Source organism: Roseburia sp. TF10-5, from assembly GCF_003462365.1.
Classification (GTDB): domain Bacteria; phylum Bacillota; class Clostridia; order Lachnospirales; family Lachnospiraceae; genus Roseburia; species Roseburia faecis.
This window is the reverse complement of the sequence record NZ_QTYW01000011.1, coordinates 1-90,397: the sequence shown is the minus strand read 5'-3', so window position 1 is coordinate 90,397 and position 90,397 is coordinate 1. Positions and strand designations below refer to the sequence as shown.

Here is a 90,397-nt window from a genome sequence, read left to right as displayed (position 1 = left end):
TTTCATCCTCATATCCATGCGATTGTTCTTGGTGGAGGGCTGGATGTGAAAAATCATTGGAAAGACAATGGGAAAGATTTTTTCCTTGCGATTAAGGTAATCTCAAAAACGTTTCGTGGAAAATACATGGCTGAACTTAAGCAACTCTGGGAAAATGACAGGCTTGAATTTCATGGATCGGCTGCACCTTACAAAAACTACTATACTTTCAAGGAATTGTTAAATACCTGCTATGCAAAGGAATGGATTCCTTATTGCAAGAAACCATTTGACGGTGCTGAATCTGTCATCAGGTACCTTGGAAAATACACCCACCGGATTGCTATCAGCAACTACCGTATCAAAGACATGACAGAATCTACAGTTACTTTTTCCGCTAAAGATTACAAAAACCAAGGGCTTTGGAAAGAGATCACCATATCCGGCGAGGAATTTATCCGTCGATTTTTAATGCATGTTCCTCCAAAACGTTTTGTACGTATCAGGCACTATGGTCTTCTTTCATCCAGAAATAAGAAGAAAAAGATTACCCTATGCAGAAACATCCTTGGCTGCAAAAAATATATTTCCAAGCTGAAAGATATGGATGCACCTGCCATTATCCGTCTTCTTTATAATAAAGATATATGCAAGTGCTCTTCCTGTGGTGGTAAGATTATTCCTCTGCCTACAGAACAACATTTTATAAAACCAAAACCACATATGGTCTGTTAACGTATCATAACTGTATATTTTTTTAGCTTCCTTAGGGAGGCTTATTTCTGGTGTCATAATACAGGACTGAATTATAAATTCTATGTGTTTCTATGTGTACATGCTATCCTATTATAAATAGAGTGTCAGAATTAAAAGTCCATATAGAGTTGACGCGCTTTGTTCAACCAGAAAAAATCGAAATTGATGCAAACGAAAGGGCAGTTAATGAAAAGTCTCAATACTGCTTTTTCGTTTGCACCACCTTCGATTCTTTCCTTAACGATTTGTTAAACTATCTATACAATACCATATCTCTTTGGCTAATACAATAATTGCATCGCTCCCGCTTATTCTCATCAATTCTGCAACTATTATATTGTGATATTATGCTTACTCTTAGGCTGTCTGTTCACTTTTCTTTGCGTGATACGCTTCACGTCTCATAGCCAGTGTTTTTTCATATCTTACTTTTGCAATAGGATCTCCGCTTAATGCATCGTCACGCATTTTTCTGTAGCTCTTCACTGTGGCTCTAACCTGATACTGTTTACGCTCTGCAAGCTGACTCTGTGCTTCCTGATCTCCGGCTTCCGCTCTGGCTCTCAAGGCTTCCATCTGCTCCTTTCTTCTTGCGGTATGCCGTCTGTTGTATTCTGCATTTCTCTCTTCCAAATATTTCGCATATTCAGGGTCATTTTCTGCTCTCTGCTTACGCTTTTCTGCTGATTTCCTTGAACGTTCTCTTGCAATAGCTCTACGCTCCTCAATCTTTCTGACGGCTTCCTGATTGCCTTTTTCTGCCTGCTCCTTTAATTCTGCCAAAGCAATCTTTTTCTTCTTTGTAGCACGCTCCTGACGTTTCTTTTCCCTTTCCAATGCCAAGCGTTCTTTCTCTTCCATCTTCGCCCGATATTCAGGGTCAGACATTCTCAATTCTCGCATTTTTTCAGATCTCTTACGGTTGTTCTGTCTGCCTTTTTCAAGGATTGCTTTATATTCTGCCATAGCTTCATGTGTATTGTAAAAGACAAGCAGTTCGTCCTCATTTGCAATTCTTTTCCGTTTTGTCTTAAAATTATCCCTCGTTGTCTTCCCAAGAACGGTATGTCCCAAATACTCACGTCTGTTCAAAATATAGCCCACTGTTGTAGCATTCCATGTATAAGGGTCATGGTAATTCGTACACTGGCAATCCTCAGGATGATTCTGTCTCGCATAAGCCGAAGGAATAAGGATTTTATCCTCTGACAAGGTATCTGCTATTGCGGTTGCACCCATTCCATCACAAGCAAGCTGAAAAATGCGTCTGACAACCGAAGCAGAAGCTTCATCAACATACAATGTCTGCTTATCCTCAGGCTTTCTGTAATATCCATAAGGCACTGCACCGCTGACACGTTTTCCGTCTCGCATTTTTGCCTTGAATACTGCCTTGATTTTCTTACTGGTATCTTTTGCATACCACTCATTCATGATATTCAGAAATGGTGTAAAATCATTATCTGCCGGATTGGCACTGTCAACTCCGTTATTTACTGCAATAAAACGGACATTTTTCTTAGGGAACATCATTTCCGTATAGAAACCTACTTGCAGATAGTTTCTGCCAAATCGGGACATATCTTTGACGATCACTGTTCCCACTCTGCCGGCTTCAATCTCTGTCAGCAAAGAATTGAATGCCGGTCTGTTGAAGTTCGTTCCTGAATATCCATCATCACTGAAATGCTGAATATTACCAAAGCCATGTTGCACTGCATAATCTTCCAGATACTTCTTCTGGTTTGTTATGGAGTTGGATTCGCCCTGCATCTCATCATCACGGGACAGACGCTCGTAAAGTGCTGTTATTCTGTTATCTTTAGCCATTTTTTCAGCTCCTTTCATAATGCTAAAAAATAAGAACACACAGAAAACACTTCATTTTTTAATGACCTATTTTCTCTGTGTTCTTAAAATCTACCCCTTATGGTATCTATACACTTAAAATTTAACATTTAGATACCACAAAGTCTCTATGAAATAAAAATTGCTTCTTCAGGTACCATTTTTTCAAATAATCGGTACCTGAAGAAGCAATTTTTCTCTTATAGGTGACATTCCTTTATTTTAGGCATTAAAAATAAAAAATATGTCACCTTAATCACTATTTTTTATCAATAGATCCCATTTACAGAATTTATGAAAATTGATCTTTTTCTTACACTTTTCCAATCCACAGAATTTGTAAGAATCGTTTTTACTTATAATTTTCCCAACCAACAGGAAAACACTTATATTTAAAACAGTTCCCTCATAGACTTACATAATCTTGTGAACCCAGCCTTCCGGTCCTTCAATCTCGCCCATCTGAATTCCGGTAAGTGTCTCACGCAGTTTCTTAGTATATGGTCCCATTTCTTCCATTCCACTCGGGAAACAGATTTCTTTGCCATGATCAACAACCTTTCCGATTGGAGAAATAACGGCTGCAGTACCACAGAGTCCACACTCTGCAAAATCAGGTACTTCTGAGAATTTAACCGGTCTGTGCTCTACCGGCATATGCAGATACTTTTCAGCAACAACCATCAGGGATCTTCTTGTAATGGAAGGTAAAATACTGTCTGACTTTGGTGTCACGAATGTTCCATCCTTGGTAATGAAAATGAAGTTTGCTCCACCGGTCTCCTCTACATAAGTTCTTGTAGCAGGATCCAGATACATGTTCTCAGCATATCCCTGGGCATGTGCATCTACGATTGCATGTAAACTCATAGCGTAATTCAGTCCGGCTTTGATATGTCCGGTTCCGTGTGGTGCTGCACGGTCAAAATCGGAAACACGGATTGTAATTGGCTTTGCGCCGCCCTTGAAGTAAGGTCCTACCGGTGTAACCAGAATACGGAACTGGTACTCATCTGCCGGCTTTACGCCGATAACAGCGTTTGTAGCGATCATATATGGGCGGATATAAAGCGTTGCTCCGGAACCAAATGGAGGTACCCATGCTGCATTTGCCTTTACTACCTGCTCTACGGCATCTACGAAACGATCCTCCGGGAATACCGGCATCTCAAGTCTCTCACAGGAATCTTTCATACGGCTTGCATTTAAGTCCGGGCGGAAACATACAATATGTCCGTCCTCTGTTGTGTATGCTTTTAATCCTTCAAAACAGGACTGTGAATACTGGAATACACCTGCACACTCATTTAATGTAACGGTAGGATCTGTTACCAGTGCTCCATCGTCCCACTTTCCATCCTTGTAATTTGCAACATAACGGTAGTCTGTGGTCATGTAACCAAATCCAAGGTTACCCCAGTCAAGATTTTTTTTCTCCATTTTCATTTCCTCCATTTTCTATTCCAATTCAAGTGTTCTATAACTTTTCGTTATGGAATACTGGATATACTATTATTTTTACATATTTTAGTACAATCTGAAGTATTTGTCTATAGATCTTATGAAATTTCTCTATCAAAAAAATTCATAAAAACCATAACCTGATTTCCTAAAGTCCCAGAAGTTCCATTGCTTCGTCCTTTAACTCCTGTGTGCGTTCTTTCAAAAGCAGAAGTTTGTTGTACTTATAATAGGCATCATTGCCACATTCACTGACAAATTTCAGACTATAATAACCGGCCGAAAGTTCGGACAAAAAGATTACCATTTCCTGTCCCTCTCCAAATACCCGTGCAAGAAATTCAAATGCATGCGTCAGATGACGGCCTGCATCTGAAATTTCCTTCTGGCGGATCTGCTCCCTCTCATCAAACAGTTTCTTGACACATAAGAAATCTCCTTTTGCATCACCGGTTCCTTCGACTGCCAGTGCCATCAGGCAGTCATTCATTGCCTGAAGTGCCGCACACATGGCTTTTTCCTGTTCCCTGTCTATCATGCCGGCCTTTTTCCGGTGAGTGATCATGGTGTCATAAGAAGAAATCTGTCTTTCCAGAATTTCTTTTCCGCTTCCCCGTCCTTCTTTCAGATCGCTCCGCAAAAATCCCAGCTGCTCAAAAAAAGCTTCCTGTGCAGCTTTTTTCCGGGAATAAGAAATGAATTCCTGTCCCAGGCTGTCCAAAAGCAGCCCAAGCAGACTCAGCTTCTCATCAAACGGTGCATTTTTGATCGTCATACTGTTTTCCGGTATACTGCCCTCTAAGATTTCCGGTATACGGTAAATATTCTTATACTTATTGTACAGTTCATAATAAGCAGCAAAATCGCGGGCAATCTCCTCGTCCTGCAGATACTGCACAACAAAGTCATAGTCTATGGCAAATCCAAGCTGTTCATACACTTTCATGACCTGTGAGAGATCTTCCCATCCACGGGCGGTCACAAACCGTTTTCCATCCAGATCCGACACAACCGAATAGAAATTGTTCTTTTTAATCTCCAGATAAGAAAGAATTGCTCCATGAATCTGCGCTTTATACGCATACTCTTTCCACACAGAAAAATCTTCTTCTATATAAATCCGCTTGACACGGTCATAAGTAACAATGTCAAAATCCCGCACCGACTTGTTGTATTCCGGAGGATTTCCCGCCGTAACGATGACAAAGCCATCCGGTACCCTGTGATTTCCGAATGTCTTGTACTGCAGGAACTGCAGCATCGTCGGAGCCAGTGTCTCGGATACACAGTTGATTTCATCAAGAAACAGGATTCCCTCATGAATTCCGCTTTGTTCGATCTGATCATAGATCGAGGCGATAATTTCACTCATTGTATACTCTGTGACCGATACATCCTCCCCATCATAGGTTTTCTTCGAGATAAACGGCAGTCCGATCGCACTCTGTCTCGTATGATGTGTGATCGTATAAGAAACCAGATTGATTCCGCACTCCTGCGCCACCTGTTCCATAATTGCGGTCTTACCGATTCCAGGCGGCCCGATCAAAAGTACCGGACGCTGTCGTTCCACAGGAATCGCATACTCCCCGGTCTCATCTTTTGTCAGGTACGCCTGAACCGTATTTATGATTTCCTGTTTTGCCTGTTTGATGTTCATAAAATTTCTCCTTTATCTATCCTTTTGTATCCTCTGACAAATATAATTTCACTGCCCAGTCCGGCACTTTTATCGGCTCTCCCGAAAAAGTTTTCTGCGGTGTGTCATCCCCGTAAAAAACAAATACCGTCTGATAATCCGTCGGTTTTTTCGGATATTCTCCATACCCGTCCGTAAAATACATCAGTCCTTTTAAGTTTTTGAGTTCCCCGCTGTTTCTTAATTTCTCTACATAGGAAAATACCGGCCGGAAATCCGTTCCATACCCTCCGGAAACGGAAAACTGCTCGGTATATTTCCCGATTTCATCCAGATTTGTGATTGGAATATCTTTTTGAATCTGGTTATCACATTCGATGATGCGGATATGCACTTTATGGAAAAAACTCTCCTGGTGCTTTAAAATTGCCCCCGTCTCATTCAAAAACTGCTGCACAAGTTTTTCCTTGCAGGAGGCCGAAGTATCGATTGCAATAACAAGTTCTTCGATCTTTTTTGCCTCCCGGAATTCGTTTTCCTCGATCAGAGGCATGTTTCCGTAATGCTGCAGTCCATACATGTAAAATCCGTAATCAAACGAATCCATATCCACGGAAACTTCTTCTCTCACAACTGCAAACCTCTTTAAAAATTCTTTGTAGCTTTTTCGCTCCCGGCTGCTCAGCTTTAACATCCATGCAAGCTTTCCCGCATCTGCCGCCGCGTCTTTTGCATAGGTTTCCATATCGCTTTCGATACGCTTTGCATGTTCTTTCCACTCGTCTTCCTTTGGATCGGTTTTTCCAAGCGGCGTTGCATCAGACGTTTTCTCCCCGGCATTTTCCTGCTGATCACTGTCCATCTGCGGATTCTCCTGCGGCACCGGGGGCTGGTTTTTATTCTGCTCCTGCGGCGGTTCTTTCTCCATGCGCTGCCAGAAACTGTGGTCACAGAGCAAAAATTCCTGCCGGAGGGATTCTTCCAGATATGGATCGCGTTTGCGCAGCATAAAATACTGGTACAGTTTTTCCGCTGTAAGCACTGAAACTTCCTTTTCCAGTTTTTCATACCACTCCTGCCGGAAATCCGAAGTCACACGCAAAATGGTCGGATAATCCATGGAATCCACCACCGATTCCACTGCAATATCACAACAGAGATCCCACAGCTGTGCATCCTCGTGCTGTTTTGCGGAAAACATATGCCGGAACAGACAGTGCATGAGCATATGCATATATGTCCGGTTTAAAATTTCCGGCCGTTCAATATAAGTCTGCAGCAGATAGGTCGGATTGAACCGGATATATACCGCATCCGTGCCTACCGTTCTCGTCGACAGATCCATGGCAAATCCCAGACTTCCGAGTGCCGGTCCCATAAACCGCATCGACAGATACAGTTCTGTCCTGACACTGTTTAATATTTTATTTCCGGTTGCTTCCAGTTGTTCCCTTGTCTTCATCGTTCTCCTTTTCCTACCAGTCCAAAGACATGGTAGATGCTTTCTTCTTTCCGAAATTACTCCGCTGATATTCCATCAGTATTGCTACAATCTGACTCATCTTTTCCTCCGATGCCAGCGGAAGGGCATCGGCAAGTGCCGCTTCCGGAATCAGGCAGGAATCACAAAGATAGGAAATCTCTTCCACCTTATTCTCCGGAATCAGCACCTTAAGGATCACCTCTGCATTCTGTTCGAGATACTGTTCGTACTGTTCCCGCAGATGGTTCTCCAGCTCAATCGGATGCATCAGCCGGTCACAGGCGATCTCAATTGCCGTGCGATAATCATCATTTACCACCTGCGCAAACAGACGGTCATACGCCAGTAAATCTACGCCTTTTCTTGTGACACATTCCCGGTACGGATACCCGCTTCCCTCAATCTTGTGATGCAGAACCCGAGCCTCCACATCTTCCACAAAATTGTATACATATGCTGGAAACGTCAACTGCAGCCCACAGGGTTCTATGCGAAAATGCAGCCTGCGGTCGGTATCTGCCAGAAGTTCTTTCATCACCGAATAGTCTCCTCTAAGCTGCGTCAGCTTCACTTCTTCCAGACAATGGCACTGTTTGATCACGCCGTCATAATAGTCTTCCACACTGTCGTACAGCGAAATGCTTTTGAGTTTTTTACAGTTATAAAATGCATATCTTCCAAGCGTTTCCACCGTCTTTGGAATACTTACACTCTCTAAATCTTCCCTTGCGGAAAATGCATTTTTGCCGATCGTTTTCACCGGACATCCATCCACCTGATCCGGAATGACCAGATGTCTTACGGTTCCTTCATACCCGGTAACGGTAATTGTATGTTCTTTTGTTGTTTCATATTGCAATGCCATATGGATACTCCTGCATCTGTTATGCCCTATTCTGATATACGCTTTTTAATTCCCCGATAAAATACAAAGACCCCAGCGCAATCGTCTTTTCTTTTGGTGTTAAAAGTTCCGGAATCTCTGCAACCTTTGTAATTGCGTGTGCAGGCACCCCTTGTTTTCTGATATCTTCTGCCAGTGTTTCCCCTTGCAGTGCCCGTGCACTCTCCGGTGTGACGGTTACAAAATCCATGGCAATCGGCAACAGTTCCCCGATCATCTTTTCATAATCTTTGTCTGCCATCACACCCATCACAAAATGAAACTTTTCCTCCGGATACAATTCTTCGAGACTTGTACGCAATGCATGGATTCCGTTACTGTTGTGTGCACCATCCACCATCAGAAACGGTTCTGTACTTAAAATTTCCATACGCCCCGGCCATACCGCTCTGTGAATTCCACGGGCAATAACGGTTTTCATCTTCTCTTTTTCTATCCGGCATCTGGTCCATGCCACTTGTGCCGCACACATGGCTGTAGCGGCGTTTTCTCTCTGATAAGCACCCAAAAGTCCCGGCTGTACTGCCTTTGCCCTCTGCAGGTCATTCTCCTGTACACACCGCGCACGTACTCCCTTTGCTGCGGCCGCCCTTTGCAGCACCGCAAGTGCTTCCGATTCCTGCGGTGCAATTACCACCGGCACTCCTGCTTTGATAATTCCCGCTTTTTCCTGTGCAATCTCTTCTATGGTATTTCCAAGAATGTTCATGTGATCATAACCAATCCGTGTGATCACCGATACCACCGGATTTCCCAATGCATTCGTAGAATCAAGTCTGCCTCCGAGGCCGGTCTCCATAATTACAAGATCGCAGTTTTGTTCTTTAAAATACAGTACCGCCATAAGCACGCAATAATCAAACATGGTCGGTGTCACGCCAAATTCCTGCTCCAGCAGAACATTGCCGATTCGTGTCACATCTTCTCTGGAAATCTGTCTGCCATCAACCATGATACGCTCTTCAAAATCAATCAGGTGTGGAGAAATAAATGTTCCGACTTTTAATCCGGCTTCCCGGAAAACTGATGTCAGGAATGCGCAGACCGATCCTTTTCCGTTGGTTCCCGCCACATGAATAAATGGCATCCCGTTTTGCGGCTGTCCCATCTGTTCTAACATGATTCCGGTAATTTCCACTCCCGGCCGGTTTCCAAACCGTCTTCCATTTTCTATCTGATCCAATACTTCTTCATATGAATACATCTTTATTCTCCCTGCAGGTATCTGTAAACCGCTTTCGGCAGCCGGTACCTGACTCACAAAAAATAGGGAGAAGCTTATAAAAAGCTTCTCCCCGTATTCTACTTCTATATGACGGTTGTTTCAAGTGCAAAATCCTATACCGAAAGGATCACTCCGCCTTCATTTGCATACATGCTGGATACCCCGGCCGTATTGACAATTACAATCTTTTTGAATTTTGCGACTTTCTCAATTGTGTCCTTCACAAACTGTGCACGTTCCGGACAATTGCAGTGGGAAATGGCAAGCACACGGCTCTCGCAGTTCTTAGTAACTTTGAGCATATCCTCTACCATCTTGGAAAGTGCCTTCTTCATGCCCCTTGCCTGACCAAGCTGCTGGATCGTTCCCTCTTTAGTGGATCCCATTACCGGCTTGATGTTTAAAGTATTTGCCACAAATGCTTTCAGTCCACTCAGACGGCCAGCCTTGCGCAGTGTTTCAAGTGTCTCAATGACAAAAAATGTGTTCATGGAAGAAATGTAAGATTCCACCTCTGTTACAATTTCTTCAAAAGATGCACCGGATTCTTCCAGCTCCTGAATCTTTAATCCGATCAGGGTTTCCCCAATCGAGGCCGACTTGGAATTAAATACATGAATCTGCTTGGAATCCTCATGCTCTTCATGATAAAGATCTGCTGCAAGTACCGCACTGTTGTAAGATCCGCTCAATTTTCCGGACAACGTCACAACATATACATGCTCCGCCTCTCCCTCATAAGCTCTCATATAACGCTCCGGAGACGGGCAGGAAGATTTCGGGCTGTGAATACATGCCTTTACTCTCTGTAAGAAATCTCTCTGATTAAAAGTTTCATCATCTGTGATCTGATAGCCATCCACATCCAGCAAAAGCGGCACTGTGCAAAAATGTCCATCTGCCTTTAAATCCTCAGGAAGTTCTCCACAACTGTCAATTACAATTTTATACTGACTCATATCCATCCCTCTTTTCTAAAATACGTCTATCCTTTTATGAAATGCGTGTTTATCATTACTTTATAAAAAGTTTTTATTTTCTATTACATGTAGTATTCATTACTACATTCATATCATAACACGGTTTCAGATATTTGAAAAGGGGAAAAAGGCATATTTTATAGTTTCTTCATATTTTTCAGGAAAAATATGCCGTCACAGCTGATGCCAGAGCATCAAAATCCGTTCGTCCCATCAGTTCCCGTGCAGAATGCATCGATAAGAGCGGAATTCCAATATCCACTGTGCGGACCGGAAACAGCGTGGATGCAACCGATCCCAGTGTACCACCCCCGCGCACATCGGAACGATTGACAAATCTCTGGTATGCGATTTTATTCTGATCGCAGAGCTGCCGCAGAATTCCGATTGCCTTTGCATCCGTTGCATAAGACTGGGAACATGCCTCTTTGATACAGAATCCATCCCCAAGCACCGGATGATTGGTAATATCCATTTTCTCCTTATGATTCGGATGCAGTGCATGCGCCACATCCACGGAAAGCAGCATCCCTCCATACATCGCACAATCCGTTTCTTCCTCACTGCAGCCAAGCGACCGGTAGATGCGTTTTACCATATCATGCAATAAGATCGATGCTGCGCCCTGTTTGCTGGTATTTCCGATTTCTTCATTATCAAACAGTGCGATCAGATTGATACCATCGGTCCGTGTTCCTTCCACGATGGCTGCCAGCAGTGCCGCAACGGATGTCTGGTTATCCAGTCGCGGAGAAGACAGCAGTGTCTCTTTTATCCCCACATATGCCGGTTCTTCCACACAGTATGTATTCAGTTCAAAATCCAGAATATCCTCTTTTTTTACTGCCAGCTCTTCCGCAAGAAATGACAGGAAATAATCGGTACTCTGCTGTTCTTCTGGCAGCATATCCGCAACCGGCATCAAATCTACCTGATTATTGATTGCCACTCCCTTATTCACTTCCCGGTTCATGTGAATGGCAAGGTTTGGAATAATAAGAACCGGACGACCGGAACGATACAGCATGGTCTTCGGGGCAAACACATCTTTGCTTCGAACGATCACGCGCCCTGCAATCCCCAGCGGACGATCAAACCATGTATTTAAAATCGGTCCGCCATATACTTCCACGTTCACCTGCGCATACCGGTCTGTCACAAAATCCGCATTTGGTTTGATCCGCAGATATGGATAATCTGTATGTGCAGCTGCCATGCGCAGCATTGCATCCGCACGGAAGTTTTCTCCAACTGTAAATGCATAGAGCGTTGTTCCATGATGATTCATCATATAAGCCTTTCCTTTTTTCAGATTCCATGGTCTGGCATACTCCAGTTCCTCAAAGCCGGATTCCTCTAACGTCTCCATGGCTGCTTCCACACAATGAAACGGTGATACTCCTTTTTTTAAAACATCTATCAAAAATGATTCTTTCATAGTTATAGTTTCCCTTCTTTTCTTAAGTGATTGCATCGTTACGGTTCGCAGGGGAACCTGTGAGCAGTAACCGTGCATTTTCTATCAATCAGTGGCATTATAACACATTATGATTGAAAAGATGAAGTCACTCATGCTAAAATTAAACTATATCAGCTGCCGTTTTATCGGTTTCACAATGGGGAGGTTTTTTATGCTGGCTCTTGCATTAACAAACAAAAAAGATTTTATGAATAAATTTCTCAAAACTGAAATTTTTGACCATTTTCTGCTTCAGGAGGGCATTGTCGTTTCTTTTGCAAGCTATGTGATTGATGGAACTATTACCAAAGGATTCTATACAGATACAGAAGCCGAAGAACTCGGTATTAAAACTTTTCATTTTCTTCCATTTTCCATGCTCCGTCCACGCATCTTTGACCTGATCAAAGGAAAAAAGGCTCCATCCTCCTTTAAATTCGTCCTGATGCTGTCGCCGGAAAATCAAAAACGCACCATGGAACGAATCGGAAGTTCCTATACCCCGGCAGATATTTCCGCCATGTCCATGAACATCAAATTTCAAAATCAGATGCTTACACTGACTACCGGAATTTCTTATCGCATTTTTTCTACAGATAAGACATTAGAACCGGAATGGGACAAATTTGTCAGACAATTTCTCTCACAACACGACATTTCTTTTGAAGTGCTTTAAAATCCGGCTATTTCACGAAGATTTTGCTTTACATTTCCAATTGGTTATGCTATTCTTAGCATAGTTGCAAGGCAACACAAATATATTGGAGGTACTTTCGATGAACAAAGGTACAGTAAAATGGTTTAACAACCAGAAGGGTTACGGATTCATCACCGCTGAAGACGGCCACGATGTATTCGTACATTACTCAGGACTTAACATGGAGGGTTTCAAATCTCTCGAAGAGGGTGCAGCAGTAGAATTCGAAATCACTGATGGCGCTAAAGGTCCTCAGGCAGTTAACGTAACAGTAGTGAAATAATTGCCGACTAATCTAGTTTCTATGTACCTTTTTCTTTCTTTAGAATAAGATATTGGATACAACGATTAAAAAAAGGAATGTTGCATTTCTGCAACATTCCTTTTTTTGCGTATGGGAATACATCTTTTCAAGTATTCTCCTATCCATTGTAATTAGCCCTCAAATACCCGTTTGATACTATCATAATGCAGGAAAATTCCCTGATCTGCGAGTTCCCTGATCTCTTCTGGTGTAGCAAACCGACATCCGTCTGTTTCTTCCGTCTGCAGATGGACATCTTGTTCTGTAACATCCATCGTGTAACGATAAACATCTACGAAATAGTTATCTCCTTCGCCCGGATTTTCTCTGTGATAGGTAAATACATAACCACCTTCCGCTTCTTTTACATCCAGTCCGGTCTCTTCTAAAACTTCCCTGCGCACTGCCTCTTCCGATTCTTCTCCTGCCTGCGCAGCACCACCGGAAACTTCCCACCATCCGGGTGCCCATGCTTTGGTCATCACACGCTTAGTAATCAGAAATCTGCCATCCGGACGCCTGATCACGCCAAGTACCGTCAGATGATACTCATCATCTGCCAGATTGAAATGATTCCGCTCCATGGTTCTTCCTGTCCGCACTTTATTTTTATCGTAGATATCCCAACGTTCCATTTCCATTCCTCCAATTTTCCTATGTGCCAGCTGCTATCATTCTTTTCTGCCATAGTTTTATAACTGCAACTCTATTCATTATATTGGTTTTAAGAAATGTTTTCAAGTTTCGTTTCTATTTATTAATTCCACTCCGTCATATATTTGCGATACCATTTTGGCAGAAGATGATTCTGACACTGCTCATTGTGACGCTCTCGAATTTCCATGGTGGCAAAATACTGTTTCCATAGCACAGCAAAATAATCCATATGCCCCTGCGGAATCTGAAGCTGCTCTCCACTCACCAGAACACAGCGGTGTCCGGCTTCATGGACGGCAGCAAGGTTTCGGTTTTCATCGTAGAGAATAAAATTTTCATCCGGAAAACGATCCGAAAAATGATCCATCATCAATGGAACTATATTGCATTTTGGTGCAAGCTGCGCCACAAGAATACTTCCCAGATCCTGAAATCTCACAAATCCCAGCAGCTTATCCAGCTCATTGTCTACCTTGCGGGACAACTCCATCACCCGAAGTGCAAACGGATCGGCAAGCTGATCGGAAATACCACGTCCCTGTGCAAATGCACGCACCAGATATCCAAGAACTGCTGTCCCCCGGTTCTCTGCAAAATGGCATAATGCATGAAGCAGTGTATCATACACCGGATACCCCAGTCTTGACTGTATACTGTAAACCGTCTTCTGCACTTTCTGCGCATCTGTCTGTACTTCGATCTCCCTGGCAAACAAAGTCATTTCTCCTTCACCGGCCGCAATGGAAATACTGTCTGTATAAAGAGCTTTCATTTTATTTTTACACACAAACGCATCGAAAAGTGCTGTAAAAATTCCTTCCAGAGAATCCTCACATCGAAGCACGATCTGTTCACTCATACTACAATTTTCCCCCTGTCATCAAACAGTGATAACTGCTCATAGGTCTGCACCGTTCCATCCGAAAGCAGCATCTGCATCGGACGTTCCTGATACATCAGATTCCGTGTAATATATCCTTCCTCCATACGGGTATGATACATCATCTTTCCTTTACAGGTGATAAAATACACTGCACGTTTCAAAACAACACCGATCTTCTTTAAATCTGAAAAATCCAGCTTTGCGTACCGCCGGGCCGCCATAATCCGGCGGGCACTTTTTGTTCCGATCCCCGGCACACGAAGCAGCGTATAATAATCCGCACGATTAATTTCCACCGGAAACAGTTCCAGATGGTGCACTGCCCAATTACACTTCGGATCAATCTGTTCGTTAAAATTCGGATTTTTCTCTGACAGCAATTCATCTGCGCGGAATCCATAAAACCGCAACAGAAAATCTGCCTGATAGAGCCTGTGCTCACGTAACAATGGTGGTCCGGGCAAATCTGGCAGGGAACTGTCATGATTCACATTGATAAATGCAGAATAGAATATCCGCTTCATCTCAAACTTCTGATACAAAGCTTCTGAAACCGAAATGATCTGATAATCACTTTCATCCGATGCCCCGATCACCATCTGTGTACTCTGTCCTGCCGGCACAAAATAACGATCCGGCCGCATCAATCCCCGCGTTATCTGCGGAAGTTTCTTTTGCACGTTTCTCACTCTGCTGGAATTCTCCCCACCGGCAATTTCTTCTCCCCAGCTTTGTACTGCACTCTGTCGCGCTTTATGCTCCCGGATGGCAGCAATTCCGTCGTGGTAGTCCTGCAGACGGGCATAACTTTCCTTCATCTCTGCCATCTGGTTATAATAGGTTTTCTCATCCAGATACATCCGGCTTTTCATACTCGATACCCCGTGAAACTCGCGGCTTTGCCGAATTCCATTCTGTAACTGGCGCATCGGGGAAAGGATGTTTTTACGCACTTTGTTAGGCGCAATCTGCCGCAGCGCATCGGCCGTGGGAAGTTCTAAATTTACACTCATGCGGTCTGCAAGATACCCCGTTAATTCCAGCAGATCCGCTGATGCTCCCGGAATTCCTTTTACATGTATATATCCGTTAAAATGATATTTTGTGCGCAATAAATAAAGGGTCTCATATAAAAGTCCCATGGTATAATCCGGAGAATGTAAAATTCCGGAACTTAAGAACAATCCTTCGATATAATTTCTGCGGTAAAATTCCATCGTGAGCTTACAGATTTCCTCCGGTGTAAAACTGACACGCTTCACATCATTGCTGCAACGGTTCCTGCAATATTTGCAGTCATAGATACAATCATTGGTATATAAAATCTTAAGCAGTGAAATGCAGCGCCCATCCCCGGTAAATGCATGACAGATTCCACTTGCATATGCGTTTCCCGTATGTGTACCATCTCCTCCACGCTGCACCCCGCTGGAAGTACACGCAACATCATACCTGGCAGCTGCCGAAAGTATGGTTAGTTTTTCCATGATACGATCCATCTGCAAAATTTCTCTCATATCCAGTATCCCTCCGCAAAAATGCCGAACATCCGTTCTTTTTACATCATATCACAAGAACAAATGTTCGGCAAGTGCAATTTTTCTTTTATTTTATATGAGCTGCGAGCAGTCTCCTATCTGCCCTGATGCAGCATCCATGGATAAATCAGTGAAATCGCTCCGCCGATTCCGGCAGAAGCTGCACAGGTAAACACTAAAGCCCCTGCAATTCCGCCAAAGAAATATCCAATTGCCAGAAAAACGGCAACAATTACTAAAATAATGCAACGCAGCAAAATCTGGATCATACTCTTAACCGTATCCATCGCAGACGCCGGAACAAGAGCTTCCAGCAAAAGCCCAACTTCCGAAAACATAAAATCCGCCACCAGATACGTCAGATACCACAGAAGCATAATTCCCGGTTTTTCATGCAAAAGCAATGCCGAAACCACCAGTGCCGGAAGCAGATCCATCGCACAGAGGGATGTTCCTGCAAGCACTCCGAAGAAAACTTTCTTGTATGGATTCTCCGGCACCAGAAACAGCCAGTTTCGCGCAGTCTCCTGTGCAATCGGATTTCCCATATTCCGGAAGAAAAGTACAAAAAACAAAATACAGCCCGGCACCAGAAATCCGGACACCTCCATGATCCTGACACAAAACAGGGAAATACCGACACTGACCAGCAGGTAAAACAGCATCGTATTGGTTATGATTCCAAATTTTGCCGTACGTTTACGGCAATAAATTTCCTTTGTAAAAAACACGGATGCGCCCCAGCCCTTTAAGTTTCCTTCCTTTTGCTGCTTTTTTGCATGTGCTTTTCCTGCGATAACCCGTCCTTCTTTTGCTGCCTCAAGCATCTGTGCACGTTTTCCCGCGGAAGCCAGCGCATCTTCGTAAAAATCCGCTTTCATATGCCAGATGGCAAAAATCAGTACCGCCACACTTACAAGCAGCAATCCCAGATAAACCAGAAACGAAAACAGTTCCCCATTCACTGCACACATAATCATGCCTTTGTACCAGCCGATGATCGGAAGATACCGCAGCCAGTGACTGGCAAAAGTCATATGTGCTGCTTCAAGCAGGTTCTGCCCATTCGCCAGATATGTTCCTCCTGCAATCATTCCAAGCAGTACAACAATTCCCACGATCAAAGGAAACACATATGGTTTTAATTTTTCGTGTGTGGTGCAGACCGTATATGTCAATACAATCATAAGTCTCTGAAACACCAGAAGCAGAATCCACCCTGCAAAAATGGCTACAACTGCCGATGCCCCCAATCCCATATTTACAACGAGATTTGGAATCTGAAAAACCAGATATATGGACGCGAAAACTGTTGCCACCATCTGAAAACTCAGTCGAAACATCAACACGGACTGTGGTTTCATCGGTGCCGTAAACAACAGATTCACGTCTGCCATCTGGAAAATATCCGTACCGTCCTTAGAACCGGAATACATTCCCCAAAGTAATATCGCAAGAAAAACAATCATCACTCCGGCTTCCACATAGGTTTTGATTGCGGCAATCTCCTGTGGCGTTTTTTGCGTTTCTTCCTCTTCCGTTGCTTCTTCCTGTACGCGATCAGCCTCCGAAGACGATTCCACGGTTTCCACCGACTGTTGCTTTTCTACCATGGAACCGACCACGCCAGCAATCAGTCCAAATATGATTCCAAATCCAAAAATGGCAAGAATGATCACGAGAAATGTACTTCGAAACATCTTTTTTATCGTGTTCCAAAAGGTATGCCATGCATAATAACCCCATAACCGCATCACCTACACCTCTCTCTCCAGAGCCGCGCCCTCTGTAATCTCAAAGAAAATATCTTCCAGACTTTTATTGTTATCCTTTAAATTTTCACGCTCGACCACAGCGGCTACCCGCCCCTGTTTCATGATATAAGTGGTATCCCATAATTCTTCCATACTGTCAATCATGTGCGTGCTGACCAGTACCATGCAGCCACTGTCCCGCAATTCCTCAAACACCTTTTTCAGTTCTTTGATGGCATGTGGGTCCAGTCCGATCATTGGCTCATCAAACAGTACCAGCCGTGGTTTCGGCAAAAGCCCACAACAGATGGACAGTTTCTGCTGCATCCCTTTCGACAGCTCATCCCCGAATTTTTTCTTCTTATCTGTCAGATCAAACCGTTCCAGCAATGCATCTTTATAGGCTTTATAATCCTTTAATTTATATGCCCGTGCAATAAATTCCATATGTTCATCCACAGTCAGGTTCGGATACAACGATGGAATTTCCGGAATATATCCCATGATCTTTTTCGCCTCGATGGACTTATTTTCGAGACCGTTTACCTGTATCTGTCCCTGATATTTCAGAAATCCCATAATACATTTTATAATCGTGCTTTTTCCTGCACCGTTAGGTCCAAGCAGTACTCCGATGCGCCCATCCTCTATGGTAAGATTGATATCATCATTTGCAAGCACCCTGCGGTATCGTTTCGTCACATGTACAACTTCTAACATAACCATTTCCCTTTCTTTTTCTTACTAACATGTTCCATGTGTTTACGATATCACATTCATTTGCTGCAAACCATCTTCTTTTCCTTAAAAAACCTTAACGCTTCCTTAATATCTCTTCGCGTATTTGCCCACGCCCTTCCTCTGGTATTTCTCGCCAATCACATAACCGATCTCCCCAATTGCAAGCTGTGGATACGGAATATCCATCGTAACATATCCGATGCATGCTCCACTTTGTTTTTCTGTAATAAGCCATGCGTTCTCATTATCTGCCAATACATTTACAAAGGACTGCATCTGCTCACCAGCTACTGTTATTGTCCTTAACCACTGTGGAATAAAAAACGAGGCCATCGCAAGCGACGGCCCCATCTTAATATTACTCTTCTTCTCTGTGCATGGAGAATGTTTCCATATGATAATTCTTCAAATTGTCAAGAATCTGACGATCATCTGCTTTCTGAAGAAGTTCGTCACGGAACTTCTTTGTCACAAGCATATCGTTAAAGGAGCTTGGTCCACCGACGCAGCCTCCTTCACATGCCATACCTTCAATGAAGTCATCCGGCAGCTTGCCAGCCTTCATAAGCATCAGGAACTTGCGGCACTCTGCGGCACCGTTTGCCTTGCATACTTTCGGCTCAATGCCAGCTTCCATCTCTTTCATGCTCTCGACAACTGCTGCGGTAACTCCACCGGAGTTTGCGAAACGCTTGCCGTATACGGAAGACTCCTGATAGCTGGTATCGCTTGGCTGCAGTTCTACGCCCTTGGCACTCATGATGGCACGCATCTCACTGTATGTCAGCACATAATCTGCATTGCCTTCAATCTTCTGATCGACAACCTCAGATTTCTTTGCTACACATGGTCCGACAAATACGGTCACAGCATCCGGATCCTGTGCTTTGATCATACGGGATACCGCACACATTGGAGAGATGGTTGTGGAAATCTTATCTGCCATCTCCGGGAAGTGCAGACGCACCATATTGACAAATCCCGGACAGCAGGAAGTTACTTTCTTCTCTCCTGCCTTGTATGCCTCTACCCACTCTGCGGCTTCGGAAGCAGCGGTCATATCTCCACCTAATCCGGCTTCGATAAATCCGTTGAATCCAACTTCCTGCATAGCTTTCTTCCAGCTTCCCATTGTGATGTTTGCACCAAACTGTCCCTCGGTAGCAGGTGCTGCAATCACGTATACTTTCTTATCAGACTTTAAGGCATTGATGACATCAACCATAAATGTCTTAGATCCGATTGCTCCGAACGGACAGCTATGGATACATTTACCACAGCGGATACACTTGGAATCATCAATTACAGAAATACCGTATTCATTGTATGTAATCGCATTGACCGGACATGCAAATTTACACGGTCTCTTTAAATGTGCGATTGCATTGTAAGGACATGCAGCTGCACAGCGTCCACACTCTTTACATTTCTGCGGATCAATGTGGGAACGATGACGTCCCGCCTCAATGGCACCGAATTTACATGCATTGATACATGCCTTTCCCATACAGTTCTGACAGTTTTCTGTAACGGTATAACTGGAAATCGGGCAGTCCTCACAGGCTGCACTGATTACCTGAATCACGTTTCCATTATCCTCCGGTCCCGGGGCTTTGCCCTCTGCAAGACGGACACGCTGGCGGATAATTTCTCTTTCTTTGTAGATACAACAACGGAACTGTGGTGTCGGACCCGGAATCAGACGAACCGCGATGTGGTCTCTCTGAGCATCAAGAGTCCCTTCAAATGCCAGTTTTGCGACTTCACGCAGAACCGCATGCTTGATCTTGATTACATTTTCATCAGCGTACATAAAATCTCCTTTGCTTTTTCGTGGTTTCTATTAAGCATAATATGTTCTTATTGTACATAAATTTTCATTAAAAAGCTATAGATGTATCTATCAAAATACATCAGGCGGTGCGATTTTATGGATAATATGAATACGATGGACTTCAATCAGAAAATTGATGTTTCTCTGCGCGCTTCGCTTGAGGCAACTCCCGTCGAACGAAACGCTTCCGATGATCTGTCCACAGGGAGCAGCTCTGACGGGTTCTGGAACCTGATTGTTCTGTACACCGGTTCTCCACAGACGTTACAGAATGAATTTCCTTCCTCTTCCTTTACCTTTCTCCTTGGAAATTATGCCATAGTGAAAATCTCCGAGGACGACATTCCATCACTTGCCGCCTTTCCACAAGTAATATATATCGAACGTCCAAGACAGCTTTTCTTTGAGATTGTTTCTGCCCGGCAGGCTTCCTGTCTGAGTGCCATTCAGGAAAACAGCAGCTATGGTCTGACCGGAAAAGGCATTCTGATTTCTGTGATAGACTCCGGTATTGACTATGCGCATCCCGATTTTTGCAATCCGGACAAAACCACACGGCTGGTTGCTCTCTGGGACCAGACCATCCTCGCTGATCCTTCTGCTGGACGCTTTGCCCCCGCCGGTTATTCACAGGGTACACTTTTTTCTCCGGAACAGATCAATGCGGCACTTCAGGCAGACACTTTTGAGCAGCGCATGGAACTTGTACCCAGCACAGATGTCACAGGGCACGGAACCCATGTCGCCGGTATTGCCGCCGGAAACGGCCGTGCCTCCGGCGGACTCTACCGCGGAGTTGCCCCGGAATCCTCACTTCTTGCCGTCAAACTCGGCTCGCCCGATCCAAAGGGATTTCCAAACACGCTCGAACTGATGCAGGCGGTCGATTTTTCCGTAAGATATGCCATCGAACATACCGTGCCTCTTGTCATCAACCTGAGTTTTGGAAATACTTACGGCTCCCACAGCGGAACATCCCTTCTGGAAACCTACCTGGACTATGTCTCAAATCTCGGACGCATTAATATTGTTGTCGGAAGTGGAAATGAGGGAAACAACGGCGGGCATGCCAGCGCCCGACTGGCTTCTTTAGAATCTGCCAGAATTGAATTTGCCGTTGGAAATTATGAATCTTCTCTTTCGATTCAGATCTGGAAAAATTATTGGGATGATATTCGTTTTCAGCTGACTCCTCCGGGACTCGGAACCTCATTTAAAATTCCCAATCAGCCCGGCAGCTGGCGCTTTTCCTTTGGCACCACACAGATTCTGGTGTACTACGGACTTCCCTCCCCTTATAGTCTGTATCAGGAAATTGCCATCGATCTGCTGCCGCGGCGGGACTATATTTCGGGAGGTGTCTGGTTTTTTACCGCAGAAGCACGGTCTGTCATCGAAGGAATTATTGATCTGTGGATGCCGGCGGCCGCTATCCGCGGGACTGCCACACAATTTCTCACGCCGACAACGGAAACCACTCTCACGATACCTTCCACCGCCGGAAATGTCATTACCGTCGGTGCCTACGATTCTTCCACCAATACGCTCGCCCCTTTTTCCGGCAGAGGATATACCTGGAATACCGGACAGGTCAAACCGGATCTGGTCGCTCCCGGTGTCGACATCACCAGCTGTGCTGTCGGGGGCGGTTACGAATCCCGAAGCGGCACCTCCATGGCTGCTCCTTTTGTAAGCGGCAGCTGCGCACTGCTCATGCAGTGGGGCATTCTACAGAACAATGATCCCTTTCTATATGGCGAAAAAATGAAAGCATATCTGATCCGAGGTGCCAGACAGCTTCCATTTTCCGTTTCCTACCCCAATCCGCAGAGCGGATACGGAGCACTCTGCGTCAGCAGCAGCCTGACGTTTGTGTGATATGCTCCACTATTCTGCGATAAAGGCTTCATAAAATTTTTCTTTTGGCACAGGTTTTCCAAAGTAAAATCCCTGGATCATCTCTGCCTTTGTTTTCTTTAAAATATCTACCTGCTCTTTTGTCTCGATTCCCTCGACGATACAGTGAATTCCCAGATCATTGATCATGGAAGTCATATAGTCGAGGAGAATCCGGCTTTTGCGGTTATTGGTAATTTCGGTTACCATGGACCGGTCAATCTTTGCAGAATCAAAATCATACTGGATCAGTACCGCAAGATTGGAATAATGACTTCCGAAATCATCCATTGACAGTCTGAATCCGAGTTCTTTGAGGCTGTTTGCAACATTTTCAATCAGAACATGATCCATGTCTCCCACGGTCTCCGTTACCTCAATATGGATCAGTTCCACCGGAATATCATATTTTTGAACCATCTGCGTTACTTTTTCAATAAGTTCCGGATACATGATCGTCATCTTCGAGAAATTCACGGATATTGGCACCGTACGATGTCCTTCCCGGATCTGTTCCTTCTGATAACGAAATACTTCATCCAGAACAAACAGGTCAATCATATGCACCAGATTGTAATGTTCCAGCACCGGAATAAACATCCCCGGTCCCACAATGCCCAATTCATCATCCAGCTGCCGGATCAGTGCCTCCGCGCCCTCTGTGCGCCCTGTGTGGATATCCACTTTCGGCTGCAGATATACCAGATACCTTCCACGCTCCATCAGATCGTTGATCTCATCTATCACGCTCTGCTCCATGCGCTTCATCACGGTTGTGCCATGCATCAGCTTAAGCTTATCGTTGCTCATAAGAACCTCTGCCTCTGCAATCTGGCTGCGTGTCTGCGGATGCGCACTCCAGCTGTATCCCATCGCCACGCCAAAGCCAAGTCCGGCAAGCCTTTTCTGCAGATTTTCCACCTGCTGCTCCATTTCCTGCCGTTTAATGTTGATACACAAAATCAGCATCTCATCCTCATCATACCGGTAAATCCGGTAATTGGGAAACATGGATTTCAATAGTTCCGCAACTTCCATCAGTCTGCGGTTGCCGCTGATATAGCCAAACTGTTTATTAATCTCCGACAGATGGATCACATCGGTTGTAATCACGCCAAGTGAACAGAACATATTGTCCGCACCAGTGCGTGCCATAACGGACAATCCCTCCCGGTTCCAGAGACCTGTCAGTTTGTCATGTGTGCGGTCATATTCCTGCTGTTCCTGAAGATTGCGAAGTTCAATCCGCGCAGCCAGTGTCGTGCCAAGCATGGAAAGAACATCGGCCTCCTCGAGGTGTCTGTGTGGGTTTAAAACCATTAAAATTCCAAGCAGATGATCTCCGGTATACAAAGAAATCCCGGCTGCAGACCATGCACGTAGTTCTGCCAGATATTCATAGATCACCGGATGACTTTCTCTCAGCGACTTGATATCCGGAATCACCACGTCCCCGAGTTGTCCTATTTCCTGAATAACTCCTTCTGCATCTCCTGACTCAATTTCCTCGGTCACAAGTCTTGCCATCATCTGTGCCGTATCCCTGTGACACTCTTCCACATAGCGGATACCGCCCTCTTTTGCATAGGCAAGCACAACACAGTCCGCGTCAAAATACTGGCGCAGCGCTTCAAATGTCTGCATAAGGGCATCTCCGATTCCCTCGCTTCCAAGCGCTTCCATACAGGTACGGAGTTGTCTTAACATGGATTTTTCATTGCCTTGTGCGAGAATCGGTTCCACCGGATCTGCCGTTTCCGGCTCCTGATTTTCTTTGATCTGATCATAAAAAACAATCCGGTTTTTTCCGCCTCTTTTCGCCGCGTAAACTGCCCGGTCTGCCTCATAATAAAAATCCGGAAAACTGATTCTTCGTCCGTCCAGTTTCGCAGCACCGATAGATACGGAATATTCCATATCAAAGATAATCTTTTTCAAATTTTCACGCAGGGAGACACAAAATTCTTCCATTTCAACAGAATTCTGAAAGCCGGAAGCAAACACCGCGAATTCATCTCCCCCAAGCCTGCCGACAATTCCCCGGTCACCGGTCACTTCACTTAAAATACTTCCGGTCTGGCTTAAAACCATATCCCCTACCGCATGTCCCTGCGTATCATTGATCATTTTAAAATCATCAATATCAAGCATGACAAATAAGGCATTTGTTGTACATTCCGCAAGTTCTTTTGCACAGTATTCCTCAAATGCCTTATGGTTATACACATTCGTCAGTACATCAATCTCTGCCCGGCGCCGCATGCGTTCCGTGATGGCTTTCTCCTGCTGCACACAGCAAAAACGCCCCACCATACGGTCTGTTTTTCCATCTTCTTCCGCAATACTCACCAGATAAAAACGGTACCATTCCGGTTGATTTTCTTTTTCGCAATAACGGACATCGACCGTAACAGTCCCTTCTTTTTGCAGGCATGCATGCATCGCTCTGCGAAATACCTTTTTATCTTCCGGATCAATAAAAACAGATCCATAATGGTTCTTCTTTACATAGTCTTCGATATCAAAAAGGACCTCGAACCGGTCATTTTCTATCGCATAAACCACTGCCCGGTCTTCTTTTACATCATATTCTATCAATCTCTCATGGTTTTGCTCTGCAACCACCCTGAGAAGTTCATTTTGCTTTTCCTGTTCTTTCTGCTCCCGCATAGTAACCTCTTATCTACTGCAGAACCTGATCTGCCACGTTCTCCAATTCACAGAATTTGTGAATTTCAGGGATCTTGTCTTCTATTGTACCAAACCCGTATGCCGCATGAATAAATTTAATCCCCGCATCCATGCTTGCATCGTAATCTCCCTGAATATCACCTACATATACCGCATCATCCAATGCATTCCGCCTGTACAGTAATGCGATATTCTCTCCTTTTGATTTTTCATTATTTCCGTAGCACTCAGTATCCTCTATCAGATCGTGCAGTTTGTAATAATCCAGAAAAGCCTCTATATATCCGGACTGGCAGTTGCTTACAATATACAGATGATATTTTTTCTTCAACTGTTCCATTGTCCTGCGGATATCCGGGTAGAGAGTTGCTCCGTGTATCCGGAGATAATCATTTTCTTCTTCCCCACACTGTGCCAGAAGTTTCTGGCGTTCGCCTTCTTCCAGATCTGGAAACAGAATCCGTGCGATCACATCCATCGTCTTTCCCATTACTGACTGGATGTCCTTTACAGTAATCGGTTTTCTGTCGTAGCCGGCTCTTTTTACGGTCTCATTCCAGGACTCTGCCACTTCCGCAGCGGAATCCCAGAGTGTTCCGTCCATATCAAATATGATTCCTTTTTTCATTATGCCTCGTCAATTGCCTTTCCGATATCATGGCGCATATACTTATTTGCGAAATCCACCCATTCGGTTGCCTCATAGGCTTTCTTTCTTGCTTCTTTTAAATCTTTTCCGGTTGCAGTAATGCCAAGGACACGTCCACCGTTTGTTACGATGCGTCCTTCCTTATCGAATGCAGTTCCTGCATGGAAACAGAAGTAATCATCCTTGCCCTCGAACTTTTCAAGTCCGCTGATTGGGAATCCTTTCTCATAGGAAACCGGATATCCGTCAGATGCAAGTACAACACAGACAGCTGCATTGTCCTCAAACTGCAGATCAATCGTGTCAAGTTTTCCATCGACACATGCTTCCATGACATCAATGATATCATTTTTCATACGTGGAAGAACGACCTGTGCCTCCGGATCTCCAAAACGGGCATTGTACTCAAGAACCTTTGGTCCTTCCCCTGTCAGCATCAGTCCGAAGAAAATAACTCCGGTAAATGGTCTTCCCTCCGCAGCCATAGCATCTACAGTTGGCTGATAAATATACTTCTTACAGAATTCATCTACTTCTTTTGTATAGAACGGACTTGGAGAGAAATTTCCCATACCGCCGGTATTCAGTCCCTGATCTCCATCCTTGGCACGTTTGTGATCCTGTGCGGAAGACATGATGCGGATGGTCTTTCCGTCCACATAAGTCAGAACCGATACTTCACGTCCGGTCATAAATTCTTCAATTACCATGGTATTTCCGGCATTGCCAAATTTCTTATCTTCCATGATCGTGCGCACGCCTTCTTTGGCTTCCTCTAACGTATTGCAGATCAACACGCCCTTTCCGAGTGCCAGACCATCTGCCTTTAATACGATCGGCATCTTTGCCGTCTCAAGATATTTTAAAGCTTCTTCCGGATCGGTAAAGTTCTCGTAAGCAGCCGTCGGAATATGATACTTTTTCATCAGATCCTTGGAGAATGCTTTCGATCCTTCCAGAATCGCTGCATTTTTGCGCGGTCCGAATACCTTTAAGCCCTCTGCCTCAAAAACATCCACGATTCCGCCAACCAGCGGATCATCCATGCCAACAATGGTAAAATCAATGGATTTTTCCTTTGCAAAGGCAACCAGTTTGTCAAACTCCATGGCACCAATCGGCACACACTCTGCCAAAGCTGCAATTCCTGCATTTCCAGGTGCACAATATATTTTGTCAACTCTCGGACTCCTGGCAACACTTGTTACGATTGCATGCTCACGTCCACCGCTTCCAATTACAAGAACTTTCATGATTATCCTCCTATATGTGATGCATTTCCTATTTACTGATATGTACGGTTTTGCCCGTCACTGTCACTTTTCCATTCGCAATCAGGTCAATCGCCTGTGGCATAATCTTCCACTCTGCCTGTTCCATCACACGACGCTGCAGGATCTCCGGCGTATCGCCCTCCTGCACTTCTACCGCTTTCTGCAAAATAATCGGACCGGTATCTGTTCCCTCATCCACAAAATGTACGGTAGCACCTGTGACTTTCACGCCACGGGCAAGTACCCCTTCATGCACTTTCAGCCCATAATATCCGGTTCCACAGAAAGACGGAATTAAAGACGGATGAATATTGATGATGCGGTTTCTGTACTTTGCAATCATCTGTTCCGGAATGACGACAAGGAATCCTGCCAGCACAACCAGATCCACCTCATACGCATCAAGTCTGCGCAGAAAATCTTCATTAAATGCCGCACGGCTCTCATACTCCTTCGGGCTGATGCATACTGCCTCAATTCCGTGCTTTTTTGCACGTTCCAAAGCGTATGCTCCCGGATTATTGCTGATCACTACCGCAATCTCTGTATTTGTGATTGTTTTTTGTTCAATTCCATCGATAATGGCCTGCAGATTGGTTCCGCCGCCGGATACACATACTGCGATTTTTAGCATAATGTTACACCCTTCTCTCCGTCTGTGATCTTACCAACCACATATGGAGTATCTCCGGCTGCTTTGATTGCTTCCATCGTCTTGTCCACGTCTGCCGGATCGACTGCAAGAACCATTCCAAGTCCCATGTTGTAAGTATTGTACATCATATGCTCATCTACATTTCCCTCTCTTGCCATAAGGGTAAAGATTGGAGGAACCGGGTAGCTGTTCTTTTCCACTACGGCATGCTTTCCTTCTGGAAGCATACGTGGAATATTCTCATAGAAACCACCACCGGTAATATGGCTGCAGGCTTTCACACGTACTCCGGCGTTCTTGATAGACTTCAATGCGCCTACATAGATACGGGTCGGAGCAAGAAGAGCCTCGCCAAGCGTTGTTCCAAGCTCATCCATATATGTATTTAAGGTTTCTTTGTCCATACGGAAAATCTTGCGCACGAGAGAAAATCCATTGGAATGTACACCGGAACTTGCCATACCGATCAGCACATCCCCGGCTTTTACGTCTTCTCCGGTAATGATATCCTTCTTGTCAACCACACCTACGGTAAATCCGGCCAGATCATACTCATCCTCCGGCATCAGTCCCGGATGCTCTGCAGTCTCTCCACCGATCAGTGCACATCCGGACTGCTTACAACCCTCTGCCACACCGCTTACGATCGTTGCAATTTTCTCCGGATAATTTTTTCCACATGCAATATAATCCAGGAAAAATAACGGTTCACCACCGGCACAGGCTACATCGTTGACACACATTGCAACGGCATCAATACCGATCGTATCATGCTTGTCCATCAGGAAAGCCAGTTTTACCTTGGTTCCGCATCCATCGGTTCCGGATAAAAGAACCGGCTCTTCCATATTCTTGATCGCATCCAGCGAAAAAGCACCGGAAAATCCGCCAAGTCCGCCTAATACCTCCGGACGCATGGTTCCCTTTACAAACTTCTTCATCAGTTCCACTGACTCATATCCTGCTTCGATATCTACGCCCGCGTTCTTGTAATCCATTTATTTTTCCTCCTAATATCTGTGTTTTAATCTATTATTGTCACTTATAGTATATCGGGTATTTTTCGATTTTACCAATCATAAATGTTAATAAATCTAATTAGTAGTTCTTATATCCCACTTCCTGCAATCTGGCATCCTTTGCCTCAACCTGCTCTTTTAAGTTTTTCGAATACTCTTTCAGGCGTGCAAGTAAATCCGCATCACTGGTTGCAAGAATCTTTGCTGCAAGAATACCGGCATTTGCTCCGCCGTTGATTGCTACGGTTGCTACCGGAATACCGGTCGGCATCTGCACGATACTGTACAGGGAATCTCTTCCGCCAAGAGAAGTGGTGTGCATCGGGATTCCGATGACCGGCATCGGGAAGATTGCTGCGCACATGCCCGGCAGATGTGCTGCCATACCTGCACCTGCGATAATCACTTTAAATCCTTTTTCCTCCGCACTCTTTGCATATTCAAAAAATACATCCGGCTCGCGGTGTGCGGAAATGATCGTCATCTCATAGCTGACGCCCAGCTGGTCTAAGATGTCGGCTGCCTTTGCCATGATCGGCATATCTGAATCACTGCCCATTACAATTCCTACTTGTGCCATTTTAAATATCCTCCTATATGTGAAAAAATTTATGGTTCCATTGCATCCAGCGGCTCATTTAACGGTTCCGTTCCCGGAACGACAAACCGCCCGTTTCTTATAATATCTGTCGTCGTGCCATCTGCACGTACTACTGTAATCGCTCCTAACTCATCATACGGAATCGTAATATCGGTATGACAGTTAAAATATGCTTTTGAAATATCTTCTTTGCGCCGGATCGAAATTTCATTGTCCCTTGCGATGATCGCTTTTCCATCCGGATTGTATGTCATGTTGTCCTCATCGTACGTGTAACAGGTGTCTCCGACCGCAAAATGCGGACCTGTCTTTTCCGCAATCAGAATCGGAAGCTTATCCGCGATCTGATATTTCCGTGCCATCCGGTATGCGGTGGTATTTGTTCCGATTGCAAACTCTCCCATCGGAAGTGTTTTGTGATGGAACAGAATATTGTCCTCTATATACTTGTGGTTTTCATCCTCAGAATCAAAATTTGTACAGGAATAAGCTGTAATTCTTCCGTTTTCAAAATCCAGTTCCAGATTCTTGAAAAGGAATTCCCCCAGATAGACCTGTGTGACGTGCAGCTTTCCTTCTGTTTTCTGCAATACCGGAGATGTGAACACTTCCCCGACCGGAATATTGACATCTGCCACACAGTTTTCAAATGCGGTCTCTTTGGCAGGATCGGAAAGCGGATGAATCTTTACATACAGATCCGTGCGGTTTCCGTTACAGCCTTTGATGTGCACACGGTCCGCCGTATCCAGCACATCAATGATCTTCTGCTGCATATTGCGGTAAAGCATATAATCAAGCGTATTGATATTCACCGTTTCCGCAAAGATTTCTTCGTATTTTTCTCCGATGGACGGAACCGGGTAAGCAATAATCGTAAAACTGCGTTCCTCCCCGTGAATGTAATGATTGATCAGCTGGCTCTTCTCGCTGCGCTCATACACATCGATTTCCCTCTGTTTGTCGGTATAGGTAACGCGCTCCTCTTTCTGCTCCGGCGAAAACGGCTTTGTCCCGAAAATTTCGATCACTGCCGGTCCTCCGTAATTTGGAGCAATCGCTTTGTGTTTTTCCCAGACAGTACGGTCAACTTCGAGTCCCCGCTCGATGAGTGCCTTATCCAGCCACAGCCCGCGGTCCTCTTTGTGATCGTAAGTAAACTGCTTGTTCAGGGAAATAGAGTACGGACGCAGCACCGGCTGCAATCCGATCTTTTTAAAATTGTGTACGGCGGCGCGTACCATCCGCTCGAATCCCAGCGGATAACGGATCTCCACTACCGACTTTTTAGAAATATCTTTTCCGGTTGTTTCAAATCCGATCCGGTATCCTTCGGTAAATGTATCCGCCATTGCCTGCATCTGCTGCTTTGTCAAGGAATGCAGAAAATGTGCGGACTCCGTCTCATCTTTTCCGATATACAGACCATAACGGTACAGATATGCCGGATGATCCAGCTCCGCTTCCATCACGATCTGGGTGAAATAATCATATTCCGGATCGATCAGTCTGCAGATCGCATCCGCATTAAAAATTTCTGTGTAATCATGCATAAAAGAATAAATGCATTTTCTGATCTCGTGCACATTCAGATTCTGTGCATCCTCAAAACAGTTGTAAATTTCCACAAACAGTTCCGCATAAATACACAGATAACGGATATTTCCTTCCATACAGCTGGTATAAATTCCATGCAGTCTGGCATCCAATGCCGAGAGCAGCGGTCCGTATTCCCAGCCCATCTTACTGACGGCATATGCCGGGTTTGCATAACTGTCCGCATAATCTTCCTGCACATCCAGATACAGACGGCGATTGATCTTTTTCCCTTCCAGCGTGGAAATTTCTGCCAGTTTTCCACTCAGGGACGCTTCTGCTAATTTATACAAAACCAGAAACAGTTCCGACATTTCAAAGAAATATCCCCGGTACAGTTCTTCCACACTGGAGGCTTCCTCCTCGCTGACCGCCTCAATGCGCTCCATCACAAGTTCCAGCCGTTCCCAGTATTCCTCGTTATTTTTGTGATTGATCTCTCTAAAGCTCATAGTTTGTTTCCTTCTTATAATTTTTAGCTCAAAAATCCCCAGATATAGGTTCCGATCCAGCATACCATATCCAAAAGGGTCAGTCCTAGTCCCAGTCTCGGAAACAACTGGAAGGAATCTTCTTCCCGCAGACTTTTGGCTGCGATGACAAAAACAACAAATGTTGCGATCATCGCAACGACTCCTGCGCTCCCATAATAAGCAGACAGCGAACCGCCTCCCTGAAAAGCAAGCTTCAGGAACACAAGATACCATACCAGAAGAGCAAGTGCTAATACCGTGGCCAGTATTCCCTGTCTGGAATGTTTTTTCTCGGTAAACTTATAGCCACGTCTTCTCCGGTTTCTCATATGTGTCTCTCTTTCCTACAACCTTTTTGCTTATTTGCATCCATACTGCTCATAATAAGCATCAATGGCTTTCTTGATCGTGTCATCAATTACAATTTTACCCTGACATTCCCGATTATATAAATGTTCTACCACTTCTTCCATGGTAACAATGGCCTTTCCCTCAAATCCATACTTCTCATGGATCTCGTCGAGCGCACTCTTGACACCGCCCTGTCCGACTTCCATACGGTTTAAGCTGACCATAAGCCCAACGATTTCCACGTCTGCAGCACCGCGTACTTTTGGGACCGTTTCCTCCATGGACTTGCCGGATGTTGTCACATCTTCGATCATAACGACACGATCTCCATCCTTTAAACTGCTTCCTAAAAATCCGCCTTTGTCTGCCCCGTGATCCTTGGCTTCCTTGCGGTCACTGCAGTAACGGATCTCTTTTCCGTACAATTCACTGAATGCAATTGCGGTAACAACAGCCAGTGGAATTCCCTTGTATGCCGGTCCGAATAACACATCAAAATCATCCCCGTAACTGGCGTGGATCGCCTTTGCATAATACTCTCCGAGTTTCTTTAACTGGGAACCTGTCACGTATGCACCTGCATTCATAAAAAATGGCGATTTTCTTCCACTCTTCAGTGTAAAATCGCCAAATTTGAGAACATCACTCTCTACCATAAACTCAATGAACTCACTCTTGTAACTTTCCATTGTATACTTTCCTCCTGTATCAAAAGGCATTCTGCCCTTGTTATTTCGCAGTTTTCTATTAAATTTTAGCATACTTCCGGTGGGTTTTCAATGCGCGAATCATAAAAAGAAACAGCATCCCCAACCCTGCGAGGCGATCCGCCCCGCAAAGTTTCGGATGCTGTTCTTAAATACGGATCCGGCTGTTATTTAACGGTTACTTTTACTGTGTTGCGAGGAACTGACCAGCATTACCACAGATCTGCGTAACTCTAATCAGGCAATTTCAGATTCCGTACAGACAATTTCCGCAGTTTCTGAAGAACTGACCGCCCATGCATCCGAAACAATGGATGCAGAGACCGTAAACACACAGATTCTGGAAAACATTGCTGCCAAAATGAAATCCCTGGTACAATATATTCAAAAACAGTAAGCAGTTACCATATCTTTATTCCGAAACGGCACCGATTAGTTCTTTGATATCGCTCACATGATATTTTTCCATGTAGCGCTCAATCCCTTCTACAATTTCCATGGTCACTGCCGGATTCTGGAAATTGGCGGTGCCGACAGATACAGCTGTCGCACCCGCCAGTATCATCTCAATCGCATCTGCAGCATTCATAATTCCTCCCATTCCAATGATCGGAATCTTTACTGCCTGTGCCGTCTGATAAACCATACGCACGGCTACCGGATGAATGGCCGGACCGGACATTCCACCGGTCTTGTTTGCAAGAACAAATTTTCTCCGGTTAATGTCAATCTTCATTCCCGTGATCGTGTTAATCAAAGACAGGGCATCCGCACCACCTGCTTCCGCTGCACGCGCCATCTCTGTGATGTCTGTGACATTCGGACTCAGTTTCATGATCACCGGCTGTTTTGCATACTTTTTCATTTCCTTTGTGATTGCTTCTACCGCTTTCGGATCCTGTCCAAAAGCAATTCCACCCTCTTTTACGTTCGGGCAGGAAATATTGATTTCCAGCATGTCCACCGGCTCTTCTGCCAGCCGTTTTACCACTTCCACATATTCCTCTGTCGAGTGTCCGCATACGTTTACAATAATTTTAGTATCATATTTTTTCAGGAATGGAATATCTCTCTCACAGAACAAATCAATTCCCGGATTCTGCAATCCCACGGCGTTGAGCATCCCGCCATAGACTTCTGCCACACGCGGAGTCGGATTTCCCGGCCACGGTACATTTGCCACACCTTTGGTAACCACCGCACCAAGCCGGTTTAAGTCTGTAAATTCACTGTATTCTGCTCCGGAGCCAAAGGTTCCGGATGCCGTCATTACCGGGTTTTTTAAGGTAACACCACATAATTCCACACTTGTATTCATTACAGATCCACCTCCTCAGCCAGAAATACCGGCCCTTCTTTACAGATTCTCTTGTTTTTCACATTGGAATGTGCATCTTTTTCTTTGGAATCGCACACACATGCCAGACATGCACCGATTCCGCATGCCATCCGTTCTTCCATGGAAATATAACAGGTCATGCCCTGCTCTGCTGCATATGCTTTCAATGCCCGCAGCATCGGTGTCGGTCCGCACGCATATATTACATCTGCATTTAATTTATATTCTTTGATGGCATCCAGCACATTTCCCTTTGCACCGACACTTCCATCTTCCGTTGCCACGTAACAGTCTCCCTGTTCTTTAAATTCATCCAGAAGAAACGTCTGTGCATCCCGGTATCCCATCACACTGACAAATTCACAGGTGCCGGCAGCCTTGATGCTCTTTGCAAGTTCAAGCATCGGAGGAATTCCGATTCCTCCGCCGATCAGGAAAGCTTTCTTTCCCGGCTCCACGGTAAATCCGTTTCCAAGCGGTCCCAGTACCCGGATCGTATCGCCCGCTTTTAACCGGGAGAATTCTTCCGTTCCGGTTCCTTCTCCCGTTACCCGGTATACCAGACGAAGTGTTCCTGCCTCTGCATCAATCCCACACAGGCTGATCGGACGTGGCAGCAGTTTGCTGGCATCATTACTGTACAATGATACAAACTGTCCTGCCTTTGCATGTCCTGCAATATGCTTCGTCTGGATTGTCATGTCATAGATATCTTTTCCGATGCACTGCTGCTTCAGCACCGTAACATTTTCCTGAAATTTTTCACTCATAAAATCCAACTGTCTCCCTTTTGTAAAATCACGACTTTATTTTTATCTCTGTGCAAGTGCTCCGGATATGTCTGCGATCATATCTTTGACTGCCAGACGGGAGGCATCTGCAAAGTTCTCCTCTGTAATGCCCTGTTCCTTATACTTGTCCTGTTTGTAAGCACAGATGATACCACGGGAAGAGTTTACAATTGCTCCTAATCCATCCTCATTAAAGAAATGTACCAGATCCTTGCCCTGTCCTCCCTGTGCACCATAACCCGGTACCAAAATGAACGATTTCGGCATCACTTTACGAAGGATTTCCCCCTGCTCCGGATACGTTGCTCCGACAACTGCTCCAACATAGCTGTAGGAATCTCCCATACATTCGCTTCCCCACTCTGCTACCTTTTCACCAACCAGTTCATACAGCGGACGACCGTCGATCAGACGATCCTGGAACTCTCCGCTGGATGGATTGGAGGTCTTTACGAGAATAAAGATTCCTTTCTTTTCTTCTTTGCATACATCCACAAACGGCTTGATACCATCGGTTCCCAGATATGGATTTACTGTAGCAAAATCCTCATTAAAACCGGTATATGTTTTGCTTCCGATCTGTACTTTTCCGAGATGTCCGGTCGCATAGGCTGCGGATGTGGAACCGATATCCCCACGCTTTACATCTCCGATCACAACCAGATCTTTCTCGTGACAGTAATCTACCGTCTTCTGGAATGCCGCTACACCGGCCACACCAAACTGCTCATACATCGCGATCTGCGGCTTCACTGCTGGAATCAGGTCGTATGTTGCATCGACAATAGCTTTATTGTACTGCCAGATGGCTTCTGCTGCTCCCTCTAACGTCTCACCGAACTGAGCGAACGCTGCTTTTTGTATGTGCTCCGGCACATAAGAAAGCATCGGATCGAGTCCCACAACGATAGGTGCGTTGGTCTTTTTAATTTTTTCTACTAATTTGTTGATCATGTGATTGATTTCCCTTCTTAATTTATTACTTATTTAATTCATTAAATACAACTTCGCCGTCACAGATCGTGCACTTTACACGTCCCGTAACTTCTTTCCCGTCAAACGGTGTATTTCTTCCCTTGGAAGCAAATGTGTTTTTGTCAATGCGGTAGGTTTCCTCTGGATCAAAGATCACGACATCTGCCGCTTTTCCCGGCTGGATATCTCCCTTATCAATACCGACAATCTGTGCCGGATGGTAACTCATACACGCTGCCATCTGCATCGGCGTCAGATATCCACCGAGTACCAGTTCATTATGCGTAAGACATGCGGCGGTTTCCAGTCCGACAATTCCAAACGGTGCTTCCTGCATCGAACGGTTTTTATCTTCAAATGTGTGTGGCGCATGGTCTGTGGAAATCACTTCCATAATGCCATCCCGCAGTCCCTCACGCAGTGCTTTCACGTCTTCCTTTGTGCGGAGTGGCGGATTCATCTTGTAATTGGTATCCGCTTCTTTCATATCGTCTGTGGACAGCGTAAAGTGATGCGGACACACTTCTGCCGACACCCGGACACCTTCTTCCTTTGCCACTTTTACCATGAGCACGGAATCCTTTGTGGAACAATGACACAGATGAAGCTGTGCCCCGGTATCTTTTGCCAGAATAATATCTCTTGCAACAATCACATCCTCCACGGAATTGGTAATTCCCGGAAGTCCCAGTTCTTTTGCCTTTGCATCGGCATTCATGACACCTCCGCGTACCATATGGATATCTTCGCAATGGGCAAGTACCGGAATGCCCAGACGCGCTGCTTCAAGCATACCGTCCCGATACAAAGCGGCATCCATGACAGATTTTCCGTCCTCGCTGATTGCCGGACTTCCTGCCTTAACCATTCCTTCAATATCCGCAAGTTCTTTTCCCTGCTGTCCCTTTGTCACCGCACCAACCTGCAGGACATGAATACAGCTCCCGGATTTTGCTTTGTTGTGCACATAATTGACAATATCCGGATTGTCTGCTACCGGCTTTGTATTCGGCATGGTCAGCACTGTCGTATATCCACCATGCGCAGCGGCCTGCATCCCGGTATAAATATCCTCTTTCTGTTCAAATCCCGGATCGCGGAAATGTACATGCATATCAATAAATCCCGGCATCACATAACATCCGTCCGCATTGATCACACGTTCGGCTTCTTTTTCCGGAAGTTCTTTTCCAATCTTTTTTATCTTCTGATCTTCGATCAGGACATCTGCCACCTCATCCATCTGTGTTGCCGGATTGATGACATGTCCCCCTTTAATTAAAATGGTCATTCTTTTTCCTTTCTTTTAACGTTTCACAGCAACAGATCCCGAAAAATTCCCACAGATCCGAATACCCTGCGTTGTCTTATAAGCGCGTACTTTATAATATACCGACTTCTTTGAGGTTGTCTTAATTTTGTACTTTGTGGACGTTGTAGCTGCAATCTTTTTATAAGTTCCGTTCTTGCTGGATGCCTGATAAATTTCATACCCTTTCGCACCTGCCGTTTTGCCCCAGGAAATACGCACTGCATTTTTTGCACAGCGGACCGCTTTTATATTCTCTACCGCACCGATACTTGTCCCTGCATTATCCGCATATGCCTTGATACAGATGTTTCCGATTCTTCCACCGTAACTGGTGCTTACATCCGCCACATCTTCCCAGCTGCCACCGCGATAGAGGAAACTCTGATTATAATCACAATATACCCGGCTGGTTAAACTGCTGTCACTGACTGCATATTCCATATCGAGTCCGGCACCGCTTTTCTGCAGTTCTACCACAACCGCATAGTAAGTTCCCTGAGGTACGGATACCGCTTTATTCAGCCTGATGGTATGGGTTCCGGCATACGTTGTTGTACCGGACACCTTTGCTGCAAGTATGCCACTTTTAGGATTATGCAGGTTTGTCAGATTCGTATATACACGGATCGTATATGGAACATTCGCATCTTTGGAAAGGGAAATTGAAACTGCTTTCACCAGTTCATTATCTGCCTTTTTTGCCCTGAAAATATTCGCTGAAGTCGAAATTCCAAGCAGTTTTCCCACATCTGCCCCACCATCATACTGATAATTATAATCATAATTATCCGCAGACTCAAAATCAAAAATCCATGCAGCATCCTCGACGGATTTATCATAATAAGAAAGCCAGAAATAACTGTTGATATTGTTTTCTGTCTTATCCGACCAGCTGTTCCTGCAAAGCCATGCTCCGTCTCCTGCCGGTTTATTTGTAAACGAAGATGCCGGAAAATTATCATCCCAGCCCACAATATTTACTGCATGGTTCGATGCAACACTGCTTGTCGGGCAGTAATAGGTTGCCACATTCTCTCCGGTCTCTGCATAGACTGCCGATCCCGCATAACTGGCCGTTCCGTCCATATACAGTCCCAGCCCGGCAGATCCGTGCTGCATAATCTCACGTTTCACCTGGGTAGCATTTTTGTGAATATTAATAATATATACATTCTGCAGATGTGCCACATCCTGATCAAAAGCGTAGCTTTTTGCCAGTGTCGTGGTGGTCGGTGCCAGAGCGTACGGTACACGGTTCTCGTCCGTCACCCCTTCCCACTGCAGAAGCGTCCGGCTCGCGAAATCCAGATTTCCGCCCATGGTCAGATAATTTTTATGGTTCATAATATTTAAAGAGTCGCCAAATGTTCCACCCAGCGGGTCTTCTACATTATTATAAGTAAAATAGGCAAGCTGCAATTCACTCAGATCAATACTTTTGTCTGCCGTCTGATTGTCTGCAATCAGATCAAACTCCGCAAGTCCGATTGCGGAAAATGCCCAGCACGTATCATATTTTCCCTGATCACGCACGCCAGGATAGCGGATCGTAAGTTCCGACAACTTGTTCATATAGGCGGACGGCACTGCTTCTGCCTTTTTCAGCCTGGATTTTGTTTCTTTTACCACCGGAACATTTTCACTTTTGGGTGACTCTGTGTATCCGCCGGTTTTCTGGGCATAAACCCGTTCCTGCATTCCCGGAACAGCAGTTATGACAACTGCTGCAGAAAGCAAAAATGCTGCAAGCCTTCTGGTTTTATTTTTCATTTTCTACCTCTTTCTTATCGTCAGGTTTTTTCTTTCCATTATAAATATGAACCAGCTGCACTGTCAAACATTTTGCGCAAAAAAGGCACTGATTATCAGTGCCTCTCTTCCCGTTTATTTTGCCGCAATGACATCTGCCATATCGTAATGTCCTGCAGGCTTTCCTTTTAAGAATTTTGCTGCTTCCACCGCACCCTTTGCGAATACTGCTTTGGAATATGCCGTATGCTTAAATTCAATTACCTCATCCTGTCCGGCGAAAATCACTTCATGCTCTCCGACAATGTTGCCTCCACGAACCGCAGATATTCCAATTTCGTATTTATCCCTCTTCTGGCGCTTCTGGCTTCGGTCATAGGTATAGGTATATGCCTCATCCAGTGCCTCATTCATGGAATCCGCCAGTGCCAGTGCCGTGCCGCTCGGTGCATCCAGCTTCTGGTTATGATGTTTCTCTACGATCTCCATATCAAACCCTGCCGGTGCGAACACCTGTGCCGCTTTTTTGAGCAGTTCCATCAGAGTATTGATTCCGAGAGACATATTTGCGGATTTTAAAATTGCAACTTTTTCGTATGCTTTTTCCACATCGGCAAGCTGCTGTTCGGAAAGTCCTGTCGTACAAAGCACGATCGGAATCTGTTTTTCCACACCATATGCAAGCAGCGCATCCACTGCTTTTGCATTGGAAAAATCAATGATTACATCCGCATCCACCGTACACTCTTTCAGACTGGCAAATACCGGATAATCATTTTTGATTCCATCATAAGTATCAATTCCTGCAACAATCTCAATGTCCTCATCCTGCGCACAGATTCCTGTGATACACTGTCCCATCTTCCCGTTGCAGCCATTCATGATCGCTCTTGTCATTTTCTTTTGTGCCCCCCTGATCTATGCTAAAATTCCATAATTTTTCATTACTTCTGCAAGTTTCTTTGCATTAGCCTCGCTCATCTCACAGAGTGGGGAACGAAGCGGTCCTACTTCCATACCCATCAGGTTTAATGCCTTCTTAACCGGAATCGGATTTACTTCGGAAAACAGTGCATCTACCAGAGGAAGTGCCTCAAGCTGCAGCTTTCTGGCAGTTTCGATATCTCCCTTGAAGAAGCTGTCGCACATTGCATGTACTTTGCCCGGTGCCACATTGCTCCATACCGAAATAACACCGACAGCTCCGATGGACATCAGTGGTACGACAAGTCCATCTTCTCCGGAATACAGATCCAGTTTTCCGTCGGTAAGTGCCATCGTCTTGGAAGCCTGTGCCAGATTTCCGGTTGCCTCTTTTAATCCTACGAGATTACTCTTGGTGCGAACCAGTTCTGCCACGGTCTCCGGAAGAAGATTGCATCCGGTACGCCCCGGTACGTTGTACATGATGATCGGGCACTTGGTGTTGTCTGCAATCTGGGAATAGTGACTGATCAGTCCCGCCTGTGTTGCCTTATTGTAATATGGTGTCACAACAAGAAGTCCGTCTGCACCCGCTTCTTCTGCCTCCTGTGAAAGCTGAATGGCTGTACGTGTGCAGTTTGAACCGGTACCTGCCACAACCGGAACACGATGTTTTGTAAACTCGATGGCTGCCTTGATCACATCACGGTGTTCTTCCATCGTAAGTGTTGCGCTTTCTCCTGTCGTACCTGCAATTACGATGGCATCTGTACCACCGTCAATCTGCTGGTTAATCAGTTCCTCAAGTTTATCATAATTAACTTCCTCATTGTTCTTCATTGGTGTCACGATTGCGACTCCGGCTCCCTTAAAAATTGCCACTGTTTTATTCTCCTTTCTAAATAAAAAAACCAGCTCAAAACGAGCTGGTCAATCTAACCTTTTTTAGATCTGATAGCTCTCCATCCACGCTCATACGCTTCTGACAGTCATACGATTATTCACCGCATGCCCAAAAACCAGACTGCAGTCATCCGGTTCTTTCGGCGCTTTCCCCTTTTACCTGCATTCGACTGTGTCTGCCACATCCAACAGGCTACTCATGAATTACGCGACCTCTATCCCATGTATTTCTTTCATTCTACCACCACCGGCATAGTCTGTCAATCTATTTCTCCGGTGCGATATTATAAACCTCGTCTGCTGCCTCACGGATTTTTTCATCCAGAACGCGTCCTGTGCAGACCAGAGTCATTTCTTCCGGCTTTGCGGCAAACAGCTCACCGATTTCTTCAGGGCTTATCACCTTTTCGTCCACAATTCCAAGTACCTCGTCTAAGATTAGCATATCACAGGCACCTGTCGTAACGACTTTCTTTCCGTAATTGAATCCATTGCGCAGATTCATACTTTCTTCCTGTTTTGCCTCCTCGGAAAGTGCCTCAAAACACTCATCCGATTTTGCAAAACGGAATATTTTTATTTCCGGCTCCAGCCGGCTTAAAAATGTCAGTTCGTTTTCATTTTTTCCCTTTAAGAACTGAATGATAATGACGCTTTTTCCCTCGCTGGCAACCCTGATTGCATTTCCGATCGCCGCGGTCGATTTACCATGTCCCTCTCCATAATAAACCTGAATCACTCCTCTGTCCATTTCAGCCTCCATGATATCTCTTAACCAAATGAAATCCTATGTAAGATAACACAAAAGCGTCAAATAATCAAGTCTACTCCAGGAATTCAATCTTGCTGACGGATACCTCGTAAGCAACCCTCTGCTCCACCTGTGTCTCACTGACTTTCTTTACATACTCGCGGCTCTGGATTCTTCCCCAGATCTGCACATGTGATCCGACCTCGAATCCGGACGCAAATCTTGCATTTCTGCCCCAGCAGATGCAGGGAATATAGTCCGATTTGCCATATGACCGGTTGACTGCGACCAGAAGATCCGCGATCTCCCTTCCCAGAGGTGTTTTTCGGTATACCGATTCCTTACAGATAAATCCATCCAGAAAAATCTGGTTGGCTGCATTTTCTTCCTCAAACTGCTCGACCAGTTCAAACTCCCTCGCAAAAACCGATAACACCAGACGGTTTTTATGCTCCTCATGCCGGTTGAATGAACGGAACTGTCCTGTAATATAGACGCATTTTCCCTCCGCACTCTCCTGCACATTGACCAGACGCTCCGATACCATCACCGGAATATAATCGACGAAACTGGACAGGCGGTGGACAGATACTTCCACCATATAAAATCCTTCCCCATATACCTCGTGACTATACGAAAAGTCCGATACAATTTCTCCCATAATAGTGACCTGATTGTTTTCACACATTTTATCTGCCATGAATACTCCTTCCTTTTGTGGAAATTTTTGATAGGCTTCTGTTTTACCATTTAATGGTTGGTAGAAATCATCAAACCTTGTCGATAAGGCCGGCGAAAACTATCTAAAACGCTTAAATCGCCGGTGTACGTTGAAAAAAGCTTGCGAAATCAGCTTTTTATGATAAAATAGGATAGGTTATTTATGTAAAGTTAAACAATATTAAAAAGAAGGTTAAATTTATGGTAACAACAAGAGACGACATTCGTAATATCGCAATCATCGCCCATGTCGATCATGGTAAAACCACATTGGTCGATGAGCTGTTAAAACAAAGCGGTGTGTTCCGTGCCAATCAGGAAGTACAGGAACGTGTCATGGATTCAAACGATATCGAGCGTGAGCGTGGTATCACTATCCTGTCCAAAAATACCGCTGTATTTTATAAGGATACAAAAATCAACATTATCGATACGCCTGGCCATGCCGATTTCGGTGGTGAGGTAGAGCGTGTTCTTAAGATGGTAAATGGTGTAGTCCTCGTCGTAGACGCATTCGAGGGAACCATGCCGCAGACCAAATTCGTACTGATGAAGGCACTTGCTTTAAATCTCCCGGTTATTGTCTGCATCAACAAGATCGACCGTCCGGAAGCGCGCCCTGCAGAAGTGATTGATGAGGTGTTAGAGCTTTTCATGGATCTGGATGCTTCCGATGAGCAGCTTGACTGCCCGTTCATCTACGCTTCCGCAAGAGACGGATACGCTATGTACAATCTCGACGATGAAAAGAAGGACATGACTCCTCTTTTCGAGACGATCGTAAACTATATCCCTGCCCCGACCGGAGATCCGGATGCCAACACACAGGTTTTAATCAGTACCATCGATTATAACGAATACGTTGGCCGTATCGGTATCGGTAAAGTCGACAACGGTTCCCTGAAAGTCAACCAGGAAGCAGTCGTTGTCAACCATCACGATCCAGACAAACTTGAGAAAGTCCGCATCAGCAAACTGTATGAGTTCGATGGTTTAAATAAAGTAGATGTCAGTGAAGCAAAGATCGGTTCCATCGTAGCCATCTCCGGTATTGCGGACATTCACATTGGAGATACCATCTGTTCTCCGGAAAATCCGGTAGCTATTCCGTTCCAGAAGATTTCCGAGCCGACGATCTCCATGAATTTCATCGTAAACGACAGTCCTCTCGCCGGTCAGGAAGGAAAATATGTCACTTCCCGTCATATCCGCGACAGACTGTTCCGTGAGTTAAATACCGATGTTTCTCTCCGTGTCGAAGAAACCGACAGCCCGGACAGCTTAAAAGTATCCGGCCGTGGTGAGCTGCATCTGTCCGTCCTGATCGAGAATATGCGCCGTGAAGGATATGAATTTGCAGTCAGCAAAGCCGAAGTTCTCTATCACTATGATGAAAACGGCAAAAAACTTGAGCCGATGGAGCTTGCTTATGTTGACGTTCCGGATGAATTTACCGGAGCTGTTATCTCCAAACTGCAGCAGCGGAAAGGCGAATTGCAGAATATGGGTTCCATCGCCGGCGGCTACACCCGTCTGGAGTTTAAGATTCCTTCCCGTGGTCTGATCGGATATCGTGGGGAGTTCATGACCGACACCAAAGGAAACGGTATCATCAATACCATGTTTGACGGATATGAGCCATTCCGCGGTGAGATCGCTTACCGTTCTACCGGTTCCCTGATTGCATTTGAGACCGGTGAATCCGTAACTTACGGTCTGTTCTCCGCACAGGAGCGTGGTACGCTCTTTATCGGACCTGGCGAGAAAGTATATTCCGGTATGATCATCGGACAGAGTTCCAAAGCCGAAGATATTGAGTTAAATGTCTGCAAGAAAAAGCATCTGACCAATACACGTTCCTCTTCTGCTGATGAGGCACTGACTCTGGTTCCGCCTCGCAAATTAAGCCTAGAGCAGGCTCTTGACTTCATTGATACCGACGAGCTTCTTGAGGTAACTCCGGAAAGCCTGCGTATCCGCAAGAGAATTCTGGATCCTACGATGCGCAAGCGTGCTTCCATCGCCAAGAAAAATGCCATGAAATAAATAACAGGCAAAAACATACACTTACAATTACTCCACCTCCATGGTGGAGTAATTTTTTACAGGAGACGTTCCATGGATTTGAAGAATTTTACAAAACATTTGATTTATCAGAGTGCAAATACACAGATCCCGGATAACTTCAGCCGGTTTCAGATTCTGCATCTGGAATATTCGGCTCATGAAAGCGTTGTCAAAACCTATCCGCTTCCGGAAAATGAACATCTGTTTTCCCTGCTGTGGGATATTCATGACGGACATATGCTTTCTGCAACGATTCTGCCCTCCCAGCCCTCGTTCCTTTATGAAAAAGAGTTTACACCCGGCATGCGCACGCAGATGCACTCACACGAATATCTGGAATTGTTTTATATCATTGACGGAGAATACCGGCAGAAAATTCTGGGCAATGAATTTACTTTTCACCGGGGTGAAGTCTGCCTGATCGACAAAAACTGTCTGCATCAGGAAATCATGGAAGGAACTTCTGCCACACTTCTGTTTCTTGGCATTACCAATGTGATGTTTCAGGACATTATGAACCGGCAGATTACAACAGAGCGTATCAGCTCGTTCCTGAAGATGGCACTGATGGAACAGAAATCGCTCCAGCAATATCTGCATTTTCGCCCTCAGGCAGAGGAGGCAGTCTCACAGATGGATGAAACCATAACATCACTTCTTTTGGAATTACAGCGTCATGATGAGGCTTCTCCGATCATCTGTCGGGGACTTCTCCTGCGCATTTTTCGTATTTTAAGTACACAATATGAATTTTCGCTGTCAAAAAAACTGCGACAGAAAATGAACTGGATTTTATATGAAGAAATTTCTGATTATATGAAGCAGCATATGAAAAACATTTCCATACGAATGCTCTGTGAAGAATTCCATTTTCAGGAAGATTATTTCAACCGGTTACTGAAAAACCGGACCGGAATGACTTATACGGAATATCTGCAGCATCTGCGTCTGCAGAAAGCCGAAGAACTGTTGCTGCACACCAGACTGACAATCGATGCGATTGCTGCCGAAGTCGGCTACAAAAACAAAGGATATTTCTACAAAATATTTACGGAACGGCACCGGATGACTCCGGCACAGTTCCGCAAAGAATCCTGTTGATATTTTATTTTATAAATCCCATTTCCAGTCACGGATCTCCGGCATATCAACACCATACTCATGAATGTACTGCTTGTGTTCTACAAGCTTGTCATTCATTTTCTGTGTCAGATAAGCGCCACGATTTCCTAACTGTGGAAGATGCTCAATTACGCTCTTTACCAGATGGAAACGGTCAATCTCATTCTGTACACGCATATCGAATGGTGTTGTGATGGTTCCTTCCTCCTGATATCCGTATACATGAATATTTCTGTTGGTACGACGATAGGTCAGCTCGTGGATCAGTGTATGATACCCATGGAATGCAAAGATGATTGGCTTATCTTTGGTGAACAGCGCATCGTACTCTGCATCTGTCAGACCATGCGGATGCTTGGTGCTTGGCTCAAGTTTCATCAGATCGACAACATTGATCACACGAATCTTAATCTCCGGCATTGCCTTTCTTAAAATCGTAACTGCTGCTAATGTCTCCAGTGTCGGAGTATCTCCACAGCATGCCATAACCACATCCGGCTCCTGTCCCTGGTCGTTGCTTGCCCACTCCCAGATGCCGATACCCTGTGTACAATGCTTTACTGCCTGTTCCATGGTCAGCCACTGCTGTCTCGGATGCTTGGATGTAACAAGCACATTCACATAATCGCGGCTTCTGATGCAGTGATCAAAGCAGGACAGCAGACAGTTGGTATCCGGTGGCAGATAAAGACGTACCACATCTGCCTTCTTATTTGCAATATGATCTAAAAATCCCGGGTCCTGATGGGTAAATCCATTGTGATCCTGCTGCCATACATTGGATGTAAGAATCAGGTTCAGGGAAGCAATGGACTGTCTCCACGGAAGCTGATTACATACCTTTAACCACTTTGCATGCTGTGCACACATAGAATCTACCACACGGATAAATGCTTCATAACTTGCAAAGAATCCATGCCGTCCTGTCAGAAGATATCCCTCTAACCATCCCTCACACATATGCTCACTTAACATAGAATCCATAACACGGCCATCTGTAGCAAGGAATTCATCGGAATCCAGTTTTTCATTGTTCCAGTCACGGTTTGTCTCCTCAAAGACTTTCATCAGACGGTTTGACATTGTCTCGTCCGGTCCGAAAATACGGAAGTTCTTGGAATCCTCATTCAGTTTGAAGATATCACGGACAAATCCGCCAAGTTCTACCATATCCTGTGCCTCAACGCTTCCCGGCGCCGGAACATCAAGTGCATAATCACGGAAATCTGGAAGTCTTAAGTCACGTAAGAGCTTACCACCGTTTGCATGTGGGTTAGAACCGATTCTGCGGTCTCCGGTCGGTGCAAGTGCTTTCAGTTCCGGAATCAGTTTTCCATTCTCATCAAACAATTCTTCCGGATGGTAGCTGAGTAACCACTCTTTTAACATTTCCAGATGCTCCGGTTTGTCCATCATGATCGGAACCTGATGCGCACGGAAAGATCCCTCGATCTGCTTTCCGTCTACAACCTTTGGCCCTGTCCATCCCTTTGGAGTACGAAGTACAATCATTGGCCACTTTGGTCTTGTGGTATCGTGGTTTTCTCTTGCATTCTTCTGGATCGCCTTGATTTCGTCCATAACGGTATCAAGCGTCTCTGCCATCTTGCGGTGCATGGTCATTGGATCATCGCCCTCTACAAAATATGGTTTCCATCCGCATCCATCAAAGAAATGCTCAAGTTCTTCATGAGAAATACGTGCAAGAATGGTTGGATTACTGATCTTATATCCATTCAGATGAAGGATCGGAAGAACCGCTCCATCGCTCTCCGGATTTAAGAACTTATTACACTGCCATGAAGTTGCAAGAGGTCCGGTCTCGGACTCACCGTCTCCCACGATACAGGCAGCAATCAGATCCGGGTTATCAAATACCGCACCAAACGAATGTGCCAGGGAATATCCCAGCTCACCACCTTCGTTGATGGAGCCCGGAGTTTCCGGAGCTACATGGCTGGAGATTCCTCCCGGGAAAGAGAACTGCTTACACAGTTTCTTCAGTCCATCCAGATCTTCTCCGATATTTGGATATACCTCGCTGTAGGTACCTTCCAGATAAGTATTGGCAACAAAGAAGTTTCCGCCGTGTCCCGGGCCGGAAATTAAAATCATATCCTGATCATACTTTTTGATCACACGGTTTAAATGTACATAGACAAAGTTCTGTCCCGGTACGGTTCCCCAGTGACCAACAATCTTTTTCTTTACCTGATCTCTGGTAAGCGGCTCTCGAAGAAGTGGATTATCCAGCAGATATAACTGTGCGGCACCAAGGTAATTGGCTGCGCGCCAGTAGGCATCCATCTTCTTCAGGTAATCTTCGGTTAACGGCTGTTTTTCAACAACATCTGACATCCTGACTGTCCTCCTGTAAAATCATATTATCATTAGATGCCTATATTTTAGGAAATCCACCCATATTCCACAATTTCCTATTCCCATTAATTTTCCAAAAAGTTACCTGTTCCGACTTGTATTTCCTGTTATTTACTTATTTTTTCATTTATTTCCATTAAAACCATAGCCAAAAGAAAGGATTATAAAATTTCACACACAGCGATTACAGTTTTCCGTATACCTCCATAGGGACATATGCCCGAATGGAAATTCCTTCCGGCACATACTCTTCTGAGACAAGTTCTCCCTTATTTCGTACAAGCTGCAATACACCTGCCTGCGCATAGGGAATCACGCGTTCAATATAAATTTTATCTTCTCTTAACATTTCCTGCAGCACATCTTTTACTGCATCCAGTCCGACATTTTCCGTTGCGGAAATCTGAAGAACATGATCCGCACGAAAATCCTGCAGTGGGTCATCATCGGTTCTGATATCGATCTTATTAAAAAGCGTCAGAATTTTTTTATTTTTAACTCCAAGATGATCAAGTGTCTCATAGACGATATACATCTGCTTGTCGCGCTGCGGATTGGAAGCATCCACTACATGAATAATATAGTCCGCATATTTTGCTTCTTCCAGTGTACTTTTAAATGCCTCAATCAGATGATGCGGCAGTTTCCGTATAAAACCTACCGTATCCGTCAGCAGCACCTGCTGGTGTCCTTCCAGCTCCAGCATCCGTGTCGTCGGGTCCAGCGTTGCAAACAGTTTATCCTCCTCTAAAACCTCTGCGTCCGTCAGATGATTCAGGAGGGTGGATTTTCCGGCATTTGTATATCCGACAATTGCCACAACCGGAACTGCATTGCGCTCTCTTTTTGCTCTGGCAATTTCGCGGTGTTTGACCACTTCTTTTAATTCCCGGTTGAGCTGTGCAATCCGGTCATTGATCAGACGGCGGTCAATCTCAAGCTTTTTTTCTCCCGGTCCACGGGTACCGATTCCACCACCCAGACGGGACATGGATCTGCCAAGTCCAGTTAATCTGCTCAGGCGGTACTTCAGCTGAGCAAGTTCCACCTGAATTTTTCCCTCACTGGTTGTTGCACGGGCTGCAAAAATATCCAGTATGATAAGCGTCCGGTCCATCACCTTGGTATTTAACATCGTCTCCAGATTTTTTAACTGCGCAGGGGACAATTCATCATCACAGACAATTCCCGTTGCCCCCGTGTGCTCTAAAAGTTCTGCAATCTCTGCTACTTTTCCGGTTCCCACATAGGTTCCCGGATGGATCAGCTCCCGTTTCTGGATCAGCGTACCGGCAACCGATGCCCCCGCAGTCTTTACCAGTTCGGCAAGCTCAGCGAGCGAATCCTCTGCATCGTCTCCATCCTGCTCACTTACACCCACCAGAATAACTCTCTCTTTAAAATCTTCTAAAACAATTGGTTCACCCATTATCTAGTCTCCAAAAATGTATTTTCGTGTTTTGCTTCCTCATCATCCGGATAAGCCTTTAAATATTCCTTCATCATCTTTTTCGCGGAATCAAAGTCGCCACTGTACTCATATGCCGCAATGGCACTTTTCATCAGATTCTGCTTATTCGGCACTTTCTCCAGTTCCAGACCGGAATTAAAATACGTCAATGCATTCTTATAATTTCCATCCTGCATCTCCTGCATGCCAAGTTCATACAAATCATAGGATGTAGCCACTCCACTCTTTATATACTCCGCGATACATTTCTTTGCCTTGTCCGAATCTCCATTGGCATCATATGCAAGTCCCAGATAATACGATGCCAGCATCTGCTTATGTTCTTTTGCTTTTTCCAGATAACTGATGGCATCTTTGTTTTCACCGAGCAGATAACTGATTCTTCCTTTATACAGTTCGTCTTCCGGTTTATCCCCTTTGATCTCCATCGCAGCCGACAGATATTTCTGTCCCTCGTCCTTTTTCTCATGCCGGCTCAAAGACTCATAGATTCCAATGTAGATTTCATAATTTTTTTTGCCATGCTGCACAGCACTCTCAAAATCTGCCTTGCCCTTTTTTTCTTCTCCCATATCCATATAAAGATCTCCACGCAGATAGTATGCGCGTGCATCTTTATTATATTTGATAATGGCATCATACGTTGCAAGTGCATCTTTTGTCTTTCCGTTCAGTGCCTGTGCTTTTGCCTTGTAAAAACAGATATCCAGTTCTTTCTCCCCGATATGTCCGATCGACTCTCCAAGCGCATTCTGAAATGCCTTGACCGCATCTTCATACTTTCCGCTCTCCATGCAGGTAATTCCATACTGCCGGTAGGCATCCTGTTCCTTTGTATCTTTCGTTCCGCATCCAATCACAGACAGCGCAAACACTGTTGCAAGCAGCACGGAAATGATTCGCTTCTTCATGTTCTATTCTCTCTTTCTGAAAACTACTTTTATTTTACCGCAATCTGTTTCGTTCTTAAAGCATCCTTTTCCAGAATCGCATCTATGATCGCATGCATCTCAGCAGTCAGTGCCTCTAACCTCCAGTCCGGCAGGTTATATTTCGGGTGCTTCTCAAACGCAAACTCCCGCAGTCCAATCAGCGTCTTTCTCGTCTCCGGAGTCAGGCATGCCCCCCTTCAAATGCCGTCTTTGCAATTTTCTCATTTTTATTCATCAAATAATACATGCCGTTCTCCTTCTTCATTCCTATATCTTACGGTATTTTCCGTACTTTTGCAATCATTTCAGAAAAAATGGGAACCGGACATCCGGTTCCCAGAAACAGCACTTATTCGCGCTGTGCTTTCCGCGCTTTTTTAAACTGATACATTTTTTCATCCGCATTATTGATACATTCATTGAGACTTTTTTCCCCGCAGAGAACTACCTCATATCCGATACTCGCTTCCACATCAAATTCAGCATGAAGACTTTTTGATATTTCATCCAATGCTTTTAAAAACGCTGCCTTTAAACTTTCAGCCTGCGTTTTTTCACATCCCGGAAGCAGTACAACAAACTCATCTCCACCGTACCGCATGGAAACGGCTTCCGGCGGAAATACTTTACGAATCCCATCTGCTATCCCACGAATTTCCAGATTCCCCATATCATGCCCAAACGTATCATTAATATATTTCAGATGATCCGCGTCAATGAACATAACCGTCACCGGTTTTTTTTGCAATCTGCATTTTTCATACAAAGGCTCTGCAAACTCCTGGTATGCCATACGGTTATACAACCCTGTAAGAGAATCCAGCACATACAACCGGGATAATTTTTCGTTTGCTTTTCGAAGCCTGAGTTTGCGATACAGATATTCCAGGGATTCCAGATACGTATTCATTGTTTCAAACAAGAACTGATTTTCAAGCATATAATCGCAGTCTGCCAGAACAACATACCCTACTTCCCGCTCCCGGAAATGCAGTGGTACATACACATACAATGAATATTCCTGCTCCATTCCCTTTTCACAGATCACGTGCATGGTATCCGGATATCCATCTGTAATATAAGAAGCCTCACCCATGGAATCGCTCAATGATTCCTCCACCAGATCCTGATTCATCCAGATACGCACGCCTTTACAACGCAGACCACAGACACATTTTGTAAAATACTGTGCCATCTGCTTATAATCTTCACACTCGATAAGATTGTGCTTTAATTCCATAATCTCATTGTGCAGATCAATTTCCCTCACTTCCTGAAAAATCCGGTCTTCAATATATTCACTCCTGCTTCTTACCTGTTCTGGTTTACAGCCACAACTATCCTGAAACAACATTTGTACAGGAACCGTTTTACAGTCAGCTGTTGTATTCTGCCCCCAGATCTGTACCAAAAGATCCATGGCTGCCTCAGCAATGACTTCTCTCTCGTATGACACCGTCGTAATCCGCGGTCTGTAATAAGATGCTTTATCAAAATTATCAAATCCTGTCACACAAAAATCAGCCGGAATTTTAAATCCTTCCTGCTGTGCCTGATGGCAGAGCCCCACCGCAATATTCTCATTTGCGCAGACAAAGGCATCCGGCAGCAGATGTTTTTCCTGAAAATGTATGAATGCACGGACACCGCTCTCCACTTCATAGCTTTCATTCCAGATTCTGTCATTTTCAAGCGGAATTCCATATCTTTGCAGGACATCTTCATAAGCCTGCCAACGCAAAAGATTTTCCTGGCTGTCTGCCGGTCCTCCCACATAGTTTAATGTTTTGCAGGAATGAGCCACTATCAGATGCTCCACCATCTGTTCCATTGTTGCGTAATTGTCCGGTCCTGCATGATACAATCCCGGAATTTTTTCAAGCAGCGATACTGCCGGTACCCCAGACTCCTGAATAATCCGTATGATCTGCTGTTTCTTTTTCTGATTCAGCATATTCGTAACTTCCAGAATAATACCATCAAACTGTGACAAATCCGGCAGATGGATGATATTGTATTCTCCTGCATTGAATTTTTCATCCCTGCTGAAATTTCCGAAACTGTGAAATACCGAAATTTCTATATCCAGCTCATGTTCTTTGATGTAATTCCTGCATCCCCGGATCCAGACATATGTAATATGTCTGCGCCATCCGTCTGCAATAATTGCAATTTTTCGTTTCATGCCTTCTCCATCTGTGTCCTTTATTAAATAAAGTGTTCTGCTTCTTCACTGAGTACATCAGCTATTTTTTTATTATACATGATTTGGCTGGAAATGTGTGAAATTTCTTCGGAAAGCGTGGCTGTATTTTTTGCAGCAAGATTAATACCTTCAGAACCTTCTTCTACCGCCCTCTGAATCTGTGAAATATATTCCATTACTGACTCGGTGCGCTGTTTTAAATCTGCCGCCATCTGATGAAACTTCTCAACCACTTCATTAATATAGACTGCATCATCATTATACTGTGCCCCAGCACACACAAAATTGTCATAATCCGGAAGTATATTCTGTTCCATATAAGTTACCAGCGCGTTAGCATTTTTTATCAATTCCTGCACGGTTCCAATCACGGTACTATTGATGGACTGGATATTAACCGCTGCGTCCCTGCTGGATTCCGATAATTTACCAATTTCAGAGGCAACTACTGCAAAACCACGTCCTGCTTCACCTGCACGTGCTGCCTCAATGGATGCATTTAATGCAAGCAGATTGGTCTGATCTGCAATATTTAAAATATCGTTAGTAAGTTCACTGACTTTTTCTACTTTTTTACTTTCCTGAATTGTTGTTTGCAGTTTTCCGATAATATCAGTGACAATTTCTCCCGTATTTTTTTTATTTAAAATTGCATCATTTTTGAGTTTATCCGCGTTCTGATCCATCGTATCTGAATAGGATAAAAGACCATCCGATTTTTCCGAAAGTTCTTTCGTACGATCTTCCACTTCTTTCATATTTTTTGTAATCCCGGAAACCATATCCGCAACGGAAATCATGGATGCCGATAATTCTTCCATGGCAGCGGAAATATCATCCGAATTTTCGTTTGAACTACGTACCTTGTCATCCACCTCCCGGATAATCTGGTTCATACGCAAAGAACTGTCTGTAATCCGTCCCATAACATTTTGAAGCGTATCAATAAATGCATTTACATTCCTTCCGACTTTACCAATCTCATCTTTTCCTGAAATCTTTAATCTTACAGAAAGATCTCCCTGATTTTTTTCAATATCTGCCACCATTTTCTGCAATGTCTGACTGATATAGTGCATCGGTGCTACAATCCCCTTCAGACATATCCAAAGAGAAAACAAAATCATAAGCGTTGAAACTGCAATGAATACAATAGCAGAATTTCTTGAAAATTCATATGCTGCCTGCTGTGCTTGTAATGAATCATTCATTGCCTGTTTCCGCATAGCAATCAGACTGCTGATTTTCTTTGCAAGATAATCTTCCGAAGGTTTCTGTATCACATTGATTGCCTCCGTTGCACCATCCGCATCGCCTTTTGAACTTGCGGTAAGGACCTGTTCCATTCCTTCTTTATACTTTTTAAAGCGATTTTGTAATGCCCCGAAATATTCTTTTTCCCGCGCTGTTTTTTTCTGTTTTTTATACTTTTTAAAATAACTATCCATAGATTCCAGCTTTTCATGGATGGATGTTGCAAAGCTTTCTTTGGAAATAGAATTTTCCGCATCACAGTGTCCATACATATTTTTCCCCATGGATTCCAGTTCGGATGACATATCCATCAATAGTTCAATACTCTTCGAACAATCCTGCGAAATTACGACCCCCGCCTGCAACAGCCTTTTCGAATTTACAAGACTTGAAATACTTGCCAAAAGAATAACAATTCCCAAAATACAAATTGGCAGCATAACCTTTACTTTAATACTGATCTGATTCAACCACTTCATAGGTATTTCCTCTCTTTCTGCCTAAATTAATGGGATAATTCCGGATGCAATTGCTCCATCTTTTTATAAAAATCGTCCATTCCCTGCGCAAGTGAAATTTTACCTTCAAAATACGGATGCAGACACTGTTGAATCTGCTCATTGCAGTCCTTATCATAATCTGATATATTACTCATATCAATTTTCTTTGCAGCCTCTGCAAAAAGTGCAATATGATTTTGTCCACCAAGGAAATCCGACTGATAGTCACTTTTTGCAATCTCATCCATTGCTTTCTCATTATTCGTATAGTCCTGCGTATCCAATGTAATCTGCTTCATGGTTTTGGTATCACACGTCAGACGCTTCATCAAATCCCTGATAAAAGGAATATTATCGGTTCCCTGCGCCGCACACATCCATGTACCGCCCCAGTAATATGCCTGTGGACCTTCACACACGGCATAATCTCCGTAAATTCCATTTCCTTTTTCTGCTGGTTTACTACTGTCTGCCAATGCATTTCCCATCAGAGTAAAATTAATACCCCAGGTCGAATAGAAAAAGCCAAAAACATTCCCATCCGGTCCCTGATCCTGCGTCCACTGCGGACTCCACAGTGTAGTATGATTGTTATAATCTTTTTGAGCATATTCCTTCGTCTGACGAATCCACTTCTTGATATTTTCATCTATAACAATCTTGTTATCGACCACCCAGGGATGTGAGACATTGTTGGAAAATGCCCGATAGGAATCATCATATCCCGATAACATTTTATATCCGGCGGCATTCATCTTCTGTGCAACCTGATCAAACTTATCCCAATCCTTCAGTTGCTTTTGTACCTGATCCGGATCGTCTGTACCCAATACCTTTTTTGCAATGGACCTGCGATACGCAAACAATCCCGGCGTTGCCTGCCAGGTCACTCCCTTTTGTATTCCATTTTCCGATACAATTTTCTTTGTATAATCATATTGCTGCTTCAGATCCTCATCGGTCAGTCCCACTGTTTTTTTTACATCAATGGAATTATCTGACTTTACATATTTTGATGCATAATCTGCCTCAATTAAAAACAAATCCACTTTGTCATCATCAATACATGTATTCTGCTCTTTTAATGCTTCATCCAGATTGATCTGATAGGCATTGTTATCACTGGAAATTATGACAAGGTTCACTTCAACATCGTGTTTTTTAGCAAGATCTGATGCATATTTGTCATAAATTTCCTTAAACTCATCATTCCAGCAATAAATATTTACAACCTGTCCTTCCTTACGCCCGGTATTTTTTTCCTGTCCGTTTTCTCCCGTACATCCACTTAATAATGCCGCACATATGACAATTGCCGCTACCTGTTTCCAACTCTTCTTTCTCATTCAAATGCCTCCTTTTATTACTCCTCTTCCCCCCCCCCTTTTCTTCCCCCAATATGCAGAAAAACGCCATGACACGCCCCCTGTCGTAAAAATGGATTCTGTCATGGTGTCTTTTCTGTTTTCTTTTTAAACTATCTTTCTGGTACTACTCTGTGATCTTCTCAAGAGAGAAATTCGTCAGCGTAATGTCTGAAGCTGGTGTATTTTCATCACTGATTTTTCCCATGGAAATAAACATTTTTGAATCATTATCTGTGTCCTGCTGCATCGTAAATTCATAACTAACTTCCTTTTCCTCTGCTTCCCCCAGAGAAATATCTTCTCCGCCATACCACTTCTGGCAATTGTTATCCATTAAGCCGAGTTTTATGGTTCGTGCTTTCGTCGAAGTGACTTTGAATTTTACACGATATTTACATCCTTTTTCAAGTGTAAATCCATGCTGATTAAGCTGAACATCCCAGTCATTTTCGCCCGGATTTTTCACCTGAAACACAATACCGCCATCAGTAACTACTGTTGTTGCCGTCTGATCAGCATTTGTATTAATGCCCCATCCATTCGTTCCATCCGAAAAATCTCCATTGGTCAGCAGATTCTTTCCGGTTTCCTCCGGCTTGATCTCCGGTGCCTCTATCTTTTCCAGCACAATGTCATCCATACAGATTCTGTGCTGCTGTGTGATCTGTTTTCCACCGACTGCACCCATGGCAATATTAAAGATCGTTTCCGGATCTGTATCCTCTTTCATCTGAAACTCTTTCGTGATCGTCTGATATTCGCCGGTCAGATCTACGGTTTCCTGGCAGTATGGAGTCCAGTCCTCATTTCCATCTGCATCCTTATGGGTGCTTCCATCTCTCTGCAACGCATAAGACACTTTACGGTCGATAGAAGATTTCATTTTCAGGGAGAGTCGATACCATTGTCCCTGTTCGAGTTTTACCCCTGTCTGCTTTAACTGGATATGCCAGTCAGCTTCTCCGGTATCGTTAATTGTGAAATCTGCCGCATTGTCTTCGTTTAAGGAGTCAACAACATACGTTACATTGGATGGTGTATAGCAATAGACTTCAAAACCTGCCATGCCTGCATTAAAACTTCCGTTTTTGATCAGACTCTCCTCATCAATCCGCACATCGTCGAGATATACGGTTGTTCCCAGCCCGAGATCAAAGGAAATATTCTTATCTGTCAGATCCGCTGCCGTCTGAAAAGAAAAACTGTAATTTTTCTTTTCATTGGTAAGTTCTGCCTGAAATTTCTGTCCGGCAACATGTACTGTCATAGTTTCTGCTTCGTTTGCCTGAGCCGAAAAACTGAGCACATATTTTGTATCCTCGCTCAGAGCAAGCCCCTGCTGTCCTGCTGTTACCACAGTTCCTTTTGGGCTTACCACTTTCAGACGGCGTCCATCTTCCAGACCGGTTACCTCTGTGGTTGCATTTTCCGGTTTCGTGATGTCCCAGTAACCCAGACGATTCTTCCCTTCCTGGAAGGAACCGTTGTAGACATAATTTCCGTCTGCAAGCACTTTCTTTGTGGTGTCTTCTTTGATTTCTTCATATCCGGTCTTTTCAATGCGCACATTGGAGAGGTGCACTGCTGCTGTGGAAGCAGTATTTCCCAGATTAAATTCCAGACGTCCGTTGGCATCATCGGAACCTGTCATCTGAAACGCATAAGTATATGTCTTTTTCTGTGTTCCAAGTTCCACTTTTGTATCCTTCCAATACCTCGTATAATTATGATCCGGTCCGGAAATATCTGCAATCATTGTACGCGCCTCATCCGCATAAGCATCAAAGGTTACTTTATATGTTCCGCCTTTTTGTAACGGCACATCCGGCTGTACCAGCTGAATGCTGTAATCTGCGGTTCCCACATTTACTGTAGAAATAACCATCTCATGATTCTTAATTTCTGCTTTTCCATCACCATCTAAAGTGGTAAGAAATTTCCAGTTTTTGTCATCACTTAAATTCTCTGCTATGGAGAAATCACCGTTGTTAATATAATTTCCCGTTGTATCCGGCTCTCTTAAAATAACATTCTTTACCGGTTTTTCCACATTTTCGTCATAACTGTCTTTCTGATATACTTTCACATAATCCACTGCAAACTGCTGATCGGCATAGGTGGTCGAATCATCCGGATACCCTACCCAGCTGCCACCGACCGCCAGATTCAAAATCATATAAAACGGCTGATCAAACGGTGCCGGATAAGCCACTTCGCCCTGCCCGCTCTTTGCAGAAAACCAGTCGGACTCTTCATGAAATTTCACACCATCAATATACCAGGTAATCTTTCCTGGCTCCCAGTCACAGGCATATGTATGATACTGATCTGCAAAATTATCTTTTGCATCCACGGTATAGGTTCCCTGGCTCTGGTCATGCGGCTCACCGTAATGAATCGTACCATATGCTTTATTGGTTTCTTGTCCCATGACTTCCATGATGTCGATCTCGCCGCATTTCGGCCACTGTCCATAAAGATTTTCATCGGTAGGCATCATCCAGAATGCCGGCAGATAGCCTTTTCCGGTCGGAACCTTTGCACGGCACTCAAAGTATCCATACTTAAAATCATGCTTGCCCTGCGTATTGATACGTCCCGATGTATACGATTTGGTTCCGTCCTCATTTACGGTTTCCACCGGTTTGATCAGCAGTTTTCCATCTTTTACCTGAATATTTTTATCGGAGTCCACATATGCCTGCCATTCCTCATTGACCCAGCCCTTTTTGTGCAGTTCCACGTTCCAGTCGGCACGGTTTAAGGTATCTCCGTCAAAATTATCCTGCCACTTCAGTTGATATCCCTCTTTTAAGAGCTCTGCCTCTGTCCGTTTTGATGGATTTTCTATTGTCCCACCAGATGAACTTCCACCCGAGGAATTCCCACCAGATGTATCGCTGTCCTGATTCTCTTTTGTTTCATCCTTCGAATCATTCTTGTCCTCATCCGAACGGTCTTCTTTCTTTCCATCCGGAGTAATTGTTGCCACTTCCCCGGATGTTATGTTCTCTTTTGTTCCATCTGCCATTTTTACCGATATGTTTTTCTTTGTACGGTTATCTATCTGTACTTCCGCTTTTTTCTCACACGTAACAGTTGATTTTTCCGCGCCTTCTTTGAACACAATCTTCATATCTTTCTTTGCAGTGATCGCTACCGGCACTGCCGCTGTCACTGAAACATCCTTTGCATTTACGACAACTGGTATGGTCTTTTTTCCGTTTCCGGAAAAGGAAACACTTTTGGCATTCTGTACCGTCACCTTCTTTATGGTGCCATTGTTTTTGATGGCAGCCGTCCCCTTGCTGTTTACAACAATTTCCTTTACTGTCCCCTTATTTACAACCGTTGCTTTCTCCCCAACTACTTTAATGGTAACCTGATATGAACCTTTTGGAATCGTAATCGTAACTTTTTTCCCGGATTTTACCGTAATAACAGCTGCTTTTTTTCCTTTTACAGCTTTCAACGCCTGATTCAGCTGCTTCTGTGTAGAAACCACAAGCGTTTTACCACTTGCAGCCTGTACTGGTTCTGCCGGTATGGTGCTCATCACCATGGCAGCAGCGATCGCTGCCGCCCCCATCTGTTTCCATAACTTTTTGTTTTTCATTGTAAAAACCCCCCTGAAAATATTTTTATCCTTTTACACTTCCCAAAGCAACACCCTGTACAATATGCTTCGAAAGAATCAGATACACAATGATAACCGGCAGAATGGAAAATGTAATCATGACATATACCTGCCCCATATCAAACTTCAACCAGTCTGCACCACGCAGCTGCGCGATCAGAATCGGAAGTGTCTTTTTCTTGTCATCATGTAATACCAGAGCTGGTGTAAAGTAATTGTTCCAGCTGCTGACGAAACCAAAGATTGCCTGTACTGCAATTGCCGGCTTCATCAGTGGGAGTACGATGCTGTTAAATGTACGAAACTCCCCGGAGCCATCTATACGTGCAGCCTCAATCAGTGACAGTGGCAGTGCGCTCTCCATATACTGTTTCATATAAAAGAAGGTAACCGGAGATGCAATTGCCGGGACGATCAATGGGATAAAAGAATCCATCAGCCCCATACCTGTAATCAGTTTGATAAATCCAAGTGCCGTCACCTGTGTCGGAATCATCATAATCATCAGGATAAACGGATAAATAAATTTCTTTAATTTAAAATCATATGCATGGATGGCATACGCTGTCATAGTAGAAAAATATACACACAAAACGGCAGTTGCCGCTGCAATGATCAGGCTGTTAAACATACCCGACCAGATCGGCAGTGTTCCATGCACCAGATTGTTCCAGTTTATCAGCAGATGATCACTTGGGAGTGCTGTAAACCCGGCTTTCAACTCCCCCTTAGAACGGGTGGCGTTGATAAACATAATATAAAACCAGAACAGACAGAAAAATGAAATTATAATTAAAACAATATACGCGATGGCACGTCTGGCATGAATGCCAAGTCCTCCTTCGACATCTTTCTTATTTTTTGCCATCACAATCACCCCTTTCTCTTATCGTTTCCGGATACTTTAAATACAAGCAGGCTCAAAAGTCCTGTAATGATGAACAGTACCACAGAAAGTGCTCCTGCCATACCATAGTTCTTGCTGTACAGATGCTTGTTCAGATACATAATCAATGTCATCGTGGAACGCATTGGATTTCCGGTTCCATTGGTCAGAATCTGTGGCACATCAAAAAGCTGCAACCCACCGATCAGTGAAGTAATCACCACATAGATCAGAATCGGGCGAAGCAGAGGCAGTGTAATCTTGAAAAATACCTGTGTGGAAGTTGCCCCATCCACTTCTGCTGCCTCAAATAAAGATGTGTCTATTCCCATCATTCCTGCCATAAGAAGAATGGTCGTATTTCCGAACCACATCAGACAGTTCATCAGTGCAATAAGTCCTCTGGCACTTCCGGTATGGGACAAAAATTTATATGGCTCTGAGATAAATCCAATCTGCATCAAAAGGGAATTGATCGGACCTGCATCCGAAAACAAAGTGAAAAATAACATCGAAAATGCAGATGCCATAATCAGGTTTGGTAAATAAATGACGGTCTTAAAAAACCGTGAACCTTTCAGTCTCAGACGTACATCTGAAAACCAGGCTCCTAACAAAAGAGATAAAAAGATCTGTGGAATAAAACACATGATCCAGAGAATCATCGTATTTTTTAAATAAATCCAGATATCTCCTCCCTGAAATAATGCTTTGTAATTCTCTAAACCTACAAATGTCGGTCCAATCTGATTCAGACCTGACATATAATTTTCGAAAAAACTGTTATAAATTGTACTGATTAACGGAATCAGCTGAAAAACGACATATACAACAAGAAATGGAATCAGAAATATATACCCCCATTTGTTGTAACGAACGACCTTTCCTTTACTCTTATTCATATTTCTACCTCCGCGGTATTGGCGGTCGTCCCACCGGAGCCATAATATGGGAGAGGTGGCTCCGGCTTCAGACCTTATGTGTAACAAAAATTAGTAAGTAAGCTCTGGATATTTCTCGGTAACACCTTTGTAGAATAACTCTAATGCATCGTCCTTGGTTGCCTTTCCTTCAAAGTAATTCTTCATTGCTTTCTGGAACTCTTCGTTGCAGCCCTGGTCATATGCGGAAATGTTGCTCAGATTCAATGTCTCAACACCTGCGCAGTACATAGACAGTGGGTTCTGTCCTCCAAGGATCTTGCTGCTATATTCTTTTCCGTCTTTTGCCTTAATCGATCCGTCTGCCAGTCCGTTCATAACGGTGTTGTTGTTTACGAAATCATCATCATCTAAAACAATGTCTTTCATGATGTCATCATCGGTTGTCATCTTTAACATAATGTCTTTTACAAGACTTGCATTATCTGTATCCTGTGCTGCGCAGATCCATGTACCGCCCCAGAAGAATCCCTGTGGTCCCTGGGCTGCACCCCATCCGCCGTTGTAACCGATAGATCCTTCGGTATCAGCTGCCATAGAGAAGTTTACAAGCCATGCCGGTCCAAAGTAGCAGAATACTTTTCCGTCCGGATAGAATCCCTTTGACCAGTCATCGGACCACATATCAAAGGTTCCTGCCTCTTTTGCATCTACAAGTTTCTTGGAATCGTCCACCCATTTCATGATATTGTCATCTACCTGTACTTTTCCGTCTTCTACCCACTTGCTTGAGACATTGTTGGAGTATACACGGTATGTATCATTTACAGATGAAATCATCTTGTAACCTTTTGCCTGCATTTTTGCAGCAGTATCATTGAAAGTATCCCAGTCACATACATAATTCTGTACTTCATCCGGATCATCGGTTCCCAGTACATCCTTTGCAGCCTCCCTGTTATAGAAAAGAACGCCTGGACAGCCCTGCCATGAAACTCCTTTTAACACTCCCTTGGAATCGGTTACGATATCCTTTGTGTACTGGTACTGCTTGGAAAGATCCGCATCGGTAATTCCAAGATCTTTTACCGGCGCTGTGTAATCCGTATCTACATACTTTAATGCGTTGTCTGCTTCTACCAGAAAAATATCAATCTTGTCATCTGCCGGAGCATCCTGCTGATTTAACAGTGCTGCATCCAGGTTGTTCTGATATGCATTGTCATCACTCGGTGTGATGTTCCATACAACATCCACATCTCCGATTTTTCCGTGTGTTGCATCCACTTCCTTGTAATCCGGATAGTGTGCGGTAATACGGCTCTTGAACTCCTCGTTCCAGCAGTAAATATTTAATACCTTTCCATCATCTTTCAGATTTGATGAAGCACTTTCTGTTGCGTTTGACGCATCCCCCTTGGATGTATCTGACGGTGTACCGGAATCACTCCCTCTTCCGCAACCTGCAAGCATTCCTGCTACCATGGCTGCACATAATAATGTACTGACTGCTTTCTTTTTCATAGTAAATTTCCTCCTTTTCTTTTCTGCCTTAAGCATGGTTTTATTATAGAGTTTTCCAATGGGTTCTGATACAAAAATGCTTGCAAATATATCAGATTCATGACATAATCTACAGATATAAATAGGAGGTCTTGTCATGCTGAAAAATCAATGGAGCAAAAAAGAAATCGAAGACAGCGAATACGAAATCCATCATCGTGCGCTTTCCGAGGAATATTCCTTTTTTGAAGCCGTAAAAGACGGAAACATCGAAGCAGTCAGTAAAAATTTAAAGGAAGAAGCGTTTACCAATCCCGAAGGCATGGGAATTCTTTCCAAAAATCCCCTGACAAACTTAAAATATCATTTTGTTGTTACCGTTGCACTGGTCACACGGTATTGCATTGACGGCGGCATGGAAACAGAGCAGGCCTACCGTCTGAGCGACTTTTACATTATTCACATGGATGCCTGCAGCACCACTCAGGAAATATCAGATCTGCATCATGAGATGGCTCTTGACTTCACCGGAAAAATGCGCCTTCTGCAGAAGAATACCGCATTATCCAAACCGGTTGCACAGTGTATTGATTATATCTATGCCCACATCAGTGCAAGAATCACCGTGGAAGATCTTGCGGTCTGCACCAATTTGTCTGCCAGCTATCTGTCCCGGTTGTTTAAGCAGAACCTCGGTGTGTCGATCAGTGATTATATCCGCGAAAAAAAAATCGAAAAAGCGCAGAATCTTCTGCGCTTTTCCGATTTTACCTACATTCAGATTGCAAACTATTTATCATTTTCTTCCCAGAGTCATTTTATCCAGACATTCCAGCACTATGTCGGTATGACCCCAAAACAATACCGCAGTTCCAAGTACAAAAGCACATGGTAAAATTCTGCTATCCCAGAACAATCCGAAGTGTATGGTTTTCTTTTCCTTCAAGTACGGCAAACGGAATGCAGATGCCTGTATTTGTTTCTCCGGCATACCGCTGACCATCCAGCCATACTTCCGTGATCCGGTAATCCCCATATTCTTTCTTTTGTGGATTCTGGTAAACCACTGCGTATGTCTGTCCACGGAATGGGAACTGTGCCGAATAATTGCCACTTTCGTCAAACTGCCGCAACAGAATTTTGGGTTCTAGTACCAGATCTCCCCATTCTCCGCGGAATCCCAAAATCTGTGTAACCATTGTCATCATATACCAGCTGGCTGCCCCGGTCAGATACGGATATTTGCCTTTTCCGTCCGCATCAAAATATTCCGGAATTCCCGGATACATCAGGCTCACCGGTGTGTTCATGGCCTGTTCGAGCAGAGTGTACAATGCCCTATATCCTTCCTTTACAAAACCTCTCTGATACAATGCATTTGCATACATCACCGTCATATGGGAAAAAACCGCACCATTTTCTTTTTCGCCATAAGCAAATCCAAACATTCGTCCCAGATCAAATTTTTCTTCCTTAAAATCCGTGTTCAGCCGGTAGCCTCCCACCTCTTTTTTATACAGATACAGGTCTGCACTTTTTATAATCGCAGCGGTCTGTGCATCATCTGCGACATTTCCCATAACAGAAAATACCTGACCGGTCAGCATCATACGGACATGATTATCCCTTTTGCCTTCCACCGGTCTGCCGTGATTATCATAATATCCGTTAAACCAGCCATTTCCGTTTTCATCCGTTACCCATTCCTGCGTACGGATCAATCCGGTATACCAGTCAGCACGCTCCCGCAGATTCTGCACCAGAGTACTGATATCCACAGAAATCTGTTCTCCAGAAATATTATGCACACACTGACTCACATAATTGTTTAAAACAACATTCCGTTTTTCTGCCGAATCATACGATGTGCGATCCTGTCTGATCAGAATTTCCATCTCTTTTGCCAGCGTAATCTCTTTCTTTCCGCTTGCCGCTTCGTATTTTTCAAGGGTATCTGCCAAATCACGGAGATTTCCGATATACGCACAGGTAAAAGCCACGCTTTCTCCTTTTTCCGCTGCCATATCCAGTGCATCATTCCAGTCAGCACCGCGAAGACGCATCATTCCATGTTCTCCCGCCTCGTAGAAAGCGCACAGATTCTGCAAAAGCAGATGTTCTAAAACCGTGCCCTCGTAAATATTGCCATTTACATCTTTCTGGCGCATCCCATATGCCGGTGTCCACTCTGCGTCCCCGGCAGTTCCACGCTTTGCCTGCGGATCCTTAAAATACGCCACTTTCTGATCCAGAATATCCAGATCTCCCGTCTGGTTCAGATACAATTTTGTGGTAACAAACGGCCAGTACGCATGATCCATCCAGACTCTTGTAATATTGTTGCGGTCTGCAACAAATTCTCCCGGCTTATCCCCGATAATTGTCGCATTGGTCCCGTCAAAACGGACACCCGCAAAGCTGTTTAAAATCATGGAGCGAACTTCCTTCGGGTCGAGAATCAGAAGGGAGAGACAATCCTGCCACAGATCACGCCAGCCCCTGCCGCCTCTGCCATAATCATGGTACGGCAAAAACGAACATCCGTAGATTCTGCGAAGAACCGGCTGGAAACAGATCCATTTCAGATAACTGTCTTCTTTGGGGTTTCCGGTTTCAAAGGAAATATTGACCAGCCCATTCCAGTAATTTTTTGCCTGTTCAAAGGCAGCATCTGCCTGTTTGGTCGTGCAAAACATTTCTGCTGCCTGTTCTGCCAGCTTTGGATCCTCTGTCATGCCACCAAGCAGAATATAATCGACATGTGCTCCTGCTGCAAGGGTAATCTCCGGAAATGCCATCGCCCCCATTGCTTCTTTTCCATCCACGGTACAACCGGCCGGACAGCCTTTTCCTTTATTTTTAAGCGCATCCGGTGCCAGAAATGTTCCGGTTTCTCCGATAAACGATTCCACCGTTGGGAAGAACGATTCCGGTTTTGTTCCATCTCCCTGACTGCCCATCTCAAAATAAATCATATGATTTTTCTGATGTCCGCGTTCATCAAATGACAATACCGGTTTACAGATCACGCCGCGTCCGGTAGTACGGATCCGGTGAAGCAGGGAAGTTACATGGCGGTGATCGCGCAGATTATCCGCGCTTCTGCCGTAAATTGGGATAGCAGAAGTCACGCGCACACACATATCCATATCCGATTTATTGGTAACGCGCACCTGCATCAGTTCTGCCGGTACTCCAAGCGGAGCAAAGATCCGCACGGCTGCCTCGATTTTCTGTTCTTTTAATTCCCGCTTCGTCTCCTGCCACATAAATCCGGCATCGAATGTCACTTCATCCTCTTTTCCAAGGAAATGTGCATATTCTGCCTGCGCCGAAACTCCGGTCAGTGACACATGTTCCTTCCGGTTGATTGTACACCAGACATTGCGGGTACTTCTGTTATTGTGCAGATTTTCGATGCTCACCGGTTCCAGCAGAAAATGGTTCTGATCCAACTTACAATCGCCGCCGAAGGTCTGCGTCACGCTGCTTTTGATTCCCTCTTCATTTGCCACCGGAAAATTGAGCTGTGTTTTTTCAACCATATGACGGATTTGAAATTCTCCGTTTTTTCCTGTAAACTGCATATCGTTTTTCATAACTTCTCCTTTCTATGCCATCACAAGGCGTACCTTCGTCTGATCGGTCATTTTTTCTACCGGAATGTAGTTGTCTTCCATCTTTTCCTCATTCACGTACAACGCTTTGCATCCACTCTGTACATGCTCTGGATTTTCAACCACAATATGAAGATGTTTTCCCCGGAAATCCTTCTCAATGGTAAACTGATCCCAGTCCGCCGGAATGGATGGTGCAATACGAAGTCCTCCAAAGTCCGGACGCATGCCAAGGATTCCTTCCACACATCCTACCATTACAGTGGAAGCAGTTCCGGTCAGCCAGTGCACATGGGAACGACCAAAATGCGGGCTGTCTTTTCCTTCCGTAAACTGTCCATAACAGTATGGCTCCAGTTTCCGGATCTCAGCACGATCGTTCTGTGCAGACGGTGCATTTTCCATAAAATAGGTAAATGCCTGATCCCCATGTCCCAGCAATGCTTCTGCCAAAATCAGCCATCCCTGCGACTGGGAAAAGATACCGGCATTTTCTTTTGTACCGGGATTGTAAATCACAGCCAGTGCTCCGTCAAATGCATGCAGGTGATATGGTGGATCCATCAGAATCGCTCCATACTCTGTGTTTAACCGCTTTCTTACATTTTCCATGGAAAGTTCTGCCTGCTGCTTTGTTGCCAGTCCACTGATCACAGCCCAGCTCTGTGGATTCAGCCACATATTTGCTTCCGGATCCGTGCGTTTTCCAATCACCTCTCCGGCTTCCGTAAATCCACGGATAAAACGATCCTCATTCCAGCAGAGATTGTTAATTAATGTTCCAAGTTTTTTCTGTTCTTCTTCCAGATAATCCATATATGCCTGATCTTCTTTGTATGCGGCAAACTGTTTTAAAATCGTCATTGCATAATAAAACTGCAGTGCAACAAACGAGGACTCTCCATTTTTGCCCAGACGCAGACAGTCATTCCAGTCCGCATAAAGTCCTGCCGGAAGTCCGTGCGGTCCCAGATGATTCACAGAAAACGCAAGTGCTCTCTTCAAGTGCTCGTATACAGTGGCTTCATCTTTATTGGCAAACGGAATCACTTCATCGATAAATGCCAGATTTCCGGACTCCGCAATATATTTATATACCGTTGGAAACAGCCACAGAGCATCATCCGCACGATATGCCGGATGCCCGGTTTCCTGTACATAGGAAGCATCATCCGGCGTATCCTCATGTCCGGCATTGTGTGTAAATTTGACAAGCGGAAGTCCTCCTCCGTTATCCACCTGTGCCGAAAGCATAAACCGGATCTTTTCGAGTGCCATCTCCGGTGCAAGATGAATCACACCCTGAATATCCTGCACGGTATCGCGGTATCCGTAACCGTTTCGCAGACCACAGTAGAAAAACGACGCCGCACGTGACCAGATGAATGTCATAAAACAGTTGTATGCGTTCCATGTATTGATCATGGTATCAAATTCCCTGCTTGGTGTATGTACCTGAAAATGTTCCAGTTTTTCATGCCAGTAGCCCGTCAGTTCTTTCAGTTCCGTCTCACACTGTGCTGCCACATCTGCATAGCGGTTACAGATTGCTTCTGCTTCCTCATGTTCTTTCATTCCGACAAGAAATGCAATTTCCTTTGTTTCTCCCGGTTTCAGAAGCATCTGAGCTGCCAGTGCTCCGCACCCGTTTTCGTTGTAGCACATTTCCCCGGATAATTTTCCGTTTTCCACCCCCACCGGATTATGATATCCGTGATAGCGTCCAAGAAACGATTCTTTATCTCCACAGTAACTGTCCACCGGTGCACCGGTCAGTGCAAAGAAACGGGAGATTGCAAGCTTGTTATCCACTTCCTCTCCTTCTTTCACCCAGTCCAGATTACCGTGAATAATATGCCGGATACGGTTTGTCTCAAATACCGTACTCGTGATGAACTGGGAATACTGCAGATTTACCTGATCCTGTTCATAATTATTGTTGTTGGTAAATTCCGCATAACCGGTGATGGTCAGGTTTCTTTCACACGCTGACGCATTGGTCACTTTCAGATGCCAGACCTCATATGTCTGATTCAACGGCACATAATAACATACTTCAGAATGGATTCCACTGTAATCTGCAAGCATCTTTGTGTATGCTGTTCCATGATGACACTCACTTTTATAACTTTCCAGATCTTTTCCTACCGGCTGCCAGGATGCAGACCAGTAGTCTTTGCTCTCATTATCCCGCAGATAAATATAGCGTCCCGGCTGATCAAACTGGTTAAAAATATAACGCAGGATTCTTCCGTTTGCACCAGATCTGGCAAAACTGTATCCTCCTGCATTATTTGAAATCAGCGCACCATACTCCGGTGACCCCAGATAATTCGCCCACGGCGCCGGTGTATCCGGGCGTGTGATTACATACTCTCTTTTCTCATCATCAAAATATCCAAAATTCATGTGAAACCTCCAACCTTTCAATTTTCAAGCCTTTTACCCTATTGTAACGGATTCACAAATTTATGAATATCAGAATCACAGGATTTATACCAGATTCATGACATAAAAAGAGTGCCGGAATTTTCCGACACTCTGTGTTTCTTTTAAATATGAAAATACCCGATTCCTTTTACCAGTTTATCAGAAATCTCCCGCAGCTGCTCGGCACTTACATATACCTGCTGGAACGTTTCTACAACTTCCTGTGTTCCATCGTAGGTTTTTTTCGTGCTTTCCACATTTTCTTCCGCAATTCCGGACAATTCCCCAACTGCCTGAACAACTTCATTTCTGGAATCTTCCAGTCTCTGGGTACTTGCTTTGATCTGTCGGATACTCTGCATGGAATTTCCAATCTCACCCAGCACTTCTTTTACAATATTCTGTGTCTCTGCCATGCTCTCACTCTGGCTGGTAATAATCTGCTGCATACTCTGCATACTTTCCACAGCAAGGGAAGAATCCCTGATCAGCGTTGACGCTATCTGCTCAATTTCCTGACTCGACTGATCCGATTGCTCTGCAAGTTTTTTAATCTGACCTGCCACCACAGCGAATCCGCGGCCGCTTTCTCCCGCCCGGGCAGCTTCAATAGAGGCATTCAGGCTCAACAGATTGGTTTCCTCTGCAATGGAGGAAATGATGGTTGTGGCCTGCTGGATCTTCTGTACAGAATCGTTTGTCCGGTTGGTCTGCTGCTGAACCTGTGCCAGCATCTGCTCCACCTGTTCATTGATCCCACAGAGTTTTTCCAGCGTTGCGGAAGCATTTTCGCTGGAGGAATGCATAAATGTGGCATTTTGATCCAGATTTTGTACCTCTGCTGTAGTTTCCGTGATATTCTCGCCCATAATTTTCATATGATCCGAAGTATTTCTCGAATTTTTCGCCTGCTCACTGGAATTATCCACTACAAGGCTGACCGCCTGCTGTACCTGTGACATTGTACCATTGGTATTGTCCGCCGCCGTACCCAGAATCTGTGACGTTGAAAGCAGCTTCTTTGCATTTTCTGAAATATCCCGGATTACAGACTTCATGGCATCCCTTAATGTCATGGTTCCGCGGGACAGATCACCGATCTCATCCTTTCGCTTCAGAAGTTTTTCATCTACCCACACATTTAAATCACCATCTGCAAGTTTTCCAACGACAGCCACACTGTTTTTGATATTTTTACTGATCGAGGCTGCCATGCGCATCGCCACAACGATACATAAAAACATCACTGCAAGCATGGCAGACATAATCATCCCAAGAATTTTATTCACCACGGCATCTTTTTTCGCCTTGTTGGTACCGACAAAGACCATGCCTACGACTTCATCCGAACTTCCATTCTGGTATACCGGAGTAAAATATCCATAGTTGCGCGTCCCATCCAGTGAAACGTTTTTACTAAAATACGACTTTTTCCCTTTGAGAACCTGGCTGACCACACGCTCCCCCGCTTTGGAGCCGAGAATACGATCGCCGTTTTTATCCAGTGCCGAGGTCATGATTCTTTGATCTCCGTAAAAAAAGGTCACATCCATTCCGGTATTTTCTTTGATCCGGTCCACCAGATTTTCCGATTTGGATATGTTGTAGCTTCCCTTCCAGATATCACCATTGGTGCTTTCCAGATAATCCCCGGTATTCTGGTCATAGGCGGCAAGGGTGGCTGCCGCGGTACCTTTTAATGCATCCTGTACCTCATCCATCAGGGAGCTTTTAACCATCGTAAGCATAAAAAGCAGGGTAATTACCCCTAATACCAGCACCGGTCCTATGCTGGTTGCAAGAATTTTCTTTCGTATACTCATATATGCCCCCTATTCTACCACTTCAACGGTTTTAAAATACCAGTTGATTCCACCTGTAATTGTGGCATCATCCAGCGTCTTTCCTTCTTCACCAACTGTTTCTCCGGTATTTGTTTCAATCACACCGTCAAACACACCGTTTTTTCCGGATAAAATATCTTCTTTTGCAGTATCCACAGCCTCCTGTGTTCCATCCGTGCAAAAATCAGCAAGTGACGTAATCCCTACCAGATTTTCATTCATACCGCCATAATAATTGCTTCCATCCCAGGTACCGTCAATCACGCTCTGCACCGCTGCTGTATAATAAGCACCCCAGTTCCAGATCACACTGCACAGGCAGGCATCCGGAGCATTTTTGCTCATATCAGAATTGTACCCGATACCATACACCCCTTTTTCCTGTGCCATTGTCTGTGGATATTCTGTATCACAGTGCTGCGTGACCACATCACAGTCCATATTTAACAGGGTTTGTGCTGCTGCTTTCTCCGCATCCGGGTCAAACCAGCTGTTTGTGACTTTTACATAGACTTTTGCTTCCGGATTCACGGAATACACCCCAAGTGCAAAGGCATCAATGCCTCCGGTGACTTCGGAATTGGAGGAATCCATCGCCGCCACGTAGCCCAGCTTATTGGTTTTGGTATTCATTCCAGCAACGATTCCACTTAAATATCTTGCCTGATAGATCCGCCCGAAATAGTTTACAAAATTCTTCCCGTTGCTTTTATATCCGGTTCCATGTGCAAAATATATATCCGGATATTTTTCCGCCATCTCCTCCGTGGCATCCATATATCCCCAGCTGGTGGTAAAAATAATATTGCATCCGTCATCCACACACTCCTGAATCGCTTTTTCGGTTGCCTCTTTATCCGAATCATCAACATTTATTTTTCTGTCAATCTGCTCATCTGATAATCCAAGATTCTGCTGCATTGCCTGAATGCCGAGATCATGTGTATAGGTATATCCACTGCCTTCTGCCGGATCGGATAAGTGCAAAACCCCTACCTTGATCTTGTCCTTTGAAATCCCTCCGCTTTCCGTTCCCGTTGTTTTGGTGGAAGCCTCCTGTGTGCTTCCCTCATTCGTTGCATAATCATCGACCTGTCCGGCTGCCCCGCATCCTGCCAGCAAGATACCGGTAAGTGCCATGGCAAGCAGTCTTCGCCCTTTCCATTTCATAGCGTTCCTCCTTCGCACCTTATATATTCCTGTTGTTTCTTCTCCCCTAGCTCTTACTACGATTATAGCTAATTTTCCTCTTATTTTCCAGTAAAAAATATGTCAGCACCCAAGAGCGTTTCTGTTACAAAGATAGTATTTGGTTCCATTGAAGAATGATTAGACGACAATGCCGTAATTTAATCGAGTAGGAGGGAGGGAGTGACTAACTCCCGTCCTCTCACAGCACCGTGCGTCAGCCTGTCTAACGATTCGAAAATTCAGTCTGATGTACGGTATTTTTATCTTCGATTTTTTAATACCATTTTTATCTTTGTTTTTCACATGAATTACATATGTTCCTCTCCCTGCTACTTCACACTTTCTTCAAACTTCGTTACTAATTCTTCTGTTGAAAACATGCTTAATAATCGCTTAAAGTTATAAGCGATAAACATAGATGCAGCTTCTGCGTCAACATTCTCTTGTCTGCGTCGAAGAAAGAAACTATATCCGAGACTTCTTTTTATAGTCCCAAATGGATGCTCCACGATACATCTTCTCTGTTTATAAACCTCGTTATTATTTAGTGTTTCATTATACACAGTTTCAAGAACATCTTCATGTACCCAACGCTGTATCGTTCTTCCAGATGAAGAAGTAGTGCAGTCTTTTTTATATTTGCATGAATTGCAGTCTGTACACTTATATTTGCGATACTTCATACCATTCTTCGAAGTATTTTCAAAAAATCGTAATCTATCTCCTGCCGGGCATGTATATTCATCAGTTTCACCATTATATATAAACTTTTCTTTGCGAAATTCATTATCCTTTGTAGCATTATTCGCTTTAGCTTTTTTTATAAAGACATTCATTCCGGCATCGACACAGTTTTTTATCTCCGTTCCGTTATAATAACCTGTATCTGCCAGAACTGTAGAAGACTCTTTTTCTAAAAGTTCGGATGCTTTTTGTGCCATAGTGTAAAGCTGGTTTTGGTCATTTATATCATTAGTCGTCGAAATATCTACAACAAAATGATTCTTTGCATCTACAACAGACTGTACATTGTAGCAGATATCCAATGAACCGTTATTTTTCATCCTTCTTGAATCAGGATCTGTCAAACTCTTTTGTTCCAGTCCTTCATCTTTTAATTCCTGTTTTTGTGTAAGATACTGTGCTTTTAGCTCTTGATATGTTTTTAGTTTATCTGTAAGGTCATCTGCCAGCGCTTCATCTTTAACAATTGCCATAAGATATGCATTTATCTGAGCTTCCGCATATTCGATTTTTTTATCTAAACCGCTTTGCGTAATACAATTATGCTTGCTGTTTTGAGCACGGATCTTAGTTCCATCAATAACAATCAGTTCTCCATCAATGAGCCCCCAACCTTTGAGAATAAGGGTAAGATTTCGTAATGTATTGTGAAACGCAGCCTTATTCTTCTGAACAAAACCTGCAATAGTACCATGATCAGGTGTTATGCAGTTTATAAGCCACATTAATTCCAGGTTGCGTTTTGCTTCTGTTTCCAATGCTCTGCTAGAACGAATCTTATTTAAATAGCCATAGATATGAAGTTTTAATAAATCAGATCGGCGATAAGGTGATTGTCCTCGATTCCTACCACTATACTCTATAAAACCTAGATTTTCTAAATTTAAGGATTCTACATAAGAATCTATTACTCGGACAGAATTATCCTTACTTATTAAGTCATCTAATGAAGTGGTTACCATTCTTGTTTGATATCTATCTGCGCCAACAATATATGCCATAACGAATCCCCCTACGATACTGTATTTGGTAGTTTTATTATAACATTTTTCTTAATCGTTAGACAGGCTGGCGTACCGTTCGGTACACGGCGCTTTCAATAGTTGACGTGCACAGACTGGTAGGCGGTGGCTAAATCATAAAAGCCACTGTTTATCAGTCTTTCTTTTGTCATTGCTAAATTGACCGCTATCGTATGAGTCACAAACCAATATCCTCTGCGACTGTTTCCTGCTTGCCATGCCAAGTCCTTTGGTACTCCCATCTTTAGCAGATTTCTTATCTTTGTCTTCGGTTTCTTCCATTGTTTCCAGATGCACATACGGATTCTGTGATATAGCCATTTATTTAAATCATCTATTTTCTTCTTCATATCTGCAACCCCATAATAATTTAGCCACCCTCGCATATACTCTTTTATCTCTTGTAGTGATGGGCGTATACTCTGGCAAGACCTTCGGGAACTAAGTTCTTTCAGCTTTGACTTCATTTTCTTCCATGACTTCCCATGAACGCGGAGTGTTATCCAGCCCCCTTGGTGCCCCAAATCATTCTTATATCAGTCAAATTAAATGAAGGTACTGACTCAGATATTCTGATGTTTTTTACAGCAGAGTGTTTGAACCGGTACCTTCTTGTGTTATCATATCAAAGTTACAAGAATAGCAGGTATCTCCCCGACCAAAGTTTGACACCTGCTATCATAACAATCCGATGCACCACTACATCCTTAGACAGGGAGATGCTGCACCAACGCTATGATAACAATTACAGTACCTTTTGACAATCCGTTAAATCAAAAAACTTACGAAAATCTTATCAATACCTTACAGTTCCATCAGTTACAGTGTACCTGTGGCCATTCAGGATGTTTAACCATTCATGGCTACTATCCCCGTTCCCTCAAGAAAGATGATTCTGAAATCACTTTATCTATCTGCAGGGTTAAATGCTCTCACTGTGGTAAAACCCATGCTCTGCTTCCTTCCCAGCTTGTGCCTTATTCCCAGGTATCCTTACAGGAGCAGGCTGCTATCATATCTGCTTATGAGGATTCTGGAGATTTTGAACAGATCATGGACAGAACTCCTTCTATTGATGAAAATCTTATTTTCTCCATCACCAAACGCTATATCATGCACTGGATGCAGAAGATCCGTTCCTTTCGGGTTGATTTATCCTTCCCATCCCGTCTTGTAAAGCTGTGTTTTTCACTTTTTATGAACCAGTTCATGCAGATAAGACAGACCCCAAATATCTTATTTCTTACACCCACATAGCCTTACAGGAAACCTCTCCCGATCCCTTCTATACTTAAGAAAAAATGAAAGAGAGGACTTCAAATGAAACAGGAATTAGCACAGGATATCGCTTTGATGCGGTATTCCATGATCTCACCACTGATTGTTGGCCTTCCGGATGAGTACAGATCCAAGGAGGCTTACTTTCGTGCGGCCTCTGCACGTGGTGCACTCCATCCAAACGGATCCTTCATCCATCCGGCACCGACATCCATCAAACGCTGGTACCAGCACTATCAGAAGAATGGTTTTGACGCTCTGCTCCCTTCTAGCCGCAGCGACGAGGGAACTTCCAGAAAGATCGACCCTGATCTTGAGGAACAGATCCGATATCTGAAAACAACCTATCCCCGTATGTCTGCAGCTGCTATCTTCCGTCAGTTGTGCACCAATGGATCCACGAACCGTAATGAACTGTCAGAATCCACCGTAAACCGTTTCTTAAACAACCTTGCTTTAAAAGAAAAGACGACAAACAATCAGGATATGCGTCGTTATGAACGTGCCCATGTCAATGAGGTATGGTGCGGTGACAGCAGTGTTGGCCCTTACCTGAAAACAGAAGACGGCAAAAAGCATAAGGTATATGTGATCGCCCTCATTGATGACGCCAGCCGCTACATTGTTGGCATTGATGTCTTTTTCAATGATAACTTCGTCAATCTCATGTCTGTCATGAAATCAGCAGTTGCAAAGTTTGGTGTTCCAAAGTTATTTAACTTCGATAATGGCAGTTCCTATAAGAATAAACAGATGGATCTGCTTGCCGCACGTATCGGGTCTACAGTTCATTATGACCAGCCGTATACGCCAACCCAGAAGGCCAAGGTGGAGCGTTGGTTCCGTACCATGAAAGACCAGTGGATGGTAGGCCTTGATATGAGAGATTTTCACACTCTTGACAAGCTTCGTGGCAGTCTTTATACCTATGTCTCCCAGTATAATCAGAGGATTCACTCTTCCCTAAATGGAAAAAGTCCACAAGAGCGCTACTTTAGCGAGCCGGACTGTTTCCAACGCTTACCAGAAGATAAGATTGACCAGTTATTCTTACTGGAGTTAGAGCGTCGTGTTTCCATTGACTGTGTAGTTACGATTGACCACATCGAGTATGAGGTTGATTACCGTTTTGCAAAACAGAGGATCAAACTCCGTTATTCTCCTGATATGGAATCTATCTATGTCGTTGAAGCAGATGGTACGCTTACCCCGATCCGCCTTTTAAACAAGGTTGAAAACGCGGATATCAAACGCGAAAAACCACGTCTTTATGGAGGTGACGACTAATGGATTATACGATCCGCTATGGTTTGGAATTCAATCCTTTCCTAAAGAATTCCAAAGAAATCTTTGTATCAACAGACGAATCCAAAGAAGTTTTATTCCGGCTGGACTATCTTGCAAAAACAAAAGGCTTTGGACTGCTTACCGGCAGCCCCGGCCGCGGAAAAACAACCGCAATCCGGAAATGGGTACAAACCTTAAATAACTCACAATACAAAGTAATCTATATTAATAATGTGCATCTTTTAATTTCCGTCTATGATTTTTATATTTCCCAATGAGCATAGTTATAGCAACCATAAAAAAAGTAGTCATAATCAAGATAAGATAACTATTGTTTTTAAACGCAATACATATACCCACAATTAACATATCAATCAGTAAAAACTTTTTTAATCGTTTTTGAAAAAACTCATTCTCTACTGCATCCACTTTTCTATTAATATTTTCTACAGGATAAAGACAATAAACTAACAATTCCAAAAACACAATAATAAAAAATACGATGTAAGTTGGCATGATGGCAAATTTAGTCAATAATAGAATAACAGAAAATGTCAGGCACGATAAAGCAAGACATGACCAATAATGTTCTAAATGCAATCCTCCTGCATAAGACCTTAACGGAATAAAAACTATAAAAAACAATATACCTTCTACCACCATATGTAATATACCGGCCACAAAAAAAATGATTATCAAACTTAATCCCGTCTCCATGGCAACTACAAAGCCATACTCATATATGCTACGTTCTTCTTCCTTTACCATGCCCTTATATATGACATAATCTGTTAATATTCTCGCAATCCCATTCATACTAAAATTTTCTAAACTTCTTTAAGTCTGTTGGTTGCTTTGGTTGATGATATACAAATGCACACCTAGTATTTGCAGCAGATGAAAGCATTGCTGTTGCCACACCTGTTAATGCATTTGCAAGCATTGGTTTACGATTTACTTTTTTCATTGAATTAGACATTATATTTCCTCCTCCTTAAATAATATTAATATGATTTAATTATATCATTTCAAAAATCAAAAAATATCAACTGTTAAAATTACGGAATTTACTGTTAAAACTCCCCCAAATTCATGATAATTGTTATAGCAAAAATACCGTCCTGCATATCAATAAGCACTTCACCGTTATATCGATCTGCTACTCTTTTAATAGAATTAATTCCATAACCATGTCGGCTAAATTCCTTTTTGGTTGATAATAGATTACCATTCTTATCTTTTTTTACACAATGCTCATACGGATTCTTAACTATTAATACCAATGCTTCTTTTTTTATACCCATAGTAATATAAATATTTTTTTCTTTTGATTTACATTTTTTTACTGCCTCAATAGCATTGTCTATTGTATTGCCCAAAATAATTCCCATATCACATTGATTTATAGGCAAAATTTCAGGAATAAATATTTTTAGTATGAATTTAATATGTTGTTCTTTGGCTATTGTATATTTAAAATTAATTAATGCATCGACTAAGCCATTTCCACAATTTGAATACTTTTCGTTTATATCACACACATCAATAATCCGATTTATATTTTCTATCACATCAGTTCTATCGCTATTTTCCACACTATTTTTTAATGCAACAAGCTCATTTATAAGATTATGCTTTTCTTCATAAAAATTTTCCATTATCTCTTTTTGTTCTTCCGTATTTCTGGACATAATATAAATTTGCTGTGCATATACTATTTTTTCTTTTTCAAGCATAAAATTTTCAGCCAGCTTAGGATAAATTTCAGAAATAATTAAATTCAAAATTAACAAAATACTAAATGTAATCATTCCGGAAATAGTATTATCGTAGTTAGCATTTGAATAAAATACGTTTACTGCAATGAATATACTTCCAATAGGTATGAATAAAAGAACAAAGTAGTATTTGGCAGGAACAAATTCATTAGTTTTCTTTTCCTTTAATACCGAGAAAAGATATATACCAATTATCATAATAATTTTTGATATCACATCTCCAATTATATCTGATTTTTGATGATTGATTGGCATACTATTCACACAGAAGAATACAAACATTTCAACTATAGCCCACACCGTATAAAGAGAAACTACAATAAATAACTTCACTTTTCCCTTTTGTTTATATCCCAAAATGGAAATGCCTAAAACTAATACAATATTTATTATAATTGTCCAAATAGATGCAGTGCCACTATGAAATTCAACGCAAAACTGGAACACTCCAAAAATCAGCCATACTAATAACGATAAAATACTAAGTTTCTTTATTTCCAAAAAAATATTTAAGAACCTCTTAACAATCCAAAGCGTCACAATTACCATTGTCAAATCTAAAATATAATATCCAACATTAGACATCAATCTCTCCTCCTATCAATCTACTATACTGATAACTAAAGTTCTTCTGCCGGTCCTCACTAATCGGCAATTTTGTTCCATTAACCAAAGATACTTCTGACTTAGATCTTGATTTAATCAGATAGTAATTGACAAGATAAGATTGATGAATTCTCATAAAAGGAATCTTACCATCTAACAATTTTAATTCTACATCTGATAATTTCCCATTAAATACATCTATTTCACCGTTCCGATGATAGATATTTACCTTTCTTCCACTGCTTTCAAAATATAAAATATCTTTACATGGAATCTTATATTCTTCATTTTTATAGCGAAATGTAAAATAAAACATTTTATTAATAATTTTAAGATTTGCTTCCAAGAACGTTTTAATGACTATCTCTTCATGAATTGGCTTTTTGATAAATGCAAATACATCCAGCCGAAATAATTCCATCATGTACTTATCATAACCCGAAACAAAAATAAGTAATACATTTTCATCCATCTCTCGAATGTTCTTAGCTGTAGTAATACCATCACCATTTTTCATTTGAATATCTAAAAAAATGAGGTCATACTTTGTTCCTAACATTACCGCTTTTTCTAATGTTTCACCGCAATAAAAAGCATCTGTATCTACCAGAATCCCTTCGGTTTTGCAAACATTTAAGATAATATTTTCAATCTGATTAACAATTATATTCTCGTCGTCGCAAATCGCAATTTTTATCATTTGAGTTCCCTCTTATATAAAATGAAAGTTCTTCGAACCCCTATGAAAAATTCATCTCTTTTTAATCACTTTTCAATTATACAGTGATCAATAGCATACTCCAGAAACAATCCTATTAATTCATTTCTGCTATGTCCGGTTTTCAAAGATATATCTTCAATTCGAGCAACCACCTCCTCTTTGACTCTAACAGAAAATATCTTATACCCATCATCACCTTTAGGTCTTTTAGGCTTTATAATCAAATTATCATTCTTCATAACATACCTCCGTTTAAACATATTTTATAATTGTTTATTGTTGATTTATATGTTATGAATTATGTTAAAACTTATGTTAAATATAAATGATTATTTCGCGCCGAGAGATCCATGTACATTTTTGAATAGACCCATCTTGATTTTCTAATAGATCCGATGGTTCACAGAACATATCCATCCTTTTGCTTGATTGCTCCCACTCAAATGCGGATTTTATGTCAATGATGCGCCATAGCACAGGCATTAGCCCTTGTCATTGACGCGAAAGTACCACTTTGAGTATTCTCAAATTCAGCAAAATATAAGTGGATCCCAAAAGCGTGTTGACGGATCCAAGAGCGCGAAATATTCAATAAAGAAGAAAACTTGAAAATAACATAGTAAAAGGACATAGATAATAAGAAATACTAACCTTATCTATGTCCTTTGATTATATTGCTATATCGTTTTTGAATTTACCACAGCCATCATATGCTGAGTTACCCTAAATATATCTTCGTAATTGCTATTTTACAGAATCCATAAAAACTTAATCCCTATTATTATCTTCTTCTATCCTTTCTACCTCTTCCTTCGTAATCAGTTTATTCCTTATCATACTATTCAGCACCTGTTTTACCCGTTGCGAAACCAACTCTATATTGGTATCTGGAGAATATACGGATGGGGCATTAGGAATCCCTACTAAAATTGCCGACTCATAATCGGTTAACTCAGATGGTTCTTTTCCAAAATATCCCATAGTTGCCTGATAAATACCATAATATCCGTTACCAAAATAAACAGTATTCGCATATAACTCAAAGATTTCCTCTTTGGTATAATTTGATTCCATCTTCAGAGCCACAAAGACCTCAGCTACCTTTCGCTCCATTTTTTATCCTGTGTAAAGAGTAAATTTTTAATAAATTGCTGAGTAATGGTACTCCCCCTCTACAAACGACATCGACCTTATATCTGTCCATGCAGCACATGCAATTGCAATCAGATCAATTCCATGGTGTTCTTCAAATCTGTGATCCTCTACAGATATAGTAGCCTCTATATAAAATTGTGGCAAATCAGAATATGTAGTGAAATCATCTGTGTTGCGTATTTCTTCTACTCTCTCATCAAGTGACTTTTCTGCAATTGCTACCTGATACATCCGATATCCTTTGACACTAAAAAAAGCAAAGATTCCTAATACAAAACAAAGAAAAACTATTAGCAAACCCACCAAAGCTTTTCTGATACGATATCGTTTTTTCTTCATGGTTCTCTAATCCTTTCTAAACATCTGATAATACCGTCCGTCACCGACCAGATGATACCTATAATAACAAATAATATAAAAAGTAAACTAAGAGACACACACAATACTGTACTTTTCACAACAAGTAAAATCTTCTGCGAATTTTTACTTTGAAAATGAATATAAAATTTTTTCTTCATAATTTTTTCAGATTACACCAAACATCCTTGTTTTGATATGCAATATTCCCGCATAAAGTGAAGCCAGAAAGGAGAAAATTCCACCTACCAGCTCCACCTTTTTAATCCAGCTACCAGTATTGCTCCACTCCCTGTGAATACCTCTATTTCTACGCTACCACCTTTTCTCCCTATTCATTTGCCGTCCTGTTTACTATCCTAAAATATGTTTTGGATGTAAGTAAATAGACGAGTGAATAGACAATAGCAAAGAAGAAATAACTAATCCACATTACTTTTATCAACAAGGCTTTATCATCAATTACTGCATATCGCAACAATATATAAATGATATTTGATGTAAAGGCAAAATGAATTCCAGCTACCATCAACGGCAAAGAAAATACTGTAAGCATCTGAGAATTGATACTTCTTTTGATTTCCTTTTTTGTCATTCCGATTTTACGCATAATGGAGAAACGTTTCTGATCCTCATACCCCTCTGATATCTGCTTGTAATACATTATCAATGCAGTCACAAATACAAAGAGAATATTTATAATAATTGCAAGAAACAACAACCCACCCGCAAGAGCATAGAATTTTTCTCCTTTTTCAGTTCTCAGATAACAAGTGATTTCCGAATCGTCTGCCGCATCAGACATCCTTTGCACAGTATCTTCAATCTTACCATAAATCTCCTGCAGTTTAGTATCTGTTCCTTCCATGTTGAGATCATATTCCCAATGATAAGTCAGATAATTACTTTCAAAATATATAGCCGAACCATCTGCTCCTCCCATAAAGGAGAACATATTCGGTACTACCAAAAACATCTGTTCACAGCCATGGGAATCCATCGATGCGCCCTCTAACCTTACCTCTGTCATTTTTGGAATTTCGTTTACTACCTTATTAACTTTGACTTCTTCCCCATTATATAGGAGAATGTCATCTGACTGATAGTTAATGGTTTCTGAAGCAATCAGTACCTCATTATCATTTAGTTTTTCTGAAGTTCCACACAATTGATTGTATTCATCCAAGGAAATAACATGAATATAAACAATTTTTTCATTATCTTTCTCCCATACATCATAATATCCTGGCGTAAACCAAGTGTCCCGCATATCTGAACTTAAATCAAGCCGACCATCCGTAATTAATGCAAGCATATTAGCTGAATATGCTTCTACACTTTCTGCCTCTTTTTCATTCTTAACAATGTTCTCTATCTCAGATCGAAATTCCTCTGTATATGTTCCGGCTGCCATTTCCTCATCCATGCTTCCTATCGGAATCTCAACACTAACTCCCATATCATAGGGATAATGCTTTTTAATAGTATCTGTTGAGCCAACATAAAATGATACGGAAAAAGCAAGTGTTGCAAGAATAAGCGTTACCAGAACGCATATAGCTGCGAGACTAGCTCCGTTGCGTTTCATTCGGAAAGACATTGTTGATACCGTTACAAAATGAGATGTTTTATAATAATACCGTTTACTGTTCTGTAAAATCTTACACAGAAATACCGAAGCGCAAATAAATAATAAAAATGTTCCAATAGTAATCAAACCAACTGCGATAAAAACTTGTGAATACTTCAGTGGATTCCCTAATGTTGCTACAATATAATAAGCCACCAAAACAAACAGCAAACTAATCGCCGCAGGAAACCAACGACTTTTTGGAGGACGTTCACCTACAGAATCACTATGCAAAAGTTCTATCGGATCGTTATTGTGAATTTGGCGCAAGGTATTCAAAAGGATAAGAAAATAAATGACCGCATATACCAATACAGCATACAAAATCGATTTCCATTCAATATAAATGCTGTAGTTCACTTCCCTGTCCATAATATTGACTAATCCCAGTTCCGCAACCTTTGAGAAAACAACACCTATAAAAATCCCACCAATTATGACAATCCCATAGGAAATCACAGTTTCCCAAAACAGAACTGTAAAAATATTTTTTTTATTCATTCCCAGAATATTATACAAACCAAGTTCTTTTTTTCTTTTCTTTATCAAAGATGAATTTGTGTAAAAAAGGAACGGAATGGAAAACAAACCGATTGCCCATGAGCCGTAGTCAAACAGCAAAGGCAACACTTCCTTACCGGGAAGGCTATGAACAATCTCTGATGCGCCTAAAAAATTAAATACATAAAATACCATAACCATAGCGACACCAGCAATCAAATATGGATAATAAAGCTGTTTATTCTTCGCAATCCCTGTCCATGCCAATTTTGTATAAAATCCTTTATTCATCTGCGCTCACCCCCAGTCATAAGTATCGTCAATGTATCGGAAATTTTTTGATACAGTTTTTCGTCACTATCATCACCACGGTAGATCTGATGAAACACTTCCCCATCCTTAATAAATAGCACCCTATTCGCTCTGCTTGCTGCCGCTATCGAGTGGGTTACCATTAGTATTGTCTGACCGGACTGATTGACCGATGCAAACAAACGTAAAAGCTCATCGGAGGAACGAGAATCCAACGCCCCAGTCGGTTCATCCGCCAGGATAAGATGCGGCTCTGTGATCAAGGCTCTTGCAACGGCTGCTCTTTGTTTCTGCCCTCCTGACACTTCATAGGGGTACTTTTTCAGCAGGGCAGTAATTCCAAGCATTTCAGCAATCGGCAAAAGTTTCTTTCCCATCTTCTGATAAGGCACATTTGCTAATACCAGCGGAAGATAAATATTATCCTCCAAAGTAAAGGTATCCAGAAGATTAAAATCCTGAAAAACGAACCCTAGGTTATCCCTACGAAATTCTGCAATCTGATTTTCTGAAATTTGCGTAATATCCTTACCATTTAATAACACAGAACCACTCGTAGGTTTATCCAATACTGCAAGAATATTAAGTAGCGTGGTTTTTCCTGAACCAGACTCCCCCATAATCGCCACATATTCACCTTGTTCTACCGAAAAATTTACATTTCTGAGAGCTGTAACCTGATTTGCCCCAAACCGTGTTGTATATACTTTCTTTAATCCATTTACTTCCAAAATGCTCATATATTGATGCCTCCTTTTATTTTTTATGACATCGTAATTTTAACAAAAAGAGAGAAATGCATTCTATAGATTCTGATTACATTTCCCTCTGACTTCTTACATTTTTGTTAGAATTTTATACATTGGCACTGATCCATGTGAATCCTCATGGTTGTTCCACGTCCCACCTCTGAAATTACAGATATTTCATGCCCAAGTCGATTACAAATCTGTCTGCAAAGGTATAACCCTAACCCACTCGCCTGCTTACTCTCATGCCCATTACCACCAGTATATCCCTTTTCAAATATCCGTGGAATATCTTCCGGGGAAATGCCAATTCCCGTATCGCTGATACAAAGTGTCTTTGGTTTTTCAATCGAAATCGTTACAGAACCCTCATTGGTATACTTTAGTGCATTTGAAAGAATCTGTTCAATCACAAAAGAAAGCCATTTCTCATCAGACACCACAGTTTCGTCAGACGGAACATAAACCAGGTCTAATTTCTTCATGATAAAATCCCCGCGAAGTTTGCGTATATTCTCCCCCAGTATCTTGTCCAAATGTACTGTGCGGAACACATAATCTGTTGTATCCGCCCCCAATCGAAGATATGTCAGGACCATTTCCACATACTGCCCAATATGAAGGAGATCGGATGTAAGCCTCCGCGATAACTTTGAATCCTCTGCCTTAAGATGTAACTGCATAGATGTGATCGGTATCTTAATTTGATGAACCCATACCGTAAAATAATCTATCATCTCTTTATGGGAATCCATCATCCTATCTTCCATTGACTGCTTTTCCTCACACAGATTCCGTATAATCTGCTGATAGTCTCTTTCCAATGTATTTGCATTTTTCAAAAATACATCTTTTATTGCTGCTCCACTCAAAGACTGCATTGCCATCAATCTCTTATGTTTCTTATACGCATTGTAAATAGAATGTCCAGTAAAAATGCAGCCCAGTAAAAAGCAAACAAAGGCTGGATAGAGAACAGCGGTCAATGGAAGATGGTATAAATAGAAAATGCCTGCAAAAATGCAAACAAATGACAATTGCATGATAAAGATTTTCAAATGTTCTTGTAAGTATCGTAGCACAAAAGTCATACTGTTTCCTCCCCAATATAATATCCCACGCCAAATTTCGTATGGATGAAATCAGAAAGATCGTATGATTCCAATTTTTTCCGGAGACGATTAACATTCACACTTAATGAACTGTCATTGACATAACAATCTGATTCCCATAAAACGTCCATGAGACGTTCCCTACTGACAATCTTTCCTTTGTTTTCCATCAGTAACGACAAGATTTTATTCTCATTCTTCGTAAGATCAATAGTCTTCTCTTTATAACTTAGTGTATTATTTTCAACATTAAGGAACGCTCCCCGGTGTTCTAAAAGAGACATATTTCCGGCAAAATTGTATGTTCTGCGCAATAATGCCTGAATTTTGGCTATCAACACATCATAATCAAACGGTTTTGCAACAAAATCATCCCCTCCCATATTCATCGCCATGACCATATTCATATTGTCTGCAGCAGAAGACAGAAAGATAATCGGAACATTTGAAATTTTCCGGAGCTCCATACACCAGTGATAACCGTCAAAAGCCGGAAGACCGATATCCATAATTACCAAATGCGGCTGTATCTCGGAGAATTCTGAAAGAATATTTCTAAAGTTTTTTACTCCAAATACCTGCAGTTCCCATTTTTTAGCCCTATTTTTTACAATTTCCAATATCCCATTATCATCCTCTACCATATAAATACGATACATTTTGTTCCTCCAACTTTTCTAAAATATTCTTTATCCCTGCCCTCACATAAACTTTCATATTTCCCTTTACATGAAATACTAAGCATTCAATTACACACAACGTAATTATACTTAAAACTGCGGATAATATCAATCATACATTAAAATCATATGAGGCTCATATGAGGTCCTTGCTCAATCAGCAAGAACCTCATATGTTTAAACATATATCTCTTATTTTATGCTAGAAATAACAATTTACCTAACTTAATGTTTCTATAATACTATTATAAAGCTTACCATATTTCACATCATCAAGCGTGAATACATCTTCTTCAATATTTGCTTTTACATATTCATATGCAGCATTATATTTTAAATTATCAACATAATAGGTTTGTAAGCCATCTCTATAATCCATAGTTGAAGCATTAATATCGTTGTGCGACATAACAACAAATATTTTCTCAATTCCATGCTTATATAAATGTGCCAACTGTAATTTCAAATTTTCAATATCAACGGAAGGATTTACACACATCACAGCAATATCTATATTTGAAGCAGATAAATATGCATCGGCAAGTTTTCCAAAATTATATGTATTTAGGCTATTAACCCTCCCTATAGCACCCCCAATATTAATAAGCCATGCATCTATTTCTTTATTAACTTCAAAAAGATACATAAATTTATTAATAGAATAAACGATTTTAGGGAATTCCAATTCAAGCGGGAAAGCAAAAACTTCCGTATCATATATAATTCCTAATGGATTATTAGATATTGACCCAACATCTAATCCATCTTTTTTAAAACTATTCAACAATGATAACTGAATATCAGATTTATTTAATCCGCTACACAAGCCTACAATAGCGATAACAGGTTTTTCAAGCACAGACATTTTTGTGGCTTTATATTCACAATATGAATGCAAATATTTGTTATTATTTACATTCAAAAAATTACCTATGCAAACCACTTTATAATTTTTATACTTTTCTTTCATGGTCGCCGGAATTTCCAAATCAATGTATGAAGAATTTAAAATTAATATTACATCAAAATCCTGATTTGGCTTTCCATCATAAAAGCTATAAAACTCCTCCCTTTCATGGTCATAATATGCTACAATGTTTTTATAAACAAAATCTTTATTAATATTCTCAATTAGATTTGACGGAAACAGAACAACTGCCACCCGGCTGTTTAATAACAAATTTTGGATACCACTTTCTTTTAATTCAATATCGCAGCTGATATCATCAGATTTATTAAGATTAAGATTATATTTACGGGATAACACTTTAAATTTATCATTTAACGGCATAATGCTAAGCTCATCACAAAAATATCCGCACAATCTGGCACAAGCTAAACTAGATGAACTGAAGTCAAATTCAGTATTATTTTCCATGACTATAAAATCTTTCATTGGTATCGAAATAGTCGTATCATCAACTCTCTTGACCTTTTCTGTTTGTTGCTGATCCACTTTAACGCATATAACATTTTTAAAATCAGCAGGAAAGGATACTGTATTAGTATGAGAGGCCGCCGCTAATATAACAATATTTTGTTCCACAGCTTTTTCACATATATCAAATAACTCCTGCGAATATGATGTTAATCCCAAACTGATATTGATGATATCAACTTTTTCCTCAATAGCTTTTTTTATTGCAGAAATGACATTTAAAACCTGTAACTCTCCGCTTTCATCCATAATATTTATATCAAGTATTTGTATATCACTATTTTTTATATTTGATATTATTTCTTTAAAGCATAGTGTACCATGGATATTCCCAGATTCTTTATATATTTCCACTAATGTACTATTGGAAACCGAAAAATGCCTCACGTCACACCGATGTTTAATTTCACTTTTTAAAACTCCTGTATCAATCAATGCTATCTTCATTTTTTATCTCCTTTAAATCAATGAAATATTTGCTATATAATTAATCAAATCTCTATCATTACTAATATGTTCAAGATAATATCCCAATTCACCTTCAACTTCTTTTCTAGATTTTTCGCAAAAATCATGATTTATATTTAGGATATCCTTAAAACAAATTCTACAAAATTTAGCAGCCCAACAATGTCTGCACTTCTCTAATCTTCTAATAGTTTCATCAACAAGCCGCTCTATTTTATCTATGTCAATACCATCATAAACGTTACCAATTTCAAATATCTGCTGACTCTCATCTACTTTTTCACACACTATAATCTTGCCATCTGTCGTTACAAAATTTTTTCTTATACCTGGAACGCAAAAACCTCCCGGCAAAATAGTATTTCCACCTGTTTGTCCATTAAAAGAATTGTAGTATTTTTTCATACCTTTTAACATATTTTTATATGCGAAATCGTAAGCCTTTACATTGATTTTTTCATCTTTTTTGATAACATCACTTTTATCTCTTTCATTCGCAAAATATTCAGTTTGAAAAAGTTCTATCATATTTACATCAGATATCCACAAATTATCTATTGATTCGAAAAGCTCAGCGCTAGCCCCATTATACATAACTACGTTATATACTACATTTTCTCTAAAAAATTGGGGATTTTTATGATAAAATGCCTGAATATTTCCATATACTCTCTCATAACTACTTTTTCCACTCCCATAAACTCTATATTTATTTTGCTTCTCCATCGGTCCGTCAAAACTTATAACCACTTTCATGTGATTTTCTATAATAAAATCAGTCACATCGTCACTAAGTAAGACTGCATTTGTTGTAATATCATATGATGGTTTTCTAAACGGATACTTCTCACTTATATACCTAACACATTCTTTTATAAGATCCAATCTTAGTAAAGGCTCTCCCCCATAAAAACCAATATTACAGACCTCACTTTCCTGTGAATTTTTCATAAGAATATCTATTGCTTTAAATGCTACCTCTTTCGGCATTTGTTTTAATGTATAGTTAGTATCCATATACTTAGGCATATATCCACAGTATTTGCATCTCAAATTACACTGTTCCGTAAGCGCTAGAGTCATATTTTTTATTCTGCAAGCAAACATATCAATCAATTCGTCTTTGCTAAAAGGATATTTTACGTCAAACTCACACGGTTTCTTAATGTCTCTAAAGGTACCACTAGACAAAAATTTTGCATATAGAGCATCATTCAATATAACCTCTTCAGAGTTAATTTCTGCAAAGTTATTATTCAATGCGTCATATATATATGTCTTATTGCCGGTTTTAATAATTTTAGATAAATACATTTTCTTTCCTCTCTCTTTTGAGTTATTGACTATTTATACAACCTACTACTGATGTAATTAGTTATTTAGTGACTATTTTACTAGTTATAGATTTTATGTTACCATTACGACGCTGTCGTAAAACTCAATTTACAGGTACTGTCCAAGATAACCATGAGTCCAAGCTTTACCAGCCTGTCCTTCACATCCACAATGGCATGTCAGAACTCTTACTGTAGAGTTGTTTTCCTTGCTAATCTTTTTCAATGTAACCTTGTTATTTTTCATAATATACACAGCCTTTCTTAATTTATTTCAGTAGTAGGCCGTATAAATAATCAATAACTCATTTTTTGTTTATAACTATTCAACTGTCATGGAGTAACTATCAGCTTGAATTTTATACATTTTATAAAATTCTTTTTTTAAATTAATCAATTCTTCAAAGCTTCCTTCTTCTATTAGTGCCCCCTTATCTAATAAAATAATTTTGTCTGCTAATTTAGTAATATACATTCTATGAGAAATAATAATAGTGGATTTAAGTTCACTTATCGCTTTAAATGTGTTAAACATCTTGACCTCTGATTTTGGATCAAGTGCTGCTGTCGGTTCATCTAGTACCAAAATTGCTGCATCTGAAAAAACAGCTCTGGATATTGCAATTTTTTGCCATTGTCCTCCAGATGGTTCTACGGCATCATTGAAAAACATTTTACTCAAGTTTGTGTCATATTTATTTTTGTAGTTTTCTATAAATTCACTTGCACCTGCTATCTCGGCTGCTTTTTCAATTTCTTGATTATCATGAATTTTATCAACATTTCCAAACCCTATGCAATTATGGACACTGTCAGAAAATTTAATATAATCTTGAAATAAAACACCAAAAAAAGCTCTTAATTCATTTATGTCATATTCTTTTAAATCAATACCATCTAACAATACTCTGCCATGTGTCGGATCATAAATTCGCAATAAGAGCTTAACAAATGTCGATTTTCCACTTCCATTTTCTCCAACAAGACAAATTGTATTATTCGTATTAAAATTAATATTGATATTTTTAAGTGCATAATTGTCAGAACCGGTATATTTAAAACTTACATCTTCGAAACATATATTATGTACTGGTTGCTCTTTAACTTTTTTATTCTGACTTTCTATAGTATCCTTTTCCCGCATGAATTCAAAAATATAATTAATAAACATCATGCTTTTACTATTTGCTGCAATTTGATTTGCTAATGCTATTAACTTGGTAACTATAGTAACTATAGCTGTAATATACAAATAAAATGCTGACACCGATACTTCACCAGCAACTGTATTCTTGATGAGCCACGCACCGACTAAAATGGCACCTAACATTGAAACAAGGCTAGTTAAAATTGAAATTATAATCTCTTTTACTGCAATTTTACTATTTCCATTTATAAAGTTGTTAAATAACTCTTTTCGTTTACTTCTAAAGTAGTCATATAACCTAAAACTTCTAATTTCATTTGTATATTCCGGATCTGTTATCAACGAAAGGTAATACCATATACGCCGCATTTGCATAGTATTATCATTAAAAAATCTAAATAACATCCCCTGATATTTTCTTTTAAAAATCATAATAGGTAATGTAAAAATCATGATAGCAAGAAATGCAAATACATTAAGTTTAATTATAATAACAGCATATCCAATAATACTGATAAGACTTGCGACCATACTAAATAAGCCATCCATTAAATTTAACGGTTCAGTTCCACACTTATTTAAAGTATTTGATTGTAAATCCAGAAAAGCTGGGTCATCTATTCTTTCCTGCTTTATAGTTTGATATTTCTCAGCAACTAGATTTTCTATATTGTGCGATAGTTTCAACCCTGCCACAGAACATATCACAGTTTTTACACTTTCTGTTGCAAATGAGATTACTACAAGAGCAAGCATTGAAAACAATATGATCAATAATCGTAAATACACAACGGAAGATTCATTTCCAACATTCTGTCCCAAGTTTTCTATTAACTCTGCAGTCAAATATGTGGCAACTACTGGACTTATACCTGTGATAAGCATTGAACCAATGGAAAGAAAAAATACTCCCGATCCTGCTTTAAAAATTTCTTTAAAAACAAAACCCAACTTAAATATATAATCTTTTATAGCATTCATCTAATAATCACCTCCAATATATACCGATTTGAGTAACAATAATAAATTTTCATAATAAAGATTGTTCATTTTTCTTTCCTCCTCTTTTATGTTGACGATTATAACATTCCCTTTTTATCTTTTTGTGCAGATGTCAAAAATCCGCCATTTACTGTCAAAATCCATATACATTTAATTCATTAACTATTCTGCTTTTTCTCACAATATGTACTTCTTATTTCAGCACATTTATTAGTCAAAAAAAGGGGCTGTAAAAAAACTCCCCTGACAGAAAAATCGCCCAGACCGTGAG

The 90,397-nt window shown here is 42.3% G+C and carries 72 protein-coding genes, 2 pseudogenes and 1 riboswitch; of the genes and pseudogenes, 10 read left to right on the top strand and 64 right to left on the bottom strand.

Features of this window, described 5'->3' with window-relative positions:
- The coding region (locus DXD06_RS11115) for an IS91 family transposase (RefSeq protein ID WP_199535218.1) at positions 1-714 on the top strand (714 nt) is incomplete at its 5' end.
- Positions 715-1,092: 378 nt separating this feature from the next.
- On the opposite strand, the gene DXD06_RS11110 is transcribed toward DXD06_RS11115, so the two are convergent.
- The 8 genes from DXD06_RS11110 to DXD06_RS11075 form a co-directional block, all read right to left on the bottom strand.
- Entirely contained in the window at positions 1,093-2,565 is a 1,473-nt protein-coding gene (locus tag DXD06_RS11110) for a recombinase family protein (RefSeq protein ID WP_117831832.1), read from the bottom strand.
- Positions 2,566-2,997: 432 nt separating this feature from the next.
- A complete protein-coding gene (locus tag DXD06_RS11105; protein WP_055068751.1) occupies positions 2,998-4,023 on the bottom strand; it encodes a branched-chain amino acid aminotransferase in 1,026 nt (341 codons plus the stop codon).
- 169 nt (positions 4,024-4,192) lie between these two features.
- Positions 4,193-5,704: an ATP-binding protein gene (locus tag DXD06_RS11100; RefSeq protein ID WP_117831830.1), complete on the bottom strand. Its 1,512-nt coding sequence runs from the start codon at positions 5,702-5,704 to the stop codon at positions 4,193-4,195.
- A 16-nt stretch (positions 5,705-5,720) separates the two neighbouring features.
- Positions 5,721-7,145: a vWA domain-containing protein gene (locus DXD06_RS11095; protein WP_117831828.1), complete on the bottom strand. Its 1,425-nt coding sequence runs from the start codon at positions 7,143-7,145 to the stop codon at positions 5,721-5,723.
- A 13-nt stretch (positions 7,146-7,158) separates the two neighbouring features.
- The gene (locus DXD06_RS11090) at positions 7,159-8,031 is read right to left on the bottom strand and encodes a leucine-rich repeat domain-containing protein (RefSeq protein WP_117831826.1); all 873 of its coding nucleotides are present in this window, start codon (positions 8,029-8,031) and stop codon (positions 7,159-7,161) included.
- 19 nt (positions 8,032-8,050) lie between these two features.
- Positions 8,051-9,274: a bifunctional folylpolyglutamate synthase/dihydrofolate synthase gene (locus DXD06_RS11085; protein ID WP_117831824.1), complete on the bottom strand. Its 1,224-nt coding sequence runs from the start codon at positions 9,272-9,274 to the stop codon at positions 8,051-8,053.
- A gap of 134 nt (positions 9,275-9,408) precedes the next feature.
- Entirely contained in the window at positions 9,409-10,254 is an 846-nt protein-coding gene (locus tag DXD06_RS11080) for a DegV family protein (RefSeq protein ID WP_117831821.1), read from the bottom strand.
- Between the two features lie 178 nt (positions 10,255-10,432).
- On the bottom strand, positions 10,433-11,713 hold the full coding sequence (locus DXD06_RS11075; RefSeq protein ID WP_022045148.1) for a M18 family aminopeptidase: 1,281 nt from the start codon (positions 11,711-11,713) through the stop codon (positions 10,433-10,435).
- Positions 11,714-11,906: 193 nt separating this feature from the next.
- On the opposite strand from DXD06_RS11075, the gene DXD06_RS11070 reads away from it, so the two are divergent.
- The gene (locus DXD06_RS11070) at positions 11,907-12,410 is read left to right on the top strand and encodes a DUF5721 family protein (protein WP_022045149.1); all 504 of its coding nucleotides are present in this window, start codon (positions 11,907-11,909) and stop codon (positions 12,408-12,410) included.
- A gap of 100 nt (positions 12,411-12,510) precedes the next feature.
- Positions 12,511-12,714, top strand: a complete 204-nt coding sequence (locus DXD06_RS11065; protein WP_022045150.1) for a cold-shock protein — start codon at positions 12,511-12,513, stop codon at positions 12,712-12,714.
- A 152-nt stretch (positions 12,715-12,866) separates the two neighbouring features.
- Here DXD06_RS11065 and DXD06_RS11060 read toward each other — a convergent pair whose 3' ends face one another.
- From DXD06_RS11060 to DXD06_RS11030, 7 genes are all read right to left on the bottom strand, one after another.
- Positions 12,867-13,370 (bottom strand): NUDIX hydrolase, encoded by a 504-nt coding sequence (locus DXD06_RS11060; RefSeq protein WP_117831819.1) that lies wholly within the window; start codon positions 13,368-13,370, stop codon positions 12,867-12,869.
- Between the two features lie 122 nt (positions 13,371-13,492).
- The gene (locus DXD06_RS11055) at positions 13,493-14,251 is read right to left on the bottom strand and encodes a TIGR03915 family putative DNA repair protein (RefSeq protein WP_117831817.1); all 759 of its coding nucleotides are present in this window, start codon (positions 14,249-14,251) and stop codon (positions 13,493-13,495) included.
- Positions 14,248-15,792, bottom strand: a complete 1,545-nt coding sequence (locus DXD06_RS11050) for a putative DNA modification/repair radical SAM protein (protein ID WP_055068743.1) — start codon at positions 15,790-15,792, stop codon at positions 14,248-14,250. The genes DXD06_RS11055 and DXD06_RS11050 overlap by 4 nt, the downstream gene beginning before the upstream one ends.
- Positions 15,793-15,908: 116 nt before the next feature.
- Positions 15,909-17,567 (bottom strand): putative ABC exporter domain-containing protein, encoded by a 1,659-nt coding sequence (locus DXD06_RS11045; RefSeq protein ID WP_117831814.1) that lies wholly within the window; start codon positions 17,565-17,567, stop codon positions 15,909-15,911.
- A gap of 3 nt (positions 17,568-17,570) precedes the next feature.
- On the bottom strand, positions 17,571-18,287 hold the full coding sequence (locus DXD06_RS11040; RefSeq protein WP_117831811.1) for an ABC transporter ATP-binding protein: 717 nt from the start codon (positions 18,285-18,287) through the stop codon (positions 17,571-17,573).
- A gap of 105 nt (positions 18,288-18,392) precedes the next feature.
- Positions 18,393-18,659 (bottom strand): GNAT family N-acetyltransferase, encoded by a 267-nt coding sequence (locus DXD06_RS11035; protein ID WP_117831808.1) that lies wholly within the window; start codon positions 18,657-18,659, stop codon positions 18,393-18,395.
- 7 nt (positions 18,660-18,666) lie between these two features.
- Positions 18,667-20,121, bottom strand: coding sequence for a 4Fe-4S dicluster domain-containing protein (locus DXD06_RS11030; RefSeq protein ID WP_055068740.1), 1,455 nt, complete (start codon positions 20,119-20,121; stop codon positions 18,667-18,669).
- 117 nt (positions 20,122-20,238) lie between these two features.
- Between DXD06_RS11030 and DXD06_RS11025 the strand changes: the two genes are divergently transcribed.
- Positions 20,239-22,020 (top strand): S8 family peptidase, encoded by a 1,782-nt coding sequence (locus DXD06_RS11025; RefSeq protein ID WP_243001031.1) that lies wholly within the window; start codon positions 20,239-20,241, stop codon positions 22,018-22,020.
- Between the two features lie 9 nt (positions 22,021-22,029).
- On the opposite strand, the gene DXD06_RS11020 is transcribed toward DXD06_RS11025, so the two are convergent.
- From DXD06_RS11020 to DXD06_RS10935, 19 genes are all read right to left on the bottom strand, one after another.
- Positions 22,030-24,708 carry a bifunctional diguanylate cyclase/phosphodiesterase gene (locus DXD06_RS11020; protein ID WP_117831806.1) on the bottom strand — a complete coding sequence of 893 codons (2,679 nt, stop codon included), beginning with the start codon at positions 24,706-24,708 and terminating at the stop codon, positions 22,030-22,032.
- 13 nt (positions 24,709-24,721) lie between these two features.
- A complete protein-coding gene (locus DXD06_RS11015; RefSeq protein ID WP_117831803.1) occupies positions 24,722-25,360 on the bottom strand; it encodes an HAD family hydrolase in 639 nt (212 codons plus the stop codon).
- Positions 25,357-26,631: a phosphoribosylamine--glycine ligase gene (purD, locus tag DXD06_RS11010; RefSeq protein WP_022045161.1), complete on the bottom strand. Its 1,275-nt coding sequence runs from the start codon at positions 26,629-26,631 to the stop codon at positions 25,357-25,359. Before purD ends, DXD06_RS11015 begins: the two co-directional genes overlap by 4 nt.
- 28 nt (positions 26,632-26,659) lie before the next feature.
- Positions 26,660-27,286, bottom strand: coding sequence for a phosphoribosylglycinamide formyltransferase (gene purN, locus DXD06_RS11005; RefSeq protein WP_117831801.1), 627 nt, complete (start codon positions 27,284-27,286; stop codon positions 26,660-26,662).
- A complete protein-coding gene (gene purM, locus DXD06_RS11000) occupies positions 27,280-28,305 on the bottom strand; it encodes a phosphoribosylformylglycinamidine cyclo-ligase (RefSeq protein WP_055068735.1) in 1,026 nt (341 codons plus the stop codon). The genes purN and purM overlap by 7 nt, the downstream gene beginning before the upstream one ends.
- Positions 28,306-28,405: 100 nt before the next feature.
- The gene (gene purE / locus DXD06_RS10995) at positions 28,406-28,906 is read right to left on the bottom strand and encodes a 5-(carboxyamino)imidazole ribonucleotide mutase (RefSeq protein ID WP_022045164.1); all 501 of its coding nucleotides are present in this window, start codon (positions 28,904-28,906) and stop codon (positions 28,406-28,408) included.
- A gap of 29 nt (positions 28,907-28,935) precedes the next feature.
- Positions 28,936-30,975, bottom strand: a complete 2,040-nt coding sequence (locus tag DXD06_RS10990) for an aminopeptidase (RefSeq protein WP_117831799.1) — start codon at positions 30,973-30,975, stop codon at positions 28,936-28,938.
- Positions 30,976-30,998: 23 nt separating this feature from the next.
- Complete coding sequence (locus DXD06_RS10985) at positions 30,999-31,325, bottom strand: DUF6142 family protein (protein WP_117831797.1); 327 nt, start codon at positions 31,323-31,325, stop codon at positions 30,999-31,001.
- 30 nt (positions 31,326-31,355) lie between these two features.
- Positions 31,356-32,036, bottom strand: a complete 681-nt coding sequence (gene pyrE / locus DXD06_RS10980) for an orotate phosphoribosyltransferase (RefSeq protein WP_117831795.1) — start codon at positions 32,034-32,036, stop codon at positions 31,356-31,358.
- Between the two features lie 255 nt (positions 32,037-32,291).
- Positions 32,292-32,414 carry a hypothetical protein gene (locus DXD06_RS17720; RefSeq protein WP_261291844.1) on the bottom strand — a complete coding sequence of 41 codons (123 nt, stop codon included), beginning with the start codon at positions 32,412-32,414 and terminating at the stop codon, positions 32,292-32,294.
- A 52-nt stretch (positions 32,415-32,466) separates the two neighbouring features.
- A complete protein-coding gene (locus tag DXD06_RS10975; RefSeq protein ID WP_055068733.1) occupies positions 32,467-33,372 on the bottom strand; it encodes a dihydroorotate dehydrogenase in 906 nt (301 codons plus the stop codon).
- Positions 33,372-34,163: a dihydroorotate dehydrogenase electron transfer subunit gene (locus DXD06_RS10970; protein WP_117831793.1), complete on the bottom strand. Its 792-nt coding sequence runs from the start codon at positions 34,161-34,163 to the stop codon at positions 33,372-33,374. The genes DXD06_RS10975 and DXD06_RS10970 overlap by 1 nt, the downstream gene beginning before the upstream one ends.
- Positions 34,164-34,205: 42 nt before the next feature.
- Entirely contained in the window at positions 34,206-35,138 is a 933-nt protein-coding gene (gene pyrF, locus DXD06_RS10965; RefSeq protein WP_117831791.1) for an orotidine-5'-phosphate decarboxylase, read from the bottom strand.
- Between the two features lie 25 nt (positions 35,139-35,163).
- Positions 35,164-36,450, bottom strand: coding sequence for a dihydroorotase (locus DXD06_RS10960; protein WP_055261805.1), 1,287 nt, complete (start codon positions 36,448-36,450; stop codon positions 35,164-35,166).
- A 15-nt stretch (positions 36,451-36,465) separates the two neighbouring features.
- Positions 36,466-38,241 carry a lectin like domain-containing protein gene (locus DXD06_RS10955; protein WP_117831789.1) on the bottom strand — a complete coding sequence of 592 codons (1,776 nt, stop codon included), beginning with the start codon at positions 38,239-38,241 and terminating at the stop codon, positions 36,466-36,468.
- Positions 38,242-38,355: 114 nt separating this feature from the next.
- Positions 38,356-39,117 (bottom strand): 4-hydroxy-tetrahydrodipicolinate reductase, encoded by a 762-nt coding sequence (gene dapB / locus DXD06_RS10950; RefSeq protein WP_117831787.1) that lies wholly within the window; start codon positions 39,115-39,117, stop codon positions 38,356-38,358.
- A gap of 21 nt (positions 39,118-39,138) precedes the next feature.
- Positions 39,139-40,026: a 4-hydroxy-tetrahydrodipicolinate synthase gene (dapA, locus tag DXD06_RS10945; RefSeq protein ID WP_117831784.1), complete on the bottom strand. Its 888-nt coding sequence runs from the start codon at positions 40,024-40,026 to the stop codon at positions 39,139-39,141.
- Between the two features lie 65 nt (positions 40,027-40,091).
- Positions 40,092-40,273: riboswitch (Lysine riboswitch) on the bottom strand.
- A gap of 39 nt (positions 40,274-40,312) precedes the next feature.
- Complete coding sequence (locus DXD06_RS10940; protein ID WP_117831842.1) at positions 40,313-40,798, bottom strand: cob(I)yrinic acid a,c-diamide adenosyltransferase; 486 nt, start codon at positions 40,796-40,798, stop codon at positions 40,313-40,315.
- A gap of 73 nt (positions 40,799-40,871) precedes the next feature.
- Positions 40,872-41,498: a single-stranded DNA-binding protein gene (locus tag DXD06_RS10935; protein ID WP_022045175.1), complete on the bottom strand. Its 627-nt coding sequence runs from the start codon at positions 41,496-41,498 to the stop codon at positions 40,872-40,874.
- A gap of 221 nt (positions 41,499-41,719) precedes the next feature.
- Between DXD06_RS10935 and typA the strand changes: the two genes are divergently transcribed.
- Positions 41,720-43,564: a translational GTPase TypA gene (gene typA, locus DXD06_RS10930; RefSeq protein WP_117831782.1), complete on the top strand. Its 1,845-nt coding sequence runs from the start codon at positions 41,720-41,722 to the stop codon at positions 43,562-43,564.
- A gap of 72 nt (positions 43,565-43,636) precedes the next feature.
- The gene (locus DXD06_RS10925; protein ID WP_117831780.1) at positions 43,637-44,686 is read left to right on the top strand and encodes a helix-turn-helix transcriptional regulator; all 1,050 of its coding nucleotides are present in this window, start codon (positions 43,637-43,639) and stop codon (positions 44,684-44,686) included.
- A gap of 9 nt (positions 44,687-44,695) precedes the next feature.
- On the opposite strand, the gene DXD06_RS10920 is transcribed toward DXD06_RS10925, so the two are convergent.
- The 10 genes from DXD06_RS10920 to DXD06_RS10875 form a co-directional block, all read right to left on the bottom strand.
- Positions 44,696-47,065 (bottom strand): phosphoketolase family protein, encoded by a 2,370-nt coding sequence (locus DXD06_RS10920; RefSeq protein ID WP_117831778.1) that lies wholly within the window; start codon positions 47,063-47,065, stop codon positions 44,696-44,698.
- A gap of 205 nt (positions 47,066-47,270) precedes the next feature.
- Complete coding sequence (gene hflX, locus DXD06_RS10915) at positions 47,271-48,515, bottom strand: GTPase HflX (RefSeq protein WP_117831775.1); 1,245 nt, start codon at positions 48,513-48,515, stop codon at positions 47,271-47,273.
- Positions 48,515-49,468: a tetratricopeptide repeat protein gene (locus DXD06_RS10910; protein ID WP_117831773.1), complete on the bottom strand. Its 954-nt coding sequence runs from the start codon at positions 49,466-49,468 to the stop codon at positions 48,515-48,517. Before DXD06_RS10910 ends, hflX begins: the two co-directional genes overlap by 1 nt.
- Positions 49,469-49,838: 370 nt before the next feature.
- A complete protein-coding gene (locus DXD06_RS10905; RefSeq protein WP_117831771.1) occupies positions 49,839-51,674 on the bottom strand; it encodes a diguanylate cyclase domain-containing protein in 1,836 nt (611 codons plus the stop codon).
- 23 nt (positions 51,675-51,697) lie between these two features.
- Positions 51,698-53,428, bottom strand: coding sequence for a methyl-accepting chemotaxis protein (locus tag DXD06_RS10900; RefSeq protein ID WP_117831769.1), 1,731 nt, complete (start codon positions 53,426-53,428; stop codon positions 51,698-51,700).
- A gap of 26 nt (positions 53,429-53,454) precedes the next feature.
- A complete protein-coding gene (locus DXD06_RS10895) occupies positions 53,455-54,795 on the bottom strand; it encodes an ABC transporter substrate-binding protein (protein WP_117831767.1) in 1,341 nt (446 codons plus the stop codon).
- 145 nt (positions 54,796-54,940) lie between these two features.
- The gene (locus tag DXD06_RS10890; RefSeq protein ID WP_117831766.1) at positions 54,941-58,432 is read right to left on the bottom strand and encodes a carbohydrate binding domain-containing protein; all 3,492 of its coding nucleotides are present in this window, start codon (positions 58,430-58,432) and stop codon (positions 54,941-54,943) included.
- 25 nt (positions 58,433-58,457) lie between these two features.
- Positions 58,458-59,321, bottom strand: a complete 864-nt coding sequence (locus DXD06_RS10885; protein ID WP_117831840.1) for a carbohydrate ABC transporter permease — start codon at positions 59,319-59,321, stop codon at positions 58,458-58,460.
- 5 nt (positions 59,322-59,326) lie between these two features.
- Positions 59,327-60,241, bottom strand: coding sequence for a carbohydrate ABC transporter permease (locus DXD06_RS10880; protein ID WP_117831764.1), 915 nt, complete (start codon positions 60,239-60,241; stop codon positions 59,327-59,329).
- 90 nt (positions 60,242-60,331) lie between these two features.
- A complete protein-coding gene (locus DXD06_RS10875; protein WP_117831762.1) occupies positions 60,332-61,744 on the bottom strand; it encodes a carbohydrate ABC transporter substrate-binding protein in 1,413 nt (470 codons plus the stop codon).
- A 136-nt stretch (positions 61,745-61,880) separates the two neighbouring features.
- On the opposite strand from DXD06_RS10875, the gene DXD06_RS10870 reads away from it, so the two are divergent.
- On the top strand, positions 61,881-62,618 hold the full coding sequence (locus tag DXD06_RS10870) for an AraC family transcriptional regulator (RefSeq protein WP_117831759.1): 738 nt from the start codon (positions 61,881-61,883) through the stop codon (positions 62,616-62,618).
- A gap of 7 nt (positions 62,619-62,625) precedes the next feature.
- Here DXD06_RS10870 and DXD06_RS10865 read toward each other — a convergent pair whose 3' ends face one another.
- The 6 genes and pseudogenes from DXD06_RS10865 to DXD06_RS10840 all read right to left on the bottom strand — a co-directional run.
- A complete protein-coding gene (locus DXD06_RS10865) occupies positions 62,626-65,322 on the bottom strand; it encodes a GH36-type glycosyl hydrolase domain-containing protein (RefSeq protein ID WP_243001029.1) in 2,697 nt (898 codons plus the stop codon).
- Between the two features lie 12 nt (positions 65,323-65,334).
- A complete protein-coding gene (locus DXD06_RS10860) occupies positions 65,335-67,749 on the bottom strand; it encodes a GH36-type glycosyl hydrolase domain-containing protein (RefSeq protein WP_055068721.1) in 2,415 nt (804 codons plus the stop codon).
- Between the two features lie 143 nt (positions 67,750-67,892).
- The gene (locus DXD06_RS10855) at positions 67,893-69,593 is read right to left on the bottom strand and encodes a methyl-accepting chemotaxis protein (protein WP_117831757.1); all 1,701 of its coding nucleotides are present in this window, start codon (positions 69,591-69,593) and stop codon (positions 67,893-67,895) included.
- Between the two features lie 9 nt (positions 69,594-69,602).
- Positions 69,603-70,784: a BMP family ABC transporter substrate-binding protein gene (locus DXD06_RS10850; protein ID WP_117831755.1), complete on the bottom strand. Its 1,182-nt coding sequence runs from the start codon at positions 70,782-70,784 to the stop codon at positions 69,603-69,605.
- Between the two features lie 350 nt (positions 70,785-71,134).
- Positions 71,135-72,550, bottom strand: coding sequence for an IS1182 family transposase (locus tag DXD06_RS10845; RefSeq protein WP_117831753.1), 1,416 nt, complete (start codon positions 72,548-72,550; stop codon positions 71,135-71,137).
- A 95-nt stretch (positions 72,551-72,645) separates the two neighbouring features.
- A pseudogene (locus tag DXD06_RS10840) lies at positions 72,646-73,074 on the bottom strand (group II intron maturase-specific domain-containing protein); the annotation flags it as partial.
- A gap of 232 nt (positions 73,075-73,306) precedes the next feature.
- Between DXD06_RS10840 and DXD06_RS10835 the strand changes: the two are divergent.
- The 3 genes from DXD06_RS10835 to DXD06_RS10825 all read left to right on the top strand — a co-directional run bounded on the left by DXD06_RS10835 (position 73,307) and on the right by DXD06_RS10825 (position 75,414).
- Positions 73,307-73,828, top strand: a complete 522-nt coding sequence (locus DXD06_RS10835) for a DUF6431 domain-containing protein (RefSeq protein WP_117831749.1) — start codon at positions 73,307-73,309, stop codon at positions 73,826-73,828.
- Positions 73,829-73,891: 63 nt separating this feature from the next.
- Entirely contained in the window at positions 73,892-75,136 is a 1,245-nt protein-coding gene (locus DXD06_RS10830) for a DDE-type integrase/transposase/recombinase (RefSeq protein ID WP_117831747.1), read from the top strand.
- Complete coding sequence (locus DXD06_RS10825; protein ID WP_243001027.1) at positions 75,136-75,414, top strand: ATP-binding protein; 279 nt, start codon at positions 75,136-75,138, stop codon at positions 75,412-75,414. Before DXD06_RS10830 ends, DXD06_RS10825 begins: the two co-directional genes overlap by 1 nt.
- Here DXD06_RS10825 and DXD06_RS10820 read toward each other — a convergent pair.
- The 14 genes and pseudogenes from DXD06_RS10820 to DXD06_RS10760 all read right to left on the bottom strand — a co-directional run bounded on the left by DXD06_RS10820 (position 75,362) and on the right by DXD06_RS10760 (position 90,105).
- Positions 75,362-75,952 (bottom strand): accessory gene regulator ArgB-like protein, encoded by a 591-nt coding sequence (locus DXD06_RS10820; RefSeq protein ID WP_117831745.1) that lies wholly within the window; start codon positions 75,950-75,952, stop codon positions 75,362-75,364. The two genes, DXD06_RS10825 and DXD06_RS10820, sit on opposite strands and share 53 nt — an antisense overlap.
- A gap of 1 nt (position 75,953) precedes the next feature.
- Positions 75,954-76,115, bottom strand: a complete 162-nt coding sequence (locus DXD06_RS10815) for a cyclic lactone autoinducer peptide (RefSeq protein ID WP_243001025.1) — start codon at positions 76,113-76,115, stop codon at positions 75,954-75,956.
- A gap of 94 nt (positions 76,116-76,209) precedes the next feature.
- Positions 76,210-77,499, bottom strand: a complete 1,290-nt coding sequence (locus DXD06_RS10810) for an ATP-binding protein (protein ID WP_117831743.1) — start codon at positions 77,497-77,499, stop codon at positions 76,210-76,212.
- Positions 77,492-78,220: a LytR/AlgR family response regulator transcription factor gene (locus DXD06_RS10805; RefSeq protein WP_117831741.1), complete on the bottom strand. Its 729-nt coding sequence runs from the start codon at positions 78,218-78,220 to the stop codon at positions 77,492-77,494. The genes DXD06_RS10810 and DXD06_RS10805 overlap by 8 nt, the downstream gene beginning before the upstream one ends.
- A gap of 65 nt (positions 78,221-78,285) precedes the next feature.
- On the bottom strand, positions 78,286-78,480 hold the full coding sequence (locus DXD06_RS10800) for a CopG family transcriptional regulator (RefSeq protein WP_117831738.1): 195 nt from the start codon (positions 78,478-78,480) through the stop codon (positions 78,286-78,288).
- Between the two features lie 529 nt (positions 78,481-79,009).
- Positions 79,010-79,627, bottom strand: a pseudogene (locus DXD06_RS10795) (transglycosylase domain-containing protein).
- Positions 79,628-80,084: 457 nt separating this feature from the next.
- Positions 80,085-82,175 carry an ABC transporter permease gene (locus DXD06_RS10790; protein WP_117831736.1) on the bottom strand — a complete coding sequence of 697 codons (2,091 nt, stop codon included), beginning with the start codon at positions 82,173-82,175 and terminating at the stop codon, positions 80,085-80,087.
- Positions 82,172-82,936, bottom strand: coding sequence for an ABC transporter ATP-binding protein (locus tag DXD06_RS10785; RefSeq protein ID WP_117831734.1), 765 nt, complete (start codon positions 82,934-82,936; stop codon positions 82,172-82,174). The genes DXD06_RS10790 and DXD06_RS10785 overlap by 4 nt, the downstream gene beginning before the upstream one ends.
- Positions 82,937-83,043: 107 nt before the next feature.
- The gene (locus tag DXD06_RS10780; protein ID WP_243001023.1) at positions 83,044-83,826 is read right to left on the bottom strand and encodes a sensor histidine kinase; all 783 of its coding nucleotides are present in this window, start codon (positions 83,824-83,826) and stop codon (positions 83,044-83,046) included.
- A 206-nt stretch (positions 83,827-84,032) separates the two neighbouring features.
- Positions 84,033-84,716, bottom strand: a complete 684-nt coding sequence (locus DXD06_RS10775) for a response regulator transcription factor (protein WP_117831729.1) — start codon at positions 84,714-84,716, stop codon at positions 84,033-84,035.
- Between the two features lie 241 nt (positions 84,717-84,957).
- On the bottom strand, positions 84,958-86,622 hold the full coding sequence (locus DXD06_RS10770; protein WP_117831727.1) for a S8 family serine peptidase: 1,665 nt from the start codon (positions 86,620-86,622) through the stop codon (positions 84,958-84,960).
- 12 nt (positions 86,623-86,634) lie between these two features.
- On the bottom strand, positions 86,635-87,957 hold the full coding sequence (locus DXD06_RS10765; RefSeq protein ID WP_117831724.1) for a lachnocin radical SAM maturase: 1,323 nt from the start codon (positions 87,955-87,957) through the stop codon (positions 86,635-86,637).
- A gap of 129 nt (positions 87,958-88,086) precedes the next feature.
- Positions 88,087-88,224, bottom strand: a complete 138-nt coding sequence (locus DXD06_RS18165) for a lachnocin family radical SAM-modified peptide (RefSeq protein WP_199535216.1) — start codon at positions 88,222-88,224, stop codon at positions 88,087-88,089.
- 75 nt (positions 88,225-88,299) lie between these two features.
- Complete coding sequence (locus tag DXD06_RS10760; RefSeq protein ID WP_117831721.1) at positions 88,300-90,105, bottom strand: ABC transporter ATP-binding protein; 1,806 nt, start codon at positions 90,103-90,105, stop codon at positions 88,300-88,302.
- Positions 90,106-90,397: the final 292 nt, after the last annotated feature.

Excerpts from the sequence above, each read along its gene's own strand:
- DXD06_RS11080 (WP_117831821.1), bottom strand. The coding sequence starts at position 10,254 with ATGAGTCAGTATAAAATTGTAATTGACAGTTGTGGAGAACTTCCTGAG.
- DXD06_RS10955 (WP_117831789.1), bottom strand. The coding sequence starts at position 38,241 with ATGAAAAATAAAACCAGAAGGCTTGCAGCATTTTTGCTTTCTGCAGCA.
- purM (WP_055068735.1), bottom strand. The coding sequence starts at position 28,305 with ATGGATTACAAGAACGCGGGCGTAGATATCGAAGCAGGATATGAGTCA.
- DXD06_RS10905 (WP_117831771.1), bottom strand. The coding sequence starts at position 51,674 with ATGAAACGAAAAATTGCAATTATTGCAGACGGATGGCGCAGACATATT.
- DXD06_RS11045 (WP_117831814.1), bottom strand. The coding sequence starts at position 17,567 with ATGCGGTTATGGGGTTATTATGCATGGCATACCTTTTGGAACACGATA.
- DXD06_RS10845 (WP_117831753.1), bottom strand. The coding sequence starts at position 72,550 with ATGGCATATATTGTTGGCGCAGATAGATATCAAACAAGAATGGTAACC.
- DXD06_RS11025 (WP_243001031.1), top strand. The coding sequence starts at position 20,239 with ATGGATAATATGAATACGATGGACTTCAATCAGAAAATTGATGTTTCT.
- DXD06_RS11090 (WP_117831826.1), bottom strand. The coding sequence starts at position 8,031 with ATGGCATTGCAATATGAAACAACAAAAGAACATACAATTACCGTTACC.
- DXD06_RS18165 (WP_199535216.1), bottom strand. The coding sequence starts at position 88,224 with ATGAAAAATAACAAGGTTACATTGAAAAAGATTAGCAAGGAAAACAAC.
- DXD06_RS10765 (WP_117831724.1), bottom strand. The coding sequence starts at position 87,957 with ATGTATTTATCTAAAATTATTAAAACCGGCAATAAGACATATATATAT.
- DXD06_RS11050 (WP_055068743.1), bottom strand. The coding sequence starts at position 15,792 with ATGAGAGAAATTTTGCAGATGGATCGTATCATGGAAAAACTAACCATA.
- DXD06_RS10865 (WP_243001029.1), bottom strand. The coding sequence starts at position 65,322 with ATGAAAAACGATATGCAGTTTACAGGAAAAAACGGAGAATTTCAAATC.
- DXD06_RS10990 (WP_117831799.1), bottom strand. The coding sequence starts at position 30,975 with ATGAGCTTTAGAGAGATCAATCACAAAAATAACGAGGAATACTGGGAA.
- DXD06_RS10790 (WP_117831736.1), bottom strand. The coding sequence starts at position 82,175 with ATGAATAAAGGATTTTATACAAAATTGGCATGGACAGGGATTGCGAAG.
- purN (WP_117831801.1), bottom strand. The coding sequence starts at position 27,286 with ATGCTAAAAATCGCAGTATGTGTATCCGGCGGCGGAACCAATCTGCAG.
- DXD06_RS10960 (WP_055261805.1), bottom strand. The coding sequence starts at position 36,450 with ATGACCATTTTAATTAAAGGGGGACATGTCATCAATCCGGCAACACAG.
- DXD06_RS10785 (WP_117831734.1), bottom strand. The coding sequence starts at position 82,936 with ATGAGCATTTTGGAAGTAAATGGATTAAAGAAAGTATATACAACACGG.
- DXD06_RS10975 (WP_055068733.1), bottom strand. The coding sequence starts at position 33,372 with ATGAATACAAGTGTGGAATTATGTGGTGTTACCTTAAAAAACCCGGTA.
- DXD06_RS10810 (WP_117831743.1), bottom strand. The coding sequence starts at position 77,499 with ATGTCTAATGTTGGATATTATATTTTAGATTTGACAATGGTAATTGTG.
- DXD06_RS11095 (WP_117831828.1), bottom strand. The coding sequence starts at position 7,145 with ATGAAGACAAGGGAACAACTGGAAGCAACCGGAAATAAAATATTAAAC.
- dapB (WP_117831787.1), bottom strand. The coding sequence starts at position 39,117 with ATGACAAGAGCGATCATGAATGGCTGCAACGGGAAGATGGGACAGTGT.
- DXD06_RS10920 (WP_117831778.1), bottom strand. The coding sequence starts at position 47,065 with ATGTCAGATGTTGTTGAAAAACAGCCGTTAACCGAAGATTACCTGAAG.
- hflX (WP_117831775.1), bottom strand. The coding sequence starts at position 48,515 with ATGGGTGAACCAATTGTTTTAGAAGATTTTAAAGAGAGAGTTATTCTG.
- DXD06_RS11035 (WP_117831808.1), bottom strand. The coding sequence starts at position 18,659 with ATGGGGCCGTCGCTTGCGATGGCCTCGTTTTTTATTCCACAGTGGTTA.
- DXD06_RS10910 (WP_117831773.1), bottom strand. The coding sequence starts at position 49,468 with ATGAAGAAGCGAATCATTTCCGTGCTGCTTGCAACAGTGTTTGCGCTG.
- DXD06_RS10815 (WP_243001025.1), bottom strand. The coding sequence starts at position 76,115 with ATGTCTAATTCAATGAAAAAAGTAAATCGTAAACCAATGCTTGCAAAT.
- DXD06_RS10875 (WP_117831762.1), bottom strand. The coding sequence starts at position 61,744 with ATGAAAAAGAAAGCAGTCAGTACATTATTATGTGCAGCCATGGTAGCA.
- DXD06_RS10770 (WP_117831727.1), bottom strand. The coding sequence starts at position 86,622 with ATGAAGATAGCATTGATTGATACAGGAGTTTTAAAAAGTGAAATTAAA.
- DXD06_RS11085 (WP_117831824.1), bottom strand. The coding sequence starts at position 9,274 with ATGTATTCATATGAAGAAGTATTGGATCAGATAGAAAATGGAAGACGG.
- DXD06_RS10985 (WP_117831797.1), bottom strand. The coding sequence starts at position 31,325 with ATGAGAAACCGGAGAAGACGTGGCTATAAGTTTACCGAGAAAAAACAT.
- DXD06_RS10820 (WP_117831745.1), bottom strand. The coding sequence starts at position 75,952 with ATGAATGGGATTGCGAGAATATTAACAGATTATGTCATATATAAGGGC.
- purE (WP_022045164.1), bottom strand. The coding sequence starts at position 28,906 with ATGGCACAAGTAGGAATTGTAATGGGCAGTGATTCAGATATGCCGATC.
- DXD06_RS10925 (WP_117831780.1), top strand. The coding sequence starts at position 43,637 with ATGGATTTGAAGAATTTTACAAAACATTTGATTTATCAGAGTGCAAAT.
- DXD06_RS10780 (WP_243001023.1), bottom strand. The coding sequence starts at position 83,826 with ATGCAGTCTTTGAGTGGAGCAGCAATAAAAGATGTATTTTTGAAAAAT.
- DXD06_RS10855 (WP_117831757.1), bottom strand. The coding sequence starts at position 69,593 with ATGAGTATACGAAAGAAAATTCTTGCAACCAGCATAGGACCGGTGCTG.
- DXD06_RS10970 (WP_117831793.1), bottom strand. The coding sequence starts at position 34,163 with ATGAGTGAAAAATTTCAGGAAAATGTTACGGTGCTGAAGCAGCAGTGC.
- DXD06_RS10760 (WP_117831721.1), bottom strand. The coding sequence starts at position 90,105 with ATGAATGCTATAAAAGATTATATATTTAAGTTGGGTTTTGTTTTTAAA.
- DXD06_RS11055 (WP_117831817.1), bottom strand. The coding sequence starts at position 14,251 with ATGAGTGAACAGATCGTGCTTCGATGTGAGGATTCTCTGGAAGGAATT.
- DXD06_RS10940 (WP_117831842.1), bottom strand. The coding sequence starts at position 40,798 with ATGGACAGAGGAGTGATTCAGGTTTATTATGGAGAGGGACATGGTAAA.
- DXD06_RS10885 (WP_117831840.1), bottom strand. The coding sequence starts at position 59,321 with ATGGCAAAAAATAAGAAAGATGTCGAAGGAGGACTTGGCATTCATGCC.
- purD (WP_022045161.1), bottom strand. The coding sequence starts at position 26,631 with ATGAAAGTTCTTGTAATTGGAAGCGGTGGACGTGAGCATGCAATCGTA.
- DXD06_RS11030 (WP_055068740.1), bottom strand. The coding sequence starts at position 20,121 with ATGTACGCTGATGAAAATGTAATCAAGATCAAGCATGCGGTTCTGCGT.
- DXD06_RS11060 (WP_117831819.1), bottom strand. The coding sequence starts at position 13,370 with ATGGAACGTTGGGATATCTACGATAAAAATAAAGTGCGGACAGGAAGA.
- DXD06_RS11110 (WP_117831832.1), bottom strand. The coding sequence starts at position 2,565 with ATGGCTAAAGATAACAGAATAACAGCACTTTACGAGCGTCTGTCCCGT.
- DXD06_RS11020 (WP_117831806.1), bottom strand. The coding sequence starts at position 24,708 with ATGCGGGAGCAGAAAGAACAGGAAAAGCAAAATGAACTTCTCAGGGTG.
- DXD06_RS11075 (WP_022045148.1), bottom strand. The coding sequence starts at position 11,713 with ATGAAAGAATCATTTTTGATAGATGTTTTAAAAAAAGGAGTATCACCG.
- DXD06_RS10850 (WP_117831755.1), bottom strand. The coding sequence starts at position 70,784 with ATGAAATGGAAAGGGCGAAGACTGCTTGCCATGGCACTTACCGGTATC.
- DXD06_RS10825 (WP_243001027.1), top strand. The coding sequence starts at position 75,136 with ATGGATTATACGATCCGCTATGGTTTGGAATTCAATCCTTTCCTAAAG.
- DXD06_RS10895 (WP_117831767.1), bottom strand. The coding sequence starts at position 54,795 with ATGAGAAAGAAGAGTTGGAAACAGGTAGCGGCAATTGTCATATGTGCG.
- DXD06_RS11065 (WP_022045150.1), top strand. The coding sequence starts at position 12,511 with ATGAACAAAGGTACAGTAAAATGGTTTAACAACCAGAAGGGTTACGGA.
- pyrE (WP_117831795.1), bottom strand. The coding sequence starts at position 32,036 with ATGGAAAGTTACAAGAGTGAGTTCATTGAGTTTATGGTAGAGAGTGAT.
- DXD06_RS11100 (WP_117831830.1), bottom strand. The coding sequence starts at position 5,704 with ATGAACATCAAACAGGCAAAACAGGAAATCATAAATACGGTTCAGGCG.
- typA (WP_117831782.1), top strand. The coding sequence starts at position 41,720 with ATGGTAACAACAAGAGACGACATTCGTAATATCGCAATCATCGCCCAT.
- DXD06_RS11105 (WP_055068751.1), bottom strand. The coding sequence starts at position 4,023 with ATGGAGAAAAAAAATCTTGACTGGGGTAACCTTGGATTTGGTTACATG.
- DXD06_RS11040 (WP_117831811.1), bottom strand. The coding sequence starts at position 18,287 with ATGTTAGAAGTTGTACATGTGACGAAACGATACCGCAGGGTGCTTGCA.
- DXD06_RS10890 (WP_117831766.1), bottom strand. The coding sequence starts at position 58,432 with ATGAAAAACAAAAAGTTATGGAAACAGATGGGGGCGGCAGCGATCGCT.
- DXD06_RS10880 (WP_117831764.1), bottom strand. The coding sequence starts at position 60,241 with ATGAATAAGAGTAAAGGAAAGGTCGTTCGTTACAACAAATGGGGGTAT.
- DXD06_RS10835 (WP_117831749.1), top strand. The coding sequence starts at position 73,307 with ATGATAACAATTACAGTACCTTTTGACAATCCGTTAAATCAAAAAACT.
- DXD06_RS10830 (WP_117831747.1), top strand. The coding sequence starts at position 73,892 with ATGAAACAGGAATTAGCACAGGATATCGCTTTGATGCGGTATTCCATG.
- DXD06_RS10900 (WP_117831769.1), bottom strand. The coding sequence starts at position 53,428 with ATGAAGTGGTTGAATCAGATCAGTATTAAAGTAAAGGTTATGCTGCCA.
- DXD06_RS10870 (WP_117831759.1), top strand. The coding sequence starts at position 61,881 with ATGCTGAAAAATCAATGGAGCAAAAAAGAAATCGAAGACAGCGAATAC.
- DXD06_RS10775 (WP_117831729.1), bottom strand. The coding sequence starts at position 84,716 with ATGTATCGTATTTATATGGTAGAGGATGATAATGGGATATTGGAAATT.
- pyrF (WP_117831791.1), bottom strand. The coding sequence starts at position 35,138 with ATGATCAACAAATTAGTAGAAAAAATTAAAAAGACCAACGCACCTATC.
- DXD06_RS11070 (WP_022045149.1), top strand. The coding sequence starts at position 11,907 with ATGCTGGCTCTTGCATTAACAAACAAAAAAGATTTTATGAATAAATTT.
- DXD06_RS10935 (WP_022045175.1), bottom strand. The coding sequence starts at position 41,498 with ATGGCAGATAAAATGTGTGAAAACAATCAGGTCACTATTATGGGAGAA.
- DXD06_RS10800 (WP_117831738.1), bottom strand. The coding sequence starts at position 78,480 with ATGAAGAATGATAATTTGATTATAAAGCCTAAAAGACCTAAAGGTGAT.
- DXD06_RS10805 (WP_117831741.1), bottom strand. The coding sequence starts at position 78,220 with ATGATAAAAATTGCGATTTGCGACGACGAGAATATAATTGTTAATCAG.
- DXD06_RS10860 (WP_055068721.1), bottom strand. The coding sequence starts at position 67,749 with ATGAATTTTGGATATTTTGATGATGAGAAAAGAGAGTATGTAATCACA.